The sequence below is a fragment of the Enterococcus malodoratus ATCC 43197 genome (assembly GCF_000407185.1).
Classification (GTDB): domain Bacteria; phylum Bacillota; class Bacilli; order Lactobacillales; family Enterococcaceae; genus Enterococcus_A; species Enterococcus_A malodoratus.
The window spans coordinates 115343-230685 of record NZ_KE136484.1 but is presented as its reverse complement, the minus strand read 5'-3'; the positions used below and the strand labels follow the sequence as shown (position 1 = coordinate 230685).

120 protein-coding genes (1 of these 120 cut by a window edge) are annotated in these 115343 nt (G+C 40.5%); 44 read left to right on the top strand and 76 right to left on the bottom strand.

All coding sequences use genetic code 11. The features are described 5' to 3' along the window. The 6 genes from I585_RS21885 to I585_RS21860 all read right to left on the bottom strand — a co-directional run. Positions 1–132, bottom strand: partial view of a class II fructose-bisphosphate aldolase gene (locus I585_RS21885; protein WP_010741177.1) — the 5' portion only. Its footprint begins 720 nt before the window's first position; 132 of the gene's 852 nt are visible here — the first part of the coding sequence; the start codon lies at positions 130–132; the stop codon falls past the left edge of the window. A gap of 17 nt (positions 133–149) precedes the next feature. Beyond that, on the bottom strand, positions 150–1235 hold the full coding sequence (locus I585_RS21880) for a PTS fructose transporter subunit IIC (RefSeq protein WP_010741178.1): 1086 nt from the start codon (positions 1233–1235) through the stop codon (positions 150–152). A gap of 31 nt (positions 1236–1266) precedes the next feature. Continuing rightward, the gene (locus I585_RS21875) at positions 1267–1581 is read right to left on the bottom strand and encodes a PTS fructose transporter subunit IIB (RefSeq protein ID WP_010741179.1); all 315 of its coding nucleotides are present in this window, start codon (positions 1579–1581) and stop codon (positions 1267–1269) included. A gap of 22 nt (positions 1582–1603) precedes the next feature. Beyond that, a complete protein-coding gene (locus I585_RS21870; protein ID WP_010741180.1) occupies positions 1604–2098 on the bottom strand; it encodes a PTS sugar transporter subunit IIA in 495 nt (164 codons plus the stop codon). Between the two features lies 1 nt (position 2099). Next, positions 2100–3569 (bottom strand): BglG family transcription antiterminator, encoded by a 1470-nt coding sequence (locus I585_RS21865; RefSeq protein ID WP_010741181.1) that lies wholly within the window; start codon positions 3567–3569, stop codon positions 2100–2102. A gap of 343 nt (positions 3570–3912) precedes the next feature. Beyond that, positions 3913–4539, bottom strand: a complete 627-nt coding sequence (locus tag I585_RS21860) for a DUF1054 domain-containing protein (protein ID WP_010741182.1) — start codon at positions 4537–4539, stop codon at positions 3913–3915. Positions 4540–4879: 340 nt separating this feature from the next. Here I585_RS21860 and I585_RS21855 point away from each other — a divergent pair, with 340 nt between their 5' ends. After that, on the top strand, positions 4880–5887 hold the full coding sequence (locus I585_RS21855) for an alcohol dehydrogenase catalytic domain-containing protein (protein ID WP_010741183.1): 1008 nt from the start codon (positions 4880–4882) through the stop codon (positions 5885–5887). A 217-nt stretch (positions 5888–6104) separates the two neighbouring features. Next, positions 6105–6836, top strand: a complete 732-nt coding sequence (locus I585_RS21850; protein ID WP_010741184.1) for an MIP/aquaporin family protein — start codon at positions 6105–6107, stop codon at positions 6834–6836. 42 nt (positions 6837–6878) lie between these two features. Here I585_RS21850 and I585_RS21845 read toward each other — a convergent pair whose 3' ends face one another. Together I585_RS21845 and I585_RS21840 are read right to left on the bottom strand one after the other, a co-directional pair. Continuing rightward, on the bottom strand, positions 6879–7346 hold the full coding sequence (locus tag I585_RS21845) for a VOC family protein (protein WP_244266036.1): 468 nt from the start codon (positions 7344–7346) through the stop codon (positions 6879–6881). Positions 7347–7398: 52 nt separating this feature from the next. Continuing rightward, positions 7399–8232 (bottom strand): helix-turn-helix domain-containing protein, encoded by an 834-nt coding sequence (locus I585_RS21840; protein WP_010741186.1) that lies wholly within the window; start codon positions 8230–8232, stop codon positions 7399–7401. A 234-nt stretch (positions 8233–8466) separates the two neighbouring features. Between I585_RS21840 and I585_RS21835 the strand changes: the two genes are divergently transcribed. Together I585_RS21835 and I585_RS21830 are read left to right on the top strand one after the other, a co-directional pair. After that, positions 8467–8718: an AbrB/MazE/SpoVT family DNA-binding domain-containing protein gene (locus I585_RS21835; RefSeq protein WP_010741187.1), complete on the top strand. Its 252-nt coding sequence runs from the start codon at positions 8467–8469 to the stop codon at positions 8716–8718. Beyond that, positions 8719–9036: a type II toxin-antitoxin system RelE/ParE family toxin gene (locus I585_RS21830; RefSeq protein ID WP_010741188.1), complete on the top strand. Its 318-nt coding sequence runs from the start codon at positions 8719–8721 to the stop codon at positions 9034–9036. Between the two features lie 66 nt (positions 9037–9102). Here the strand turns inward: I585_RS21830 and I585_RS21825 are convergent, their stop codons facing one another. The 4 genes from I585_RS21825 to I585_RS21810 form a co-directional block, all read right to left on the bottom strand. Continuing rightward, positions 9103–11493 carry an SSURE domain-containing protein gene (locus I585_RS21825; protein ID WP_010741189.1) on the bottom strand — a complete coding sequence of 797 codons (2391 nt, stop codon included), beginning with the start codon at positions 11491–11493 and terminating at the stop codon, positions 9103–9105. A gap of 881 nt (positions 11494–12374) precedes the next feature. Then, positions 12375–13886 (bottom strand): glutamate--tRNA ligase, encoded by a 1512-nt coding sequence (gene gltX, locus I585_RS21820; protein WP_010741190.1) that lies wholly within the window; start codon positions 13884–13886, stop codon positions 12375–12377. A gap of 76 nt (positions 13887–13962) precedes the next feature. Beyond that, positions 13963–15339: a glutamate decarboxylase gene (gad, locus tag I585_RS21815; protein ID WP_010741191.1), complete on the bottom strand. Its 1377-nt coding sequence runs from the start codon at positions 15337–15339 to the stop codon at positions 13963–13965. Between the two features lie 77 nt (positions 15340–15416). Next, complete coding sequence (locus I585_RS21810; RefSeq protein ID WP_010741192.1) at positions 15417–16895, bottom strand: amino acid permease; 1479 nt, start codon at positions 16893–16895, stop codon at positions 15417–15419. A gap of 432 nt (positions 16896–17327) precedes the next feature. Here I585_RS21810 and I585_RS21805 point away from each other — a divergent pair, with 432 nt between their 5' ends. Then, entirely contained in the window at positions 17328–18836 is a 1509-nt protein-coding gene (locus tag I585_RS21805) for a helix-turn-helix domain-containing protein (RefSeq protein ID WP_010741193.1), read from the top strand. Positions 18837–19562: 726 nt separating this feature from the next. Here I585_RS21805 and I585_RS21800 read toward each other — a convergent pair. The 4 genes from I585_RS21800 to I585_RS21785 form a co-directional block, all read right to left on the bottom strand. Continuing rightward, on the bottom strand, positions 19563–20039 hold the full coding sequence (locus I585_RS21800) for a helix-turn-helix domain-containing protein (RefSeq protein ID WP_010741194.1): 477 nt from the start codon (positions 20037–20039) through the stop codon (positions 19563–19565). A 313-nt stretch (positions 20040–20352) separates the two neighbouring features. Further along, positions 20353–21306 (bottom strand): Gfo/Idh/MocA family protein, encoded by a 954-nt coding sequence (locus tag I585_RS21795; RefSeq protein ID WP_010741195.1) that lies wholly within the window; start codon positions 21304–21306, stop codon positions 20353–20355. A gap of 100 nt (positions 21307–21406) precedes the next feature. Further along, a complete protein-coding gene (locus I585_RS21790) occupies positions 21407–22021 on the bottom strand; it encodes a TVP38/TMEM64 family protein (RefSeq protein WP_010741196.1) in 615 nt (204 codons plus the stop codon). 113 nt (positions 22022–22134) lie between these two features. Beyond that, positions 22135–23007: an alpha/beta hydrolase fold domain-containing protein gene (locus tag I585_RS21785; RefSeq protein WP_010741197.1), complete on the bottom strand. Its 873-nt coding sequence runs from the start codon at positions 23005–23007 to the stop codon at positions 22135–22137. Between the two features lie 260 nt (positions 23008–23267). On the opposite strand from I585_RS21785, the gene I585_RS21780 reads away from it, so the two are divergent. Further along, positions 23268–24278, top strand: coding sequence for an acyltransferase family protein (locus I585_RS21780; protein ID WP_010741198.1), 1011 nt, complete (start codon positions 23268–23270; stop codon positions 24276–24278). A 14-nt stretch (positions 24279–24292) separates the two neighbouring features. Here I585_RS21780 and I585_RS21775 read toward each other — a convergent pair whose 3' ends face one another. From I585_RS21775 to I585_RS21715, 13 genes are all read right to left on the bottom strand, one after another. Further along, positions 24293–25480 carry an iron-containing alcohol dehydrogenase gene (locus I585_RS21775; RefSeq protein ID WP_010741199.1) on the bottom strand — a complete coding sequence of 396 codons (1188 nt, stop codon included), beginning with the start codon at positions 25478–25480 and terminating at the stop codon, positions 24293–24295. A gap of 119 nt (positions 25481–25599) precedes the next feature. Beyond that, on the bottom strand, positions 25600–26340 hold the full coding sequence (locus tag I585_RS21770; protein WP_010741200.1) for an alpha/beta fold hydrolase: 741 nt from the start codon (positions 26338–26340) through the stop codon (positions 25600–25602). 147 nt (positions 26341–26487) lie between these two features. Then, positions 26488–27195, bottom strand: a complete 708-nt coding sequence (deoD, locus tag I585_RS21765; protein WP_010741201.1) for a purine-nucleoside phosphorylase — start codon at positions 27193–27195, stop codon at positions 26488–26490. 40 nt (positions 27196–27235) lie between these two features. Then, a complete protein-coding gene (locus I585_RS21760; protein WP_010741202.1) occupies positions 27236–28054 on the bottom strand; it encodes a purine-nucleoside phosphorylase in 819 nt (272 codons plus the stop codon). A 41-nt stretch (positions 28055–28095) separates the two neighbouring features. Continuing rightward, positions 28096–29268, bottom strand: coding sequence for a phosphopentomutase (gene deoB / locus I585_RS21755; RefSeq protein ID WP_010741203.1), 1173 nt, complete (start codon positions 29266–29268; stop codon positions 28096–28098). 575 nt (positions 29269–29843) lie between these two features. Then, positions 29844–30797 (bottom strand): ABC transporter permease, encoded by a 954-nt coding sequence (locus I585_RS21750; RefSeq protein ID WP_010741204.1) that lies wholly within the window; start codon positions 30795–30797, stop codon positions 29844–29846. Continuing rightward, the gene (locus I585_RS21745; protein WP_010741205.1) at positions 30797–31927 is read right to left on the bottom strand and encodes an ABC transporter permease; all 1131 of its coding nucleotides are present in this window, start codon (positions 31925–31927) and stop codon (positions 30797–30799) included. Before I585_RS21745 ends, I585_RS21750 begins: the two co-directional genes overlap by 1 nt. Then, a complete protein-coding gene (locus I585_RS21740) occupies positions 31920–33455 on the bottom strand; it encodes an ABC transporter ATP-binding protein (RefSeq protein ID WP_371198722.1) in 1536 nt (511 codons plus the stop codon). Before I585_RS21740 ends, I585_RS21745 begins: the two co-directional genes overlap by 8 nt. 195 nt (positions 33456–33650) lie before the next feature. Further along, the gene (locus I585_RS21735) at positions 33651–34748 is read right to left on the bottom strand and encodes a BMP family lipoprotein (protein WP_010741207.1); all 1098 of its coding nucleotides are present in this window, start codon (positions 34746–34748) and stop codon (positions 33651–33653) included. A 59-nt stretch (positions 34749–34807) separates the two neighbouring features. Then, positions 34808–35200 (bottom strand): cytidine deaminase, encoded by a 393-nt coding sequence (locus I585_RS21730; RefSeq protein ID WP_010741208.1) that lies wholly within the window; start codon positions 35198–35200, stop codon positions 34808–34810. 51 nt (positions 35201–35251) lie between these two features. Beyond that, complete coding sequence (deoC, locus tag I585_RS21725) at positions 35252–35914, bottom strand: deoxyribose-phosphate aldolase (RefSeq protein ID WP_010741209.1); 663 nt, start codon at positions 35912–35914, stop codon at positions 35252–35254. A gap of 63 nt (positions 35915–35977) precedes the next feature. After that, complete coding sequence (locus I585_RS21720; RefSeq protein ID WP_010741210.1) at positions 35978–37279, bottom strand: pyrimidine-nucleoside phosphorylase; 1302 nt, start codon at positions 37277–37279, stop codon at positions 35978–35980. Positions 37280–37418: 139 nt separating this feature from the next. Continuing rightward, positions 37419–38435, bottom strand: coding sequence for a LacI family DNA-binding transcriptional regulator (locus tag I585_RS21715; protein ID WP_010741211.1), 1017 nt, complete (start codon positions 38433–38435; stop codon positions 37419–37421). A 149-nt stretch (positions 38436–38584) separates the two neighbouring features. Here I585_RS21715 and I585_RS21710 point away from each other — a divergent pair, with 149 nt between their 5' ends. After that, positions 38585–38956 carry a hypothetical protein gene (locus tag I585_RS21710; protein WP_010741212.1) on the top strand — a complete coding sequence of 124 codons (372 nt, stop codon included), beginning with the start codon at positions 38585–38587 and terminating at the stop codon, positions 38954–38956. A gap of 28 nt (positions 38957–38984) precedes the next feature. Next, positions 38985–39752 (top strand): alpha/beta hydrolase, encoded by a 768-nt coding sequence (locus tag I585_RS21705; RefSeq protein WP_010741213.1) that lies wholly within the window; start codon positions 38985–38987, stop codon positions 39750–39752. A 134-nt stretch (positions 39753–39886) separates the two neighbouring features. Here the strand turns inward: I585_RS21705 and I585_RS21700 are convergent, their stop codons facing one another. The 13 genes from I585_RS21700 to I585_RS21645 form a co-directional block, all read right to left on the bottom strand. Beyond that, positions 39887–41113, bottom strand: coding sequence for a zinc-binding dehydrogenase (locus I585_RS21700; protein WP_010741214.1), 1227 nt, complete (start codon positions 41111–41113; stop codon positions 39887–39889). Positions 41114–41143: 30 nt separating this feature from the next. Then, positions 41144–42007 (bottom strand): PTS system mannose/fructose/sorbose family transporter subunit IID, encoded by an 864-nt coding sequence (locus tag I585_RS21695; protein WP_010741215.1) that lies wholly within the window; start codon positions 42005–42007, stop codon positions 41144–41146. A 13-nt stretch (positions 42008–42020) separates the two neighbouring features. Continuing rightward, on the bottom strand, positions 42021–42833 hold the full coding sequence (locus I585_RS21690) for a PTS mannose/fructose/sorbose transporter subunit IIC (RefSeq protein ID WP_010741216.1): 813 nt from the start codon (positions 42831–42833) through the stop codon (positions 42021–42023). Positions 42834–43001: 168 nt separating this feature from the next. Next, positions 43002–43490, bottom strand: coding sequence for a PTS sugar transporter subunit IIB (locus tag I585_RS21685; RefSeq protein ID WP_010741217.1), 489 nt, complete (start codon positions 43488–43490; stop codon positions 43002–43004). A gap of 1 nt (position 43491) precedes the next feature. Beyond that, positions 43492–43905, bottom strand: a complete 414-nt coding sequence (locus tag I585_RS21680) for a PTS sugar transporter subunit IIA (RefSeq protein ID WP_010741218.1) — start codon at positions 43903–43905, stop codon at positions 43492–43494. Positions 43906–43940: 35 nt separating this feature from the next. Next, the gene (locus I585_RS21675) at positions 43941–44741 is read right to left on the bottom strand and encodes an SDR family oxidoreductase (protein WP_034709688.1); all 801 of its coding nucleotides are present in this window, start codon (positions 44739–44741) and stop codon (positions 43941–43943) included. A 314-nt stretch (positions 44742–45055) separates the two neighbouring features. Continuing rightward, positions 45056–45358, bottom strand: coding sequence for a GyrI-like domain-containing protein (locus tag I585_RS23790; protein ID WP_010741220.1), 303 nt, complete (start codon positions 45356–45358; stop codon positions 45056–45058). Between the two features lie 48 nt (positions 45359–45406). Then, positions 45407–45529, bottom strand: coding sequence for a hypothetical protein (locus I585_RS23920; protein WP_010741221.1), 123 nt, complete (start codon positions 45527–45529; stop codon positions 45407–45409). Between the two features lie 57 nt (positions 45530–45586). Further along, positions 45587–46453: a helix-turn-helix transcriptional regulator gene (locus I585_RS21665; protein WP_010741222.1), complete on the bottom strand. Its 867-nt coding sequence runs from the start codon at positions 46451–46453 to the stop codon at positions 45587–45589. Positions 46454–46498: 45 nt separating this feature from the next. Next, positions 46499–47446 carry a sugar-binding transcriptional regulator gene (locus I585_RS21660; RefSeq protein WP_010741223.1) on the bottom strand — a complete coding sequence of 316 codons (948 nt, stop codon included), beginning with the start codon at positions 47444–47446 and terminating at the stop codon, positions 46499–46501. Positions 47447–47653: 207 nt separating this feature from the next. Continuing rightward, positions 47654–48253, bottom strand: coding sequence for a class I SAM-dependent methyltransferase (locus I585_RS21655; protein WP_010741224.1), 600 nt, complete (start codon positions 48251–48253; stop codon positions 47654–47656). 4 nt (positions 48254–48257) lie between these two features. After that, a complete protein-coding gene (locus tag I585_RS21650; protein ID WP_010741225.1) occupies positions 48258–48839 on the bottom strand; it encodes an SGNH/GDSL hydrolase family protein in 582 nt (193 codons plus the stop codon). Between the two features lie 57 nt (positions 48840–48896). Continuing rightward, entirely contained in the window at positions 48897–49475 is a 579-nt protein-coding gene (locus tag I585_RS21645; protein ID WP_010741226.1) for a GrpB family protein, read from the bottom strand. Positions 49476–49827: 352 nt separating this feature from the next. Here I585_RS21645 and coaA point away from each other — a divergent pair, with 352 nt between their 5' ends. The 6 genes from coaA to I585_RS21615 all read left to right on the top strand — a co-directional run bounded on the left by coaA (position 49828) and on the right by I585_RS21615 (position 57210). Continuing rightward, entirely contained in the window at positions 49828–50751 is a 924-nt protein-coding gene (coaA, locus tag I585_RS21640) for a type I pantothenate kinase (RefSeq protein WP_010741227.1), read from the top strand. 55 nt (positions 50752–50806) lie between these two features. Continuing rightward, the gene (gene guaA / locus I585_RS21635; RefSeq protein WP_010741228.1) at positions 50807–52375 is read left to right on the top strand and encodes a glutamine-hydrolyzing GMP synthase; all 1569 of its coding nucleotides are present in this window, start codon (positions 50807–50809) and stop codon (positions 52373–52375) included. 629 nt (positions 52376–53004) lie between these two features. Then, on the top strand, positions 53005–54912 hold the full coding sequence (gene thrS / locus I585_RS21630; protein WP_010741229.1) for a threonine--tRNA ligase: 1908 nt from the start codon (positions 53005–53007) through the stop codon (positions 54910–54912). Between the two features lie 217 nt (positions 54913–55129). Beyond that, positions 55130–56038: a hypothetical protein gene (locus tag I585_RS21625; protein ID WP_010741230.1), complete on the top strand. Its 909-nt coding sequence runs from the start codon at positions 55130–55132 to the stop codon at positions 56036–56038. Between the two features lie 258 nt (positions 56039–56296). Continuing rightward, the gene (locus I585_RS21620; protein ID WP_010741231.1) at positions 56297–56683 is read left to right on the top strand and encodes a helix-turn-helix domain-containing protein; all 387 of its coding nucleotides are present in this window, start codon (positions 56297–56299) and stop codon (positions 56681–56683) included. 35 nt (positions 56684–56718) lie between these two features. Then, positions 56719–57210: an AraC family transcriptional regulator gene (locus tag I585_RS21615; RefSeq protein WP_010741232.1), complete on the top strand. Its 492-nt coding sequence runs from the start codon at positions 56719–56721 to the stop codon at positions 57208–57210. 52 nt (positions 57211–57262) lie between these two features. Here the strand turns inward: I585_RS21615 and I585_RS21610 are convergent, their stop codons facing one another. From I585_RS21610 to I585_RS21590, 5 genes are all read right to left on the bottom strand, one after another. Next, positions 57263–58123 carry a VOC family protein gene (locus tag I585_RS21610; protein WP_010741233.1) on the bottom strand — a complete coding sequence of 287 codons (861 nt, stop codon included), beginning with the start codon at positions 58121–58123 and terminating at the stop codon, positions 57263–57265. Between the two features lie 391 nt (positions 58124–58514). Then, positions 58515–62465, bottom strand: a complete 3951-nt coding sequence (locus I585_RS21605) for an early set domain-containing protein (RefSeq protein ID WP_010741234.1) — start codon at positions 62463–62465, stop codon at positions 58515–58517. Beyond that, positions 62462–62809 carry a hypothetical protein gene (locus I585_RS21600; RefSeq protein ID WP_010741235.1) on the bottom strand — a complete coding sequence of 116 codons (348 nt, stop codon included), beginning with the start codon at positions 62807–62809 and terminating at the stop codon, positions 62462–62464. Before I585_RS21600 ends, I585_RS21605 begins: the two co-directional genes overlap by 4 nt. Positions 62810–62819: 10 nt before the next feature. Continuing rightward, a complete protein-coding gene (locus I585_RS21595) occupies positions 62820–63437 on the bottom strand; it encodes a hypothetical protein (protein ID WP_010741236.1) in 618 nt (205 codons plus the stop codon). 48 nt (positions 63438–63485) lie between these two features. Continuing rightward, positions 63486–64001, bottom strand: coding sequence for a hypothetical protein (locus I585_RS21590; RefSeq protein WP_010741237.1), 516 nt, complete (start codon positions 63999–64001; stop codon positions 63486–63488). A 332-nt stretch (positions 64002–64333) separates the two neighbouring features. On the opposite strand from I585_RS21590, the gene I585_RS21585 reads away from it, so the two are divergent. The 3 genes from I585_RS21585 (at position 64334) to istB (ending at position 66665) form a co-directional block, all read left to right on the top strand. Beyond that, a complete protein-coding gene (locus I585_RS21585; RefSeq protein ID WP_010741238.1) occupies positions 64334–64588 on the top strand; it encodes a hypothetical protein in 255 nt (84 codons plus the stop codon). A gap of 78 nt (positions 64589–64666) precedes the next feature. Next, positions 64667–65893, top strand: a complete 1227-nt coding sequence (gene istA, locus I585_RS21580) for an IS21 family transposase (protein WP_010741239.1) — start codon at positions 64667–64669, stop codon at positions 65891–65893. A gap of 10 nt (positions 65894–65903) precedes the next feature. Beyond that, complete coding sequence (istB, locus tag I585_RS21575) at positions 65904–66665, top strand: IS21-like element helper ATPase IstB (RefSeq protein WP_003129321.1); 762 nt, start codon at positions 65904–65906, stop codon at positions 66663–66665. Between the two features lie 45 nt (positions 66666–66710). Here the strand turns inward: istB and I585_RS21570 are convergent, their stop codons facing one another. From I585_RS21570 to I585_RS21550, 5 genes are all read right to left on the bottom strand, one after another. Beyond that, positions 66711–67430 carry a hypothetical protein gene (locus I585_RS21570; RefSeq protein ID WP_010741240.1) on the bottom strand — a complete coding sequence of 240 codons (720 nt, stop codon included), beginning with the start codon at positions 67428–67430 and terminating at the stop codon, positions 66711–66713. Next, positions 67427–67858: an LPXTG cell wall anchor domain-containing protein gene (locus tag I585_RS21565; protein WP_010741241.1), complete on the bottom strand. Its 432-nt coding sequence runs from the start codon at positions 67856–67858 to the stop codon at positions 67427–67429. The genes I585_RS21570 and I585_RS21565 overlap by 4 nt, the downstream gene beginning before the upstream one ends. Next, complete coding sequence (locus tag I585_RS21560; protein ID WP_010741242.1) at positions 67855–68925, bottom strand: WxLIP family cell surface protein; 1071 nt, start codon at positions 68923–68925, stop codon at positions 67855–67857. The genes I585_RS21565 and I585_RS21560 overlap by 4 nt, the downstream gene beginning before the upstream one ends. Before the next feature lie 74 nt (positions 68926–68999). Then, on the bottom strand, positions 69000–69791 hold the full coding sequence (locus I585_RS21555; protein WP_010741243.1) for a WxL domain-containing protein: 792 nt from the start codon (positions 69789–69791) through the stop codon (positions 69000–69002). A 353-nt stretch (positions 69792–70144) separates the two neighbouring features. After that, positions 70145–71260 carry a tyrosine-type recombinase/integrase gene (locus tag I585_RS21550; RefSeq protein ID WP_010741244.1) on the bottom strand — a complete coding sequence of 372 codons (1116 nt, stop codon included), beginning with the start codon at positions 71258–71260 and terminating at the stop codon, positions 70145–70147. Between the two features lie 537 nt (positions 71261–71797). On the opposite strand from I585_RS21550, the gene I585_RS21545 reads away from it, so the two are divergent. The 6 genes from I585_RS21545 (at position 71798) to I585_RS23295 (ending at position 74549) form a co-directional block, all read left to right on the top strand. Continuing rightward, a complete protein-coding gene (locus I585_RS21545) occupies positions 71798–72514 on the top strand; it encodes a hypothetical protein (RefSeq protein WP_010741245.1) in 717 nt (238 codons plus the stop codon). A gap of 289 nt (positions 72515–72803) precedes the next feature. Beyond that, positions 72804–73019 (top strand): hypothetical protein, encoded by a 216-nt coding sequence (locus I585_RS21540; RefSeq protein ID WP_010741246.1) that lies wholly within the window; start codon positions 72804–72806, stop codon positions 73017–73019. 26 nt (positions 73020–73045) lie between these two features. After that, on the top strand, positions 73046–73258 hold the full coding sequence (locus I585_RS21535) for a DUF2922 family protein (protein ID WP_010741247.1): 213 nt from the start codon (positions 73046–73048) through the stop codon (positions 73256–73258). A 66-nt stretch (positions 73259–73324) separates the two neighbouring features. Next, positions 73325–73708 (top strand): hypothetical protein, encoded by a 384-nt coding sequence (locus I585_RS21530; protein ID WP_010741248.1) that lies wholly within the window; start codon positions 73325–73327, stop codon positions 73706–73708. A 47-nt stretch (positions 73709–73755) separates the two neighbouring features. Then, on the top strand, positions 73756–74340 hold the full coding sequence (locus tag I585_RS21525) for a DUF2922 family protein (protein WP_010741249.1): 585 nt from the start codon (positions 73756–73758) through the stop codon (positions 74338–74340). Between the two features lie 128 nt (positions 74341–74468). After that, positions 74469–74549, top strand: a complete 81-nt coding sequence (locus tag I585_RS23295; RefSeq protein WP_111945109.1) for a type I toxin-antitoxin system Fst family toxin — start codon at positions 74469–74471, stop codon at positions 74547–74549. A gap of 102 nt (positions 74550–74651) precedes the next feature. Here I585_RS23295 and I585_RS21520 read toward each other — a convergent pair whose 3' ends face one another. The 4 genes from I585_RS21520 to I585_RS21505 form a co-directional block, all read right to left on the bottom strand. Next, positions 74652–75578 carry a LacI family DNA-binding transcriptional regulator gene (locus I585_RS21520; protein ID WP_010741250.1) on the bottom strand — a complete coding sequence of 309 codons (927 nt, stop codon included), beginning with the start codon at positions 75576–75578 and terminating at the stop codon, positions 74652–74654. 14 nt (positions 75579–75592) lie between these two features. Continuing rightward, positions 75593–76363 (bottom strand): Cof-type HAD-IIB family hydrolase, encoded by a 771-nt coding sequence (locus tag I585_RS21515; protein WP_034709647.1) that lies wholly within the window; start codon positions 76361–76363, stop codon positions 75593–75595. A gap of 32 nt (positions 76364–76395) precedes the next feature. Then, entirely contained in the window at positions 76396–76674 is a 279-nt protein-coding gene (locus I585_RS21510; protein ID WP_010741252.1) for a hypothetical protein, read from the bottom strand. A 159-nt stretch (positions 76675–76833) separates the two neighbouring features. After that, positions 76834–77808 carry a MerR family transcriptional regulator gene (locus I585_RS21505; protein ID WP_010741253.1) on the bottom strand — a complete coding sequence of 325 codons (975 nt, stop codon included), beginning with the start codon at positions 77806–77808 and terminating at the stop codon, positions 76834–76836. Positions 77809–78098: 290 nt separating this feature from the next. Here I585_RS21505 and I585_RS21500 point away from each other — a divergent pair, with 290 nt between their 5' ends. The 3 genes from I585_RS21500 to I585_RS21490 all read left to right on the top strand — a co-directional run bounded on the left by I585_RS21500 (position 78099) and on the right by I585_RS21490 (position 80128). Next, a complete protein-coding gene (locus I585_RS21500; protein WP_010741254.1) occupies positions 78099–78959 on the top strand; it encodes an Rpn family recombination-promoting nuclease/putative transposase in 861 nt (286 codons plus the stop codon). 171 nt (positions 78960–79130) lie between these two features. After that, on the top strand, positions 79131–79673 hold the full coding sequence (locus tag I585_RS21495; protein WP_010741255.1) for a GNAT family N-acetyltransferase: 543 nt from the start codon (positions 79131–79133) through the stop codon (positions 79671–79673). 122 nt (positions 79674–79795) lie between these two features. Then, the gene (locus I585_RS21490) at positions 79796–80128 is read left to right on the top strand and encodes a hypothetical protein (RefSeq protein ID WP_010741256.1); all 333 of its coding nucleotides are present in this window, start codon (positions 79796–79798) and stop codon (positions 80126–80128) included. 49 nt (positions 80129–80177) lie between these two features. On the opposite strand, the gene I585_RS21485 is transcribed toward I585_RS21490, so the two are convergent. From I585_RS21485 to I585_RS21460, 6 genes are all read right to left on the bottom strand, one after another. Next, complete coding sequence (locus I585_RS21485; RefSeq protein WP_010741257.1) at positions 80178–81479, bottom strand: MFS transporter; 1302 nt, start codon at positions 81477–81479, stop codon at positions 80178–80180. An 89-nt stretch (positions 81480–81568) separates the two neighbouring features. Further along, positions 81569–82123: a flavodoxin gene (locus tag I585_RS21480; RefSeq protein ID WP_010741258.1), complete on the bottom strand. Its 555-nt coding sequence runs from the start codon at positions 82121–82123 to the stop codon at positions 81569–81571. A gap of 115 nt (positions 82124–82238) precedes the next feature. After that, complete coding sequence (locus I585_RS21475) at positions 82239–82856, bottom strand: NAD(P)H-binding protein (RefSeq protein WP_010741259.1); 618 nt, start codon at positions 82854–82856, stop codon at positions 82239–82241. A 30-nt stretch (positions 82857–82886) separates the two neighbouring features. After that, complete coding sequence (locus I585_RS21470; RefSeq protein WP_010741260.1) at positions 82887–83753, bottom strand: aldo/keto reductase; 867 nt, start codon at positions 83751–83753, stop codon at positions 82887–82889. Positions 83754–83828: 75 nt separating this feature from the next. Beyond that, positions 83829–84248: a MerR family transcriptional regulator gene (locus I585_RS21465; protein WP_010741261.1), complete on the bottom strand. Its 420-nt coding sequence runs from the start codon at positions 84246–84248 to the stop codon at positions 83829–83831. Positions 84249–84408: 160 nt separating this feature from the next. Further along, entirely contained in the window at positions 84409–85290 is an 882-nt protein-coding gene (locus I585_RS21460) for a prenyltransferase/squalene oxidase repeat-containing protein (RefSeq protein ID WP_010741262.1), read from the bottom strand. A 207-nt stretch (positions 85291–85497) separates the two neighbouring features. Here I585_RS21460 and I585_RS21455 point away from each other — a divergent pair, with 207 nt between their 5' ends. Further along, positions 85498–86052 carry a hypothetical protein gene (locus I585_RS21455; RefSeq protein WP_010741263.1) on the top strand — a complete coding sequence of 185 codons (555 nt, stop codon included), beginning with the start codon at positions 85498–85500 and terminating at the stop codon, positions 86050–86052. Between the two features lie 92 nt (positions 86053–86144). On the opposite strand, the gene I585_RS21450 is transcribed toward I585_RS21455, so the two are convergent. Further along, complete coding sequence (locus tag I585_RS21450) at positions 86145–86723, bottom strand: flavin reductase family protein (protein WP_010741264.1); 579 nt, start codon at positions 86721–86723, stop codon at positions 86145–86147. Between the two features lie 131 nt (positions 86724–86854). Here I585_RS21450 and I585_RS21445 point away from each other — a divergent pair, with 131 nt between their 5' ends. Both I585_RS21445 and I585_RS21440 read left to right on the top strand, forming a co-directional pair. After that, positions 86855–87196, top strand: a complete 342-nt coding sequence (locus tag I585_RS21445; RefSeq protein WP_010741265.1) for a winged helix-turn-helix transcriptional regulator — start codon at positions 86855–86857, stop codon at positions 87194–87196. A 224-nt stretch (positions 87197–87420) separates the two neighbouring features. Next, complete coding sequence (locus tag I585_RS21440; RefSeq protein WP_010741266.1) at positions 87421–87852, top strand: hypothetical protein; 432 nt, start codon at positions 87421–87423, stop codon at positions 87850–87852. A gap of 71 nt (positions 87853–87923) precedes the next feature. Here the strand turns inward: I585_RS21440 and I585_RS21435 are convergent, their stop codons facing one another. After that, on the bottom strand, positions 87924–88841 hold the full coding sequence (locus I585_RS21435) for an agmatine deiminase family protein (protein WP_010741267.1): 918 nt from the start codon (positions 88839–88841) through the stop codon (positions 87924–87926). Positions 88842–89086: 245 nt separating this feature from the next. On the opposite strand from I585_RS21435, the gene I585_RS21430 reads away from it, so the two are divergent. Together I585_RS21430 and I585_RS21425 are read left to right on the top strand one after the other, a co-directional pair. After that, the gene (locus tag I585_RS21430) at positions 89087–90112 is read left to right on the top strand and encodes an LLM class flavin-dependent oxidoreductase (RefSeq protein WP_010741268.1); all 1026 of its coding nucleotides are present in this window, start codon (positions 89087–89089) and stop codon (positions 90110–90112) included. Between the two features lie 129 nt (positions 90113–90241). Beyond that, positions 90242–90775, top strand: coding sequence for a GNAT family N-acetyltransferase (locus I585_RS21425; RefSeq protein ID WP_010741269.1), 534 nt, complete (start codon positions 90242–90244; stop codon positions 90773–90775). Positions 90776–90822: 47 nt separating this feature from the next. Here the strand turns inward: I585_RS21425 and I585_RS21420 are convergent, their stop codons facing one another. Next, the gene (locus tag I585_RS21420) at positions 90823–93723 is read right to left on the bottom strand and encodes a LysM peptidoglycan-binding domain-containing protein (protein ID WP_010741270.1); all 2901 of its coding nucleotides are present in this window, start codon (positions 93721–93723) and stop codon (positions 90823–90825) included. A 223-nt stretch (positions 93724–93946) separates the two neighbouring features. Here I585_RS21420 and I585_RS21415 point away from each other — a divergent pair, with 223 nt between their 5' ends. Continuing rightward, on the top strand, positions 93947–94789 hold the full coding sequence (locus I585_RS21415) for an aldo/keto reductase (protein WP_010741271.1): 843 nt from the start codon (positions 93947–93949) through the stop codon (positions 94787–94789). A 96-nt stretch (positions 94790–94885) separates the two neighbouring features. On the opposite strand, the gene I585_RS21410 is transcribed toward I585_RS21415, so the two are convergent. From I585_RS21410 to I585_RS21400, 3 genes are all read right to left on the bottom strand, one after another. Then, positions 94886–95233, bottom strand: a complete 348-nt coding sequence (locus tag I585_RS21410) for a bacteriocin immunity protein (protein ID WP_010741272.1) — start codon at positions 95231–95233, stop codon at positions 94886–94888. Positions 95234–95380: 147 nt separating this feature from the next. Then, the gene (locus tag I585_RS21405) at positions 95381–96349 is read right to left on the bottom strand and encodes a helix-turn-helix transcriptional regulator (RefSeq protein ID WP_010741273.1); all 969 of its coding nucleotides are present in this window, start codon (positions 96347–96349) and stop codon (positions 95381–95383) included. A gap of 91 nt (positions 96350–96440) precedes the next feature. Continuing rightward, positions 96441–97607: a CapA family protein gene (locus I585_RS21400; protein WP_010741274.1), complete on the bottom strand. Its 1167-nt coding sequence runs from the start codon at positions 97605–97607 to the stop codon at positions 96441–96443. Between the two features lie 364 nt (positions 97608–97971). Between I585_RS21400 and I585_RS21395 the strand changes: the two genes are divergently transcribed. The 9 genes from I585_RS21395 (at position 97972) to I585_RS21360 (ending at position 107331) form a co-directional block, all read left to right on the top strand. Continuing rightward, positions 97972–98364: a YbaN family protein gene (locus I585_RS21395; protein ID WP_010741275.1), complete on the top strand. Its 393-nt coding sequence runs from the start codon at positions 97972–97974 to the stop codon at positions 98362–98364. Then, positions 98357–100084 carry an ABC transporter ATP-binding protein/permease gene (locus tag I585_RS21390; protein ID WP_010741276.1) on the top strand — a complete coding sequence of 576 codons (1728 nt, stop codon included), beginning with the start codon at positions 98357–98359 and terminating at the stop codon, positions 100082–100084. Before I585_RS21395 ends, I585_RS21390 begins: the two co-directional genes overlap by 8 nt. After that, entirely contained in the window at positions 100077–101720 is a 1644-nt protein-coding gene (locus I585_RS21385) for an amino acid ABC transporter ATP-binding/permease protein (protein WP_010741277.1), read from the top strand. The genes I585_RS21390 and I585_RS21385 overlap by 8 nt, the downstream gene beginning before the upstream one ends. Positions 101721–101874: 154 nt before the next feature. Continuing rightward, a complete protein-coding gene (locus tag I585_RS21380; RefSeq protein WP_010741278.1) occupies positions 101875–102531 on the top strand; it encodes a YoaK family protein in 657 nt (218 codons plus the stop codon). Positions 102532–102718: 187 nt separating this feature from the next. Beyond that, positions 102719–103852 carry a non-hydrolyzing UDP-N-acetylglucosamine 2-epimerase gene (gene wecB / locus I585_RS21375; protein WP_010741279.1) on the top strand — a complete coding sequence of 378 codons (1134 nt, stop codon included), beginning with the start codon at positions 102719–102721 and terminating at the stop codon, positions 103850–103852. Positions 103853–103865: 13 nt separating this feature from the next. Then, positions 103866–104732, top strand: a complete 867-nt coding sequence (locus I585_RS21370) for a hypothetical protein (protein WP_010741280.1) — start codon at positions 103866–103868, stop codon at positions 104730–104732. 12 nt (positions 104733–104744) lie between these two features. Beyond that, positions 104745–104885 (top strand): hypothetical protein, encoded by a 141-nt coding sequence (locus I585_RS23470; protein WP_010741281.1) that lies wholly within the window; start codon positions 104745–104747, stop codon positions 104883–104885. Then, a complete protein-coding gene (locus tag I585_RS21365; RefSeq protein WP_010741282.1) occupies positions 104885–106198 on the top strand; it encodes a glycosyltransferase family 2 protein in 1314 nt (437 codons plus the stop codon). The genes I585_RS23470 and I585_RS21365 overlap by 1 nt, the downstream gene beginning before the upstream one ends. A gap of 11 nt (positions 106199–106209) precedes the next feature. After that, complete coding sequence (locus tag I585_RS21360; protein WP_010741283.1) at positions 106210–107331, top strand: family 8 glycosyl hydrolase; 1122 nt, start codon at positions 106210–106212, stop codon at positions 107329–107331. A 36-nt stretch (positions 107332–107367) separates the two neighbouring features. On the opposite strand, the gene I585_RS21355 is transcribed toward I585_RS21360, so the two are convergent. The 5 genes from I585_RS21355 to I585_RS21335 form a co-directional block, all read right to left on the bottom strand. Next, entirely contained in the window at positions 107368–108219 is an 852-nt protein-coding gene (locus I585_RS21355) for an arginase family protein (RefSeq protein WP_010741284.1), read from the bottom strand. Between the two features lie 89 nt (positions 108220–108308). Then, complete coding sequence (locus I585_RS21350; RefSeq protein WP_010741285.1) at positions 108309–108860, bottom strand: YbhB/YbcL family Raf kinase inhibitor-like protein; 552 nt, start codon at positions 108858–108860, stop codon at positions 108309–108311. A 17-nt stretch (positions 108861–108877) separates the two neighbouring features. Next, positions 108878–109471, bottom strand: a complete 594-nt coding sequence (locus tag I585_RS21345; RefSeq protein WP_010741286.1) for a Crp/Fnr family transcriptional regulator — start codon at positions 109469–109471, stop codon at positions 108878–108880. Positions 109472–109684: 213 nt separating this feature from the next. Beyond that, positions 109685–110047 (bottom strand): DUF7006 family protein, encoded by a 363-nt coding sequence (locus I585_RS21340; RefSeq protein ID WP_010741287.1) that lies wholly within the window; start codon positions 110045–110047, stop codon positions 109685–109687. A gap of 24 nt (positions 110048–110071) precedes the next feature. Beyond that, entirely contained in the window at positions 110072–110722 is a 651-nt protein-coding gene (locus I585_RS21335) for a TetR/AcrR family transcriptional regulator (RefSeq protein ID WP_244266033.1), read from the bottom strand. Between the two features lie 52 nt (positions 110723–110774). Between I585_RS21335 and I585_RS21330 the strand changes: the two genes are divergently transcribed. Continuing rightward, positions 110775–111380 (top strand): TetR/AcrR family transcriptional regulator, encoded by a 606-nt coding sequence (locus I585_RS21330; protein ID WP_010741289.1) that lies wholly within the window; start codon positions 110775–110777, stop codon positions 111378–111380. Positions 111381–111705: 325 nt separating this feature from the next. On the opposite strand, the gene I585_RS21325 is transcribed toward I585_RS21330, so the two are convergent. Further along, positions 111706–112656 (bottom strand): alpha/beta fold hydrolase, encoded by a 951-nt coding sequence (locus I585_RS21325; protein WP_010741290.1) that lies wholly within the window; start codon positions 112654–112656, stop codon positions 111706–111708. A 110-nt stretch (positions 112657–112766) separates the two neighbouring features. Between I585_RS21325 and I585_RS21320 the strand changes: the two genes are divergently transcribed. Continuing rightward, positions 112767–113276, top strand: a complete 510-nt coding sequence (locus tag I585_RS21320) for a TetR/AcrR family transcriptional regulator (protein ID WP_010741291.1) — start codon at positions 112767–112769, stop codon at positions 113274–113276. Positions 113277–113325: 49 nt separating this feature from the next. Here the strand turns inward: I585_RS21320 and I585_RS21315 are convergent, their stop codons facing one another. Then, complete coding sequence (locus I585_RS21315) at positions 113326–113922, bottom strand: class I SAM-dependent methyltransferase (RefSeq protein ID WP_010741292.1); 597 nt, start codon at positions 113920–113922, stop codon at positions 113326–113328. Positions 113923–114033: 111 nt separating this feature from the next. Beyond that, entirely contained in the window at positions 114034–114423 is a 390-nt protein-coding gene (locus tag I585_RS21310; RefSeq protein ID WP_010741293.1) for an RrF2 family transcriptional regulator, read from the bottom strand. A 177-nt stretch (positions 114424–114600) separates the two neighbouring features. On the opposite strand from I585_RS21310, the gene I585_RS21305 reads away from it, so the two are divergent. After that, on the top strand, positions 114601–115278 hold the full coding sequence (locus tag I585_RS21305) for a DUF1905 domain-containing protein (protein WP_010741294.1): 678 nt from the start codon (positions 114601–114603) through the stop codon (positions 115276–115278). Positions 115279–115343: the final 65 nt, after the last annotated feature.

The window sequence follows — 115343 nt, the reverse complement described above, 5'->3', positions numbered from 1 at the left end:
GATCGGCGATCGCATTTCTTCCGCGGCTTCAATGACTGCCTTGGCCGTTTCCAAATTGAAACAATTGATTGCCATCACAGCATAGTTCTCACGATTGGCTTTTTGCAGCATTTCTTTCATCGAAACATACATTCAATAAGTCTCCTTTTTTAAGAAATCTTGATAGAAGAAAAATCAACTTCTTCCTCTTCTTCATCATCTTTGATCTCATTTTCAACCGGTGCCTTCTTCAAGGCGAACAATAGAATCCCGGTAATCGCAGAACCAATCAGCAAGGCTAACGTGAACTTCAATGGATCTGTCATTGCCGGAATGATGAACACGCCGCCAAATGGAACAGGCGAACCAACGCCCCATGACATACTCAACCCGCCGCCGATTGCCGCGCCTACTGTACAAGAAAGGATTACGCGTAATGGATCAACTGCCGCAATCGGAATAACACCTTCTGTGATCATACAAAGTCCCATTGGAAAAGCGAGCTTGATATTGTCTTGTTCCTCTTTTGAATATTTTGGTTTGCGGAAAATTTTTGATAATACCCAAGAAATCGTTACACCAAATGGCGGTACCATCGAAGCCAATACTTTCACTGCTTCTGGTCCCTGCACGCCTTCCAGCAATAAGCCATCCGCAAAGAGCGACGCGACTTTATTGACCGGACCGCCAAAGTCGAAGGCAGCCATCCCGCCGACGATCGAGCCGAACAAGAAGTTCCCAGAACCTTGCAGGCCTTCTAAGAATTCCGTCAACGCTTCTGTTGCCCAAACGATTGGTAAACCAATGACAAAGAACATCAATAATCCAATGATCAGAGTAGATAAGAGCGGTACGATCATCATTGGCATCAACCCTTGAGCCCATTTTGGAACCTTTAAGTTTTTCACTAAGAACAATACGAAGAAACCAACCAAATAACCGCCTAACATCCCGCCTAAGAACCCGGCGCCGATAGCATTCGCGATCAGACCCATAAACAAACCAGGTCCAATACCGGGACGGTCTGCGATTGAGTAAGCGATCGCACCGGCTATAACCGGTGCCAACAAGCCCATTCCCAAGACACCCAATGAGACCAACGCGTCTGGCACTGAATACGCGGCCTTATAATTCTCAATGACCCCGCCACCAGTCAGATTCCCGATCGCGATCAACAACCCTGCCGTAACCACAACCGGTAACATGTACGAGATTGCCGTCAGGGCATGTTTTTTCAATTGAAGCTGCTTAAACATTTCATTCATCTCCTTATATTAGTAATTTTATTTACGCCTTCACAATTTCTTCTTCGATCTTATTGATCAGGCCTTTTGGTGCTTTGATTACCATACTGGTTGGGATTTCTACTACTTTTTTCCCGTCAAAACGATCTTTGCCGCTGATCTTGATATCTGCCGCAATGATCACGACATCTGCTGCTTTGATTTCTTCCGGTGTTAATTCATCTTCCGTTCCGATCGTGCCTTGTGTTTCGATTCGAGCCGTGTGGCCTAATGCTTTGGCGGCCTTTTCTAGCTTCTGTTTGGCGATATACGTGTGGGCGATCCCTGATGTACATGCCGCGATTCCAACAATTTTCATCTTCTATTCCTCCATTTTCTTTTTAGTCTTCTTCCATTGGATCTCTTGATAACAATTCCATCATTTCCGCTTTGGTTTGCGCATTGACCATATTCTCAATAAAATCTTCGTCCGCCAAAAGCATCGCAACCTTCTGTAATAGTTTGATATGCATCGTATTGGCGTCGGTATTTTTTACTGCGAATAAGATAATCACTTTTACCGGCTCTTCGTCTAACGATTCCCATTCGATCGGCGTAGTGACTTTTCCAACAACTAGCGAGGTTTTGATTACGCTGTCAGATTTGCCATGGGGGATCGCGATCCCATTGCCGATACCGGTCATCCCTTCTGCCTCTCGTTCGAAAACATCCGCCGCGAAAACATCTTCATCTTCGATATCGCCATTGGCCATCAGCAAGCGCGTCAATTCATAGATCGCTTCTTCCTTTGTGCCCGCTTTCATTTCTAACTGGATCAATTCTTCCGTAATCACATCCGCGATACTGAAATCATCCATCATTTGCTCTGCTGTCATCTCACATCTCTCCTAACATCTCTTTCACTCTTTTTTCGTCTTGTTTGGTAAATACGGAATTGACTAAAATCGTCGGGATCATCATTTCAATCGTCAAATTGACGGTAGTCAAAATCAGATCAATGTTTTGATATTTCTCCGGTGCCTTCGAAAATTTTCGTGCCGATAGAACATCCACGATCTCCAATTCCGGAAAAGCTTTGCGGACCTTTACTTTCAACAGCTCGGATGTTCCTACCCCGCTGCTGCACATGATCAACACACGCTTTTTCGAGTGGATCATTTCCTTGTATTTCACAAAATACAGTGTTAAAAACCCAATTTCATCTTCTGTTATTTCGTTTAACTGGTATTGTTTTTCGGCCATCTGACTGACCTGTTGGACCTGCTGAAAAATTTCCGGATATTCCAGCTTAATATCCCCCAGCAAATCATTTTTGACGATAATCTCATTTTTCAAACGATACAATAAAGGATCGATATGTTCGTATAAATCTTGGCGATTGGGCTGATGATCAACCTTCATCCCCATTAAGCGGCTCATTTCTGCCGCAAAAAAGTCGGTAATATCCAACGCTTCCTGCGACTTGCGATTCAGTTTGATCGGCTCCTTTTCCATTCGAGAAGAAATCAAATACTGAAATAAGTAGAAAGTCTCACTTTCAGGTAAGGCAATATTCAGATAGTGATCCAGCTTGATGATCACCATTCGTGAAAGCTGATAGAGCTGATCATACTGCCTGATCAATTCCTCTTCATCGGGGTCTAGCAGCTCCGCACAAGTATCCGCGTGGATTTCCCCTTCCCGCACCCGCTTGATCAAGATGTAAATATGGGAAAAGATATTGCTGTTATAGGGATATGCGATCCCGTTTTGCAGCTTTCTTTCGATATACTCCAATAACGACGTGATAAAATTAATATCATAGGAACTGATTTTTTCTTGTTGTGTGGAAAAGTCCTCTTCCCAGACCCGGTTCGCACTGATCAAATGATTGACCGCTTTTCGAATATGCTTTTCCGTGCCTTCAATCGAGATTCTATGTCCCTTGCGAATCAAGGCCAGTTGGTAATCCAGTAAAAATTCCGTCATCCGTACCAAATCATTATTGATCACTGTACTGCTGACAAAATAGTCAGCGAATAATTCTTGAACCAGTACCTTTTTCGGTGATTTGAATAACAACGTCAACAGGATCGTATTTCTTCTTTCTAACGGACCTTGAACCGTATCTCCTCCTCGTTTGCGCACACTTTCTTTTAAATAGTTGTCATAATCTAAACGAAAACCTTTCCCGACCTCCGCAGAAATCAATTCTCCGACATCCGAAGCCTCATTGATTTTTTTGATCGTTCGGTAAATTGTTTTCGTGGAAACATTGGCAAATTCAGCTAACTCTTGAGCGGTAAGTGTCATCCCATGTTTGATAAACAATTCGATCAAATGTGTTTCACGTTTGCTTAGCTGCATTTTGTCAACCTCCTTGTCCCTAATATAGCCTTTTTTGATCGACGTACATTTTTTCTTGTGTCCATTGAAATGGACATTTATATAAAACGCTTTCAATAACTGTTTTAAACTACCATTCAAAATAACCCCCTTTCAAAGTTTCTCAAAATTATTAATCGTCTAAAAAAATGCTTCAGACTGACCAATTCCCTCAACTATTTCAATTCTGCATCAATGGATAAAAAAAACAGCGAAAAAATCGCTGTCCAACATGCCTGATCAACTTGCTAACTCAAAAACCAATTCGTATTCTTCCTAAAAAGATGACTGATTTTACTGATACGAGAAGCTGAAACCTCTATTTTTAGTTTTCCACCTGTGCAAAACTTGCTTCGTTCGCCAATTGATAGATTGGTACCAATTTTTGATACGTTTCTACCATAAATGCTTGTGCTGCCTCCGGTGTTTTCCACAATGGGTCCTCTTTTTTAATGATTCGCCCAATTTGGAACTCACCCTTTTTCACATCGCGGAACCTTTTCAACAGTCTTTCTGTGTTTTCTGGTGATAACTCTTCAACCTTTGGTTTGGTGTGATCACCGGACAAGACAAAATCTGGGGATAATGTTTCAAACGCTTTTGGGTTATCCAATAGTATTTGCGCGATCGCCTGCTCATTTTTTGGCTGATCGATGCAGGATAACCACATAAAGACGTACTCCCGCCAAATTCCCAGCTGAAAATGCGGCTCCATTTTATATCCGCGCTTTTGCCGACTTAACGCGGACCAAGTATTTTCTGGCGGATACGTGGTGCGGCGACGATGTTGTGCGATGTGGATAAATAATTCCTCGTCCAACAACGGTTCCAGCACTTGTTGAAAAACTTCATCTAACTGTTGAAAAGTTGGCTGGATCTCTTGGCGGATTACCGCCATTCGTTCATCCAATCCAGCAACTTCAAAAACCTCAAAACTCTTTTCAGTGAACATAGTATTCCTCCTAATGCCTATCTATTGATTTATGCTTTTTTGCCCAAAAATAGTACCCTTTTTACACTGGTTACTGTTAGCGAATGCCTTTTCCTCGATAAAGTAATTTTACCCATCTTACCGCCAGCTCACAAGCTTCATTCAAATTTTCCGCTATACCATAGATTTTTCGTGCATAGATTAGCGTTTTGACAAACAACTATCCGCAAATTTCATAAAAATGACTCGTTCTTTAGGTATTTTGAAGAAATTATTTCCCTCTCTTTGTTAAATCAAGTATATTATAAGTAGCCATTTTATATTGTAGATTCAGAAATTTATTTCTGAGGAGGTAAGACGAATGATTTCAGACGCGATTGGGTTCGAGAAAAAATTCCGTTTAAAAGAAGACAAAAAATTTGAACAATACAAAATCATGCTCCCAAAATTACGGGAAAATGATGTCATGATAAAAATTTCTGCGATCTCAATCAGTACCTTAGACACACAGATTCGCCAAACGATCAAAGGTGCTAAAAAACCTTACATTTTAGGCTTTGGCGGCGTGGGAATCATCACTCGTTTAGGGAGCAGCAATTCACGGCTGAATGTCGGTGATCGCGTACTCTATGTGAATAAAGTCGGAAAATACGGCAGCTACAGCAATTTTCAAATCGCCGATGTCCGCTCCGTCGTAAAATTACCTGATGCTTTTCCTACCGATGAAGCCGCCGCTTTTTCCTACAGCTTTTTCTTGGCCTTTGAAGTACTGTTCAAGCAGCTGCAATTGATTCCGCAACCGAAGAAGAATCAAGGGAATTTATTGATCCTGAATACTTCTGACGGACTGGGAGCCACCATTATCCAACTAGCTAAATGGGCCGGATTAAAGGTCGCAGCGACGATCAATAAGAACAATTCAGAGATCTGGATCAAAAATATGGGCGCTGACGTCGTATTTTCACAATCCAACCATCTCTCGCGAGAATTAACGAATGCGGAAATGACACCGGTTGATTATGTGATCAACTTGGATACCGAAAAAGAAAAAAGCTTTGACCATTTGGCAGAATTCAAAGATACTGCCAAGGTTCTACTATTGCATTTTATCAAAAAGAAAAGCAAAAATTTTGATCCCGACTATCTGCATTTTTATTGTGAAGAGTTTTTAGAAGAATCCTTCGCAACAGAAGAAGGCATCAATTATTCACGAAGAGTCATGGAGCTTTTAGTCTATTTGTGGGAAAAAAATCAATTAAAATCGATTTTGACCGCCCAGCTTAATGGTTTCTCTGACAAAAATTTTTATGGCGCCCATAAGTTGATTGAAAACAATCCGAACTTCCGGCACCTAGTTCTAATAAACTGACAAAATCTCGTTCAAATGGACGAGATTTTTTTTATTGAAAGCTGATTTTTAGCTGAAAATCCTTGTTTCTTCCAATTCAATAACCAATGTTGTCATTTCTCATAGAAATTTACCGTTTTTCTGAGGTTAACATTTGCTAATTACAAAGAATGCTATTAATATATAAAATGAAATTTTCATTTACATTTTCATTTCAATTATTTTATAGGAGGTTTTTATGGATTATTCACTGACTACTCGGTTAGCGGCTGAGTTCTTGGGGACTGCTTTGTTAGTAATGTTAGGAAACGGTGCAGTTGCCAATGTTGATTTAAGAGGTACAAAAGGTTACGGAAGTGACTGGATGTTGATTGCAGTGGGTTACGGCTGCGGGGTTATGATTCCTGCAATGATTTTCGGCGGTATCAGCGGTAATCACATCAACCCGGCGTTCACAATCGGTTTAGCAGTTAGCGGCATGTTCCCTTGGGCAGAAGTTCTTCCTTACATCGTTGTTCAATTTCTGGGCGCGATGGTCGGCCAATTAGTCGTTGTAGCCAGCTACAAACCTTATTACGACCAAACAGAAGACAAATTGCATGTCTTAGGAACATTTTCAACGATCAATAGTGTTGGTTCTAAGTTCAACGGATTCGTGAATGAATTCTTTGGTTCATTCATTTTATTCTTTGGAGCACTGGGGATCACCAAAGCACCTTTCTTCCAAGACAATTTAGGAACTGCTCATTTAGCATTAGGTTTCTTAGTCTGGACATTGGTTGCTTCGTTTGGCGGACCAACTGGACCAGGTTTAAACCCTGCTCGTGATTTAGGTCCTCGTATCATGCATGCCTTGTTGCCATTGAAAAATAAAGGCGATTCACAATGGAGTTACTCTTGGGTTCCAGTACTTGCTCCCATCTTAGCTTCAATCGTTGCGATCGCTTTATATAAAGCCTTATTCATCTAAACAAAAAAACTGCCGCAGCTTATGCGACAGTTTTTTTCTTGTCTATTCCACCAATTGCTGTACAAACGCTACTGGAAACATCGTCTTTTCCGCAGTTTCCTCGACTGAGAAGCCTTGTTTCAAGTAACGTTTAGCGACGCTGTCCATGCTTTCCGAGACCTCCACGATACATTTGTCCCGATCATAAAAACGCATGACCCGCTGTCCCCATGGATACTCTTTGCTGTGGTGCAGAAATTCAATTCCTTCTACGTTCGAAAGCTTCTCTTCCCACTTGTCTAAATCCTCGACCTCAAAATAAAGTTGAAAATTATTTGATTGCTGCTTGATCTCCAAAGGAACATCCAACAATCCTACATAATCCGCCTGCAGCGAAAAGCCGCTTTCAAAAGCCACGTGGATATTGTCTAAATCCATCATCACCTTTTGCTCCATTACCTCTTCATAGAACTGTCTCGCTTTGGTCATATCCTTTACTGCGATTAATACTCCGCCAAAATTCATCGCCATCACCTATCAGAGCCCTTCCGTGACTCGCCTTTCTCTTTTTCCAACTATACCTTTAGAATTTGGCGATTTCACTGTAAAAATCGGACATCTTTCGGCGATATTCTTGAGGCGTATTTCCGGTAATTTGTTTGAAATCACGATTAAAATGGGAAAAATCATAATACCCGGTTGCCTCATAGGCTTTCGTAATTTCACTATTAGGAGCATTCAACAAACGGATCGTTTGATTGACCCGCACCAAACGGGAAAAAGTTTTGGGGCTCATTCCCAGATAGCTGTTAAACAAACGAGTCAAGTGCCGCTCACTATAAAAGACATCCTGCGATAGCTGCTTCAACGAGCGATTCCCCGCCTGATCAACGATTGATTTGGTGACGATAGCTAGTTCTGATGGGTATGAGTTTGACTTTGCTTGCAGAAAGAGTTGATCAATCCCCGAAATTAACGCTTGAACACTCCCCACTGTCTCCAATAAATCAAGCATCCCTTGATTCAGCTTAGCGTGCAGCAAATCAAATGAGAAATGCTGATCCGTCAATTCATTTTGACTAAAGCCCAAAAAAGCATACAAACCGGCGGGCTGAAACTCCACAATAACTATTTGATCAAAACTTCCGGCCTGATCACCAACCCTCGCCGCTTTTGTGGCCGGCCCCATCAATTGACTAGTAAGTGTTTGATCCTTAAATCCAAAAACCAACGTCGCGCACCCATGAGGAATTACCGTATACGCCTCAGAGATCATTTCTCTCGTAGGAAATGTCAACGTGTAGTTCGAAATATACGGCCGCAGTGCTGGATGCGGTTTAGCATATAAACAGGCCTCATCTTGATAAATAGCTCGCTCCCGGTTTTGATAAAAAGCAAGAGCCTGCTGCTGAATCATCGCCTCACCTCTTCTGACAGTTCGCTCTTCTGTCTAATTTATTAGCTTCATCATAGCAAGCTTAATTTTCATTTGTCTATCTTTTTTATCATTAGATGGATACCAATGGTTATAACATGTTATACTTTTTTTAAAGTTTCATACATTTATTTGAACTCAATTTTTAGCGATCTCGTACTTTATTAATGAACCAGTCGATATAAATAAACAGCTTTTATATAGGAGGTACTGAACATGAAACACATCAAAGTTCGAAAAATTGGAAATTCAATCGGAGGGATCTTCCCCAAAGAATGGGGCTTGCACGAAGGCGACGTATTGAACGTGCGGCGAGAAGGAAATCTTTTTATTTTGGACGCGCAAGATTCTGCAAAAGAGCAGGATCGTCAGCTGATCGAAGAAAGCTTCGCTGATTTTGAAACGAAAAGAACCGTCTCGGAAACAGAAATGGAAGAGCTTTTTGGCAAATACGGTTGGAAAAAGTAGATGGAAAAATATGCCCTCATTTACTCCGAGTCTTTTAAAAATAGTCTTCAAGAAAATATTTCAGAATGGAAAAACGAGCTATTTCTTTCCGATAAAAAAATTCATCAATTCGTCCATGCTATCTATGCTTCATTGAATCAGTTAAAACAATTTCCTGAAATGTACGAAGATGTTGCTCGTGTATATGGTTTTGATACGCCCACTTATCGTATCCTGATTGGAAAAAGCTTTGCGATCTTTTATCGCATCGATCAAAAAGAACGGACTGTCCTAATCGGAAATATCTTCAAGCAAAAACAGATGAAGCTCCTCTTCTAAATAAAAAAATGCCGCAGAAAAATCTGCGGCATTTTCTATTTAGAATGATTTAGCAACAAAGCGTGATTACTTCACACCGTAGAAGGCAATGCCTTCTTTGTGCCAACCGACTTTACCAAGGTGGTTCCATTCAGAGGCTGTTGGTGTAAAGAAGTGAGAACCAGCACCTTTGGCATTTGGATTGAATGCCCGATAGATTGGTGTGCCTTTATCAGCATTTGAATAGAAGGCGAACCCTTCTTTATGCCAACCAGCGGCTGCTACTTTATTGTATTCCTTTGTATCCATTGTGTAGAAATGTTCACCTGAGTTTGGATTATACAAACGATAAACAGGTGTTCCAGAAGTTGCAGCTTTCCATGCTTGTCCTTCATCATGCCAACCGGCTTTCACCGCTTTAGCAAATTCTATTTTACTTGCGGTATACAAATGTTCACCTGAGTTTGGATTGTAAGCACGGTATAAAACGACGCCTTTATCCGCAACAGGTTTTGCAGCTTCATGTTTCAAGTTGATCGTGACGTTCTTTTGTCCCACAACTTGTGCAGCGTCAGCTTGACCATCTTTTGCCACGTAGACTTTCACTGTAGCTTTGTATGAATCTGCTTTGCCTTCTTGTAATTCCTTCAATAGAGCAGCATCACTTTTACCTGAGGCACTTCCAGCTAGATCCACTTCATAGAAGTATTGACCTGTTTGTAAGCCTTCAATTGGTAATAAAGCGGCATTTTTCTTGCTGCCATTGTCTGACCATGGTGCACCATCAGATGATTTCAATAGTAAACGAGTTAACATACCGTCGCCACCAAAGGCTTCAAACGGAATCTTTTGGTTTACACCTGCTGTGAATGGGCCAGGTGATACGGCGTTTTTCAAGTAACTAGCTGGAACAGTAATACTGTCTTTGATATTATCCGTTACATTTTTTTGAACGGTTGAAGCCAAATTGATTGAAACGGCTTTTTGTCCAACAACTTGTGATTTATCTGCTTGACCATCTTTAGCAGCATAGACTTTGACTGTCGCATTGTACTTCGTTGCTGTAGAAGCTTTCAAACCATCTAATAATGCGGCATCTTGTTTCCCTGCTGCGTTGCCGTCAAGATCCACTTCATAGAAGTATTGACCATTTTGCAACCCTTCAACTGGTAATAGCGCAGCGTTCTTCTTGCTGCCGTTATCTGACCATGGCGCACCATCAGATGATTTCAATAGTAAACGAGTCAACATGCCGTCACCGCCAAAGGCTTCAAACGGAATTACTTGGTTCACACCGGCTGTGAATGGGCCAGGTGAAACTGCGTTGATCAAATAGTTTTGCGGAACGGTGATGCTGTCTTTGATATTATCCGTCACATTCTTTTGAACATTAGATGCTAAGTTGATTTTAACGTTCTTTTCAGCAACTGTTTTAGAAGTATCGGCTTTGCCATCCTTAGCGGCATAAACTTTAACTGTCGCAGTGTAATCTGCTGCTTTTCCGCTTTGCAGATCACTCAATAATGCGGCATCTTGTTTCCCTGCTGCGGTTCCGCTTAGGTCTACTTCATAGAAATATTGACCATTTTTTAAGCCTTCAACTGGTAATAATGCCGCGTTCTTCTTGCTGCCGTTATCTGACCATGGTGCACCATCAGAAGAATTCAACAGCAAACGTGTCAACATGCCGTCGCCACCGAAAGCTTCAAACGGAATGACTTGGTTCACACCGGCTGTGAATGGGCCAGGTGATACTGCATTTTTCAAGTAATTTGCGGGTACTGTAATGCTGTCTTTGATATTGGCTGAAACAGCTTTTTGAATATCAGAAGCAAAGTTGATCGTCACATTCTTTTGTGCAACTGCTTGTGATGTATCGGCTTTGCCATCTTTAGCGGCATAGACTTTGACTGTCGCGGTGTATGATGTTGCTTGTCCGCTTTGCAAGTCGCTCAATAAGGCCGCATCTTGTTTTCCTGCTGCGGCTCCGCTAAGATCAACTTCATAGAAATATTGACCATTTTGCAAGCCATCTACAGGCAACAAGGCAGCATTCTTGTTGGCGCCATTATCTGACCAAGGAGCGCCATCCGAAGAATTCAATAGTAAACGTGTCAACATGCCGTCGCCGCCAAACGCTTCAAACGGAATGACTTGGTTCACACCTGCGGTAAATGGACCAGGTGATTTAGCGTTGTCCAAGTAGCTTTGCGGAACTGTGATTGTATCTTTGATATTGCTGGTCAAATTTTGTTGTGCACTAACTGGAGTAGCTGCATTAGCATTCGCAGCTGCTGGTTGTTGATTCATCGTGCTTGTAACTGCCGCAGCATTTGTTGTTGGAGTTTGAGCACTGACATTAACTGCTTGCGCACCTAAAGCGAACAGACTGCTTACTCCTAATGCTACTATCGGCGCAGAGACCTTTCTCTTTTGTTTCTTATAATTTTTGATTGCTTGTTGTTTCTTTTTACTCATGCTGATCACTCCATTTTAATAGACTTTTTTATCCAACCGAATTTTTACTGACAGCGACACATTCGGATAGGTGGACTTTTATCGATAGACAAAATACCCGCAACTAAAATACGCTTCATCTTTGTATTCTTCATAACGATTCGCTCCTTTTTCTTACTTCCCTTTGCTGGCTAAAAGATACGACTTTTACTTTTCATAAGCAATCCGTTTGCTTGCCCTTCAAATTCTTAAATCTTTCATTTATTAGAAAGCAAAAACGCCAATTAGCAACCCTCGTTTTACTTAAGAAAATAAAATAATCAGCCTTTTAATCAAAAAAAAAGAAAAAAATGCCTAAAGGAGAACTGGGTAGTCTTTTTTATATAAAACGTTTTCACCAAAGTTAAGCACTATTTAGTATCCACTTAAGAGTTAGTTAAGAAATAAAAATGAAGAATAAGAGGGATATTCTTGGTACGGGAGAATTATTTTGGTGTGTTGGGGAGGATCTGCTAAACAGTCTGCACAATGAATTTCCCTAAAAAATTTTATCTATCTCAAACAAAGCGAACTGCGAAAAGCAGGAAGAAAAACTGACAACTAGTTCCTATTTATGTATTCATTTTTCTAAAAACCAGAAAAATGAGTTTGATTTTCACTACGTATACGATTCCACTAATCGCGCTAAAGCGCGGAGTGGAACTCGCAGTCGATTCAAAGTAAAAAGGAAATAAATTTTTTCAAAAATTTATACTTATCTTCATCGACATATCATTCTGCTAAACAGCCTGAAAAATAAATACCTCTAAAACATTTTGTCTATCTCAAACAAAGCGAACTGCGAAAAGCAGAACTAACAAAAAAACTGCAGCCTTGAATGAAGGCTGCAGTGTCAATTTCTTTTATTTATTTAGGTGTTCCAAGGCATTGTCGATCAAATGTTGCACCGTTGCTTTTGGCATTACTGATAGGATATCAGTGATTTGCGGTGCTGATTTGCTGTCTGTGAAGACGACGTTCAATGGCATATACAGCTTGCGTCCTTTTTGTCCTGTTTCTTTTTGAACGGCTGATAAAATCGCTGGGTAATCCACTGGTTCTGCCGCGTCTTTCAATTCAGCCGACATTGCAGTCAAAATTTGTTTGATGTCCGCGCTGTCGAATTCTGCCAAGTCTGCATAAGTGAATGCTACTTGATTCGCATTTTTTATAAACAAAACTTTTTCCATAAATGTCATCAATGTTTTAGCTTCAGTATGGTAGATAGTAACTACTTTTTTGATGAAGTCCAATTCATTTTCGATACCGATTGCTTTTAGTTGTTCTGCAACATCGGTTTCTGCAGCGTCAACTAACAACATGATCCGTTTTGTTAATTCATCCACTGAAGTCTTTTTGATATATTCAGCGTTGGTCCAGTCTAGTTTCTTTTGATCAAAATAAGCTGGTGAAGCTGACATCCGATTGATATCATACGCTTCAATCAATTCTTCACGAGTGAACAATTCTTTTTCTCCAACTGGTGACCAGCCTAAGAAGGCGATAAAGTTCATCAATGCTTCATTCAAATATCCATATTTACGGTATTGGCTGATGAATTGCAACGTATTTTTGTCCCGTTTACTCAACTTTTTGTGGGTATCCAAGCTGTAAATCAGCGTGATATGTCCAAATAGCGGTTGTGGGATACCTAGTGCTTCGTATACGGCGATTTGTTTAGGTGTATTCGCAATATGATCATCCCCGCGTAAAACGTGTGTCATCTTCATTAAATAGTCATCGATAACTACCGCAAAGTTATAAGTTGCCATCCCATTGCTTTTTTCAATAATGAAGTCTCCGCCGATATTGTCTGAATTGAATTCAACACGGCCTTTGATCATATCATCCCAACCATAAATGTGATCTTCTGGTAAATGAAGACGAACAGTCGGTTTGCGTCCTTCAGCTTCGGCTTGTTTAATTTGTTCTTCGGTTGCACCATACCAGCGTCCATCATAATGAGGCGCTATTTTGGCTTCGATTTGTTGGTCATGTAATTCTTTTAATTCTTCTTCGGTTGCATAATCTAAATAAGCAAAGCCGTCGTCTAACAATTGTTGTACATATTTGTGATATAGATTCACACGATCCTTCTGGTGGTAAGGGGCAAATTCAACTTTCGGTTTATCCGGACCTTCATCCCAGTCGATACCTAACCAATGAAGATTCTCCATCTGACTTTCTTCGCCATGTGGAACATTTCGCTTCAAGTCAGTGTCTTCAATTCGCAAGACCCAAGTGCCGTTATAGTGTTTGGCAAACAAATAGTTGAATAACGCAGATTGCGCATTCCCTAAATGTAAAAAACCTGTTGGACTTGGGGCGTATCGAACTCGTACGTCGCCGGTAACTTCTACTTTATCTTTTTTCAATTTGATTCCCTCCAGTTTAAAAGCCCTAATAAATAAATTACTTTATCAGGGCTTTAATAACAGATGCTATTATAAATTAAGATGCGTGATGAATCAAATGATTACGATTTAAATCGTCAATTGCACGATGTAAATCATCAATAAAGTCATCACAGATAGCCATAGTCATAGCTGGACGAACAACGATCCGACTGATAATTACATCGTCAAGATCTTTAGGAAGTGGATAAGCAGGCACTTGCCAGCCGTATTCTTTCAACTTGTCTTCTAAATCATAAAGATTCCAAGTCAATTCAACGTTATCCGCAATTTTCCAACAGTTGATTGGCAATTTTGAACCATCATTTAAGATATCAAAAATACCTAGCGCTTTAATTTCAGTATTGATGCGTGTTGAAACTTCTCTTACATTGTTCATGATAGCTGTGAATCCTTCACGGCCAAAACGAATCAAGTTGTAATATTGAGCAACAATATGTGCACCACTATGTGAGAAGTTAATAGCGATAGAATCTACGCTGCTGCCAAGGTAAGGAACTGAGAAACGCATTTCTGCTGGTAAATAATCTTCCGTATTTTCGCGCCAAACAATCCAGCCAATCCCAGGATAAACCATCCCGTATTTATGTCCTGATACATTGATTGATGCTACATTTTTCAAACGGAAATCCCATGGTTTGAAACCGTCAACGAATGGTGCAAAGAAACCGCCAAAGGCTGCGTCAACATGGATTTTAATTGGTAATTTAGCTGTTTTGTTGTATTCAGAAACTAATTCGTCTAATTTTTGAATATCATCTACTTGGCCAGTGTAAGTAATCCCTTGGATACCCACAACCCCAATTGTATTTTCATCCACGTAGTCCATAACTATGTCAGTGTTTAATGACATATGGTTTTCATCCATTGGAATTTCCCGCATCTCGACATTCCAGTACGTACAGAATTTTTCCCATACAACTTGGAATGCTGACATGATAACTAAGTTAGGTTTATGTTCATGCAAGTTGTCGATATCAAATCCAGCTTTTTTAGCACGATGTTTCCAGCTGTGTAATAAAGCCAATCCGCCTAGCATACAACCTTCTGAAGAACCAACTGTTGAAGTTCCGATGAAGTCTTTATATAATTCTTTGCCTTCACCAATATTCCACATATGTGCAATCATACTAATTGAATAGTTTTCCATTGCTGCGGTTTTTGGATATTCTGATTTGTCAATCGCATTCGTTTCAAGTGATCCCATCATCAAGCGGTCTGCTTGTGGTTCCATTTGAGTGGTACAGAATGTTGCTAAGTTTTGATCTGCCTTAGCTTCATTCAAGCGAATATGATTGACGAGCGTCTCGGCGGTGTCTGGGTTCATACCTTGTTCAGGTAATACTTGTTTAGGCATGCTGCGAGCAGCTTCTTTACTTCCTAAAAATGAACTTTCTAAATAATCTGTACTCATTATAAAAATCTCCTCATTTATATTATATAAAAATCATTTTTCATTGAAAAACGATTGTGGTTCTCGTTCTGTCAATTCTAGTGAACTGGATGATGCAAATCGCTGCCTGATTCATCATGAGGATGAACAGTCCATCTTTTATGGAACTGATACATGATCAATGGAATGAAGAAGACGATAATAAACGCGGTCAATAACAATGTCATATATGTGTGTTTTTGATGCATATCGTAAGCAGCTGGTGGGAAGAATGTTACGATAAACCCGAAAGCTGATAATACTAAACCTAGAACACCCATGATGACGCGCATTACTTTAGATTTTGCTGCACGGAACGTACGGTTCAAATCGTCGCGTTTGAAAACTAAAACTAAATAAGTAACGAACATCAGCATATACATTAAGGTATATAATGCAACGGTCAAGCTCATTGCTGTTTGGAATGAAAGGTTTGATTTATCTCCGCCAGCACCGAAAGTTAATAGTGCAGCCATGATTGAAACAATCACACCTTGTAAAACCATGACGTTTGTTTCAACACCATAAGCATTTGTTTTGGCAAAACGTTCTGGTAAGTAGCCTTCTTTAGCTGCTTCATACATCCCAGCATTTGGTCCAACGACCCAGCTGCTGATTTCACCAATAATACCGATAGCAAGTAACAAACCAATCAAACGTTCAATAAAGACAACGTTGATCCATGGGAATTGTTGAACTAAAGCGCCATAAGCATAAACAATACCAGTACTCAATTGAATTTTTGCATTTGGAATTGTTGCGCCGATTGAAATTGTTCCGATAATATCAGAAGCAATCGCACAAATTGCTAAAGCTAACATAACTTTAGGATAAACAGATGGTTTCTTTAAGTCTTTTACGTGAGTAGCTGATCCTTCAGCACCCGCAAAGGCTAAGATAAATGGTACGAATCCTACTAATACACTACCACTCCAATTTTTTGGTAAAATCGTATGTGGGGTGATGTGAATCAACATTGGATTGCCTTTAACCAAGTAGACAACTGTTAAGAACAATAGTAGAAAAACTGGAATAATAACACCGATCGTGAAACTCCATTGAGCGATTTTACCTGTGATTTTTGTTCCGCGTTGTTGTGCGAAAATCAAGCCCCACAAGATAACCATCATAATGATGAATTTGAACAATGGGTTCGTATTGATAACAGGAACATTAAACGTAATCGATAAACAACCGATGATGAAATACATCATGGTACACATACCAACTGTGATATGGATCCATTGATAAAATAGAGCGGACCAACCAAGACGTTCGCCTAACATATGGCGACCCCAAGTAAAGATACCGCCTTTGCTCCAACCATCGACTGAAGCCATTTCACCAGCGGAACGTGTTACCGGAATGAACCATAAGATACCTGCTAAAAATAGGAAGAACAAAGCTGTTGGACCTTGTTTAGCGAAGGCTGCAAATCCGTATACAGTCATAACCATTGAAGTGGTCATTGAGAATAGTTGAACACCAGTAAGCTGGTTACGTTCGTCCAAAGAAGCATTATTCTCTTCTTTATTCATTTGTGACACATCCTTTAATTTCTTTGCAATCGAAGTGCGCACTTCCGAACTACAGCCATCATATTAGACCTAAAAAAAACAAAGTCAAACGGTGGTTGAGCCTTATTTTGACCTTCTATTAGAAAGTTTGTTAAACGGATTTCTGCCATCATTATGGAAGAAACCCTTTAATAATCACCACTTGCTCTTTATTTTCGTCAAAAGATAAAAACGCTTTTTTAAGAAAAATGGGCGCAAGTCTAAATTGTGTGAAAAAAGCTCGCAAAATTTTGGAATATTTGCCTTAAATTTTGCTTCAAATGATAGTGCTTCACAAAAAGGTGCTAACAAAAGAGAATTCTCGCAGACATCTTTAAATCAACTTTCACATAGTGTTGAGTCCTTCTTTAATAATTACGGGCTATACTGTTGAACTTGAGGGAGTGTTAAGTTATGAACATCGATCTACTACTAGATTTTGAAAGTCAGGCACTTTTTGCTATTTATACTTATTTAAAAGAAAATCCTGGTTTTCACGATATCAATGAAATATCAGAACAAATCGGCTTTGAAAAACGAACCACACTAAAATACTTGGATCGCCTAGCCGCGCTAGCTGATGAAGTTAAGGGAAAAATCGGAACTTCACCTCTCAACACATCAGACCGAAAATACCAAATTCTTCAAACGAATTACTCAGAAAATAAAGAGCTATCTCTAGTCATCTATCACATTTCGATCAAGATCGACTTGCTTGAAGGGTTATTGCTTAATAAAGAAAATACAATGGACTCATTGATGGATAAGTACAGCTTGAGCTATTCCACGTTAAAGAAAGATGTTTACGAAGTCCGGGATTATCTCAAAGAAGCCAACATTGATCTTCATCTAAAAAATGGCGAACTTGTCCTATCCGGACTAGAACCAACGATTCGAATGTTCTTTTTAAGCTTCTTTTGGCAGCTTTACGGTGGTTATGGACATCCTTTCAATATCGAAAATTCGACAGAGAAAAATTTCATTTTTGAGAAGCTCAGCTTTTTACTTTCGGATCAAATCGATCCCATCACAAAGATGCAATATGATTACTTAGTTGATATCACCTTGATTCGTTACTTGGCGGATCATAAGATCAAGAACAATGAGCTGCCTGTCGAGTCGATCCTTATTGGAAATAAATTCGTCCAGCATTTTCATTTTATTTCTGAAGAAAATGTTTCAGCGTATACAAATTTCAAAGATGAACTGTTCTTTATGCTGCTTTTCCTGCAATCAAAAATGGTCTTCTATCGTAATAACAGCTTCTTTCAGGAGCTGAAAAAATACCATAAAGAGATTGATTCAAATATTTACCAAGCCAATCAATTCTTTTTCCAAAACATCGGACGGCTCTTTAATCACTTTTTGCTTGATTCCGTTGAATTGGAAAAAGAACTCTATGTCATTCACACCCGACTGTTGTTCAAAAGCTTCTATAACTATGTTCCAATCGGTGAGCATTACAATCTCTACCCTGAAGACATGGCGATCGTTCAGGAAAATCTCCGGGAAAGCTTTGAACACATCAGTCCTAGAAACAGTTTGATCTATTCGCAGCTGGACTATACGATCTTCCTTTACGCTGCGTTAAGTATCGCCAATGAATTTATGACAGAGTATGAATTATCCGTCTTTATCGACGACTCCACGGGTGAGTTCAATTCTATCTGGCTCAAAAAATTCTTCACTAGAAGTACCGGCGGTTTAGTTAAATTGAACTTTGTTGATCCTCATCGCTTTTTGTTAGCCGATGGCTCAGTGGACTTGATCATCAGTACGAATAAGTTCTTCCCGATCGAAAATAGTCAAAACATACCGATCCTCTTTTTAGAATGCAAGGACAAGTATGAAGACCTGAAAAATGTCCAAACGATGGTTCGTAAAATCATGAAAAACAAAAAGAATGCTTCACAAATGAACTAAAGTTGCGCTGACTTTTTTAACATAAAGCTGACTTTTCACCCATTTTGAGAAAAAATTTCGCGAAAAAAAAGACAGCCAACAAGTTGACACAAAGCAAAAATAAATAAATATGCTATACTAACTTCGGTTAGTTTCTCTTTCCAAAATCAAACTAACTGCCAAAGACGATCGACCGACATATTCGATCGTCTTTTTTTGCGAGTTCTGCTTCTTGCTTCAGCAAGATTAGTAGAATGGTATGCGTAATGAAAATCTAACTCATTTTTCTGGTTTTTAGAAAAATGAATACATATATACGAATTAGCTGTTAGCTGTCAGTTGCCAGTTATACTTCTTGCTTTAGCAAGATTAGTAGAATGGTATGCGTAATGAAAATCTAACTCATTTTTCTGGTTTCTAGAAAAATGAATACATATATATATGAACTAGCTGCCAGTTCTGCTTTTCGCAGGATTAAATGTTTGAACTTCATTTATCGGGTATAAAAATATATGACTCGTGCTGTTTAGCAGAATAGTATGTCAACGACAATTAAAAAATTTGTTTCAAATTTTTCCATTGCATGAAGTTGACTCTGCTTCTTGCTTCAGCAAGATTAGCAGAGTCGTATGCGAAACAAAAAAATCCTCCTAGAAATTTTTCTAAGAGGAACTAAAATTCAAGTTTATTTTTTTCGAGAAAAATCTAATACTACTCTTCAAACTACCCCTATTTCCTGATAAATGATCAGCTTTGCTCCTTTTCACCCATTCCGTTTCTCAATTTTTTCAATAATTCATCTGAAAAACCTAAAAATAGTTCGACCGGAATCAAAGCCAGACCAAATGATTCAGGTGATTCATCCCCTAACAATACAAAACTATCTCCTTTATTGATTTTGAAAATAGTACGCGCGTCTTTTGGGATCACGACTTGTCCCCGTTCCTGTATTTTTACGATCCCAAACATGTGCTTCCCCTTTGGCGGAATCTTCGAGCCGGCCTTTTTCTCGTCGAAACGAATGAGGTCATTAACGGTTACATCGTAAAAATCAGCTAATGATACAATCGTGACTACATCTGGAAGGGCTTCTCCCGTCTCCCATTGCGCTGCCGTTTGACGGGTAACACTCAATTTATCAGCCACTTCTTCTAAGGTATAGTGATACTGTTTCCGTAAAAAAGATAAATTTTCACTAATCATCAGTTCCTTCGGCTTTTTCATATTATTCCTACCTCCTTAGCAATAAGTCTAGCAGGAATACTCGCTTGAACAACCAAGTAAAACGGACAGCAACGGTTCTTTTCAGTTCCCTCAGATACGCAAAAACCCCTCTTAGAATAAATTCTAAGAGGGGTTTTCCCAGTACCAAAAAATTGATAGAAAGATTCTTCGTCCACTAAGCTTCTTTCCGACACCCTGAAATCCGACAGGTGACTTGCGTCGTTGTGCCTCTGGTATCGAAGGATCAATGTTTCAGATCCGCTCGACTCGTCGCATGAGACAAACTATAGCACATCCGCTTAGCCTTTGACAATCATTTTTGATAGTTCTTATAGATTGATTCCGTAATTGCGACTGTTTTTAAAGTCAGCTCTTTCGTTACGATCGGACTTTCTGTACGTTTTTGCTTCAAGCAGTCATTCACGTGGTCTACTTCAAAAACAAATTCACTATTTTGAACCGCACGCAACGTTTCCGTTTGACCATCTTTATACTGAATCTCGGCCGTGTCCGTCTTCCAAAAATCTGGAACGATAATTTTTCCTTTGTCACCGTAAATGATCATTCGTTTCGTCAAATCCAAATCAACGGTCAAGAAAATTGTGCCGATCACACCGTTTGGAAAATTCAAAGTAATCTGCGCCTGCGCGTCTGATTGACCTTCAGGGAAAGTCAGCGTTCCTTTCGCCTCGCCAGGTGAAGCGTTCAATAAATGCTGCATGTATTCTAAAGGATACGTTCCCGCACCGCGAAAAACACCGCCGCCCGCACTCAAATCACGGAACCAAGAAATATGATCAATGTTTGGGTAGGCCGTCACAGAGTCTAACCAACGAACAGCCCCGATTTTCCCCTCTTGAATAACTTTTTGGATTTGATTGGTGATGGGTAGAAAAAGTGCCTTTTGTGCTTCCATCAAAAACAGCTGGCGCTCTTTGGCTATCGCAAATAGTTCTTCCGCCTGTTTAAGAGTCATGGTGAATGGCTTCTCCAGTAAGACATGTTTATTATTCAGCAACGCCAATTTTGCGGCATCATAATGTCCTTTGTTATAGACTGCTACATAAACAATATCGACCTCTTCGCTCTGACACAATTCTTCATAGCTTCCAAAGGCCGTTGGGATAGCTAATTCTTGCGCCATTTTTCGCGCCTTTTCAATTCCCCGTGAAGCAATCGCCGTAACGATCCCATCCTGACTTTCTTTCACTCCCGCAACAAACCGCGGAACTACTTGCGCTGTACTTAACACACCATAACGAATCATACTTTCTCTCCTTTTCGTAGTAAGGAACTGCCTTTTCAGAAAAAGCAGCTCCCCTTTTTTTATTCCTATGTATTTCCTAAAGCGGAAATGAATCAGAGTCTTAGAGCCCCGCAAATGTTTTGTTCAAAACGAACAAACAGAAGTAGCCGTATGATCCCACAGACCAAATTTTAAAAATCAAAATGATTTTCATATATTCACGAAAAGAAAGATCCGTCATCCCCGCAACCAGACAAGTTAAATCATCTGGCAAGAATGGAAAAATGAAACAAACAATCAATAATTTTTTGATGTCCTGCGTATGATCTTGCAAGGCCGTTTCAAATTTTTGAAAATTTTTCTCGGATAGGACTAGTCGGGCAAACTTAGGACCAAAGCGTCGCACTAATAAGAATAATCCCGCTTCCCCAATCACCAATCCGATGTAACTATATAAAATGCCCGGAATGTTACCAAACATCAGCATCCCGACAATCGTCGCAAAACCACCCGGCAAGAAAGGAATGATTGGCTGGATCGCTTGCACAACGATGAATGCTGCAATAGCAAAATTACCAAAGTTCTTGATAAAATGCTGCAAATCAGCGACTGAACTGAACATCCCCGATCGCCGAATATAGATTAATATAAGAATAAACGCGGCTAAACCAACGACAGGTAAAACTTGAATGACTTTTTGCTGCCATGTCGCGCGGTGATTCGTTTTTGGTTCCATCCTTCCCCTCCTATCAAGTGGATGCTATTTTACTATTATAACGGATTGAGGCGAATAACTGCCGAAAAACAATTCCGGCAGTTATTTCATCGCTTACTTTAGTGCAAAGCTGACTATTGGTAAAACTCTCCGATTTGATCGACATATGGCAGGGATTCTTTCAATGGATAAACCACAAAATCATGCATCATGCCATCCACTACTTCTAATTGCATCGTAGTCCCTTGACTGCGTGTGATTCGATCTCGCAGCCGCAATACATCCGGATATAAGATTTCATCCGTACCCGCCACTACAAATAATTCGCCTAGTTGATCAAAATTGCCGTAGATCGGCGAGACCATTGGATCAGTCAGAGGCAATTCGCCCGCATAATTCTCCCCAGCTTCCGCCAATAGGTCTTTTTCTAATAATACATCTTTTTCCTGCAATTCTTGTGAACGCGGATCGCTCAAAGAAGCATCTAACCAAGGCGACGCCAAAGCAATCTTTTTAGGCCGCTTCGGCAAATCGATATTGCGCAAATGTTGAGCCAAGCTCATCGCCAATCCTCCGCCGGCTGAATCACCAAATAAGAAAAAGCAGTCATCCGGATACAAATGTGTCAATTGTCGAAACGCCTTTTCTGTCAGCGGAACGGTTTTTTCCGCCGTATTTTCGGGCGCTAAAGGATAATCAAAATAACTCACTTTTAAGTTATATCGCTTAACAAAACGCTCTTGAATCTCCTTATGAAACGGCGACGCTTCTAAAGCATAGCCGCCTCCATGTAAATAAAACACATGGCGTCTCGTTGGATGCCCCGGAAATAAAGTGATCAATTGATGACCATCAACCTCTGAGATCCGTTGCGGAATATCCGTTTGCGAAAGCTGTCGGCTGATCAACCGACGACGCTTCGGCGGATCGACCATCGTCGCCCCTACAAGTTTTTTCATATTGATCACTTTAAAAACATTTTTTACAAATTTTGCTGAATAGCGCATCGCGGTCTCCTTATTCTTACTATTTATATTCACTAAAAATGAGTTCGATTCTCATGCCGTGTGTCATCCTGCTAAGCAGCTCTGGAAGGAAATCTATCCTTCTTTTCATTACAAGTTTTGACCGCTTAAGATAGCGGAAAGCAGATCGGAACCCCGTCAAAGAATTCCCATAAAATCGCGTAGAACTCGTCTTTTCGTGCTACAATAGACAAGGTAAACTATTGCCGTCTGCTTCTTAAGCATAACGGAATCTGAAGGAGGTGTCCACAATCACAAAACCAAATCGCGAATACCTTTACGATAACATTCGCGGCATCTTGATTTTACTCGTGGTCTTGGGACACGCATTAGAATATTTTCGTTTAGATAATAAGGTCGGTGAATTTTTATATGTCTTCATCTACCTATTCCATATGCCAGTCTTTATTTTTATCTCTGGTTATTTCTCGAAAAATTTAGCAAAAGGCCGATCCACAGCTGTGGAAACTTTCCTTGTGCCCTATCTGCTATTAAATATGATTTTATCGCTGATCATGTTGGCGATCGGTAAAATCAATGAATTCATGATCTTAAGTCCAGGCTGGACTCTATGGTATTTATATTGTATGTTCATCTGGCGCTTATTGCTACCAGACCTCGTAAAAGTTCGGCGAATCTTAATTTTAAGTTTTATTGTTGGTATTTTCTCCGGTTTTCTAACCGAATTTGGTACCTACATGGCAATGGCAAGGACCTTAGGCTTTCTGCCCTATTTCCTAGCAGGCTATTTCATGGATCGTTCCATGTTAGAAAAAATCCATCGTTTGCGCTGGCGCAAATTCATCAGCTTCGGAATTATTTTAGCTGGATTAGGAGTCGCCTATTTTTGGGTACAAACTGCTCTTCCGCCCGAAATTCTATGGCGTGATCGCTCGTTCCTGCTATTCAAATTACCGCTTTACCAAAATGTCTTAAACAACGTCCTTCTGTATCTAGTAGGATTTGCCTTTGTTTTCGTCTTTTTGAGCTTAGCAGCACCAAAGCCGCATTTCTTTACATCATGGGGACAAAAAACGTTGGCGATCTACCTACTGCATGTCTACTTGGTCTCGCCCTTGGTGGAGTTTACTCAATATGTAAAAGATCCGCTGCTCCATTTAATTTTATTAGTAGCCGGAACATTATTGATCCTGTATTTATTGTCTCGACCAAAAGTGACGACGACGCTGCAAAAGACGATTGCGCGCATACTGCATTTTATTATGCCAAATAAAAACGGCGACTCCTCGTGAGCCGCCGTTTTCTTTTATTCAAAACTGCTTTCTGTCAAACAAGCTGTATAAATTTCTTTAACAGCCGCTTCATCCAACGGAACAAACGCATCCGTTTTTATCGTGCTGTGATCCACGGCTTGTTTCGCCATTTCTTCAAATTTTTCTTCATTGATACCAACTTCTGGCAAGGTCATTGGAATTCCGCAGGTCTTGAAGTAGTCATACAATTTTTGAATTCCGATCCGCGCTGCCAGCATCGGAACTTTTTCCTCTACGTTCCAAACATTCCAAGCGAAGCTAGCAAACTTATCAACGGTGTCATCGTTCAAGGAATATTCCATCCAACGCGGTGTTAAAATCGCTAAACCAACACCATGCGTAATATCATAAAAGGCACTTAACTCATGTTCCATCGGATGACAAGACCATGCGCCCGGTTTGCCGTTACCAGTCAATCCGTTTAACGCTAAAGTACTTGCCCACATCAAGTTGGCACGAGCATCGTAATCATCTGGGTATTTCAACGCGATCGGACAATTTTTGATGACTGAACGCATCAAGCCTTCCGAAACAGAATCTTGTACGTCCGTTCCTTCTGTCCGTTTGAAGTAATTTTCAATCAAATGACTCATGATGTCCGCAGAACCTGCCGCTGTTTGATATTTGTTCACACTAAACGTATTTTGCGGATCTAAGAAAGAAACTTTCGGTAACATCACTTTGCTGCCGGTTCCCAATTTTTGGTGCGTAGAAAGATTAGAGATCACGGCCCCGCTGTTCATTTCACTGCCGGTTGCTGCCAAGGTCAAGATCGTCACTAGTGGTAACGCGCCGCCTTGATATTTCCGACGTTGTAAAACTAGATCCCAAGCATCGCCATCAAATTTCGTCGCAGCTGCTACGACCTTCGCACAGTCAATCGTTGAACCGCCACCGACAGCTAGAATCACATCGATATTTTCTTTGCGGCAAATTTCCGCACCGCGACGAACCGTTTCAATCCGCGGATTTGGTTCTACGCCGGCCAACTCAAAAACGTCGTTGCCATTTGCTTTCAGCTGTTCCATCACTTTATCGTATAAACCGATTTTCTTGATACTTCCGCCGCCGTAAACGATCAATACCTTTTTGCCAAATTGGTTCAACACCTCTGGCAATTCGGCTAAACGATCTTTACCAAAACGAATATCCGTTGTTACGTGAAAATCAAAATTTTCCATCAATTATTTCCTCCCTGTTTGCCTGTATCCATTTATTCTAAGCCAAAGCCTTCCAGAATGAAACTAACTTTCCTCAAAACATCCGTTTTCCTCTCTATTTTAATAGACTAGAAAATGAATTAGCCGCCTAAGTTATCCGCAAAGAAGTCTGTAATTTGATCCATCGTAGCAATTTGAACAAAGTGCCGTTCAGCCGCACTCACAAAAGTGATATTGTTTTGCGGATTCGCCTCAATAAACTCAGCCGTATGCTGATAAGGGACTTTTTCATCCTCCGTTCCATGCCAAAAGAATAATGGACGGCCCGCTATTTTTTCCGGTGCCAATGATAAATCATACGCTTCTAACCAAGAAGTTAGCTGTCGATAATCCTTTGGCAAATAAAAACCTAATTCACCAGCATGCAGACTGATCCGTTCACGATATTTGATCGGTGCAGGCGATCCCATCACGCAAGCTGCCACATTGATTTCAGGGTGCTGCGTCAATAGCATACAGGTCGTGATCCCACCCATTGAGATACCTCCGACACCGACTTTTCCCATCACCAAGCCAAGATTCTCGAAATAGTCGACTAGATAGCCAAACTCGTATAAATTCGTTTGGATACTATCCCAAAAAGTCAGCGATGGAATCTCTGACGTTTTCGTCTTACGTTCACCATGATTGGCCGCATCCGGCAGCAACACTCGGAAATTTTTCGCCGCCAGCTTTCGTCCTTGCGTCAACACTAATTCCTTGGCTGTTTGCCAGCCATGATAATAAATGATCAACGGCAGCGGCTCATACACTTTATCCTCTGCAACAACTTCCAACAAAGGAATATTGCCCACCGTGCGCTTGCGTACAACAACTTTCATTTTTGACCTCCCGTAGTTAACTATTTGTCCCTATTATACCGAACAATCCCTGAATACATCTGACTCGCACCTTACTGACGCATTTTTTACTTTAAATTCCTCGCAAAAAACCGCCCCTCATAATTGAAGGACGGTTTCCAAAAAGATCTATTTTGCAATAATTGTTTCTAAGCCGACATACATCATGTCTTTGAATGTGTTTTGACGTTCTTCTGAAGTCGTTTCTTCTCCAGTGATCATGTGGTCGCTGACCGTCATAATGCCTAATGTTTGAACATTGAATTTTGCGCCTAAATAATACAAAATCGCCGCTTCCATCTCAACGCCCATCACACCATATTCAGCTAATTTGAAGGTTGGTGCTAGATCATCTTTATAGAAAGTATCTTCTGACAGCACATTTCCAACATGAGTCGTAAAGCCTTTTTCTTTCGCAACTGCATAAGCTTTCATCATCAAATCAAAATCAGCGATCGGTGCAAAATGGAAATCAGGGAAATGTTTTTTCACCATCGATGAGCTAGTCACTGCACCTTGAGCGATGATCAGGTCACGTACATGGACATCCTTCGACAACGCTCCGCACGTTCCCACACGAACCAATTTTTTCACGCCGTAGGATTGGATCAATTCTTGGGCATAGATCCCAGCAGATGGCATCCCCATCCCTGTTCCCTGTACTGAAACACGCTCACCTTTATAAGTTCCGGTGTATCCCAACATTCCTCGGACATTGTTGTAGCATTTCGCATCTTCTAAAAAGTTCTCCGCGATAAATTTTGCCCGTAATGGATCTCCCGGTAACAAAATCTTATCTGCGATCTCCCCTTGTTTCGCTTCAATATGAACGCTCATTGTATTCCTCCTTATTCCTATTAAAATACTTACTAGATGATTATAACACCGCTAATGTTTCCTTGATCAGTTTCTTGAAGTCTTCTTTGACACGTTCAGTCGTTTCCACCACTTCAGCGTGATTCAAGTTGGCTTGCATCCCAGCCGCTAAGTTGGTAATACAAGATATCCCTAAAACTTTTAGCCCACTGTGCTCCGCCACGATAACTTCCGGTACTGTCGACATACCAACAGCATCCGCACCGATCGTCCGTGCCATCCGAATTTCCGCAGGTGTTTCATAAGTCGGACCAGTCATGCCAAGATACACGCCTTCTTGTAAGCCAATCGCTAATTTATTCGCAACTTCTCGTGCTTTCTCTTGATATTCTTTCGTATAAGCCGCACTCATATCTGGGAAGCGCGGACCCATATTTTCATCATTTGGTCCAATCAATGGATTGGTTCCCATGAAATTGATATGGTCCGTGATCAACATCAAGTTTCCTGGTTGGAAGCCTTCGTTTACGCCGCCAGCCGCATTCGTTACAACAACTGAATGAATACCCAAGGCAGCCATTACACGAACAGGATAGGTTACAGTTTCCATTGTATTCCCTTCATAATAATGGAAGCGTCCTTGCATCGCTAATACTTTTTTTCCAGCTAGGCTTCCATAAACTAATTGTCCAGCATGCCCAACCACTGTTGATACGGGGAAATGAGGAATCTCATTGTACGGGATCACTACAGGGTTTTCGATTTCTTCAGCTAGTTCGCCTAGGCCTGATCCTAAAATCAATCCAAAAGCGACATCCGCCACCCCTTTGTCTTGGATGTAACTAGCTGTTTGCTGAATTTTGTCTTGTAAGTCTGTCATAAAATCCTCCTATTTTGTATTTTTGAGTATTTACTTTTTTCTTACTTCAAAAGCTTTAAGAAACTTTCGCCATTTTCCGTTGCTGGTACATCAAAGTTTTCCGCAATCGTTGCAGAAATATCTGAATAGTAGCCCTGCGGTAATTTACCTTGTTCAGTCATTTTTTTGCTGTAAACCAAGAATGGTACATACTCACGAGTATGATCTGTTCCGGTAAAGGTTGGATCGTTTCCATGATCGGCAGTGATCATCAATAGATCATCGTCTTGCATCGCAGCCAAAATCTCAGGAATTCGTAAATCAAACTCTTCGATCGCATGCGCATAGCCGACAACATCACGACGATGTCCAAACAATGCATCAAAATCAACTAAGTTCGTGAAGCTCAAACCAGTGAAATCATTCTTCATCACATCTAATAATTTATCAACGCCATCCATGTTGCTCTTCGTGCGAACAGCATCTGTAATTCCTTGTCCGTTGAAAATGTCGTTGATCTTGCCAACTGCAATTACATCTTTCCCATTGTCTTTCAATGAATCCAAGACTGTTTTGCCAAATGGATCAAGGGCATAGTCGTGGCGATTACTTGTACGAGTAAAGTTGCCTGGTTCCCCAAGATAAGGACGAGCAATGATTCGGCCGATCATGTAAGGATCATCTTTGGTAATATCACGAACATACTGACAAATCTTATAAAGTTCTTCTAACGGAATGATCTCTTCATGTGCTGCGATCTGCAATACAGGGTCAGCAGAAGTGTAGATGATCAAATCGCCGGTTTTCATTTGTTCTTCGCCGAAATCTTTGATGACTTCCGTCCCACTATATGGTTTATTAGCACCCATGATAATACCGCGGCCAGAAAATTCTGAGATTTGGTCTAGCAAATCTTGCGGAAATCCTTCTGGGAAAACACGGAAAGGTGTTTGGATATTCAATCCAGCAATTTCCCAATGACCAGTCATTGTATCCTTACCAACAGAAACTTCTTCTAATTTTGTGGCATAGCCATCATGATCCGCTACGTCCTTAACACCTTTTAACGGACGAATTGATCCAAGACCAAGCTGTTCCAAATGCGGAATATTCAATCCAGCTTTTTCAGCAATGTGTCCTAACGTATCTGAACCAACATCTCCAAATTTATCAGCATCTGGTGCTTCTCCGATACCAACTGAATCCATTACGACTAAGTGAATGCGCTTAAACATTTCTATTCCCTCTTTCTATTTATTTATATCAAAATAAGTAAGACGAATCCCACTTACATATTTAACAAACTGACTGTCTTGCAAAAATCATCAACTCAGCTCCAGTATATTGGGTTCTTAGTGTTCCGTAAACTGAAAGCCATTATGCCAAAATTAACTTATTGGGGGAGCTCAATGCTAACCCCGTTTAATCAAAATCATCTTTTGTATGCATACGATTACGCTACCATAATGAGTTTGAACAATCGATTCGCAGCTAATTCGTATTAATGAATTAACTTTTTCAAAAGCAAAAAAGTTAGTCTAATCCTCATTACGCATACCATCCAACTAAACCTCGCGTATTTCTATAAGGTTTAAAGATTTTATTTTTTGCCAGTCTGACTTTGAGCATTGCGAAAAGTTGGACTGGCAGCTAACTCAATATATTAGGAGCTTTTTTCAAAGACCGAAAAAAGCTTTATCTTCGTACGCATACCATTTTTCTAATTATGCTAAAGCATAAAGAAAAACTGGCAAAAAAGAGCGTGACTAAGAACATTGTCCCATAGCCCCACCCTTTAAAAACAAAAGAATTATTTTGATTTGATGTAGTTGACACCATCGGCTTTTGGCGCTGCTGATTTTCCTAAGAAGAGAACCAGTACGACGATAGTCAATACGTATGGTGCTGATTGTAGATACACATCTGGAATTTGTGAGATGATCGGCAGATTTGAACCTGCGATACTCAAGTTTTGAGCGAAGCCGAAGAAGATCGCGGCTCCCATCGCACCTAGCGGATTCCATTTACCGAAGATCATGGCCGCTAATGAGATAAATCCTTGTCCAGCAATGGTTGTTGCTGCAAAACGTCCAGCGATTGATTGCGCGAATACCGCACCACCCATTCCGCCTAAGAAGCCGGAAAGTAAAACACCTGAGTAACGCAACGCGTAAACATTGATCCCTAACGTATCTGCCGCTTGTGGATTTTCACCCACAGAACGCAAACGTAAACCAAAACGTGTTTTGAAAAGAACAAACCAAGAAATCACAGCGACTAAAATCGCGAAGTACGCTGGTAAACTAGTGTTTTTGAAGAACAGCTCGCCTAATACTGGAATCTTGCTAAGTCCTGGAAAATCAAAATACCCAAATTGTTGTTGGATCGTATCTGTTTGACCTTTTCCGTAAATAACTTTGATCAAAAAAATCGCCAACGGAGGAGCCAACAAGTTCATTACAGTACCACTAATAATATGGTCTGCACGGAAATTGACCGTCGCTACTGCATGCAATAGTGAAAAAGCCATCCCTGCTAAACCGCCGACTAAAACACCCAGCCATGGAGTCATTGCTCCAAACTGATGAGCAAAAGCCAAATTGAAAACAACCGAACTGAAGGCACCGGCGACCATGATTCCTTCTAAACCAACGTTAACAATCCCGCTGCGTTCAGAAAAGACCCCGCCAAGAGCGGTTAATATCAATGGTGCTGAATACACGAGTGTCTGAGCAATAATTGAAGCTAATAAATCCATATTCATTAGACTTTGCCCCCTTTTTCAGATTCATCGTTCGGAGCACTTTCCACTTCTTGAACCTTCGCGATCTCTTTTTTGCCGCCCATAACTTTCGCAAGTCCGACCCGTACGATATAGTTGATCGCTACGAAGAAGATAATCAGTGGAATAACACTATTGGCTAACTCACTAGGAATTCCTGAGAACTGCATTCCTTGTCCGCCAAGTTTTAAAATACTGAACAACAGTGCTGACAATAAGATTCCGACCGAGCTGCCGTTTCCTAGCAGCGAAACCGCCATCCCGTCAAACCCGATGCTGACTGAGGAACCTTGAACGAAGTAGTTCATAAATGTTCCAAGTCCGTAAACCACACCGCCAAGTCCAGCCAACGTACCTGAAATGATCATTGAGATGACGATCGTACGCTTACTGCTCATCCCTGCATATTCTGATGCAAAAGGATTCAAACCAACGGAACGGATTTCAAATCCGAGAGTTGTCCGTTTCATCAAGAACCAAACAATCACTAAGAACACAATCGCTAAAATAATCCCCATATTGACCCGTGAACCACCGAATAAATTGGTCAGCCAAGGTTCTCTCAAGGAAGCATTCAAGCCGACACCTTTTGTCACCCCTTTGTTTGAGATGATGTCCGGCGACATTACATGGTTCACGATATGATTGGCTACATACAAGATCACGTAGTTCATCATGATCGTTACGATAACTTCACTTGTTCCAAAGAAGGCCCGCAATAAACCTGGAATTGCAGCTGCTGCTGCTCCAGCCAAAGCTCCGGCAATAATTGCTAATGGTAAAACAACGAATTTTGGTGAATCCGGCATGCTTAAGGCAACCCAGATACTTGCTACCCAACCACAGAGTGCTTGTCCCGAAAGCCCGACGTTAAAGAAGCCCGCCGAGTTGGCAACAGAGAACCCTAGTGCGGTGAAGATCAATGGCCCTGCACCAACCAAAATTTCTCCGATAGACATTTTGCTTTGGAAAGCCGAGCTGAACATCGCGTTATATCCTTCGATCGGATTAAAACCAAACACGAGCATCAAAACGGCACCAAGAATAAATCCTAAAATAACCGAAATAACCGGTACTAAAATATTTCTAATTTTCTCTGAGCGATCATTCATTTGTCTCACCAGCCTTCGCTAATTCTGCCCGTGCCTCTTCTAAACTATAGCCGGCCATCAATAGCCCAAGCTCATTTTCAGAAGTTTCTTTCGGATCCACGATCCCAACGATCTCGCCCGCGTGAATAACCGCGATACGATCAGAGACATTCAAAATTTCATCTAACTCAAAACTTACTAGCAGCACACCTTTTTGTTTGTCACGCTGTTCGACTAAACGCTTATGAATGTATTCAATCGCTCCTACATCGAGTCCGCGTGTCGGTTGTGAAACAATTAATAGATCTGGATCACGATCAACTTCTCGTGCGATAATCGCTTTTTGCTGGTTACCACCTGAAAGTGAAGCGGCCGGCGCTTTTTCACTAGTCGTCCGCACATCGTATTCTTCGATCAAACGTTTCGCATAGCGATCAATCTCACCATAATTCAAGATTCCGTTCTTGCTAAACGGCGCATGATAATAAGACTGTAAAGCAATATTTTCTGATAAAGGCAATGGTAGAATCAATCCATATTTATGGCGATCCTCCGGTACATGTCCGACACCGGATTCTGTGATTTGACGCGGCGCATGGCCCGTCACATCCTTGCCGTTAATCGTTACTGTTCCGCTTTCGACCTTGCGTAATCCCGTCAAGGCTTGGATCAATTCCGACTGACCGTTTCCGTCAATGCCGGCAATTCCGACTACTTCACCACGATGAACATCCAGTGTTAAACTCTTAACAGCTTCTAAGCCGCGGCTTTCTTTTACAACTAGATCTTTGATTGATAGAACGACTTCACCTGGCGTTGCTGGTATTTTATCTGTTTTAAATGAAACAGAACGTCCAACCATCATATCGGCTAATTGTTGAGAGCTGACATCTTTCACATCAACTGTCCCAATATATTGTCCGCGTCGAATAACGGAACAACGATCCGCAACTTTTTTGATCTCGTCTAATTTATGAGTGATCAGGATAATTGATTTACCCTCGTTGATCAACCCTTCCATGATCATGATCAATTCGTCGATTTCCTGCGGGGTTAATACGGCAGTCGGTTCATCAAAAATCAGTACATTCGCACCACGGTACAACGTTTTTAGAATTTCTACCCGTTGCTGCATTCCTACTGAGATATCCCGAATATAGGCATCCGGATCAACTTTTAGTCCGTACTCTTGTGATAAACGCTCGATTTCGGCTTTCGCTTTCTTTTGATCCAGCATGCCGCTTTTCTTTGGTTCACTACCTAAAATAATGTTTTCTGTAACGGTAAAGGCATCAACTAACATGAAATGCTGATGGACCATTCCGATTCCTAATTGATTGGCTCTAGTTGGACTTGAGATATCAACCTTTTGACCGTCCATCAAAATCTCACCAGACGTTGGCTGCAATAAACCTGACAAAACATTCATCAGTGTCGATTTACCGGCACCATTTTCTCCCAAAAGGGCATGAATCTCACCTTTTCGAACTTGTAAATTGATGTTGTCATTCGCTTTAAACGTACCAAATTGCTTGGTGATATTGCGCATCTCAATGACATTTTGTTCTTCTGCCACTTTCTTTTCACATCCTATCGCTTTATAAACCTGACAAAACACTGCAACGCTAAGGGCGTTCTTCCCTTAGGCAAATCGAGCACTGGCTGCGACTTGTCTAAAAAAAGAAAGCTCCTTTTTTTAAAAGAGGACCATAGCCTCTCACCTTAGAGGCTATGGTCACCTGAATTATTTTTTCTCAGGAGTTTCTGGAACTTTGATGTCTCCGTCAGAAACTTGTGTTTTCGCTTCTTTAACAGCTGCTTTTGCATCGTCAGAAAGGAATCCGTCAGTTAGAGAAACACCGCCGTCTTTCAAACCGTAAGATAAGTGTTCGCCACCAGGGAATTTATCTTCTAATGCACGAGTAGAGATATCTTGAACCGCTGCGCCTACACCTTTAAGTGTTGAAGTTAAACAGAAGTTGCTGTCTTTACCGTCTTTAGATTTGTATTTACCTTCTTTTTGTTGGTCGCTATCTACACCGATAACCCAAACTTTGTCTGCTTCATCCGCTTTTTCGTTACGAGCTTTAGCTTCTGAGAAGACCCCTTGACCAGTACCGCCTGAAGCATGATAGATAATGTCGATTCCACCATTGTACATGTTGGCAGCTAGCGCTTTACCTTTGGCTGGATCACCAAATGAAGCCGCATATTGTACATCTACAGAAATGTCTTTGTCTAATTTTTTAGCAGTATCTGCTACGCCTTTTTCAAAACCAGCTTGGAAACGGTCGATTACGGCACCTTCTTCACCACCAACGAAACCTAATTTGTTAGATTTAGTTGTTTCAGCTGCTGCTACACCTGCTAGGTAAGCTGCTTCTTGGTCTTTAAATGTTGCTGAAGCGACATTCTTTTTACCGTCAATAACTGAATCGATGATTACGAAGTTTGTGTCTGCATTTTGATCAGCTGCTGCTGAGATTGGGTCAGCTAATAAGTAACCAATCCCGAAGACTGTCTTAAATCCGTTAGTAACAGCTTGTGAGATATTTTGTTCATATTCAGAAGCATCGTTTGATTGGATATAGTTGTATCCGCCATTGCCTTTTTTGATGTCGTGTTTTTTACCCCAAGCTTGAAGACCTTCCCAAGCTGATTGGTTAAATGAACGGTCATCCACGCCACCAATGTCTGTTACGATTGCAACGCTGTGTTTTGAATCTTCTTTAGCCGCGCCACCTGAAGAATCAGTTGAACCGCCGCCTCCGCCGCAAGCTCCTAATGCTAGCAATGCTGCCATTGCCACGGTACCTAGGCCAAATAATTTTGCTTTTTTCATTTCTGTAAAGCCCCCTAAATATGTTTTTTTCAACAGTCCTGCGACTGAATGAACATGGTTTATAAATCTTTATCAGTGAATGTATATGGCAGTAATCCTTCAACGGTCATCTCTTTGACTACACCGTTGTCACCGACTAAGGTTACTGGCATCGCTGGGTCGCAAAATTCTGCCATGACTTGGCGGCAGGCGCCGCATGGAGAAATTGGTTCGGGTGTATGACCGGCGATTACTAAATGTTTAAAGTCTCTTTCGCCTTCTGAAACAGCTTTGAAAAAGGCTGTGCGTTCCGCACAATTCGTCAAGCCGTAAGAAGCATTTTCAATATTGATGCCTTGATAAGTTTTTCCTTCTTTTGTCACGAGACACGCGCCTACGGGAAAGTTTGAATATGGGACATACGCTTTGTCGAGCGCTTCGACTGCGATATCGATCCATTCTTGTTTATTCAATTAAAGCGCCTCCTGCTTCATGCTAACTTGTCATTTTTTTGACAGATCAGTTTAATAGCCTGTTCCGGAAAGTCCGTTCATAATAGCAACACCTGAGCTGGCACCTAAACGAGTGGCTCCTGCTTCGATCATTGCTTCAGCTTCTTTCGCGTTGTGAATACCGCCGGAAGCTTTAACGCCCATTTCAGGTCCGACTGTTTGACGCATCAAGCGTACGTCATCAACAGTAGCTCCGCCAGTTGAAAAACCAGTTGAAGTTTTAACAAAATCTGCACCGGCTGCTTTCGCAAGTTCACAGGCTTTGATTTTTTCTTCATTTGTTAATAGCGATGTTTCGATGATAACTTTAACTAACGCTTTGTCTTTCGCAGCTGCTACAACTGCTTCGATATCTTTTTGAACTTTTTCGTTATTGCCATCTTTTAGTTCACCGATATTGATGACCATATCGACTTCATCCGCACCATTTTGAATCGCGTTCGCTGCTTCAAAAGCTTTCGTTTCAGTTGTATTTGCCCCAAGCGGGAAACCGATAACGGTACACACTGCCACAGGCTCGCCTTGTAATTCTTTTGCTGCCAACGCCACCCAAGTAGGGTTTAGGCAAACCGAGTAGAAACGATATTTTTTCGCTTCCTCAATAATTTTCATCACGTCTGCTAATTTCGCATCTGCTTTTAAAATTGTGTGGTCAATCATTCGATTGATTTCCATTCTTTATTCCCCATTTCTTCTATTATAATATATTCTTTCTTGTTATAAAAAAGTTTTAATTACTTATTCTGTAATAACATCGTGGATCAAAATAGGCTCTTCTGGTCTGTCACCAATCGAAATATTTTGATAAAGTAAGTCCTTTACCTCATCAATTTCGTTAGAATTCGCATAAATCGTTAGTAATGACTCGCCTTCCGTTACTTCATCCCCGATTTTCTTGTGGAGCTTGATGCCGACCGCATGATCGATATCATCATCCTTCGTTTTACGACCCGCGCCCAGCAGCATTGCCGCAATGCCGATTTCATTAGCAACTAGTTTTGTTACATGCCCAGAGGCTTTCGCTGGTAGCTCGATTTCATATTTAGCAGTCAAGATTTTATCCGTTTGATCGATCACAGCAGGATCGCCGCCTTGGTCTTTGACCATCTCACGGAATTTTTCTAATGCTTTTCCTGAATGCAGTGCTTCTTCCAGCATTGCTCTAGCATCGTCTAATGCGTCAGCTTTTCCAGCCAATACCACCATTTGACTACCCAGCACATAGCACATTTCAGTTAGATCCGCTGGCCCATTGCCTTTTAACGTATCAATCGCTTCAACGATTTCTAAGCTGTTCCCGATCGCTTCGCCTAACGGCTCAGACATATCCGAAATGACGGCCATCGTTTGACGGCCTGCAAGTTTTCCGATGCGTACCATTGTTTTGGCTAAACGTTTTGCGTCCTCAATGTCCTTCATAAAGGCACCATCGCCAGTTGTAACATCAAGTACGATCGCATCTGCACCAGCCGCAATTTTTTTACTCATGATTGAACTAGCAATCAATGGAATCGAATCCACCGTCGCTGTCACATCTCGTAACGCGTAAAGCTTCTTATCTGCTGGAGCCAGATTTCCTGATTGTCCAATCACAGCGACTTTGCTCTTGTTCACGATATCAATGAATTCTTGATCAGATAATTCAATTTTAAAGCCGGGGATCGATTCAAATTTATCTAAGGTACCGCCAGTAAATCCAAGTCCACGTCCAGACATTTTTGCTACAGGTACACCCACACTCGCAACAAGGGGCGCTAAAACCAAAGTCGTCGTATCGCCGACACCACCAGTTGAATGTTTGTCCACCTTGATTCCATCAATGGAAGATAAATCAATGATGTCTCCTGAATTTGCCATTGCCAAAGTTAAGTGAGAAATCTCTTCATCTGTCATGTCCTGATAAAAAATTGCCATCAACAATGCACTCATTTGATAATCCGGAATACTGTTGGCTGTGTAGCCTTCAATAATAAAATCAATTTCTTCTTTTGATAGGGTTTTTCCATCTCTTTTTTTCTCTATCAAATCTACCATTCTCATAGGTTTTCCTCCAAGCTTCAAAAGATATTATACAATAAAAATGCGAAAGGTAAACCACTTTAGTAAAACAGTTTACTAATCGGAGAAGCGCTTTCTGTTAGCGCTGCCATTGTTACTATAACGGGAAGCTATCCCGTTGTCAACCCTGACCTGTTTTTTTCACACTCTCACGAATAATTAATTTAGTTTGGAAGATTTTATTCGGAATTCGCTGAGAAGGGAAATTGATCGCATCCACTAAGAATTTTGCAGCAGAAAAACCAATTTCAGTACTTGGCTGAAAGACTGTCGTCAACGGCGGAACCATGTATTTACTGACCTCTAACCCATCAAATCCGACGACCGAAATATCCTCAGGAATTTTTAAACCGGCTTCATAGATTGCTTGATAGCAGCCAATGGCCATCTCATCGTTCCCGCAGAAAATCGCGGTAATTTTTTCATTCTTTAATACTTCCTTCGCGGCGTGGTAGCCGCCGGCAATCGTTAGGTCACCGGAACAAATATAACTTTCTTCAAAGGGCAATTGATATTCAAAAATGACTTGCCGATAGGCTTTAACCCGTTCCGTTAATTGGTAATAGCCTTGACTCTCTTTCAACATGCCGATATGCCGATGCCCCTTATCTACCAGCATCCGCAGAACTTCTTGTGCCCCTGCATATTCTTCAACCAGCAGTTGTCCCCAGTCACGATCATTCAAGCCGCGGTCAATCAACACGATCGGGTGTTTTCGGTAGAACTCGCTGCCCAGCTTGTGTTCTTCATCTAAATGGTTCGGCGTCGCTAACAGGATTCCGTCAACTGAACGGTGTGACAATTCATTTAAATAACGTTTTTCTTGCTCGATATCATGACGTGAGTTGCACAAAATAATCATATAGCCCAATGGGTTTAAATAACTCTCTACCCCTTCAATTACTTTTGAGAAGAAAAAGTCTGTCACATCCGGCACGATCATCCCGATCGTTTTCGAATGCCGATTGATCAAATTTGCCGCGAAAAAATCCGGTTTATACTGATATTCTTCAACGATCGCTAAGACCTTTTTACGTGTCTGTTCGCTGAAGCGACTGCCCTTATTGTTTAAAATCTGCGATACAGTCGTTACTGAAACACCTGCCATTTCAGCGATTTCTTTGATGGTGATCTTCATCATGGACCCTCTCTCTGCATTTTTTTTAAGTGTAGCAAAGGAAAAATTAGAAAGAAAGCCTTTTTCATCAAAAGGCAAGACTTCTTGCTTGCTCTGTATAAAAAAGAGCGTAGATTATGAGTATACGAACCACAAGGCAGGTGAGAAAAATGCTTGACGTTTTAGGAGCGATCAAAAATCTAACATGGACGACCGAACATCACTTTTTGCATATCAAAAATCAACACGAATTTATACGTATCTGGGCGATTCAATTCGAATTAGCCTACACTGATTTCCGCGTGATTCAAATGGCTTTGCAATTGGATTCTCAAACGGAGCTGCTTCAACGTTTTACGAAAGCTTATGATGCAGTTTATCAATATGAATACGCCTTCGTAAAAGGTGGATTAGAGGAATTCAATCAACAATTCGGAGATCAACTAGACAGCTACGACGAAGCTCATCAGACACTATTAACTGTTTTAGACGAGCTGATGAAGCAACAGCCCAAATCTACCAAAGAAAATGAATTGATTTAAAGGATTTTCGAAAGAGGAGCGAAAAAGCATGATCAAAGATTATGTGTATGATGAAAAGAATCAATTAGCATTAGACCTTTATGAACCAGAAAAAATCGAGGCGGCCATCATCCTGATCCATGGCGGCGGCTGGTTCCGCGGCGATAAAAATAAAGAAACAGCTTTAGCAGAACGTTTATCAGCGGATGGCTTTCTCGTTGTCGTCCCTAACTATCGCTTAGCTCCAGATCATATTTTTCCAGCTGCAATGGATGATTTACTGAAGGTTTATGATTGGCTGACAGCAAGCGACTATCCAGTAAACGGAAAGATCACCGCTCTTGGTTCTTCTGCCGGCGGAAATTTATCGATTGAACTGGCTCTGCAAAAAGGTATTCCAGCAGCTTCTTGGTCGGGTATCATCGATCTTTACGATTGGGTGCAGAAGCATCCAGAAGTCGTTCCTGCTATGAACCAAAAACCTGATTTTGATAAGCAAGCTAGTGGGAAAATCGATCAGGACGGCAGTAACGATGCCTTTTATAAATGGTTTATCCTGAACTATGTAAATCAAGACACAGAACTTTTGAAACAGGCAGATCCTTTATCCCGTGTCTCAAATAACAGCGGGCCGCTTTTCATCGCCAACTCGCTAAATGAATTGGTCCCTTTATCAGGTGTTTATAAATTACAATCCGCTCTAGCCGAAAAAGGCGTACCTAGTGAAACCAAATTGATCACTGGTACTGTTCATGGAGAAGGCTATTCGGATATTGCTTATCAAGCAACCGTTCAATTTTTGAAGGATAATCTATAAAAGATCACCGCAGAAAGTGAATACTTTTCTGCGGTGATCCTTTTTAATAATCTGGTCATTTCCACGCTAAAACACGAACATTAAAAATTTGAAAAAAGACGGAAAAGCAGAAATTTCATTTACTTAATATAATATTAAATATTTGGGTAATATTTTAAGACATAGTTTTCAGCTTTTTGACTCCAAATACCATCCGTTTCCGCTAAGATTTTCCCTAGTTCAGATTGTGCATCCATTTCCGATAATTTTTTCAATTCTGATTGCTTGTGGGTATAGACTAATTTTTTCCCTCCGCCAATCGCTGGTTGATTTAGCGTTGTTTCACCTACCGCATCTAAACCTAGTATGTGAGTAACAACATTCGCTACTTTTACTTGTTTGTCTTCGATTAGTTTGACTGCTTTTCGCATGTCTTCAGTATTCCCACCGGATGTTCCGACAAAATGAGTAAATGAGTAATGGACATCATAAAAGTTTACGTTAGCCGAAAACTCTTTGTCTTGCGGACCTGCGAAGAAATTCAGACACCCGTCCGGATTCAACATTGCTGCCGCATCACTTACCACTGAACCAACAGGAATCATGACGAAGATATCATCGAACCCGCCGTCGACTGTTTCTTTTAACAAACGAACTTGATCTTTCACATCCGCAACATTTACATAAGAAACTTCGATCCCGTTTTGGCTTGGATACAGTTTTTCTGCGCGAGCCAATTTTTCTGCATCACGATCTGTTACTACTAATTTCTTCGGTTTGATCGGACCGTGCAAAGCATAATCGATCGCCAATAATCCCATCGGACCAGTACCGCCCATAATTAACAGATTTCCATCTGCTTTGATTCCCATTTTATGTTCATAAGATCCATCTTTCAGATGATAATTTGCTTCAAAGGCACCAATCACACAAGACAATGGTTCGATCAATGAACCTTCAAAATAAGTTTCGCCTTTATAAGGAATCAAACAGTCCTGATTCATGACATCTTCCGAGATCACGATGTAAGTCGCATCGCCGCCTGTATAAGGATAGGAATAGCCTGGACAATCCGGACGATCCGGCAATTGCAGATTTGCCTGCAGGACATAACGCTCGCCCTTTTTATATTTGTGCGCCCATTTTCCGCCCACTTCTAACAGCTCGCCACAAAACTCATGACCGATGATGATGGGATTTTCCGCAAGATCGTTTGGCGCTTTTTTGTGGTCCGCTCCTTGATTGGCTAGTTTCCAAGTCGACATACAAATACTGTCGGTAATCACGGATGCTAAAATTTCATTTTCTTTGATCTCAGGTAATTCAAATTCCTCCAAGCGCAAATCTTTCTTACCATATAAACGCACTGCTTTCGTCTTCACTACTACTCCTCCTAAAATATGACTCTATTATTAAGCCAAAATTCCTAACCAATAACCGATGATCCCTACTGCGAACAATACGAAGATCAACACGATTGGGCTGACTTTTTTCTTCAACAAATACATCATCAACAAGGTCAAGCCTAACGCTGGCAATCCTGGGACTAAATCATCCAAAACATTTTGGACTGTTGTGATCACATCTTTGCCGTCTGTGCCGGGTGTTTTTGACACAATCAGCGGAATGTTGATAGTCGTCCATTTGGTAACTAAGACACCCATGATGAACAAGCCTAAAATCGTTGCGCCCTCGGTCAATTTTTGCAACAAATTGCCGGATAGATCTTTGACGATATCCATCCCTTTGCTGAACCCATACGTTAAACCAAACCATTTCATCGATAATCGAATCGCATTGAAGGCCACGAAAAACAAAATCGGTCCCATCACATTGCCAGATAAAGCCAACGATGCTCCTAAGGCCGCAGTGATCGGTCGTAAAGTTCCCCAAACTAACGGATCCCCAACACCTGCCAACGGTCCCATCAATCCAACCTTCAAACTATTGATTGTTCCATCATCGATATCCGCGCCGCTTGCCCGCGCTTCTTCCATCGCCATCGTTACACCGATCACCGGACCACAAACTGCCGGTGTCGTATTGAAAAAGGTCAAGTGACGCTTCAACGCTTCAGATTGCTCTTCTTTTGTTTTATAAACACGGCGAATCGTTGGGATCATATCCACACAAAACGCCAAAGCATGAATTCGTTCAAAGTTGAAAGATGCCTGCTGAAAATTCGAAAAGACAAATGTCGTCATCAAATCTTTTTTAGTTAATTGCGATTGCGCATAGATATCTTTTTTAGTTTCTACTATTGAAGTATTTTCCATTTACGCTATCCTCCTAATCTTCTAATTCGTCATCGGCTAATTCGCCGGCAACAACTGCCGCCACATGATTGCTTTGGATTTCATTCTTCTTGAAATTCGGATTCAGCTGCACGTATAACAATGCTGTAATCAAACCAACGATCCCGAAAGCTAATAAACTGAAATCTAAGTAACCGCCCATGACGAAGCCCAGATAGAAGAACGGCATCAAGTACGCAACACTCATCATATTCAAAACCATCGCATATCCGACCACAACGATGAATCCGCCAGCTACCGCCAGACCACCAGTAATCACATCTGGGATCATGTTCAACATGTTCGTCACCATCTCCGCACTGACGAAAGCGGCCACGATTGTTGCTGGAATCGCAACACGTAATGCTTGAATAAACAAAGCACTAAAATGCAGGAGGATAATTTTATTGAAATTCGCTTTCTCCGCTTCACGATCCGCCGCATGTTGGAACGCGACCGTGATCGTTCGAGCAATAACCGTCAATACTTGCCCAGCTGCTGCAACGGGCAAAGCAATTGCGATACCTGATTGAATATCCTGTTGACCAACCACCACTAAAATCGTTGAGATCACACTTGCCAAAGCCGAATCCGGCGACTGTGCCGCGCCGATATTCATCCAGCCCAATGCGATCAGCTCCAAAGTTCCACCTAAAATAATTCCCGTCTGCACGTCTCCTAAAATCAAGCCGACCATCGTACACGCAATCAACGGTCGATGCGTTTGAAATTCATCCAACACACTGCCCATCCCGCACACACATGAAAAAAGAAAAATAAGTACAATCTGTAAAACTGATAATTCCATTTTTGTGTCCTCCTATTTTATATTAAGGTAATCATTTTTTTTTAAATGAGTTCGATCTTCAAACCGTATACCATTCCACTATGTTCTTTAACACTTTCTAATGACTTATCTTGTCGTAGTGTTTTTTCACATAATCCAACTGTAAAAAGTGGAACTGCCATCCAATATTTAAAACCCTGCTTCTTTTAGTTTTTCTTCAAAGTTGCCTTTCGGATCGGTTGCAACGACTCGCAAGTCCAATTCCACTCCTGCAGATTCTAAGTTGCGAAAAGCTTCGGCTTCTGTTTGATCGACTGAGACGGCTTTCGTAATTTGTGTTCGTCCAGTTTTGAATTGCATCCCACCAATATTGATGGATTTGATCGGTACGTTTAATTGTACTAATTCCAAAACTTCCATTGGGTTGGTGAATAGGTAGAAGACCGTTTCGTCCGCATATTTCGGATTGTTATAGACCTTCACCGCTTTTTCTGGGTCGACGATATTCACTTTGATTCCTGGAGGTGCAGCTTGTTTTACTAATGTTTTTCGAATGTCATCATTCGCGACTTCTTTGCTGACGACAATGATTCGTTTCGCGCCAGCTTCCTTCGCCCAAACCGTCGCTACTTGTCCGTGAATCAATCGATCATCCACTCGTGCTAATTTGATTTGCATCTTAAAAATCCTCCTCTTCTTCAATCACTTGCTGTTTAAACGCTTTCACTGTATCGCATGGAATACTTGTTGCATGATTCACAATATCTTGCAGACCACTTCCTAACATACTCGCTACCTCTAAGACGATCGGCAGCGACATTCCCGACACGACCTCGATCTCGCGTTCGGGATTTTTCATAGCGACCGCACAACTAGCATTGTATGGGGTGCCGCAAAACAAATCGGTCAATACAAGATAGGATGTCGTATCGTCATCCATTGCCGCCGTGATTTTTTCTTGGATCGTGTCCAAGCCTTCCTCCTTCAAAAATTCGACGGATTCAAAATCTGGCAGCGCGCCAAAAATCATCTCAGCTGAATTCTTCATCTCATGGGCCAACTTGCCATGAGCCACTAAAATTACTTTGTTCATAAAAACCTCCTAGTTCTTATTAATAAACGGATATCCTACCCTCGGGTTTTACCACCTGCCACATTGACGGTGACGCCATCCACATAACTCGAACGGCCAGAAACAAAATAAGCAACAAGATCAGCGACTTCCCTTAATTTACCGTCACGTCCTAAAGGAATAGTTTTCGTATTGCTGTAGCCAGCACGTAATTGTTCAACAGAGATCCCCCGTGTATAAGCGAGTGCTGTTTCATATTCGATCGTGCGTAAACCCGTTTCTTCCATGATGCCGGGCGCGATTCCTACTACGCGAACCCCTTTTTTCCCTAATTCTTTGGCCCACGAACGGGTAAAACTATTGACCGCGGCTTTGGTTGCCGCATAAACACTCTGACCTTCAGAACCTTCCAAACCGCATTCCGATGACATATTGATGATGACGCCGTATCCCTGTTTGACCATCACACGACCGACCGCTTGTCCCATCAGATAGACACCTTTTTGATTGATCGCGATCATTTTATTAAAAATGTGTTCGTTGATTTGGAACTTGCCTTCTTCTGTCATTTCTTCATCAACGAGTAAAGCTGGTATATTGATCCCCGCGTTATTGACCACGGCATCAATCGTTTGAAATTTCGTAACGGCTGTTTCTACCGTTTGTTCAACTGATTCGGGAGAAGTAACATCTGTTTGACTGAAGAACAAATTTTCGTGAGTAAATGATCCGGCTCTCAAATCTGCATTCACAACATTGATTCCCAAATCGCATAATTCTTTGACAATAGCTGCTCCAATTCCTGATGAGCCTCCTGTAACAATGACCGTTTTCCCTTCTACATCTAACCAATCCATTGCAAACGCTCCTTTTAACATTTGTGATTTCCTCTTAACATTTGTTGCACCTTTATATTAACTGCGCAAGAAAACGTTGTCAATAATTTTTTTCAACTTTTTTAAAACAAAATCACAAAAGTGCATAAAATTGACGGACGCAACAAAATTGAATGCCCCCGTTTTTGTTACAAGAATTACTCAAGTAAATAATGAGCTGGCTCCTAATTAAGATCAGCTTGCAGGCCGATCCAATTAGATTTCATTCCCTTTAATTTTGTCGACACGCAAAAAAGGACAAGCTTTTCAACTTGTCCTGCTCACGCTATTTCAGTTTATTCGTAGACTAACTCCATAATTGTTTCTTGCTGTTCTTCTGGAATTTCTTCATCGCTCAAATAATACTCATAAGAGATTCCGCTGAACTTCCCACCGATTTTTCTGATCTCTTCCATCATCGCAAAATACGGCTCCGTCATATCATCGTACTTGCCGACATACAGGTTAGATAATGCTCTGTAAGAAGGTAGAAAATAGCAGTCGCTATCTACTTCCGCAGCATTCTTCACTTCTTCCGCGACTGGGAAGCCAACCTCCATTTGAATCGCTTGTTCATCGAGTCCGCCATTTTCATCCATGTTTTTAAAGGATACAAATGGGGTACTTAAAATATTGATATTTTGTGCCTAAATAAATCCTCCTAGTTTCATAAAGGTTGGTCCAATCACTTGTGGGATCTCCTCTACTTTGACAGTAAAACTTTGGGAAAGAATCCATTGATCAGGTTTCACGATTTGTTCAAATTGCATGCGTATCTCCTCCTCTTTTCTTTATTCTAACGAATCAAGGTGCCAGAACATGTCATATTAAAAATGATTTTCGTAAAAAGCTGACACATAATTCAATACTTTTTCCCGAATCCAGCTAGGCCCTAAGATTTCAACATTTTTTCCCAAAGGCAATAAAAAGCGATACAAATCATCAAATTCCGCGAAGGTTAATGACGCATCAAAACTATTATCCGCATTGTCTTTCCAATCGAAATCCGCAAACTCCGCATATTTTTTATAGGCGATTCTTTTGCTGAAACGTAATTGGACGGTTAGTTGAGGGAACGTTAACACTTCTTCCGGTAATGGGTAGTCGATTGATTTCTTTAAAAGAACATCTCTGATTTGTTTGATTGGAAGCAGCGACCACGACTCTTTTGTCGGTTCCCAAGCTAATAAATACCAGGTCTGATACTTGTACAATATGCGTTTGGGGGCCAATGACAAAAGGCGTGTCTGACCATATTCCGTATGGTAAACGCATGTAATCTCACGATGATTGAATAACGCGTCTTTGATCTGATCGAAGGTCTGGCTGGCAATCTCCGTTTGACTTAGATCGACCTCTAACCATTCGCTCCAATCATAAACCGTCCCCATCTTTTTCAATAAGTCCTCTGTGTCGGCCAAGCCGACGGACTGCAATAAATGCAGCGCTAAAAATAGATCATCCTGCTCCTCTTTTTCAATCAAGGCATTACTAACGTGATAGGTTTCATCCAAAAAGATTCCGCCGTTTCGCCCCTTATTCGCGTAAACAGGAATCCCCGCCAAACTCAATACATCCACATCTCGATAGATTGTGCGAACAGAAACGTGAAACCGTTCAGCCAATTCTTTAGCGGTCACTTGCTTGCGGCTTAATAGAATCAAAATCGTTTGAAGCAAACGAATAACTTGCATAGCTCCTCCTTCTACAATGAACGGATAAAAAAAGATAGGACGAGCCTATCTTTTCAACACTTCTTGAGCAGTTTCTTCTGTTGTGACCAGCACATTGATGTAACGGCCTTTCAACGCACTAGCGATCGCGTCCGCTTTATCGACGGCTTCCGCTACACCGATTCGGTAAGGTGTCCGTTTCAAATCAGCGATATCGATCCCGATCAAACGATCATCCAGGGTATTGTCGATGTGTTCGCCAGCAATATTGTAAAAGCGCGACACCACGTCCCCCACTACTTTTTTCCCTTCTAAATAAGCCAAAACATCTTCGCCATAGAACTGTTTCCAGCTCTCGCTTGCCTTCAAATTGGGAGAGCCGATCCCTAAGACAGCGATATCGATTTTACGCCAATAATCGATCAATTCTTGATTGAACTCATTTTCCATCAGGGCTTTCTTCAACGCCACTGTTTCAGGAAAGGCAGGCGAATCAATCAGCAACGCTCGGCCATTCAATTTCTTCGATGCTTCATAGGTAATCGTGTTTACATGATAATCACTGATCAACCGACCAGAAGGCCCGCCGATCATCGGTACGCATAAAATATTGTCCACGTCATACTGGGCCAGACCTTCTGGAATCGCGGACATCGTTTCCCCCCATGAGAAACCAAAAATCATGTCATCCTTGATGATTTCCGTAAGGTATTCACCGACTCCTTGAGCCAATAATTTATCCTTTTGTGTACGGCTCAAATCCGTTCCGGCTTGAACAATGATCGCTTTTTCTAAATCAAATTTCTCCTGCAGCTCTTTTTCAATGCTGTAGGTTCCCGCCTTATCATAATTGATCGAAATATTGACGATTCCTTCGTTCCGCGAACGCTTCAAGAGCCGGCTGATCGTGCTGCGATGGATATTTAATTCTTTTGAGATCTGACTTTGATTTTTATCTTCTTGATAATACATCTCGGCAATTCGAACCAATAATTTATCTTCTTCTTTTTGCATAGGTTTGTCCCCTTATTTCTGCTGATGTGCTTATCTTTTCCACGAGAAAAAATAAGTCGGATGTTCGTCGCGTTCAACATAGCTATATCACATTTGTGAAAATTGTGAGTCAATGTGATTATAGCGTTTCTTTGACTCCGCTTGCAAGCCTTTTCGCTTATAAAAAAATCCCAAAAGTTCCAACAGGATACTCTTGGGATAAATCTCTTATTCTTTAATACTGCGGATAATGTAGTAGCCTTTGTCCTTCGCCACGATCTCAGCGTTGCCGAAGACTTCTTCCATCCGGCTTTTCGCGCTGGGAGCGCCTTGTTTCTTTTGGATCACGATAGTCAAAGAACCGCCGACTTTCAATAGAGGTTCCGCCTCGATCAAGATTTGATGCACGACTTTTTTCCCCGCACGAATCGGCGGATTACTGATGATCGCCGCATATGTCTCTTGATGCAAAGTTTCGTAAATATTCGATTGATGGATATCCGCTTCGATGCCGTTGCGTTTGGCATTTTCCTGCGCCAATTCTACCGCACGATTATTCACATCGATCATTTCTACTGAACGCTGCGTTTGATGGGCCAAAGCCAAGCCAATCGGACCATAGCCACAACCGACATCTAACAAGGTTCCGTCTGGTAAGTCTTCTGCTTCAAAATGCTCGATCAATACACGCGAGCCGTAATCGACTGTGCCGCGAGAAAAGACTCCGCTATCTGTTACGAATTGAAAATTTTTCCCTGCCAATTCAAACGACCACTGATGAAGATCGTGAGCCGTCTCAGGATTTTCCGAATAATAATGATTTGCCATAAACTTACCCTTCTGCTAATAATTTTTCTTTGATGTCCCGTGCGATCAAAGCCCCTAAGAAATGGTACCCCTCCTCTGAAGGATGGATGCCATCGGCCTTTTGCACGAACTCATTTGGTTTTGGATAGACCGTCATGTGATGGTAAAGATCGATCACATTGACCCCAACTTCGTCCGCGATCTGTTTCGCTTTTTCAGCATAAAGCTGTTGCCGCTCGTTGTCGCCGCTCGGTATAATTTCTGTATTGATATAGCCTGTCGTCAGCAGGATCACTTTTGACGCGTCAAAGGACTCGATGATTTCTCTGATATTCTCGCCAAAATCTTCAAGCGTATTTTTCTGTTTCAATGAATCATTGGTTCCAAAAGAAATTACCACAAAATCGCCTTCTGCTTCCACTGCATCATCGATTCGAGCCAATCCCTCGGAAGAAGATTCGCCGCGTTTTCCTAACTTCACTAGTCCATAACCGGGAAAATCCATTCCGGTCAATTCATTGATGATATGTTTATCTAAAATATCACTAGTCTCACCATTCATGACACCAGCCAGCAAGCTGTCGCCAAACAAAACGATTTTTTTCATAGTTATCGCTGCCTCCTCATGCAAAGTTCCCCTCTATCATAGCACGAAATGTCCGATTTATTCAGTCAAATAGCGTGTGCCAAATTCGGCTCGGGCTTTTTGACTGTACCTCTGAACAAATTCTGTTTTTGCATTTGTATAGGCATCTCGGTCGTGTTCATATTTTTCTTTTAGAGACAGTTTCAGAGTCTCGTATTCCCGCGCGACTTCTGGATATTTTCGCAAATAGTCTCTAAAGTAGAGTTCATCCCAGTCCCCCAACGGCCTTACGTGCAGATGATACACTTTTTTAGCAAATCCAGTAGGCAAATAGCCCTTATTCAAATCCATCGTTTGTTTTACATCATCCTTGATCATTAAAGTCCAGCCCGCTTGCTGCAGCATTACCGAAACCCGATCATGTTCATAACCAGCAGGAAATTCCAGCAAGATGTCCACGATTGGTTTAGCAATCAGTCCTTCTACCGACGTGCTGCCGATATGGCTGATAACTAAAATCTCAAACTCAGAAAACAGCTCTTCTAAATTATGTTTTTCCTCTTCATACCATTCAACATAAACGGGGCTGTGCTCCTTCAAAATGATTGGAAATAACTGCCATAACTCTTCCAAACTCATCTCTTTTAGTTTTTTCATTTTAGCACCTGCTTTCATCAATAAACTTTCTTTTATCATACACTTTTTCGTCAGTCTTCTCGCGTTTTCTTAACTTCTCGCTAGTTTTCTTGTCCGCAACTAAAAAAACAATGAAACTCCTACCATTACGATAGCTTTTTTAGGTTTTTTTCGGCTAAAATGATAGATAACGTTTTTTGTCAGGAAATTATTCGGATTTCTTGGGAAGGAAGCACTTTCTAGTCTGTTTTTTATGGTAGAATAAGCGCAGTTATCAAAGGCTGTCCGCTCTTCTTTGCGCAGATTATTTTAAGCCTAGAGGAAGACCATATGGCATGAAAAATGACTACTTAAGTTGAATAAGGAGGTTATCATGAACGAAAGAGGGAACTATTTTCGGATTGCCCGTGACCAGTGGCAAGATTTCTACACACCGGGAAACACACCGTTGACGCAAGCAGAGCTTGATAATATCAAAAGTTTGAATGACCAAATCTCGATGAAAGATGTGGCCGATGTTTATGTACCTTTATGTCACCTGATCCATCTTTATATGAAGGATTTTGAATCGCTAACTTTGAGCAAAGGGTTGTTTCTGCATCGCTATGTAAAGATGCCGCCGTTTATTATCGGGATCGCCGGAAGTGTGGCTGTCGGAAAAAGTACCACCGCTCGTTTATTGCAAACCTTATTGGACCGCTTATTTAAACACCAAACTGTCCAATTGATCACTACTGATGGTTTCTTGTATCCAAATGCTGTTTTAGAAGAACGCGGAATCATGGACCGCAAAGGATTTCCTGAAAGCTATGACATGGAGCACTTGATCGATGTCTTGAATGAAGTGAAATCCGGCAAAGAAAATATTCCGATTCCAAAATATTCGCATGATGTCTATGATATCGTGGATGGCGAATACGAACTGATCGATTCTCCGGATATCTTGATCGTGGAAGGAATCAATACGTTGCAGCTGCCAGCCAATCAGCAAATCTACGTCAGCGACTTCTTTGACCTGTCGATTTTTGTGGACGCTGATCCAAAGCTCGTCGAAAGATGGTATTTGGAACGGTTTGAATCCCTATTGGATACTGCCTTTAAAGATCCGGATAACTACTATTATGACTATGCTGTCGGCGACCGCACAAAGGCGCTGTCTATGGCAGAAGATGTCTGGAAAAATGTCAACTTGAAGAATTTGGAAGAGTATATCTTGCCAACGAGAGGCCGAGCTGATATTATCTTGCACAAGGCAAAACATCATATCATTGATGAAATCTATTTGCGTAAATACTAGCTTATAAAGAAAGCTTGCTTTCTTTTATAATAAAACTTGAAAAGGGGTAATAATTGTGACAAACGTTTCTACCGAAATGACCAACGTAGAAAAAATCATTGTACTTGATTATGGTAGTCAGTATAACCAATTAATCACTCGTCGTATCCGTGAATTCGGTGTTTTCTCAGAACTTATGAGCCACCGCATCACTGCTGAAGAAGTCAAAGCCATGAATCCAAAAGGGATCATCCTATCAGGTGGCCCAAACAGTGTTTATGACGAAGGAGCCTTCTCCATCGATCCTAAAATCTTTGAATTAGGTATTCCAGTCTTAGGTATCTGTTACGGCATGCAGCTGATCACATATAACTTAGGCGGAAAAGTTGAACCAGCGACAAACCGTGAATACGGTCAAGCAACCTTAGAAGTTCTTTCTGACGATGCTGTTCTATTCGCAGGTACGCCAAAAGAACAAACGGTTTGGATGAGTCACGGCGACTTGGTCACACAAGTTCCTGACGGCTTCGAAAGAGTCGGCACCAGCAAAGACTGCCCGATCGCAGCGATCCAAGACACTAACCGCAACTTCTACGGAATCCAATTCCACGCAGAAGTGCGCAACTCAGAATACGGCAATGAACTATTACGTCACTTTGCCCTAGATGTATGTCAATGCAAAGGCGACTGGAGCATGGATAACTTTATCGATATGCAAGTCGCAAAAATCCGTGAACAAGTCGGCGACAAAAAAGTTTTACTAGGCCTATCAGGCGGCGTGGACTCAAGTGTTGTTGGCGTACTTTTACAAAAAGCGATCGGCGATCAATTAACTTCGATCTTCGTAGACCACGGTCTTTTACGTAAAAACGAAGGCGAACAAGTGATGGACGCTCTAGGCGGAAAATTCGGCTTGAACATTATCAGAGTCGATGCTAAAGACCGTTTCTTAGATAAATTAGCCGGCGTTTCTGATCCAGAACAAAAACGTAAAATCATCGGAAACGAATTCGTTTACCTATTCGACGACGAAGCAACTAAACTTGCTGGTAAAGAAGGTATTTCTTTCTTAGCTCAAGGAACGCTTTATACTGATGTGATCGAATCTGGAACTGAAACAGCTCAAACAATCAAATCACACCATAATGTTGGTGGATTACCAGAAGATATGCAGTTCGAATTGATCGAACCGTTAAATACTCTATTCAAAGATGAAGTCCGCGAATTAGGAACTCAGCTTGGCATGCCTGACTCAATCGTTTGGCGCCAACCATTCCCAGGACCAGGTTTAGGTATCCGCGTCCTTGGTGAAATCACTGAAGAAAAACTTGAGATCGTTCGCGAATCAGATGCGATCTTACGTGAAGAAATCGCCAACGCCGGTCTTGACCGCGATATCTGGCAATACTTCACTGTCTTACCAGGCATCCGTTCAGTCGGTGTTATGGGAGATGGCCGTACTTACGACTACACAGTCGGTATCCGCGCAGTCACTTCAATCGATGGTATGACCGCAGACTTTGCTCGTATCCCTTGGGATGTCTTGCAAAAAATCTCAGTCCGTATCGTAAATGAAGTCGCTCATGTTAACCGGATCGTGTACGATATTACGTCTAAGCCACCAGCAACCGTTGAGTGGGAATAGATTAAAAAATCAAATTGAGTGTAGACATATTTTGTTGCGATAAACACTTAAATGCAATGAACCCCACCAAGATTTTTTTTGTGGGGTTCATTTGTTTATTTTAGTGGTGTTTTTTCTATTCGGAAAAGCTAAAAATTTATGATAGCCCCTTCTTAATTGGAAACAGAATTAACTCTCAGACTGCTACAAGTCAATTTTCTTTTAACGCAACGTGATATACTGTATTTCACATTTTTTAAAAAGCTTGTAAGGTTTCTGTGAAATTTTTCTGAAATAATAATTTAGTATTTGCTTGACTTTTCATTTTTAGGGGAGTAATCTAGCAACAATCAATCGAACAACAAAAAGCAAAGATAAGGACATGATTCCATTAGTATCAACTTTCAGAGAGTGAAGCCTTGGCTGCGAGCTTCTAGTGAGATTTTTTGGAATTACTACCTTTGAGAAATCAGCAAAAAACTGATCGCACGATATACGTTATAATATCGCAATGAGCCAAGAAAATACGTAAGCTAGATGTGTTTCTTGGGAACATGGGTGGTAACACGTTAACTAAACACGTCCCTTTTTAGGGGGCGTGTTTTTTTATATATTTTTTTAACTAAAAAAGAGAATGGAGTTGAACAAGTATGTCAAACAATGAAGTTGAAATCGTATTTCCAAATGGAAGCAAAAAAATGGTGGTGGCAGGAACTACATTGTATGAAGTAGCAAAAGAAATAGATGCTGATGCAGTCATTGGAAGTATTGACGGTACTTTGTCAGACTTGCTTTCTCAAATTGATAAACCCAGTCACGTTGCGTTCTATGGAAAAGATAGCCAAGAAGGTCTAGCAGCAATACGCAGGAGTATCGGTTTGGTTTTCAGTCAGGCGATCAAAGAACGTTATAAAAAAGTGTCCATTTCTGAAATACAGCTCGATGAAAATGGCTTTTTTGTCGATATGCGTCTAGATCAATCACTGAGTATTTTAGAATTTAAAGAGATCGAGCAAGGCATGAAGAAAATTCAAAAAAACAGCGGACTGATCAAAAAACAGGAAGTGATTGTTCGTGAAGCTAAGGAGATTTTTGCAGACAACGACTTACAAGTAGAACTCTTGAATGCTCTACCAGCAGACGATCAAGTATCTATTTACCAACTGGGAGACGTGTTCACTTTTTCAAAAGAACCATTTGCACTAGATGTACATCACATAAAGGACTTCAAACTGTTAAAAGTTTCCGGCGCTTATTGGCAAGGAAATTCAGACAACGAGATGTTGCAGCGAGTGAATGGTGCAGTATTTTCTTCTAAGGAAGATTTAGCTGAATATCTGCATTTCTTAGATGAATCCGAAAAACGCAGTCATCAAAAATTGGGAAAAGAATTGAAGCTGTTCATGTTTTCCGAAGAGGCTCCCGGGATGCCCTTCTATTTATCGAATGGACAAACTGTTCGCAACGAATTAGAAAAATTCTTGCGTGAATTACAAACTAGATATGATTATGACGAAGTGAAAACTCCTTTAATAATGAATGAACGCTTATGGAGACGTTCCGGACATTGGGATCATTATAAGGACAATATGTACTTTACGAAAGTGGATGATCAAGATTACGCGTTGAAGCCAATGAACTGCCCTGGTCACTGCATGATTTATAAAGATGCGGTGCGTTCATATCGTGATTTACCGATTCGAATGGCAGAATTTGGTCAAGTTCATCGCCATGAATTCAGCGGTGCGTTAAATGGTTTGCTTCGAGTTCGTACATTCTGCCAAGATGATGCGCATATCTTCGTTAGTCCCGATCAAATTAAATCCGAAATTTCATTGGCATTAAAAATAATCGATGAAGTTTATAAGGTCTTTGGATTTGAATATTCGGTTGAATTGTCTACTCGTCCCGATGATTTCATGGGAGAGATCGCAATGTGGGATAAAGCGGAAGATTCATTGAAAGAAGTCTTAGACAGCTTGGGCTATAAATACGCGATTAATGAAGGCGACGGTGCTTTCTATGGTCCTAAAATCGATATCCATATCAAGGACGCGTTAAATCGCAGCCATCAATGCGCAACTGTTCAATTGGATTTCCAAATGCCAGAAAAATTCGACCTAAGTTTTATTGATCAAAACAATGAAAAACAACGTCCAGTTATGATTCACCGTGCGGTATTCGGTTCTTTAGATCGTTTCTTTGGTATCTTAATTGAACATTATGCCGGAGCGTTTCCTGTTTGGTTAGCACCAAAACAAGTAGAATTATTATCCGTCGCAGAGAAGCACGGAGATTATGTCGATTCGCTTTATCATGAATTTCAAGAAAAAGGAATTCGAGTATCAAAGGATGTCCGTAATGAAAAATTAGGCAAAAAAATCCGTGAAGCCGAACTAAGAAAAGCTCCATATATCTTAGTCATAGGTGACCATGAGATGGATGGAAACGAGTTCTCTGTTAGAAAACGCGGTTCACAACAAATCCAAAAAATGAGCAAAGATGCCTTCTTCGACCTAGTTGGCAAACAGATAGCTGAAAAGGTGCATAATTTTTAGAGTCTAGCAACAATATAATGGATAATATATTCCAATTCGACTGAAGAATCTGCCAGGAAAACTCTTGGCAGATTTTTTAGTTATCTAAACTCGATCTTCACACTAAACTTCTTACCTCATACACATAACTACCCGTTTCACAATCAAACAATGGTGGTATATAATCAAGATATTAAATAAACAACGTTTTTTATTGTGTTAATAATAAGGAGATAAAATGAAAAAGGGACTTTTTGTTGGAAGCCTAGTTGCAAGTATTCTTTTGCTAGGTGCTTGTCAAAAATCAGATACCGATACAACAGTAAAATCTACAAAACAGACTATTAGTATTGAAAAGAAATCCAGTAGTACATCTAGTACTGTTAATAGTTCCACAGACGACAGTACAATTAGTAAAAAGCAGAAAAATGATGTGTCTGGCGATGAATCAAATACTATAAGTACGGCACGAAAACAGCTAGTAGGAAACAGATTTACCATGGTACCCTCTTTATATGATGGTATAGATGCTAACCAAGCAATGGAAGAAAGCAAAGCACCACAAAATTTAATGCATGATGGTATGGCTGGATTTAACTTTACCAACGATTCTACTGTACGTGTTGAACTAGCTGGCACTTATAGGCCGGACTATGATGCGCCGTACACTCTAACCAATAATATGTTAATTATTGAACATCGAAATATCCCCTATTCCATAAATAATGGAATTATTTCATTCGATTCTTGGACCACAGATTCTAATGGACATAGCATTACTTGGTCTTTCGGTCCTGAAAAAGACCTATATGGAAATAGTTCATCTGAAAACAATTCTGATACAAATGTTGATACTAAGAATCTCACTTCACAGCAATTAAAAGAATGGGTTGGGGCCGTTTTAGACAAGCAATTCAGTATGGGGAGATCATCATTTCCTTACAAGTTATCCATAGAAAATAAAGACGGATATGCTTACGTTCGAGTGAACCACAGCACTCAACAAGTGGACACTATTGATATGTTTCGCATAAATAGTTCTGGACAACTGGAGGAACAAGATCTTTCTAATGGTTACCCGGCTACGTACAAAGTGGTTTCTTCCAAATTCATGGATACCTCAGAAGTTACCGTGATGAATAATTAAAACAAGATGCACAAATTTTTTGTCACTAATTACTATTCAATCTTTTTAAACAAGCAGAATCTAAAGAAAGCAGAACACTTTGAAATAAAAGCGGTTCTGCTCTTTTTTTGTAGTTTTCACCTCCCCTTCAACAAGATATTATTCTTAAAAATTTAGACTTTAGACTTGAATAATTGGCTAGAATACGAAAATATGATTATAGACAACTTTCCGCGCTCTATGATAGAACCAAGAGAAATCTACAGGAGGTGTGCTTTTTTGGGTACCGCAAAAGAGTCATCTAAACAAAGCTATCAGCGTTTAATCAACAAAACCGAGGACTACATCGAGCAGCATCTTTCTGAGCCGATATCGTTAAGTGACTTAGCTAAAAATGCTCACTTTTCAGAGTTTCATTTTCACCGGATCTTTAAAACATATTCCTCAGAAACGTTGAAGGAATTTGTGACAAGATTTAAGTTGGAACGTGCAGCCATCTTTTTATGTGTCACGTCTTCCCTTTCGTTAACCGAGATTGCTTTAAATTATGGCTATACTGATGCGAGTTCTTTTAGTCGCGCGTTTAGAAAGCACTTTGGTCTTAGTCCTTCAAAGTATCGGAAACAGCAAGAAATGACAAGAAACTTTAACAGGGACATGGAATAATAGAGTCATTCTTAAAGAAGACGGAGGACGTAACAATGATTGAGCCTAAGAGTATTACAACAGAAAATTTGGAAGACTTGAGAATCATCTATATTCGTTTTAGAGGAAGCTATGCAGCATTTAGGAAACAGAGTCGAAAGCTGTTCAACGAACTGTTTGAATTTGCGACGAAGAATGATCTCATCGTCGAAAATGAAACCAAAGTGTTAACCATTTACGATGACAATCCATTTATTACGGATGATAAAAATTTGCGAACCAGTGTCGCAATGACGATTCCTAATGATTGTCCTGTACAAGAAACTGGCAACATCTGCCTATCTAGTATTTCAGGAAAATTTGGCGTTGGTCACTTTGAACTATCCGCGAAAGAGTACGGGGATGCTTGGCAGTATATGTATCAAGAATGGCTCTTTAAGGATGAGCAGAAAGCGCGCGATGCCGTGCCTTTTGAATTATTTGTTACTGAGCCGCCGAAAAATTTCAAAGACAAAAGCCTCACCGATATTTATATTCCAATAAACTGAAAGGTTCTTTCATCAAAAACCCCGCTAAGAAAATTCTTAGCGGGGTTCGTTATTAGTTAAAAAACTTCATCATAATCCCATTCGGATCAACGACTATCAAGCTGCCATCTTCGGCCTTGGTGTAATCTATCTGTGTTTCCCAATGTTTTTCTAGACGATCCAACTCTGCTTGGTTTGGCACGGAGAAGCTGAAATAATCCAATCCCAAATCATTTTCTGTCATCGCAGGAATATTTTTTCCTAACCAGACATTGGACCCGATATGGTGATGGTAATCGCCAGTGGCAAAAAATTTGGCTTGATCGCCAAAATTATTTTTCAAAGACAGGCCTAAAACTTCTGTAAAAAATTTCTCTGTTTGCATCAGATCGGCTACTTTTAAGTGGACGTGACCGACAGTTGTTCCCGTCGGAAATCCAGTCCACACGCCATCACCAGCAGCAATCACAGCTTCAGCGTCCATCTCAAGGGTCACGCCAACGATCTCACCATCTGCACGGATGTCCCACTCACTTTGCGGTTTATCATAGTACACTTCGATGCCATTGCCTTCTGGATCATTTAAATACAGCGCCTCGCTATAACCGTGATCACTGGCACCGATCAAGGGAGCTTCAACCTGTAAATAATGAAGCAACGCATTCCCTAAATCTTTCCGACTAGGCAACAGAAAAGCCACATGAAACAACCCTGTTTTTGGTGTTATAGGTAAAGGATTCTGCACTTTATTCAATTCCAATAATACCGTATCCCCAACTCCTAGAATACTTTGGGTTGCATCTTGCTCTAAAACTTGTAAACCAATCACTTCTTGATAAAAATTGGTCATCTTTTCTAAATTCGCTACTTTCAAAGCTACCTGTCCAATGTGAGCGGCGGCATTTAATTGAAATGCGGGAATAATAACTGTCATGGTAAAACCTCCTGAATGATCTCGATTAATTAATCTCACCATATCATCTTACTATTTGTAAGTAAAATTCTCTGCTTATCTTTCACTAGATATCGTCTCAATCAAAAAAGTGAAGCAGCCCTATTTCTCGCAAGAAAGAAGGTCGTCTTCTATTCTTGTTCCTACGATACTGATGAAAAAAAAAAGTAGCTACATCTAAAAAAGAGTTCTTTTACTTTTCTGACCGAATACAACATATTAAGAAAAAGATATTTGAACATAGAAACTCCTGCCTTACAATTTTATTATTTGAGATCTGCTGAACCAAAAAAAGCATGCGATGCAAAATTCACACCACATACTCGACTAAATATCTTTCAAAACTTTTTCCATAAATGAACACTCTTTATCGTTAAAACAATATATCGAAAGAATAAACAAAATCAAATTTCAATTGTTTCGAAGTAGAAAAATCTCCAAAATATTTTCCAGCTATATCAAATGTTCCCTGCTCTGAAGGAGGTAGCGAAAAAACAGTTTTATTGGGCGCTGAGTCTATCATATCCAACGTTATGTCTTTAGATTCTTTTGAATGACTTAATGCCAGCTTCGCGGAATTCTCCTTCTCTATTGGATCAGGATCAGGTTCCTTCAACAACTTCATTTGTGAGGAATTCGAGCGCACCTTAATTTCTTTTATCGCAACTCCAAGTTCAACAGAAGAATTATTGGTAATCTTATACTTGGGCGATTTTACCTTTCCTTTATCTACATCAAGTCCGATAAATTCTGTCTGCGTAGGAACTGTTATATCAACTAGCTCACTATCTAATAAAACATTTACCTCGATTTCCTTTACCGTCTTCCCAATTGTGAATGCAACTTTATACGTACCAGGATTAGCTAGGATATCATTTTTCGATATTTTTAGATTTTTCGTCTCCACTGAGCCAGTATGAATATTCCATGCTTTAGCAAGGCTTTTATCCATAATGATCTCATTTAGAGTGCTAGATGACTCCGCCTTTTTGATCTCACCGACAAACATCGTAAATCCGGCTGCTTGAATCGCGTAATCATCTTTTACCACTGTATTTTCATCCTTAATAAACACAGGTATCGTAATGCTTGTTTTCTTGCCCTCTGGCGTGCTTAACTCTGCCACAGCTGTTGCGGGGCCCATTACTGAGGTATCTGGATTTTTACTATATTTTGCTGTTAGCTCACTTTTATCTCCGTCATACTGAATATTCGTCAATACTTTCATCGCATCAGGTAAAGAACCATTCATATCAATAATCTGTGTCACCGCATCAGCAGTCGCAGCTTTCGGTGAATCTACCAGAAAATGTACTGTATAATCATATGTTAGTTTTTTCCCGTGGTCAGTCGTCTCTTCTACCTGAATGATCCCTTTCGCATCCCCTTGTTTACTCGTATCGGGATATTCAATGAATTTTTTTACCTCTAGACTATCATACTGCTCCGTATCCAAGTACTTCCTGATATTTTTATCTAATTCACTTAGGCTAGTCTTATAATCAATCGTGTGTTTCTTGAGAGCTATTTTATTAAAATTCAATAGTTTGAATCCTTGATCGGTAATTTCATAGTAGTTGTCAGCTTCTACTTTTTTTAGAGACTCATTTTCAGTATAGTATTGTTTTTTTTCTGCTGTCCATGCATGAACGATATCTCCATTATTTACAGGCTGTCTAGTCCACCTTTTTAAAGCTTCCTGCATGAACTCATCTCCAGTGGCTTCAATATGCTGGTTCCCATTTTTATTTAGCTCCAAATGTAACTCGCTCGTGCGCTTCATATCGAACCAATCAAAACTATAATATTTTTCATTTTCAAAATGATTATGGATAACCTTGTTTTCATCAGTATTTCCACCCGAGGCTGTTATTACTTTGGATGAACCTGGGTGTAAGGTAAAAGCGGCTGTTGTGCGGTTAGAAAAAAAATCGATTCCTCCCATTGCTATTGTGCTGCCCCATTTTACTTCGATAATAGATTCAATATCGATATAATTCGATGGATTGCTTTTTAATGCTACACGAAGGTTTGCCGTTTTTTTACCAACTGTATCTAAGTCTACTGGTTTTTGTAGAGTAACGATGTATTTATCTGGAGTAAGTGCTCCACCACCTAATTGGACGTCTTGAACAAAATCAGTTAAATTTAGTTGATCCACTGTGCTCCCTAAAAGAGTTGTACCATTTTTTTCTTTTGCAATGATAGGATGCTCCACTGTAAAAGGAATTGTATAATCATAAGTCAATTTTTTTCCATTTTCAGTTGTTTCTTCGACTTGAATGACACCACTGGTATCACCGATTACAGAGGTATTTGGATGTCTGACAAATTTCTTAACTTTTAGATTTTCATACTCGCTTGTATCTAAATACTTAGACACATTTTTATCTAACTCACTTGGGCTGAGTCCGTAAACAATGGTTTGTTTATCAGGTATCAGTCGATTGATTTTCAATTGTTTAAACCCTAGGTCTGTAACTTCATAGTAGTTGTCAGCAGTGTCTTCTTTCGTTAACTGTTGCTGGTCATTTCCTATAAAGTATAGTTTCCTTTCTGCTATCCACGCACGAACAATGTCCCCATTATTTACAGGCTGTGTCGTCCATCTTTTCAATGCGTCTTGCATGAGCTCGTCCCCAGTTGCTTCAATATGCTGATCGCCATTTTTGGTGGGCTTCAAGTGTATCTCGCCCAGTCGTTTCATATTGAACCAGTCAAAACTATAATATTTTTCATTTCCAAAATGATTATGGATAACCTTGTTTTCATCAGTATTTCCACCCGAGGCTGTTATTACTTTGGATGAACCTGGGTGTAAGGTAAAAGCGGCTGTTGTGCGGTCAGGGAAAAACTCAACTCCCCCCATTGCTATTGTGCTTCCCCATTTTACTTCGATAATAGATTCAACATCAATAAAATTCGATGGATTGCTTTTTAATGCTACACGAAGATTTGCCGTTTTTTTACCAACTGTATCCAAACTTACTTGATTTTGTGAAGTAACGGTGTACTTATCTGGAGTAAGTGCTTCATCACCTAATTGGACGTCTTGAACAAAATCAGTCCAATTTAGTTGATCGATCATGCTCCCTAAAAGAGTGGTACCATTTTTTCCCTTTGCAATGATAGAGGGCTCCATCACCGTAAAGGGAATGGTATAATCATAAGTTATTTTCTTTCCATTTTCTGTAGTTTCTTCAACTTGGATAATCCCGCTGGTATCACCTGATACATGAGTATTTGGATAGTTGATAAATCGCTTAACCTCCATATTTCCATACTCACTTGTATCTAAATACTTAGACACATTTTTATCTAACTCGGCTGTACTGAGTCCGTAATCAATGCGTTGTTTAACAGGTATCAGTTGATTAATATTCAATTGTTTAAATCCTTGATCCGTGATTTCATAATAATTGTCAGCTGTGTCGTCTTTCGTTAACTGCTCCTGACCATTTCCGAGTAAATATAGTTTCTTTTCCGCTATCCACGCACGAACAATGTCCCCATTATTTACAGGCTGCGTCGTCCACTTCTTCAGAGCCTCATCATCAATTTCATCTCCATTTGCTTCCATGTGCTGGTCACCATTTAGAGAAGATTTTAAATGAAGGGCGTTTGTTGAGCTAAGGTCAAACCAATCAAAACTATAATATTTTTCTCCTGCAAATTTCTTATTAATTTGATTTTGTTCATACCTATTTCCTCTTGCAGCAGTGATAAACTTTGAAATCCCCGGATGTACCGAAAAGGCCGCTGTAGTTCGATTAACATAAGTCTCCACTCCGCCCATTGCTATTGTATCGCCCCATTTTATTTTTACATTTGCATAAGTAATCGCATCAATTGTTGGGTCTGCTATTAAATAGACACGAAGTTTGGCAGTATGGGTAACTACACTTGATGTCTGAATAGAGTTTAACAGCTCTACTTCATATTTATCTTCAGTTAATACTTGATCATCGTATCGAACCGCTTTAATAAAATCTTTTAGATTAATTTCATCTATGTTTGTACCCAATAAAAAAGAAGCTTCTTTTGGAGCGACTAGTAGTGGTAAGGCATACTCTTCCGCTCTATCAAGAGTATCCTGTCTCTCGATAATTTCTGTTTCCGGCTCTTCTTCAGGGACCGCATCCAATAATTTTTCTTCCTCTGGTTCAGATTCCACTATTGAGTTTGCCACACTAGATTCTGTACTAGCCATTTCTACATCACCTTGTACGGAATCCATAGTACTTTCAGCAAAAATAATCGGAGAAAAATTCATTGATTGAACTATTAGTGCAAAAATCAGAAAAATTCGAAAACTATTTTTCACTTCTTACACCTCTCTAACTTTCGACTTTCAGTTTTCTTCGATGAAACATGGCCTTTCCCCATAACAAGCAGACAAAAAAACAATAAAGAGAGCAATCCTAAGAAAGATATTTCAAGATAGTTTTTATCGTTTAATTTAGGTAATTTGATCCTGTCCGTCTTTTCCTTATCTACCGCTTTATGAGCCGATATAGCAGAATCATTTATCTCCTTTTCTTCTAATTCTTTAACAAAATGACCTTCAGTTGGTATAACTGCTTCTTCCATTTCGGCAAAGCCGATTACAGGTGATAAAGGACCACCTGCTAATAGAAGAAGCAGAAGTAAAAGCCCATATTTTTTCATACAAATCACTCTAGTTGATTGTTTCTAATTGCAAAACTAAGCTGTAAATAGGTTTTACGGCTACATCTGAAAACTGAAACCCAGCTCCCACATTTCCAGAATAAGTAAAGGTCATTGCATCACCTTTTTTAGTTATTGTTGCCAATTCAGTCACAGCAGCTATCGGTTTTCCTTGCTCAACAACTGGAATTGAAATACCTGCCGCTTTATTCTCAATTTTTAATCCTAATTCTGGGACTTTAGCAGACTCTGCTGTGTTAGTATCTTGAAAATCTTTTACCGAAATTTTTACTCCTTTTGCGGAATTATTCGTAACTTTATAAAGTGGCGCAACAATACCATTAGGAGTAGCATCTGTCTGAGCAAAATCGGTTGACGTTGGAACCATAACATCAATCCAATCCGTTGGCTCTTCTGGATCTGGACCTTCCGGATCTGTAGGATCAAATTGTTTAAATTCACCATTTGCCGAAACAGTCGCTTCTTCAGTTTCAGTCACCTGATCGTACACAGTATTGGGGTCTTCTGCCCCGCCAGTCCAAGCATAGGCATCTATTCCACTTAATGACACCAGTGATAAACCTAACGCAGCATATGCTACAAATCCAGAAATTTTCGTAATTTTCATTTTTCTTCCTCCAATTTTTAAATGAATATCTATCGGCACTATCACTTATTAAGAAACGGATAGTTGTCCCTTTACATTACTTTGACCAATTAAGGCTTGTTTGTCGTTGTAATACATAACCTTACTTATAGTTTTATTAATTCCTTTATCAACTTTTTTACTTAATCTTCCTTGTTCTACATATTCTCCAGGTTGAATAATTCCTGAATCATATATCTTACCGTCGACACCTTCAATAGAAGTAATGACTCTCACTGAATACATATTTTTAGGCGAGTTTACAATCTTTAAAGACAAGTCACCTTTAGTATCCAAAATCATCGTAGGATTCATTTGAATTCGCATATAGTTCTTGTCAGCCTTGTCTTGAAGATACTTTTCTAATTCACTGCTTGATAGTTTTTTTGCAAATTCTCCACTTGGTACATCTGTAGATACCATCGCACTCGGACTTCTATACATGTTTTTATATAGAAGGAATCCTACTACTACGAGCAAAATCAGAATGAGAAATAGTATGATTTTTTTTCTACTCTTCTGCTCTCTAATAGATCCGTTTTCCATTAACTTTCTTCTCCTCCTTTGGATAATCGTTCATGTGCTTTTATCATCAAAATCAATTTTAGGAATACTCAATTTTTCATTTTTCACCTTTAGTATTCCTTGATGCGGCATTAAGTAAAATAAACATTTGTTTTCTTTATTATTAAAAAAAACTAGCTCAATGTGATTAAACTAGTAAAGGAAAGGCAATATTCATCTGTAAAAAAATCAAATGTTTATTTTACATACTCACATCAATAACTGTATGTTACCATGGGATAAGGAGTACTAGCTATCTAGAGTTTTTGTACAACGATATACAATAATTGTATTTGATGAAGGGAGAGGGTTGGTTGTTATCAAATTATTTAAAAAGAGAATTAATGGTGTTATTTTATGTAATAAACAAAAGTGAAACCTCTACTGATGAGATTTCACAAAATCTATCTATTTCTAAAAGAGCTGTAAAAGAGACGATTTCAACGATTAATCAGCATTTTGTTGAATATCAAAATATTGAGAAGTTTATCCTAATTGAAAAGACCGGAATCATTCAAATTCGATCGGAGCTTAAATCCAATGCTGTAAAGGGCCACGATAAAATGTAGGAAAAGGGCCATCGAAAATGTAGGTTAGATTTAAAATCTGATATTCTTTTTCATGAAACCATTCAAGGAGAGTGACTCATGCGAAAAGATGTCTTAGAAGGAGTCTTACGACACATTATGAACGATATTCAACCTAACTATGCAGCCATGGCCAAGCAATATAATTGTGATTACCGAACAGTCAAGCGTTACTATGAAGCTGGAACTAAAGGGGAAGTAGAACAGATCAAAAAGAGACAATCTTCTGCTCCTCTTTTATTAAGCGGTTTTGAAGAAATTATTAAAGATAAAATGGAGTTAAGCTGTTCCGCTTCTTCAATTTATTATTTTATTAAGAAAAAAGGATATCAAGGTGGCTATACCACCGTCAAACGATATTGTCGGAACTATCGAGAAAAGCGTGTAAAAAAGGCAACCATTCGAATTGAAACGACGCCAGGTCTTTCTGCTCAAGTCGATTGGAAAGAAAATATTAAGATGGTGAGTAAACATGGTGAAGTCTTTTACTTCAATCTTTTTCTATATATTCTAGGCTATTCTCGCATGAAATACTTAGAGGTAACCTTTGATCGAACCCAAGCGAATGTCTTCAATTGTTTGGTCAATGCGTTTGAGTACTGCGGGAATGGTGTTCCTCAAGAAATTTGGTTTGACAATATGAAAACAGTTGTTGATAGAAGTAAAAGCCAATTTGGTCAAACCGTTTTTAACGAAAAATTTCGTCAATTTGCTAAAGATGCTGGATTCAATCCGATTGCTTGTCGCCCTTTTCGTCCACAAACCAAAGGCAAAGTTGAAGCTTTAGCTCGTACTGTTAACCGCTTAATGGTCTTTAACTACGAGTTTGAAAATGAGCAGGAGCTAAAACGAATCGTCTATGAGTTTATGAATGACTTAAATAATGAACGTTCTCAAGCAGTGAATAATCATCCCTCTAAGCTTCTTATAGATGAACAATCGGTGTTGCGTCCTTTCAATCGTTTAGAATTAGTCAGATATGTTTCTAGAACCCAACACGTAATTAGAAAAGTTTCCATTGAATCCATGGTCCAATATCAAAACTCAAAGTATTCTGTTCCCGTGAAATATATTGGTAAAGAGGTAACTTTAGATGTCCGTAAGGACAGTCTATTCATTTGGTATGGCCATCAATGTATTCGCTCGCACCCATTAAGCAAAAAAACCTTAAATTATCAACGTGATGACTCTCTTGAGATTCTTCGATCTGATGTCTTCAAATACTTAGAAGACGAAGAGTTGGAGCGCTTTGTAGAAGAAAATTTAGATGCTTACGATGAATTATAAGGAGGCTCATATGTCAAATTACCATCAGTTATTAAATCAATTATCAGATTTAAATCTTACCTGTATCAAAGAAATTTTACCTGCCCATTTAGATGAAGTAGCTAAAAATGAACAATCTCTAGTTGATTCTTTATTTGAATTAACACATCAAGAAATTAGCTATCGTAGAAAGGAGACCCAAAGAAAAATTTTAAAACGGGCAATGTTTCCCTATCATAAACGCCTTCATGATTTTAACTTTGATTTTCAACCCAAAATCAAAAAAAGTGAAATTCAAGATTTAGTGACATTACGCTTTTTAGACACGTATGACAACCTTTTATTCATTGGAAATAGCGGTGTTGGAAAAACTCATTTAGCCGTTTCAATTGGTTTAGAGTGTATTGATAGAGGGCAGAGCTGTTTATTTATCACTAGTACAGAACTGGTTAATCGACTTATCCGGGCACATAAACGTGGGACAAGTGATACCATGCTCAAAAAATATGCGAGCTATTCTGTATTAATTATTGATGAAGTCGGGTATCTCCCCTTCTCAAAAGAAGGATCTAACTTACTGTTTCAACTAATTAATATGCGATACGAAAGAAAATCAACGATTATTACAACGAATATTCCTCTGTCTCAATGGTCCGAAATTTTTGGTAATAAGAAATTGACTAATGCTTTATTGGACCGATTGGTCCATCATTCTAAAATTATTCAAATTACAGGACCTTCCTATCGAATGAAAAGTTATAGTGAAACGAAAGGAAAAGAAACGAAACGATAAAGAGAAAACTACCTACAATTTCAATGGCCCAAAACCAACATTTTATTATGGCCCTTGACAGGGAGTTACGATAAAGGAGATATTTCGACCAAAGGTATCTGTTGATGTATTTTGATAAGTATTAGATTCATCTCGCCAAGTACTCATCGAAATACCCCCGAATTCAACTTGCGGACGATCATGGTACCCTGTCAAAAGATTCTCATCTTTATAAAGGAATGCCCCATTAGCTAGAGAAACAATTTTTTGTGAAGGGGAGTTCAAAACTCTATCATTATCGACAAATTTAGTATAGTTATATGATTTATCATAATACCAAGTCTTTATCAGATAATAATAATCGCCTACTTCGAGTTTCTTAATATGCCTTCCTGGTAATAAACGAAGGTTTGTATAATAAGCATAGTGGAAACTATGATCAGTCCAAACGGGAGGATAATAAAATACGGATCCCATGTCAAATAACCCATAATTATGAACATAGTGGCCATTTGTTGAAGTTATCAAAACATCTTTTGTAGATACCCCACCTATCTCCAAAAAATTATTTACCACGGTTGGCTTACTAGACTCCTCCTTAAGATCTACTAGTACTTGTGCATCTTTATATGGTGTCCCGTCATATTTTTTAATATCAAATTCAATACCAACATGCTCGTTGAAGGGGATGCGCGGAGCTGCCTGTACTTCTTGCGCAATTCCTATAATACTTGAAATCAAAATTAAAAAACCAATCTTCAAACCCCATTCTTTTAACATCTTCATACCTTCTTCCTCCTATTCTTTCTCAAATAGAAGAAAACAAGGATAACCATTCCCATACCTAGCAGAGCAATATTCTTACTGATAAATTCTCCTGTTTGCGGTAAGACTTTTCTGGCAGTATCGGTAATATAATCCCAATAGCCTCCGCCACTGCTTCCAGCTCTAGTATTTGTTACCGGTAAGACTTGCCCTTTCCTACTAGATTCGACAGTGGAGCTTGAATCTGTTGTAGGACTGGTGCTACTTGAACTAGTAGTTGAAGTTGTCGTGCTAGTTGTTGGTTCGGTCGAACTGCTTGTACTAGTGGGATCATAAAATCCGACACCAACTGGTGATTGTCCTTCATGACTTGCTGCTAATACCGACGCACAGCTGACACTTAGGCAAAATAGTACGGCGGCTACATAAAACCCGATTTTTTTCTTCACTCGTCTCCCTCCTTCGCTTTCTTTCGCTTGATGAGACGTAACATTAAGAACAGCACCAGAATCACAGTCACTACCAGCACGCCATAGAATGTCTTCGTCCACCATTCAGGGATAAACACGCGAAAGGCTGTTTGTTTATTCATCTTCTTCGCCATTTCTCTGGTGATGGTGAAATCCTCTTTGAAATCCCAGCTTTTTGTTTCCCCTTTGATTTTCCCAGTGAAGGTATAATCACCTGCTGCGACCTCTTGCATTCCCCAATCAATTTGAAAAGGAAAGATCGAGTTCGGCGCTATTTTGACCGGTTTGACGGCATGCTTCGCAATTACTTTATCGCTGCCCTTTTTGGTGATTTTCCCTTCCGCTTCTAAATTCTCCATTGCTTCAGGATGAGGATTTTGGATCAATGCTTCAAGAACCTTACTGCCATAATCAACTTCCGGTTTTAATGAAGACAATTTCAACTCCGTTTCTCCATAAATCGGCGTATTCGCATCCTCTGTCAAAATCATCCCGATCGCGTACCCATAGGTGTTTTTCACTGACATACCTTGATCCGCTTCGTCTTCTTTTTCATCTTTCAATGAAATGCGGATACCTCCCAAAGTGATGCCGGAAAACGGTTCAGCAGGAACATTTATGTCAATCTCGGCTTTGCCTTCCGAATAGGCCTCCACACTGACTTCCTTATTTTTAGGTTTAGTAATCTCTGTAATCGGCAGCTTCATACTTTTATCGGCTGGCTTGTCTCGTTCATCGTAGGTGATCAACCCATTTTTGTTGGTCGCTGCTCGAATGACCTCTACTTTATAGGTTTGTTTCTCCGCAGAACTATTGAAAATCTTGACTTCAACCGTTTGTGCTGCTCCCGGTTGAACCAACAAATGATAGAAACTGATTCGATCATTGATCTGGTTTTCAGGTAGAACACCCTGAACGGTAAAGCCTGCTCGTTTCTCATTTTCAGTCATTCCTTGCGTTTCACTCGTCTTCTCGGCATAAGCGGTTCCACCGAAAAAGGTCAATGCACCTAGCAAGAGACATATGATAACTTTCGTCTGTTTCATCCGGACTCCTCTTAATAGAAATAGGTTGAAAATAATTGGCTCATCTTCAACCTATTTTTTCTGTCTAATCTATTTTAAATCGAATCGGTTAATGTCCAGTCAATTGTACCCGTATACTGTTCACCTGCAGCTACTTTGTTCATTGGTATTGCTGGAATCTTTAAGTTGATAGTGGTAAATTCTCCTTGCCAATAGCCCTCCCCACGACCATCCGCATCGCCAGGATTCGTTTCTCCAGAGGCGCTCATAATTAACGTACTTGCTTTTTTCAATTCTACTGATGTAGTCATACTATCTGGTGTGTGCGCATCAAAACTAAGAGATGTTGGTGTTGATGTCCATGGATTCGTTGGCGGTGTTGCGGGTGTCAACTTATTGATCCCTTGAGTCATTGTAATTGTTGCCCCATCTAATTTTTTACTCGCGCTAACCGCTAAATCGCCCGTTAATTTCGCTTCCAATCTCCAACCAGAAGCACGTGTCCCACGAACATCTCCAACCGCAAAATGTTTCGTTGCAGTATTGGTGCCGCCCGTCCCGCCTGTGTTGCTGGCCGGAGTGCCTTCCCAGTTCGTATCAATCGGAATGATTGTATCTGTCGTAACAACACTTGTTGGTACTGCTGTTTCCGCGAAGTTAAATTCTTTCGGTACATATAACAAACCAAAATCACCAGTTGGCGGAGTAACCGGTGGAACAATTGGTGGATCAATCGGAGGAGTAACTAATCCTCCTGACTTAAACTTTATTGACCCATTCGACTGTCCCTTATAATCTGTTGCTTCTGCCGGTGATGCAGTAGTAACCAAGATGCTGCCCAAAAGTGCTGTGCTCAATAAACCCGTTACTAATTTCTTCTTATTCATCTCTTTCTCTCCTTAAAATAATTTAATTTTGTATATCAAAAATGTACATACGATACATTTGATACTAAAATAAGAACAATAGGTAAAATTCTAAGCTGATTCAAGATTTCTTTTCCAGTTTTGATTAAAACTAGGAATCGGCCTATAAACGTTGATATAACAACGTTTATCTATAGTGATTGACGGTAACTGACGGCTTTTGGCTTTGTTTGTGAATTTTACCGAATTCTTTTTTATAATTTTTCGAAAAAAAAATAAATTATTACTTAATAATCTTTAGTAAGCGCTTACTTTCGGAGAGCAAAAAGGAGTACGCCAATAAAGGGAAATTCTTTTAAAAAAACGTTCGCTATTTATTTATGTTGTCTATTAGCGATCTCCATTCGGTAAATATCCTCTATCCGCTGCTCCATCATTGAGTCTGCATAGGTATCTAGGGTTAGCTTTGTCGAAGCGTGTCCCAGCATTGCGCTAACAGATAGGATATCGCTTTGTACTTCTAAACAACGTGTCGCAAAGGTATGGCGTAGTTGATGGAAATGAATCTCCTCTAATCCGCATTTCTTTCGTAATTGATGGAAATGATAGGTTAACAACCGTGGTTCCATTGGATGATTGTTTGTGGAGAATACAAATCTCCCTTTGGCTCGTCGTTGGTGTTTTAATAGTTCTCGTCTTAATGATTTACTCATTGGAATTGAACGTGTACCGGAATCGGTCTTGGTAGAACCAATGACTAATTGTGTTTTTTGATCTTTCAGGCTTAATGCGATTCGCTGATAAGTACGATTCACATGGATTAAGTTACGATCAAAATCAATATCGCTCCATTGTAAAGCAGCGATTTCTCCGATCCTAAGTCCTGTATACAATGCTAGATAAGTTGGTAAGCCGTGATCTTTCTTCTCCTTTAACGCCATTTTCTCAAGGTTGGATTGCTCCTTTTTGGTTAATGAGCGAATTTTCTTGTTACTTGCTTTTGGCAATTTAATTGATAAAAAGGGATTCTCCTTTACCTTATTTTTTTCTTTCGCATAGCTTAAGCATTGGTTCATGACTCGTAAAATTACCTGCATCGTAGAAAGCTGCAATCCTCGTTTAAACCATTCCGTGACGACTCTTTTTCCGATTTCTTCGTTTAACTCATTTAAATAGAAATGCCCAATAAAGGGAAAAACGTAGTTAAATAGTTTATATTGGTACGAACTATACGTAGAAGGTTTTACCTCTTTTTGTATTTCTTGTAACCAAAGTTTTCCCCATTCCTCTAGAGGAATACAGGCATCCCCGTAGATTTCTTGCTGCGTATGATAGTGGGCTTTCAATGAATAGAGTTTGATTCGTACCTCTTGAAAAGCTTTTCCATAAATGTAGCCATATTTGATCTGTCCGTTGGTTTTATAGCCCTTTTTGTAGCGGCCTTCCCAACGTCCATCCTTTCGTTTGTAAATATTTTCTCCTCTTCGCATAATTTCTTCCTCCTGACGGCTTAATTGACGGTAAATATCTCGTTACTTTAAACGATTTCAGCTCTAATCCACTTCTTTTTAATGTGATTCTCTGTTAATAGAATATTAAAAATGTCTTTTTTTAATAAATTAAAACTATATATTGATTATTCTTATGCGTTATCATATAATAAAAACAAATCAATTCATTTTTTTATTAGATAATTGTTTTTTAGAAAGAATTTTATTCCTAGTTTTAATCAGACTATGTAATAATTTAAATGAAAATAACATCCATAGCAATCAAATATCACCTAAATAAATGAAGGCATTTTCTCTAAAACGTTGAGAAAATGCCTTTTTTCATGTCAAAAATAGTTTTCATATTTTTTATAAATAAAAATAAGGATTAATTTTTCTATTTTATTTAATAATTCGCAAAAGCCGTTTTTTTGTTTTTCTTTTTTTCAAATAAAAAATAACACCATCTCAAAAAAATTTTTTATCGTATAGTTGTTTTAGAACCACAATTAAGCGCTTTTATAAGGAGGAGTTAAAATGAATGAAATTAATATTGAGGATATTTTGGATTACAGATGTTGGAATCCGATGTGGGACGCTTTTCTTTCTGTTACGGATATTTATGATCCATTGGAGATTCAGGAGATTATCTGCATTGTTCCCATGCCTGATCGCTCGGGTGTACTGATCATTTCTGACAGCGGTTTTTATACTACAAATGAAACAGCTCTAAATGCTTTAAAGCAATTCTCTTTCGCTCACTGTCTTCCCGAGTACCCTGTTCTGTCTTCTGTTCTTAAAGATATTGGTGCCTTTGGGAGATACAAATTCCCCTGGGCTTGTCCGAATTTTACCTTGTGTCCATTAGAAGGAGTCAGACAAAGTATCTGGATCAATCCCCTCAAAATAGAAAATATCTATGAATTGGGCGGTCTTCATTATGCGCAATTGTTGAACGGGATAAAACTGATGGTGCCTGTTCAACGCTACTATGCTCTTTTACGGTCTGAGATTGCTTGTGGAGTCTTGGCAGCGATTCGCCAAGATACCTCTGATCTTTCTAGTCGGCCGATGGACTACTTGAAGATTCCCAACACTTCCTTTGGACGGAGTCTGGTCAAACGTCCCTTACTTAAAAAGTTTGTCACCTGTAAATATGAGATTCATCGCCGCTACCAACGCGCACGCTTCCTTCATTATTTCGAAAAATTAGAAAAAAATCCGCAAGATCTTCATTGGGAAAATTGGCAATAAGGCACACAAATAGCTGGATGACTCGTTCATCCGGCTATTTTTATATCCTTCAGCCCCTTTTAGAAGCAAAACCTTCACTATACTTCTTTTCGCTGAGACAAGTCAAAGACCAATTTCGATTTTGACTGTCCAACTTCGAACATTCGAAACGAAAACTCAACGTTTCTAAGCCCTAAACGTTCGAAATTGAACCGTTGAGATCGAAATTGCGGTTCGATTTATTTTTTTAAATCCGCTATCTTTTAGTCACCGGCCGGAACAAAAATACAAAACATGGAGGCGTTGAAGAATGATTCAAAAATTAGGCACCAAATTACAAGTCCACCTATCACAACTAGGCGTACAGAAATTAAAGAAAGTGACTTTCCAAAATATCGTCGATGATCCTGACGAAAATGAAATCATCACATTAGGTGAGATCATGAAAGATTTAGACAAAGACGGTACCTTGCTCGATGGCGTGATCGTCACTAGTCAATCGCGAGTAACGAAATCAAGTAACTAATTAGAAAAAAAGAGGAGGAAATAAACGTGAAGAAAATTGTAGCGATCTTTAAAACCAGCGTCGGCCGCTCTCAAACATGGAGCTACGCTGATCCTGGTGAAGGCAAATCAACCGAAGAAATTCGCGGCATCTTAGAAAGATTCACTCTGCTGCATCTATTTGAAAAGGACGGCGAAAAGCTTTTTAACGAAGTCGTCAGCGCCAAGTATGTCGAAACTGTGGAAACAATTATTTTTTAATCAACAGCATTTAAGGAGCCGCGGCGCAGCAGCCGTGCTCCTTCCTTAAAAGGAGGAGGAAAATCTATGAATGAGCAGCTCTTGTCGTGCCGACAATTGTTTAATTTGAAACCAAAGACCTTAGAAACAAGAATCACCAATTTTTATAATCAAACTCAAAATAGCAGTTTAACGATCCAATATATCCTGACGTTACGCGTGAGATATCAGCTCGGTGCGCAAGAGTTTGCTCACATTTTGAAGGATCTTGTCCGCTACCTGTTCATGAATACCAAAGCGACCCGGACTATGAAGCGGTTCTTTTACTACTTCCAAGATTACTTCATGGCACCGGAATGGCGTTCACTGCGTTTACGATTATTCACTGTTAGAAGTTTTGGTGAGAAAGTTATGTCCATCGCCCGTTCCTTAGTCTCAGCTGTCCGTCCTGATGAAACAAACGAACCTTGATAGATACGAATGACCTGCGCAAAGAAAGATAGAGAGGAGAATAGGCAATGGCAAACTTAATCGTGACCTTCCTGAACGGGGAAGGAAAAAATCATGACTGGACGTACAAAGATGTGGACACTACTTTGTCAGGACCAGAGATCAAAGAAGCTTGCGAACTACTGACGAACTTAGATATTTTTGAAAAAGATGGCGTAAAACTATTTGATTCTGTGGTTACTGCCAAGACTGTAACGACCATTGAAACAACGATTTTTGATGATGAGGCGGAGCAACCGATCAGCAAGAAACCAGCTATACCAAAAATAGCGCCTTTTCCACACACAGAACCTGTGGATAATGTGGAAAAGTCTGGGGAAATCTATTTTTACAAAGCGACCCCTGTGGATAAGGTGGGTATAACTCCAGAACCTTCTTCAGAACCGAGAATTAGCCCCTATTTATTAACAAAAAATGCGACACAAATCGGAGAAATACGCACGATAAATATTGAAGAAGATTCTGCTGAAAGCCCTTCAGATCAACCGCCACCGCGGCAAGCCCAAGACTCGGTGAGAACTAAACCCAGTCTGCTCAATTGGTTTCGCAGAAATAAAAATAGGAATAAGGACGACCCGGATATTGACTCATAAAGCGTGGTTTCCCCATGATTTCCACAGCTAAATTCTGCCTTTCTCTAACGAACTGCGCGTAGGTACCCGCTCACGTCGTCACCCTCCAGATTGATTGGAGAGGAGGTGATGAAAACTTGAGTGAGCTCATGCGATATGTCCTCGCGCCACTCTTTGTGGGGCTGATCATTGCCCTCGTCAACCACTGGTTGAGCGGGCATGATCCGTGACGACTGAAACGTAAATACACCTGCGGCCATTTTCGCCGCAGGTGCTTACATATAGAATGGAAACAAAAAAGAGAGCATCTGCCCTCTTTTCTATTTCTCAGCTTATCGTTTTATTAAGGTAGGTTCGATCATGATCTTATCTTTTCTATTTTCGATAAATTGCCGAAAGGCTTCACGACCGCTTTTCGACAGATGATAATCAATCGTTGAAAGGTTCAGAAGCTTGCTGGCTAGTAGATTGTCCTGCCCAATGATCAGCGGGGTCTTTTTGCCGCGGTAAAAATCATAGATGCCCGCGCTGACTTCATCGCCGTTTGTGAGGATGCCGTCTACTTGATTGTTCTCATAGAAGAATTGACCGGCTCGATAGCCATCTTCATAGGTCCGACAGTTGCGCACAACACTTGATTCATCGAAGGAGTCGAAATTGGCCTTCGCTAACTGTAAAAAGAGCTTCGTACTATTGCTGTAGCGTTCATTTCTGCCCACGGTCATACCGATCTTTTTGATGTTGTGTTCAAAGAAATAGGCCATCGCATCCATGAAGGCTTGCTCTCGATCAATCGAAACACTCGCTACCTCTTCATCCGGGACCGATTCACAAAAGATCAATGGTCCGTATTGCTGGTATTCAAGTATCTTCTGTAGACTATTTACCTTTGAAGTAATAAAGAGGCCATCGTATTGTTTGGTAGAGAAATCCTCCAAGTAGCTCAGTTCTGTTTCCCGATCATAGTTCGTAGGCAAAAGCGTGACCTTATAATTGTGTTTAAAGGCTTCTTCGGCTATGCCACTAACCATCTGCTCAAAATAAGGACGCTGGAGGGATGGAATGATCACCCCGATATTGTAGGTTTTCCCGATGCTTAAATTTCTGGCGATCGAATTCGGACGATAATTCAGCTCTTTGATCAGCTTCAAAATTTCCTGTCTTTTTTCCTCATCCACATAGGGATAATTGTTGACGACACGGGAAATCATCGTGGTCGAATATCCTGAAAGCTTGGCCAATTCATTGATCGTTACCATAAACAAACTCCTCATCAAATAAGTGATAGTCTTTTTAGCGCGTTAAAAATACCGTCATCATCGTTCGTATCCGTGACCATATCCGCGCATCCCTTTACCTCCAGCGAAGCATTGCCCATCGCCACACCGATTCCTGAAGCTTGCAGCATTTCCCGATCATTCAAGCCATCACCAAAAGAGACAATATCTTCTTTTACAAACCCCATCTGTTCAGCTAACTCCAAGATAGTCGCTGCCTTTGACACGCCAGCCGGAATGATGTCCACCCCAGCTTCATGCCAGCGAACAAAGTCAAACTTAGAAAAATGCGGTTCGATCTTCTGCTCCACCGTGTGATCGTAAAAGGCCAGAACCTGGTAAACAAGTTCTTCTTTTTTGTCGTGCAGAGGTGGCAATGATCCACCGACATAGCTCATAGCCTCGCGCATTTTTCCCAAATCAAAACTAGACACACGATGCAATTGATTCAAGGTAACAATGACCGAGTCTATCTCTAGCTGAGAGAACTTGTCCAATAGGCTAAACAGATCATCGGCGGCTAGTTCGCTGCCGAATGTTTGTTTATGTTCAATGAATCCGATCGCACCGTTGCAGACGATATAATTTTGAAAACCCAGCAGCTGAATAATCGGTTTAGCGTACAATAAACTTCTGCCTGTCGCTACAAACAAGGTATGCCCTTGCTGCTTCAACCGCGTCAATGCTTCAAGTGTGGAGAAAGGGACGTTCTTCTTACTCCCTAACAGTGTACCATCAATATCAAAAACAACCATTTTTTTCTTCATCGTCGAAGCATTCACTCCCTATCCCTACTTTCCTAGCTGAAAACCAGCGCCTCTTTTAAATAAGACACGACATGGTTCCCATAATCAATAAACGTATACCAGTTTCGATCATAAAAAATGGCAAACTTGCTGACGCCCTTTTCCTGTATGATACAAACATCGTCAATCTCGGACAAATTGATCCGCCGTTTGATGTTCTTAGCAACCATTCCCTTTGGCTTTTCCAGCAGCAGCGTATTTCCCACAATCGCTACTGAAACATAATAATAATCAATGCCCAACATGTCCGTGATTTCTACTACTGAGTTCATCTGAAACCCTCCTTTTGTCTTCCTGCTACTTCTAGTCTAATTTATGAAACCCATTGCAATGCAAGGGAGTTCACGACACTTTTTTCACTTTGCCTCGAACCATATAAAAACACCTGCGGCTTATGTCCCGCAGGTGTTGATTATCTATGATTAGTTTTTCTACAATTCTTCTTTCAATTTTATCGGGACATATCGTTGCATTTGTCTATAGCCTAGTCCCTTTTCGATATCTTGCTGATACTCATTTTCCTCATCTAAATAAGGCATGTTGAACATAAAGCTGCGCGTCGTATCAACCTCGAAGTTTGTACTTTCGACCCATTGAAAGATTTTGTCCTGAACTTTTTGGATACTCTCGTCGTCCTCATCAATGCTGACTGCCATTGCATACAAGCCGCCAGGAAAATCAATCAGTTTAAGCGGATGCACATCTGCTTCGCTGACCCCGTCTTTGACTGCGCAGATCATAGTAGCCTTGTCTTCATTTAGCAGCATAAAATCTAAACAATCAAAGATCACCGGACGATATAAAGGAAAATGCTGCCATAGCTGGAACATATAACCGCCCTTTTTAAAGATGTCTTCAAACGTTTGTTTTCCCGATGTTACCGCTCTAAACGGAGGAATTCTTATAACCATCACGTCTGGAACTTTTTTATCCAACTTATCCGTAATTTCGATCAAGCGATTGATGTTCGCCGGCTTTCCAATATAGTCTACATTGACGATTTGTGTCTCTATATCTTTTGCCTTGTCATATAATTGCTTGATATCCGCATTATCAGAAAAATTCATTCGTTCTATTTCCTCGATAAAATCAAGCACAATCGTTTTCAATTCATTCAGTAAAGATACCTCATCATCGATATTCTCTACTTTTTTCCCTAATACTTCTAAAACAACATCAGATCCAGATGCCTTAAAAATCCGCTGAATATCCTTGATACTGATATTCAATTTTCGCAAAATAAGAATTTGCTCGATTCGCCTAACCGCACTTTCGTCGTACATTCTATACGCCGATTCCTCGCTGCGAGTACTGTTCAGTAAGCCCATGTCCTCATAATAGCGCAACGCCCGTGCTGTGATATTGTACTTACTGGAAACGTCCCTGATCTTCACTAAATTATTCATCCTTCATCTCCTCTTCCCATGACCTGCTTTTATTATGAACTCTTACCCAAAGGAAGAGTCAAGATTTTTTTGGTAATGGGTCTGAGGAGACCTGCTACATTCGCGGTGCGACAATCTTCCTCTCCCTTAGATTGTCTCTGCTCAAATTTATAAACCCTGTTGCACTTCAAGTGGGTTCTTTTACGTATCTTAGAGTGAAAGAACTTTGAACACTGCTGATAGGCCATGCTATAATTGAGGCGAGAAAAACCATTCAGCATGTAAGTTTTCTAGCTGAAAGGTGTGAAAGAATGCAAACATATTTACCTACGAATGATCTATTATTCAAGAAGATGCTGACCTCTGAAGATTCCCCGCATATCCTAAAAGCTTTCGTCAAAGACCTGCTGGGCATCGAGTTCCAGACACTTACGCCAAAAGAAACGTATCATATTGACAGTTATAAAAAATCGTTTGAAGAAATGGACCTAATGAGAACAGAAGTGGATATTCTAGCCACTGGAGAAGATGGCAGCCACGCGACAATCGAGTGCCAGATTCAGCCGCACGCTTATTTCTGTGAACGCTCGCTCTTTTACTTGGCCGAAGCTTTTTGCAGTCCCTTTGGCAATCTCGAAACAAATGACTTCATCCGAGACAATAATTTTTCCGCCTTGCGCCCGGCCTATGGAATCAATATCGTTGATTTCCATTTATTCGATCAGAAGCAAGATGCCTTACAAATTTTTCGTTTATTGAATGATCAGACTCATCAATCATTTCTTGGAACCAATAAAAAGGAGCTGCTGATCCTATGCTTCTTCGGCTTAAAAAATAAAAATAGAGAAAAGCAAAGTGCTATCTATCACTGGCAGTACTTCTTAAAGACTGGTAACGTTCACGATAATGCCTCTGACTATATTAAAGAAGCCAAACGCAAAGTCGATTATTACACTCTTGGAACGGAGGAAAAAGAAATGATCATGAAAATCGATAAATCAAAAGCCATTAATGATGCCGTGATCTCCACCGCTCGGATGGAAGGAATTGAGAAAGGCCATTATGAAGTAGCGCTTAACTTAATTAACATGAATTTTCCTATAGAACAAATAGCCAAGGCTACTGACTTGCCTATTGAGGAAATCAAAAAGCTCAAAGATTCCCGTGATTAGCTTCGTACACCTAAATTTCGAGTTTGGATTATCCCTTGTTCTTACTCGCTGCTTCTTCTAAAATGAAGGTATCAAAGCAAAGGAGGTTCTTGTTTGACTAACTTGTGTTTATTACTGGTGATTTGCTCTTAACTCAGATGAAAAAATTCATTTAATAAGGAGAGCAAAACAATGAACATCACTATTCGAGAAACAACGTCGGAAGATAACGAAACCATCTATCAAGTCGAAAAACGTGCCTTCGGAGAATTGGACGAGGCGGATCTGACTGAGAAGCTATTAGCGGATTCCAGCGCAAAACCACTGCTGTCTCTTTTGGCCTACGATGAGGATAAAGCGGTCGGTCACATCCTTTTTACGAAGGCCGTGATTGCGAATCAAGCACAGCTTTCCGTCATGATCCTTGGTCCATTAGCCGTTGTACCGGATTATCAGAAGCAAGGAATCGGCGGTCTGCTGATCAGAGAAGGCCTGCGTCTGTTGAAAGCTGAACAGGTTGAGCTAGTCTTTGTCTTAGGACATATCGACTATTATCCAAAGCATGGATTCAAACCCGCTTTGCCAATGGGCTTCCAAGCTCCCTACCCTGTTGAAAAAGGAAAAGAAGATGCGTGGATGGTTCAAGCTTTAGACTCTGATTTTCCAATTGATCAGTATGCTGGAACAGTGCGTTGCTGCGATGCCTTTATGCAGCCGGAATATTGGAGAGAATAGAACGTTCAGACCCTTATACCAAACTTTGGTATAAGGGTTTTTCTTTGCAGATTCGCGGGAATTTGAGTATAACTGAAGAAAATAAACCCTCGCGAAAGTGTGAGAAAGGGAGACCATAAAAAATGTATTCATTAGTTCCCGAAAATATGTATGAAATCGAACAAAAGTTGAACTATCTAAGAGGCGAAGGCAAAGACATTACCGAAGAAGAAGTGATTCGCCAAGCTGTGCTGGATAATGGGCAGCAAATCCTTGATGGCGACCTAGAAGGACCCTATTGGAAACTAAAATGGCAGCCGGAAGATCAGACCCTCGCTGTTTTTGACATCATGAACAAAGAGGTCGGTACCGTCAGCAGCTTGTCGGGGTCATTCATCGAAGACTATCGTAAAAGTGCGCCGAATGTGATCCGTCAGCTTGCAGAAGAAATCCAAAAAATCGTTAATAATAATTAATACGCAAAAACCAGCTAGAGCAATTATCTAGCTGGTTTTTGTGTCTCTTTTATCCATTATTCGAACGAACAAATACAGCGACTACCACGACTGAGATGACGGTGAATAGTGCCATCAGCCAAATCTCCGTTTGAAAGTTGTTCGTAATTGAGACGATCAAGGACAAACCGATTGGTCCGCCTATTTGATGCATCGTATTGGTCACACCGCTGGCGATACCCGCCAGTTCGGGCGGCGCTTCATGGACACCCGCTGAGGTAACTGGTGCCAAAATCAAGCCCTGACCTAAACCAAGTATCAGCATCGGAATAAGAATGGCGGCCCAATAGCCATTCGCTGTATTAGAGAATGCCAACAGGATTAAACCGACCGCCAAAATAATCTCCCCAACCAATAAAATCTTATTATTGCCAAATCGAGCCGTTAATTGCGGCAGCTGCATCGCTACGATAAAGTTCACGATCGTAAGCGGCAAGAAAGCCATCCCTGATTGTAAGGCAGAAAAGCCGTACTGACTCTGCATCATCTGCGGCAAAAAGAACCAAAACGGCAGCATCGCCATCATGAATAAAAGGCGCGCCACATAGGCGCCGGAGCGTATTCTATTCTTAAATAGTGATAATGGCAAAAGCGGGAAAGACGTGCTTCGTTCATGCATAATGAACAGTCCTAGAATAATGATCCCCGCAAGGACGAATAGCCCCTTTCCTTCAGTGAAACCATAGATAACTCCAATCAAACCTACAATCGATAGAAGACTTCCGAGGTAATCGATCGTTTCTTTTTTCCTTTCAGAGTTCTCCACAAATCGTAAAGTCAGGAAGAACAAGATCAACGTAAAAGGTACATTGATCAGAAAACCTGCTCGCCAAGAAATGAGACTCGTCAGGCCACCACCTACTAATAAGCCCACACTCGAACCGATCCCAGCCGTCGCGCCATAGTACGAAATGGCCCGTTGCCGCATATTATTTTTATAAGCATCCATAATCAAGGCTAAGGTCGTTGGCGCAATAATGGAGCTGCCGATCCCTTGCACAGCCCGCATCGCGATGACCATCTCCGGTGTTTGAGATAATCCGATGATCAATGAGCTGACCCCAAAAATAATCAGTCCAACTAAAAAGATGCGTTTTCTCCCTAATAGATCTGAGAGGCGCCCGCTTAAAAGTAAAAAGCCCCCAAACGTCAGCGTGTAGGCACTAGATACCCACGAAAGCGCGGCGGCAGATAGCCCTAAACTCTTTCCAATCTGTACAGAGCTCGTAAAAATAATCGAGTTATCCATTAATATCAAAAAATACGCGAGCAATGTAATCGGTAAAATCATACCAAATTTCTGTTTATTCAAATTGTTTAACTTCTTTCTATTTCGTTCATTGTCCGATTTTTTCTAACCATACAGCTATTTCCCGCGAGACTTCTGTTTTTCTTTGCCCTTCAATATCCAGCAAGACGCCATCCGTTTCTCTGCCGCCTTCCACTTGAAAAACCTTCAAGGGTTCTCGCTCCCTTAGCGCCAGTCCTGATCTGTTCAAAACTTGATCCTGCGCCGTAACCGCCATTGGTGTTAAACGGGATCACTGTTTTCCCAGTAAAATCATGGCGATCCATGAAGGTGATCACTGCTTGCGGCAACGCCATATTCCACGTAGGAGCGCCAATGAAGATTCGATCATAGCTTTCAAAATCAGGAATAGCTGTCTTTAGCTCTGGCAGTACAGCTTCATTTTGTTCTCGTTCATTCTGCGAGACTTCTTCTCGGTAGTTTGAAGGCCGCTCCTGTTTCGTTTCGATCTGTGCTAAATCACCGCCTACTTTGTCTTGGATCAATTCCGCGACGACTTTAGTGTTTCCAGTTCGTGAATAGTACACGATCAATGTTTTTGTTTTTTTCATGTCTAACGCTTCCTTTTCTCCCCTTGATTGGCTGATAAAAATCCCGCCAACGGCCGCCGTGAACGCTAATAATATCAAGATGCGTTTCTTGTTCATCGTATGTATTTCCCCGCTTTCAGAGTCCCTTCCGTTCACAAAAAGGCCATGGCACAGCGCAAAGAACTGCTATGCCACAGCCTAGTCATTCATCAGCCAACATCCATCAGAGAAATCAATAAAAATCTGGTTTCGCTTTGTTTTCTGATCCGGGTTCCCATAAACCAATGCTGGCTTTGATATCATTCCGTTTGCCAGTGATATTATCCACGACAAATTGTGCGATCGCCCGTCTCGTAATCTGAGCACCTAAAAAGGGTTCACCTTTTGGACTTGCGACATAATCACTTCGGGTGCCGTTGTATAACCAAGTCATCCGCATATAGGTGTACGCCAGATCACTTGCTTCTAGGGCTTCAATCCCGCGATTATGCGCGATGCTTCCGCCCATCATTCGACTATTCCAAGCGGCGAAAGGTTCAGCGACTTCGCCGTAGACACTTAACACACCTGCTTGGATAATGCGCTTCACACCCGTTTTGTGCATCGCCTCTATCACAACTTCGGTAATCTTTTTATTATCAAAATTCATGTAAACAACGTCTTGATGCGCCATTGCTTTTACTAAATCGGCTAACTTTCCGGCATCGCCAGTCACCTTCGTTACATTTTCATAAGGTAAGCTGTCGGCATTCCGACCGAAGAGTGTCAGCTTCAGATCCGATTGCTCTTGTAATAGCGGAATCAACACCTCTGGAATTTGTCCGCCTGCGCCAATGATCAGTACGTTCATTTTACGTTTCCTTCTTTCAAATCCTGCGACTTATTTCTCGGTATCTAGCATCCGATTCATGAACCACTCTACTTGTTGCGGTGCATCATGATCGAAGAAAGCTGATTCCTTCATATCCAAGCTTGCGATTTTCTCAATGTCTTCCTTCGTTAATTCGAAATCAAAGACATCAATATTTTCCGCCATCCGTTCAGGTCGAACGGATTTCGCCAAAGCGACGATTCCCCGTTGCATCAACCAGCGAAGAACGACTTGCCCAACTGATTTGCCATATTGTGCGCCGATTTCTGCTAAAACTGGATTGGTGAATAGTTCATGATGTCCTTCCGCAAATGGTGCCCATGCTTCTATTTGCACACCGTATTTTTCATGCCATTCTTGGTCTTCGATTCGTTGATTCCAAGGATTTACTTCGATTTGGTTGATTTGCGGTTTTACTTCATTCAAGCCGACGAACTCAATCATTTTCGCTGATTTGAAATTGGATACGCCGATTGCTCGTAATTTTCCGGCTTTTTGTGCAGCAACCATCGCTCTCCACGCGCCATAAGTATCGCCATAAGGTTGGTGAATCAAGTAAAGATCCAAATAATCCAAGCCCATTACAGTTAATGATTGTTCAATAGTTTCAGCGGCCTTAGCTTCAGGTGCTTGTAAGATAAACAGTTTAGACGTGACAAAAAGTTCTTCACGGGTAACGAGACCTTCATCGATTGCTCGTTTGATTCCTTCCCCGGTTTCCTTCTCGTTGCCATAGACAGATGCGGTATCGATCAATCGATAACCTGCTTGAATCGCTTGATAAACGGCTTCTGCTGTTTCAGCTAATGGAATTTGATACACTCCGAATCCTAGCTGCGGCATTTCTACACCATTGTTCAATTTGATTGTTTGCATTTATTTTTCCTCCTCTAACTTGATTACATGACCTATCCTAAACCTTGGAGTTCACTCCATAGCAACTAAAAAGTTTTATTTTTTTCTTTCCCATAATTTTTCTACTTTATCTGGTGTCATCTCGCCTGCCTTAAATTTCGCGATATGATCGTCATAGGTTTCGATTTTATAAGCCAGCAATTCTCTGACATCTTGGATTTCTGCCATTTTCTGATCCAGCTCTTCCAATTGATCGGACAAAATTTGTTTTTGAGCTTCTTCAACACTTTCTTTTCCCCGCAATTGCGCCAGCTGCGCAAATTCAATCAGAGATTCAACCGATAACCCGGCACCGCGCAAGCTCTTCGCCAAATAAATCCAATTTAAATCATTGGTCGTATACTCCCGATAACCGCTGGCATTTCTGCCGACTGGCGGTATAACTCCGACCCGTTCGTAATAACGCAACGTATCCACGGATAAATCAAACATCTCTGCTGCTTTTTTAATGTTCATCGATCCTGCCTCCTCGTTTATATAAATCATCATAAACCATGGAGTGAACTCTAAGGCAAGAAACTTTGCTCAAAAAATATTGGGAATAATCTACAAAAATAGCCGAAACCTGAGTACTCAAGGTTTCGGCTATTTTGCTGTATTTGTATTATCTATTTTTTTACTTTAATTGAGCAAAAATATAGTTCCCATAAATTGAGAGAAACGGATCAATCTCTCCCACTTTTGAGAAATCAATAAAGGTTTGGCCTTTGTATAATTTTTCCAATGTAAAAAAACCGTTTTTTTCCTTCTTAGAAAGCAATTTTAGCCCTTCACTAATCGAGTCATTGACTTCTAGACCTAGATCGGCCGCAAATAATAGAAAGCGAAAAATGCTATAGAAGTAGCGAAATGGATAAGTTAATTTTTGATACTTCTTCTCCTCTAAAAAAAGCTGATGTTGATAGAAATAATCAATTCCTCTTTGAATAGCGGCTTTTACTTTAGACTTTAGAGCTTCATCTTTTGTCGACGCTAAAAATGATCGCAGGCCTTCAAGAACACAGATGGTTGAATGTGGATCGCCCTCATTTTGATCATACCAAGTAAAACCGCCATCCGATTTTTGTTTTTGTAAAATCGAGGCAACAAGCGGCTCCAGTTTTTCATATTCAGGAAGAAAATAGCTAGCATAATTTAGAATCATCCCATCCACACAGATATCACTCTTCATATCCGATTTCGCTAAGTTCAAACCACCCTCTGGCAACTGGCATTCTTCAAACATACTATACAAAATATTTCTACAAGCAGAAGTATCCGGGGAAACTCCGCAATCTTTTAATTGCAACAACGTGTAATGGGTCGAAGTCCATTTAGGTTGATAGTAATACTTTCCCCAATGACCATCAGATTTTTGTTGAGACAACAAGTACTTTCCGTACCCTTCTAGAGCAATTCGCTTTTGAAGTTCAACATCAGGGTTCTGCTTCAAATATTTTGTATACAAATATTGAATACTGATATCTTGATCAGACACCCATGTAGAAAAATTATCCATTTCGCCAAGCTCCTCTCCTGCTTAAACATCATTTCTTTTATTATCTCAAATTGAGCGCGATAAAAGCCATAATAGTTCTGCTATTAATTTCTATATATTCCAATTCGCCAAAACGTCATGCAGACGTTCTTATGCTAGACTAATAATCAAAGCCGACCTCCCCGTTTTGGAGGTCTCACTATTTATTGAATCAATGAGGTGAACAGAATGGGAATGCAAGTAAGCTTTTTCGTCGAAGATCAGCCCGGCGGCGGTTATTTTGAGAAAGTACAAGCGAGTTTTTTTGAGGAAGAGGAAAAAATCGAGAGCTATTATCCGAAAGAAAACCTTGATGAAATCCTTGATGCCGCACTATTACGGATCTTACGCAATGTATTCGATACATTAGAAAAGATCGGTGAGGTCGAAGATTATCTGCAATTTTTAGATTTCAAGATTGAGAATATCTATGACTCCGCCTTTGTCAGCAAACATTTTCTTCTATATAAAAACCCTGAAGTTGAAAAACTGCTGGATCATGTATTGATGGAAGTTGCTGACCCGCTATCCGAAGGTTATTTCGAATCAATGATCGATTATTTAGAAACGAATATCGATGATGAAGTATTTGTCGACTTCCGTTTAAACGGAGAAGAATTATTGCTGGAGGTTCAAAGCCAAGGGAAAAAAGTCAGTCAGATCGAACCCTTAAAACAATTAGTGATCGACTACGACGAATCCTTTGACCGCGTGGCGACAGAATTTTTGGAGAGTTTCATTTGATTTCAGGCATTAAAAATAAGCCTTCTGACATCCGAAAACAGGTTGTCAGAAAGCTTTTTCTAATTGATTTCATATGTTTTTCTGGCTGCTAACTATTTAGCGTCTCGTACCATTTTTGCACCGCTTCTCCATGCCTGACCAACTTTTTCACCAATCGCATAATACCCGTTTTGGAATTGATCAAATGCAAAAGCATTCAATTTAGTAGGATCAATCTTGCCTTTTTCGTTCAGCACTTCTTCATCAGCCAGGACATTGAGCACTTCACCGATTACCCGATATCCGAATTCGTCATCTTGAATTTTTACAACCTTGCACTCCAATGTGAGCGGGAATTCCTCTACCACCGGAGCATCTACCTTGTCGCTCTTTACAGCATGCAATCCGCTGCGTTCGAATTTATCGACGATCTTATTTCCCGAAACCATTCCAAAAAAATCGGCTTCTTCCAGATGCGGAATATCTGCAATGCTAAGGGTAAACGCGCCTCTTTGCCGAATGTTCTCTGCCGTTTTATGGGTTTTCGTAATATTGAGCGCGACCATGTTCTCCCCGCACATCCCACCCCAAGCCATATTCATTACATTTACAACGTCGTCCTCACCATAAGTGGAAATCATCAAAACAGGCATAGGAAACAGATACGGGTGTACGCCAAGTTCTTTTTTCATACCAAAACTCCTCCTTATAAAATCGTTCTAGACATCGTTCATCTATATTGTTATGGTATTAACAAACTAGATGATAATCAAGTACCGATATTTTTGTAAGTAACTTACCCAGAAGAAAGCAAGGTGTTTATATGAGTAACAAATGTATTCGTGATGCCAAGTTCGAAGAAACAGGTTTCAGCTATACAATGTCGCTGATCGAAGGCAAATACAAGATGACTATCCTGTATTGTTTAGAGGAATATACTGTTGTCCGTTTCAATGAGCTTCAGCGCTATCTCAAAATTATTTCAGATAAAACACTGAGCCAAAAGTTAAAAGAATTACAAGCCGATGGATTAATCAAAAAAGTCATCTACCCACAAATCCCGCCTAAAGTAGAGTACTCCCTAACAGAACGGGGAAAATCGCTTATGGGTGTGTTGGATCAAATGTGTATCTGGGGCGAGAATAATCGGGTGGAATCTTTATAAAAAAAGTTTTCGATCATGACGATTTGATTTCTTCGTCTTTATACTATTTGTTAATGATAACTAAGCTTTTTTATAACCAATAATATATATATTTCTTTTCAATTAATTATAATAAACAATAACTAGTGTTTGATTTTCTAATTTTCTATCGACATGCTATGCTTAATATGTATTAAAGTTCGGGCCCGTTCTTGATACCATTAAACCTAAAAGGAGCATATATCATGCCAAAATGGACTGCTAGATTGACCGTTATTAATACTACGAATCAAGACTTAAAATTGGCTAGTAAATACATTTACAATGGAAATTCAATCGTATCCTTTCCAGAAATCATCCCTGCAAAAAATGAAGGCGTTTACGAAATATTTACTCCATCAGGGAAACCCTTAGGTCCTGAATTCAAGATCAGCTTAGTCGCGCAAGGAACAGACAAACAGAATTCATTGGGCTCTTTTGAATTCCATGTAGATATTCCTTATTGGTCTTCTAGAAATACTCTTCAATACCATTGCAATCGCGATTTGACTTGCCAAGTATCCCCTAGCACCATCTATGACAGTGATCATAATTACAATGGGGAAGTAAAAATCGGTGCTCGTGTGACCAATGACGCAGAAAATAAAAAAATACTCAGTGAAAAAGTTAGTTCATAAATAAAACGAAAGAGTGCTGCGGCACTCTTTTTTGCATGATTTCTGTCTTTCATTTAAGCCAGACATTTATACTACTCGGATTCACCCGCAACCTTTTGGGGTAAAAGTTCTGCTGGGCAATACCAGGTCAGACAGTTGATCGATCCTCCTAACGTAGAAAGTTCGCTGACATCCACTGAATGAATCTTCTTTTTAGTATATTTTGACACCGTATCGATGATTTTCTGATCTGATTTAAGACCATATTTCGGTACATAAATATCGTTTTCGGTTTCCATCATATTGACATAAAGTCCCTTGGCTGATGGGATCGTCTCATCGTATTGGCCTTCTGCTTGATAATTGGATGGCAGATCAATGATTTTTATTTCAGGCGCGGCCTGTTTGATTTGCTGCCTCACCGTCTCCTTGCCTTCAAAACCACCGATAAATAGGACATTTGATTGAATAAAATGAACCTGGCCATCCGCATGGCCCAATACATCACCAGGCTCTTCATCTATCAGAATGACTTTGTCGACGTTCAATAATTCCTTGAGTTTATTGACTAATGACTCTTGGCTGTACTCAGGATTATCCTTCAAGATCCTCTTAGTAATAATCACCGTTTTCTTCCCATTGTAAATAAAGTTTCCGCCATCTAACACGATATCAGATTGTTTATAGTCAAACTCGTTTTCCTTAAGCCAATCTTGAAAACGGGCTTGGATCTTTTTGCTTTGTTTCTTTGGCAAATAATCAGGCGAGTAATTGAATTTCACTAACCGGTCAGTCACCACTGGGGCAACATCCCTAATCCAGATATCCCCATAACCAATTTTTATGCTGTTCATATCTTTTCTGAATTGCTTTATATCCTTCATAAATGGTTTGTAGTACGTATCCACGCGATCGGGATAGCCGGTAAAAATCGTTTCCCGAGTATTGGCGCAGCCTGTAATTGGAAAAAATAGACCACCCATAAAAAACAGTGTCAGTATTTTTTTCATCTTGGAACACTCCTCTCATTTCGTAGCTAGTATACATGCCCTTTTAGTTATAATAATTAATAAAAAATATAACCCCGCCGCGACAATAGAAACTGCCTCTTGACAGGTTTCGAATATATTTTATTTAAATTATTTATATAAAAATCTCCGAGAACAATTATTCGCTTTTAAAAAAAGAAAGTAGTAGAATCAACTTAACTTATTAAAAGTAAGTGTTTTACGAAGAGTTGAGGAGGTCATTCATCGTGAAAAAAATCGGCTTTTTGAGTTTTGGTCATTGGATGGACCAAGGGTCAATTGTTAAAACAGCAAAAGATTCGTATTTGCAATCGATTGAGTTAGCGGTCGAAGCAGAAAAGATCGGGATCGACGGCGCCTATTACCGCGTGCATCATTTTGCGGATCAAATTGGTTCCCCATTCCCATTACTTTCAGCAATCGGCGCAAAAACCAGCAAGATCGAGATCGGGACTGGTTTGATCGATATGCGTTACGAAAATCCTTATATGATGGCGGAAAATGCTGGTCTGACAGATATTATTACTCAAGGAAGAGTGCAGTTGGGCGTGGGCCGTGGTTCACCCGAACAAGTACTAGATGGCTGGAAATATTTTGGCTATGACTACAGCGAGGATGAAATCAAAGATATCACTCGTGAACGGACATTGGAATTCTTGAAACTGATCGAAGGCGGACGTTTCGCTGAACAAAATCCGCAACCAATGTTTCCGCAAGCACCTGGGAAACTACGTTTGGAACCTTATTCAGAAGGATTGCGTCAACGTATCTGGTGGGGAGCTGGTTCAACCCGAACAGCGGTCTGGGCGGCTCAACATGGAATGAACTTGCAGTCATCAACTTTGGTGAACTACGAAACGAACGAACCGTTCCATGTCCAACAAGCGAAACAATTACGCGCCTATAAAGAAGCGTGGAAGGAAGCCGGTCACGACTTCGAACCGCGGACTTTGGTAACCCGTTCGATCCAACCAATCACTTCCGACTTGGATCGTCAATTGTTCGGGCATCAAGGCGACGATGCCAACTACGATCAAGTTGGTTTCCTAGCATATCACCAAAACCCAACGATCTTCGGCAAAACCTTTGCCGGCGAACCAGATAAGATCGTCAAGGAATTAGCGGAAGACGAAGCAATCAAAGAAGCGGATACCGTACTAGTCACGATTCCGAATACTTTGGGTGTAGAGTACAATATGCATCTACTTGAAAGCATCGTAAAAGATGTCGCCCCTGATTTGGGCTGGAGATAGATACTAGAAGAATCAAGCTAACCTGCGCGCAGGTTAGCTTTTCTTTTTGACCGCTCCGGATTATTTCCCACGAATAATATGATAGAATTTATAAAAAATAGCAGATTTGAATCGAAGGGTCGTGGAAAAATGGGGACTGAACAACTCGTTACTGACAGATTGATTTTGCGGAAGTTGACTGTCGATGACAGCCGCCAGATGTTCAACAATTGGGCGTCTGATCCGGCAGCGACAAAATACCTGCCTTGGAAACCGTATCAAAAGCTGGAAGACGTTTCTGCTTATTTGAAAACTATCGAACATGAGTATCAGACTCACGATACTTTTTGCTGGGGAATTGAGCTTAAGGAGTCGCGACAATTGATCGGTTCAATTTCTGTCGTGGACGATTATAAAGAGATCCAGACAATGGCGATCGGGTATGTAATTGGACAAAATTGGTGGCATCAAGGCTACACCTCCGAAGCATTATCAGCAATAATCGATTTTTTATTCGAGACAACATCGGTCAATCGACTGGAAGCTTTCCATGATGCTGAAAATAAAAACTCTGGATCGGTTTTGACTAAATGCGGTTTTGTTTTTGAAGGGGTGCTTAGACAAAGAGGCAAAAATAATCGCGGCGTCGTTGATCAATGCATCTACTCTCTTCTTCGTCAGTAACGAAAAGAAGCTGATCTGAGAAAAATCAGATCAGCTTCTTTTTTAGTTTATTTTACAATTGAAACATAACCCGTGCTTACGGTATTCGCTACTTTATAGTATCGATCTGGATAATCCTCATCATCCATGATAAATACAGCAAGAGCCATATCAGTATGGCCAGACATGATGATATTCATATAGTGCCCACCTTTTGTGTAGTCATTCGCTCGGCCAGCTTCTCGTTCACCTTCAATGTATTGATTAAACATCTGCTGAGCAATTAATTGCGCAAGGAGTGCAGAGTTGCCATTGACCGCGGATTTCTCAATGTATACATAAGTATTATTTTCGCTAAAGAATCCCATCTTTTGAGAACCCACTTCCCGCTCTACCACATAGGTTCCATCACTAGCCAAATTACTTGGACGGGTATGAGAGAATTTATACATGACTTCGACTGCCCGTTCCGCAATTTCGCGATAAGCCGCTTCATCCTTGGTATTGCTGACTAGTTTCTCTTTATATTTGGTCTGTTCTTCCTGAACTAGTCTCTCAAAATGCTTCGCTACTTCTTTTGAAAACTCAACATTGACCAATTTATCCGCCTGTTCCACGGTCACTCTGGTATTGTCGGTTACTATCTGTTCCTTGATTGTTTTGAGTTCAGCATCATCCGCGGATTTGATTGCTTCAATGATTGGATCTACGATTTTCTTATAGGTAACAGTCGTCGTATACGTCGTGATTGTATCACCATTCGATAATCTTTCGACCGTCTTCACCGGTTGCGATTCGGAAACTTTTTCATAGCCTGTCAGATCAGTTAATTCTTTTCCTGACTGATCAACGTTTTTGATCACCTCTTCATCTTTGTTCACTATTTTGTGGTATGTCATTGTTGTCGTATACGTCGTGATTGTGTCGCCATTCGATAAGGTTTCGATCGTCTTTTCTGGCACTGATTCGGCGATCTTGAAATAGCCGTCTAAATTAGTCAGAACATTGCCGGCTTCATCGATGTTGTTGATCACTTTCTCATCTTTGTTCACTATTTTGTGATACGTTACTGTTGTCGTATACGTCGTGATCGTGTCGCCATTCGGTAATGTTTCAATCGTCTTTTCTGGTGCTGATTCGTTGATTTTGAAATAGCCTTCTAAATTAGTCAAAGGATTTCCAGCTTCATCGACATTGTTGATCACTTCTTTATCTTTGTTCACTATTTTGTGGTACGTCACTGTTGTTGTATACGTCGTGATTGTATCGCCGTTTGGTAGTGTTTCGACCGTCTTTTCTGGTGCTGATTCAGAGACTTTCGCATAGCCAGTGGTATCAGTTATTGTATTTCCTTCGTCATCCATCAGAATTGTGACATGCATATCCACATTAGCAGGAATATGCGGCAACTTATTTTCAACCTCTGTGGCTGTACCGTTTGCTTTATCGACATGCTGATTGGTATCTGCTGTGGAATTCTCTGCCTCTTTTCCTTCTGCTTCGACAGTTTTCGCCTCATTTGTAACTCCTTGAATGAGCTGATCTAACTCAGCGATACGATTGTCGAGAGCTTGGATTTTATTTGCTAAACTGCTGATCTGCTCCTCTAATGCAGTGAGGCGATCATTGCATTGAGACAGCTCTGCTTGAATTTTTTTCGCTTCATCACTAGTTGCTGCGGTTGATGACTGAGGCAAATTGGCTAATTCTTGTTGTGCTGCTGTTAGAGTGAGCTGCGCCTGTCCAATAGCGCGCTCAATCGATGCTTTTTCAGCGACACCAGAATTCAACGTGGCCTCTGCCTTGCTATAAGCGGCTTGTGCAGTATTAACGCTTTGCTGTGCAGCGGCTACTTGTGCTCCGTACGCATTCAACTCTCCTTGCGCTGCGGCAAGCTGTTGGTTCAATTGTTCAAGCTGTGCTTGGATGGCCGCATCACTTCCTGCTTGGCTCTGCAAAGTGGATATCTGTGCGCTGACATCATTCACCCGCTGCTGCGCGGTTGTTTGATTTGCAGTCGCTGAATTGATTGCTGTTTGCGCTGTCGTTAATGCAGTTTGTGCGGATTGTTGAGCTGTTGCAGCAGCCGCGACATTTTGCTCGACAACTGCTAGTTGTGCAGTGAGTCCGTCATAATTGGCTTGCGCTTCTGTCACCTTGGTGGTCGCAGCCGTTTGTTTTGCTTGCAGCTCGGCATAGAATTCCGTATTTTCTTTGTTTAACGCCTCTGTCAGTTTTTGCTCTGCCTCTTGTTTTAATCGTTTCGCTTCCTGCCGTTCTTTTTCGGCTGTTTGTTTTTCGCTTTCAGCCTGTTCTCGTTCTGCTTCTGCCGCCTGTTTTTCTTTTTCGGCCTGTGCTTTATCGATTGGCGTCTCTGCTTGATTAGCTTCCACTTCACCCTTAACAGTTACCATTGAGGACTTTTCCACTCGGTTCGTTTGGGTCTTTTGTGTTTCGGCTGGTGTCACACTCGTAGTTTTTTCGCCATTTTGAGAAGAATTCGACGATTGATTGGCAAAAGGTTTTGAGGGATCGATCTTATCTGCCTCGGTAAGTTCCTTCTCGTTGATAGCGTTTCCATTTTGGTCCGTTACTGTAATCTTTGAACCATCAAATTTGATCGTTGTTCCAACAGGGACGGTATACTGACTGCCTTCTTCAAAACCATTCAGTGCCATTAGCGTCTGCCATTTCACATTTACTGCCAACCCGATATTGTAAAACGTATCGCCTGCTTCAAAGGTATAAGAATTCTTGCCCACTTGCATTTTTGCTTTGATCGTCTCCACAGAATTGGCCTGCCAAACCGCGGATTGAACGTTCTCAGGACTAAAAAGGATGGCACAGCCCAGTAGTAAAATGGACAAAAGTAATCCTTTAAAAATTCCATTTTTCCATAATTTGTACCTTTTCGCTCGATATTTTTGTTCTACATTATCACGCAAACGATTCATTCCGAATTTTCCCATCGCACTACTCCATTCTTTTTTGATAATACGAACACCAATATTATAACTTTTGTTATTTTTCAATTCTACCTGTTTGTAAAAACAGATTTTTCTAAAAATAAAAAAAATATTCACTTTTTGAATTAATGAAAAAACATTGCGTTAGCAAAGCAAAATTATTACGATATAGTCCATCTAGCGTTATACTTTTAGATGTAACTACTATATTAGGAGGTTTTTCTTAATGGAACAGTTGAGATTAAACAATGGTCAAATGATCCCGCAATTGGGATTAGGCGTTTTTAAAGTTCAAGACGCAGACGATTTGAAACGTTCAGTAGCTGATGCATTGAAAAGCGGGTATCGTCACTTTGATACTGCAACGATCTATCACAATGAGGCGTGGCTTGGCGAGGCGCTTGCTGAGAGCGATGTGAAACGTGAGGATCTATTTATTACGTCAAAAGTTTGGAACAGCAACACGACCTATGATGAAACGATCGCGGCTTTCCACGAATCATTGAAGAAATTGCAGACAGATTACTTGGATCTTTACTTGATCCACTGGCCAAGCGAAGGCTATAACGAAAAATGGCGAGCAATGGAAACCTTGTACAATGACGGCTTGATCAAATCGATCGGGGTTTCAAATTTTGAACAACCTCATCTCGAAAAATTGATGACGACCGCAAAAATCAAACCAGCAGTCGACCAGCTTGAAACACACCCGTACTTCCAACAAAAAGAGCTGCATGCTTATTTGAAGAGTATGGATATCGCTCATGAAGCTTGGGGGCCACTTGGCCAAGGTAAGAGCAATGTGTTGGAAGATCCGACTTTGGCAAAAATCGCTGAAGCACATAACAAATCGGTCGCTCAAGTCATCTTGCGTTGGCACTTGCAACGTGACATCATCGTGATTCCAAAATCTGTTCACGCAGAACGGATCGCGCAAAATATCGATGTCTTTGACTTCACCTTGACCGACGAAGAAATGAAGCTCATCGCAGCGATTGATAAAAATCAACGCGGCTCTGGTGATCCTAACGACGAAGAATTTTTGAAGGGCACATTGAGCAGAAAATAGCCATTCGAAGTTTTAATCGCAACCTACTCACTTAGGTTGCGGTTTTAACAAAAGAAGCTAGTCTGACAAACATCAGACTAGCTTCTTCATTTACTATTAGCGATCAAACACACTATAAAACTGTGCTTTATTTCCTGCATCAGAGCGGTAAACACCGTTAAATCCGGCACGATTTGAGATCGTTCCGAGGTCGATAATCAATTGCTCTTCTGCTTTATCAAAATGAACTTTATTATCAAATCCGACACGATAAATGTAGTTGACCAACCGATTGACCAAGGCCGCTGGATTCTTTTCATTGTCTAGCTTGCGATAGACTTGTAATAAGACATCGGTGATATCCGTCACCGTTTCAGGAGGATTTTCCCGTTTGATCAAACGATTGTATAAATCGTGGATCAACTGTTGTGCCTGTTTTCGTGGGTCTGTTTCTGCTGCTTTCATTCTCCTAGACTTCCTTTGACGCTCGCAAACTGAATCGGGCGTAAGATTTACTGCTTCTTTATTTTATCCAAGGTTAGTTTACACCTAACAAAATTTTTTTAACAATAAAAACAGCGGGTCAGTTTTTAACCAACACCGCTGTTCCTTTTATTTTTTCACTACTGGTCTTACATACTTCCAAAAGCGTTCTGGATCATGATAGAAATAAATAACTCGGCCCGGTGTCGTATCGTAATGATAGTCCGTAGCGGAAAAATCAAAATCCTTCATCGCTTTTTCTACCTCTTCTTCGACACTGCGATTCTCCTGCTCATAATCGAAAGGTCCGTGTTCAAAAACCAGATATTCGGCTTCTGGAACATCTAGCATAATCATTTGTTCCGGTACTTCCCCCTGATAATCCATCGGCAAACGTACACCATAACATTCCGATCGTAAAAAGCCCCAATCACAAAGACGACCATCCGGATCACTGATGTAGGCCATTGCTTGACCACTGCTGCTATCGGCCTTATTGCCGCCCTTGTCATCTAATTTCCCTTTGATACTATCCAATAATCCGCTGATCGTATCGCAATCTTGCCCAGGAATCTGGCTTTGCTTCTGCCAAAAATCCCAATACCCATTGCTTTCATTGTTTTTGATGTGCAAAAATTTGTGTGCCGGAATCGTAACAAAATACGTTTTGATATCTTCGGTTGATTTCACCATACCAATCTCTCCTAATCCTAAAAAGTAGCGGTCAAAAGGGTTGATTTTTGTACGAAGGACGACTGGTCGCGGCTGTTTTCGATACTCACTAGGCGCGACTCCGTACATTCTTTTAAATGCGCGGGTAAAGGCCTCATGCGAAGAAAAGCCATAATCAAAAGCAATATCCAAGAAACTTTTTTCGTTGTCGCGAACTTCCTTTAAAGCAAAGGCTAATTTCCGTTGACGCAAATAATCGCGAAATGGCATGCCGGAAATTTCTTTGAATTTTCGCGTCGTATAGAATTCGGAATACCCCATCTTTCGGGAAAGCCGCCGCAACGTCAAGGCCTCATCATTATAGCCTTCGATACAGTGATCGATCTCATCCACGATTTGTTGAATCTGTTTCTGCCACTCATACATTCTGTTTCCCCCGTTTCGACTACCCTACATTCATTATAGGAAGCGAGAAAGGCTGCCGCTTGATTTGACTTGCTATCTTCTGGTCGATTTTTTAATAGACGAGTTTTACTTTGTCATTCATGATCTCTTTTGTTCGTTGGATAAAGTATTCTCGTGATAAATCTTGCCCTTGATTGACATGGATCATATGCTGATTGGCTAAATCATCGGTATAATCTTTTAACGCATATGTCTTATAGGTTTGATAATTATCCCCGATATAAGTAATCGTCGGCCAAAATTCGACCTGTTCAAACTTGACGTCCTTCTTCTTTTTATCATAATCGATCGTCCAACGTCCCATGCCGCCAAGCATCCGATCGTTCTCCGCTTGGGAAGAAATGAAATTCCCTAATGAGTACATCACCAAAGTTTGATTCCCAGACTCACCGGTCAGATACTCCATCGGCTGAATAACATGAGGATGCCCGCCAACGATCACGTCCACCCCTGCGTCACTCAAGAGCTGCGCTAACTGGGTTTGGTTTTCATCTGGAACAAATTGATATTCTTCGCCCCAATGCATACTGACGATTTGAACATCGCTCTGCTTATTTAATTCCTGCATGTCTTGCTTTATCTGTTCCTCATCGATCAGATTGACTAAATACTCTTTACCCTCAGGCAGCGGAATACCGTTCAATCCAAAGGTATAGGAAATCATTCCGACCTTTACACCTTTGATTTTCTTCACATGAATCCGCTTGGCCTCGGACGATTTTTGCGAACCTGTTACCGTGATATCGGGATACTTCTCTAAGTATTCGAGCTGCTTAACGATGCCGTCTTCCCCTTTGTCCATCGTATGATTACTGGCTGCGGACAGCCAATTGAATCCCGCCGTATGCAAAGAATCCAATACTTGAGTTGGTCCGTTAAAGGTAGGATATCCTGATAGGCCTAATTCTTCCCCGGCACAAATCGTTTCCAGATTAATATAAGAAACATCTCGGTCTTTGTTCAGATACTTTGTGGGTTCGTACATTTCATCAAAACGGTACGTCCCATCTGGCTGCCTAAGATGATCGTAAATATAGTCATGGATCAAATTATCCCCTACCGCAGAAAAATTCAGTTTCACTAAAGTATCGTCTTTTGCTTTTGATGCTTCTTCAGTTGTCTTTGAGGTTTTATCCTTCGTGCTTTTTTCTGGTTCTTTACTCCCACACCCACTGAGAAATAAAAGAATGATCAGGCTCATTTTAAAAAATGTTTTCACAAGCTAACTCCTCTTCGTTTAGACTTCGCAACAAACAATTGGCTTTCAGATCGTTTCAATTTTCTTCTACACAAAATAGTTTACGTTAATCTGTTGAAGATGGGAATAGTTATTTAAAATGCTTTTTTTATTGATTTTGTTAAAAAAAAGAATCATTAAAAAGCGTTTCTTTACTTGCTATTCCTACTATTTTAGAAAGAAACGCCGATTTTTTTTAAGCTAATTGCTTGTTACTCAAAGGAGGAGTCATTTTTTTCGTTTTTTTGGATAAAAGAAATCGTTAAAGAGATTGATAATCATTTTCATTTATCATACTATAAGCTGGTAAGCTCTTTCTTTTATCTCATTAATGGAGGTCACACATGTGAAAAAAATCATTTTCTTTTCTCTTGGTGCAATTACATTTGCACTGGGGACAATCGGCATTTTTCTGCCTTTTTTACCAACAACGGTGTTCTATTTGCTGACAGCCTTCTTTTGGCTGCGCAGTTCTGATAAATATTACAACAAATTTATTCACTCTTCTTTCTACCAGCGAGCGGTGGAAGAACCCCTCGTTAAAAAGAAAATCACCAACGCCGGCATGGTGAGGATGTTTCTGATGATCTTAGTTGTCTTTCTGATTCCCGGGCTCTTAGTGGATAATACGCCGATGCGGATTTGTTTAGTGGTCGTCTACATTGCCCACGTGATTGGATTGACTTGGTATCTGCGAGGGAAAAAGACGTCTGTGAAGGCGGGCGAACCGAATGATTGATCGTCGGCTCTTTGCCATCGCTAAAAAGAAGACCCTGATCTTACAGGTCGTGATTCGTTGTATCAGTCTTGGACTGTCCTTATACATTTGGCGGATACTGACATTCTTATTGAGCAATCTGATTGAAGGAATCCACCTTAAGCTTAGTCTGCCTTTTAGTTTGATCCTGTTAGCTCTCTTAGGAAAACTGTTTCTTATTCGTCTATCTGCTCATCTAACAGATCAGGCTTCCGCGGAACTGCGAGTCGCACTGCGAACGAAAGTGATGGAAAAAGCTTTTCGGCTGGGAAATACTTCTCGACAATTACCAGCAACGACTTTGGCGCAGCTTTCCGGCGATGGAATCGAACAGCTGGAAATGTATTATGCGCATTTTCTGCCGCAGCTTTTTTACTGTCTAGTGGCTTCGTTGCTTTTATTCGGCTATTTAGTCTCCCTTGCTTGGCAGCCTGCCGTAGCGATGCTGATCTGTGTGCCGTTCATTCCACTGACTATCATGATGGTGATGAAGATCGCTAAGCGGATCTTAAGTAAGTATTGGGATCAATACACAAATCTAGGAACTCGTTTCCATGAAAGCTTGAGTGCTCTAAGTGTCTTGAAAGCTTATGATCAGGATGAGGCGAAACAACAAGAATTAGCCGCCGATGCGCAAAAATTCCGCAAAGCGACGATGAGCTTATTGTCGATGCAGCTGAATTCAATTACGATCATGGATATCTTTTCTTATAGCGGCGCAGCACTCGGAATGGGGCTGGCGCTGATCGCTTTTCAACATCAACAGCTGACTATTTATGGTGTGCTGATCTTCATTTTAGTCAGCGCAGAATTTTTCTTGCCGATGCGTCAGCTGGGTTCCCTCTTCCATGTAGCGATGAATGGAATCAGCTCCTGCGGGAAGATTTTTGATTATTTGGCACTACCCGAAAAAAGCGACGGAACGATCCGCTCATGGCATGAATCTCTGCAAACGATCACGGTCGATCAGCTGGACTTCACCTATGAAAACCAGCAGCCCCCCGCAATCCAACAGGTTTCGATGCACTTGGAAAAAGGAACCTTTACCGCCTTTGTCGGAAAATCCGGCTCAGGTAAAAGCACCTTTGCCCAATTACTTTTGAATCAATTGGATGATTACCAGGGAACGATTCGCTGGAATCAAACCGATCTAACCGAACTGAGCCGTTCAGTGATTCTTAATAAAGGGATTCTAGTCAACACGAAAGATTTTCTTTATGGCGAAAGTATTCGAGAGAATCTGCGACTAGCGAACCCAACTCTGAGTGATGAGGAGCTGTGGCATTTGCTAGACCGAGTAAAATTAACGGCGTTCGTAGAGCAATTACCGGAACGACTGGACACCGTCTTAGAAGAAAACGGTAAAAATCTATCTGGCGGACAACGGCAGCGGCTGATTTTAGCTCGGGCGTTGGCTGCTTCAGCTGAACTCTATCTTTTCGACGAGATCACTTCAGGTGTCGATATCGAAAGTGAAGAGATCATCTTGGACACACTCAAAACATTAGCCAAAACAACGATCGTGATTTTCGTTTCTCATCGTCTGTATAATGTTCTAAATGCCGATCAGGTCTATGTCTTCAAAGATGGCGCGATCGTTGAGTCTGGGACACCACGGGAGTTGGAACAAACTTCGGATTACTTCAATGCCTACTTCACCGAAGAAAATCAGCAAATGAAGGGAGCGGTTGGACATGAATGATCGAATCTTGATTCGCTGGCTGCTCACTTTCGCCAAGCCCTTTAAAGTAAAAATGGCTGCGGCCATCTTGCTGGGAATCCTCAGTAATCTCGCCGTCGTAGCGATTCCTACTATCAGCACACTCACCTTCTTGCGTTTGATTACTGGTGAGGAGGTAAATCTTCTATTAACTTTGGCTGTGCTGATCAGTTGTGGAATCATTCGAGGTGTCGCACGTTACTTGGAACAATACCAAAATCACGACATCGCGTTTTCCTTGCTGGCTCATATTCGAGAACAAATTTTCTCAGCTTTAAGAACCATCGGCCCCGCTCGGCTGACTGGCAAAAACAGCGGCGAACTGATCACGTCGATTTCGACAGACGTGGAAGCTTTGGAAGTCTTTTTCGCCCACACGATCTCGCCTGTCTTTATCGCTTCAGGTACGATGCTCGTGACCTTTGTTTTTCTGGCCCAGTTTGATCTCGGGGTAGCCTTGCTTTTAATGGCTGGTCAGATTTTAATTGGCGGTATCATTCCTTTCATTAGTTATCGCAGAAATCTTCAAATCGGTGACGAATACAAAAGTGCCTTTGTGCAGGTCAGTCAGACGATTATGGAAAATGCCAACAGCTTAAAGGATATCGCACAATTTCATTTAGAAGAGGCGCGGCTGGATAAATTAAAAACAGACAGCCAAGTCTTGAATCACCAAAATCGCCGCCGGATTTTCCAAGGAAACTCGCTGCAGCTTTTGAGTGAGGCCGTCGTTATTGGAACGACACTTTGCGTATTCTATCTGGGCAGCAGCCGCGGACTTTCAATGGAAACAATCGTCCTTTCTGTCGTGTTAAGCCTAAGCTCATTTGGACCGGTATTGGCCTTAAGTAATCTAGGAAATGCGCTATTAACGACCTTCTCCAGTGGTCGGCGGTTGTATCAACTAGTCCACGAAGAACCGTTTGTTGAATTTGAAAAAAGTACAGCGTCCATCACTGAAATCGAAACACTTCAAGCGGAAAATCTTTCTTTCCATTATCCAAAAACGGAAAAAGCGGTCTTGGAGCAAATTTCTTTCAACCTGCAAAAGGGAGAAAGTATTGGCATCAGCGGCGAAAGCGGCAGTGGAAAAAGTACTCTGCTTAAACTTTTGATGCGCTATTGGGACCCAGACAATGGGACATTAACAGTCAATAATCTTCCGCTGTCTTCACTCAAGGAAGACTCGCTGCATCATTTAGAAGGTGTTATGGAGCAATCGACATTTCTATTTGAGGACACGATCGCTAATAATATTTCCTTGAAACGTGAAGGCGTCTCACAAGTTGAGATCGAAGAGGCCGCTAAAGCTGCGGCGATCCATGATTGGATTCTTTCATTGCCGGAAGGGTATCAAACACAGCTCAGCAAACTCTCCCGCAGCATTTCCGATGGCGAGCGCCAACGAATCGGCTTGGCCCGCTTACTCGTCTACGATGCACCGCTGATCCTGCTGGATGAACCGACAAGTAATCTCGACTACGTAAACGAACAAGCGATTCTTGCCTCGTTCAAAGAAAAACTGCAGGATAAAACGATGATTCTCGTTTCTCATCGCGACAGCACTTTAAAAATCGCTGACAAACAACTCCATTTAGAAAATAGACGACTTAAATAGCTAGGCCAAAGCAGGTGTGACAAAAGTCTTGTCACACCTGCTTTTTCTATATAAACGGCGTTCCAGAAGCGGCTTCTTTTAACTAGCAATACACTTCTTTTGTCGTTTTTCTGTATTTAGCGTACACTTCTGATGAAGAATAAGAGGTGCGGAAATGATGGAAGAAAAAGCACATGAACGGCTGGAATTTGGGATGGCTCTAGCGGCAACGGCCGGCGGCTTAGATGCTTATACCTATTTGGTTCACGGCGAGGTCTTCGCAGGCTTGCAGACGGGGAATTTTATCTTACTAGGGGTTCATTTAGGCCAAGGACATTTGGATGCATTGATTCATTATTTGGTTCCGATTTTAGCTTTTGCGGCAGGCGCATTGTTGGCACGCTATCTGCAAACCAAAATCATGAATAATCAGCAGTTGTGGTTTTTAGGGTTTGAAATGGTTTTGCTTTTGCTTATTGGGATCTTTTCGCCTCATCTGCCAAATTTATTAGCCAATGCCTTGCTCTCTATCGCGGCGGCGACCCAGCTGCAGGAATTTCAACGTTTGAAGGGCAAGCCTTTTACTTCGTTGATGATGACGGGGAATTTGCGAAACCTTTCAACGAATTTCTTTGAAGGCTATATCAAGCATGAATCGGCAAAACGGATAGCGTTCCGCGATACATTGTCTATTTTGATCAGTTTTGTGGTCGGAGCATTCCTGAACGGTTTTTTGGTGACCTATTTGGATCAGCGAACGATTTTATTCAGTTTGATCTTTTTATCGATCGCGGTTTTCTTACTAATCAAAGATAAACGCGCGTTTCATTAAATACAAAAAAGACAAGAAGAGTCGTCTCGCTTCTTGCCTTTTTTTAGCTGATATCAGATAGCAATGATCCGTACGGTGTATTAATTTTAAATAACTGGACCTGATGATATACTAAAAACACTATGCTCTGAATTTTAGTTTAGCTGAAATCATCTATAGCATTCCATATTTTCAAGGAGGATTCGTGATGAAGAAAAAAATATTTTTAGTTTTTGGAACGCGTCCAGAAGCGATCAAAATGGCCCCGTTGGCCAAACAGTTAGCCGCGGATGACCGTTTTGAAACCAAAGTACTTGTGACCGGCCAGCATCGAGAAATGCTCGATCAAGTCCTGCACTCCTTTTCGATCGTTCCTGATTATGACTTGAATATCATGCATCAAGGACAGACCTTGAGCGATATCACGAGTCGTGTGTTGGAGAAACTCGCGGCTGTTTTGCTGGAAGATCGCCCCGATATGTTATTAGTCCATGGAGATACGACAACAACTTTCTCTGCTGCCTTGAGTGCCTTTTATCAACAAATTCCGATTGGACATGTTGAAGCTGGTCTACGGACGTGGGACAAATACTCGCCGTTTCCTGAAGAAATGAATCGGCAGCTGACCGATGATTTGGCAGATCTTTACTTTGCGCCAACCAAACAAAGCAAAGCGAATTTGTTAAAAGAAAATCATTCGGCGGAACACCTGTATGTCACAGGAAATACGGCTATTGACGCCATGAAAAACACCATAAAGGATGACTATTTAATTCCAGATGACGTGTCTAAAAACAAGAAACGGATCGTTTTAGTCACGATGCATCGCCGTGAAAATTTAGGTGAACCGATGCATGACGTTTTTCAAGCAATCCGCCAAGCGGCAGCTGACTACCCGGATACTCAGTTTATTTTCCCGATGCACAAAAATCCAAATGTGCGGAAGGTCGCCCAAGAAACACTGGGTACATCAGATAATGTTTCATTGATCGAACCGCTGGATGTCATCGATTTTCATAATTACGCGAAACAAAGCTACCTGATCTTGACAGACTCAGGCGGTGTTCAGGAAGAAGCGCCCTCTTTAGGTGTGCCGGTCCTTGTTTTGCGTGATCAAACGGAACGTCCTGAAGGTGTCGAAGCTGGTACTCTGCGACTTGTCGGTACAGCCCGTGAGACTGTCTACGTTGCGGTCAAAGAACTATTTGATGATCCAGCCGCCTATGAAGAAATGTCTAAAGCAAGCAATCCCTATGGTGATGGAAAAGCCAGTGAACGGATTGCTGAAGCCATCGCACATTATTTTCAGTTAGCCAATCGCCCAAAAGACTTTAGTCAATAAGGAGAATAACTATATGAAATATTTACGACGGATTCGAATTGAGTGGATGACAATCCTGTTAGCCGCCATTTTCCTCGTTCAAAACTTAATCTTAGATGATCGTCTGGGCTTCGTCCCGGTATTGAGCATTTCCCTCTTAGCTTTTTTGGGCTTGCTCGTAGGTTTTTTAGGAAATACGATCACAGTCGCTGTTTTTTCTATGCTGGTAATGGCGACAGGGACATATCTGCTCTATTACACCCCCATCATTATGCCCAGGCTAGAAAAAATTTACTTGATTGTCGTGATTCCGATCTTTGCTGTTTTAGGCCTTATCACTAAAAGCAGCGTTTTATATAATCAACGATTGAATACCTTTCAGCCTAAGATGCGGCACTATTTAACTACATTGGATGAAACTACTGGTTTGTGCAATAAGGAAGAATTTGAGTCCCGTTACAATACCTTTAAAAATACTATGAACTTATATACTAAAAGCGGCCGTGGCTTGGTTATTTCCTTCTATACAGTTGATTATCTCGAACAGCTCAGTTATCAAAATGACCAAGCGACTGACCAATTGCTGCAAGCACTGGCTCAATTGCTGTGTGATATCCGTTTACCTGAAGACGAACAATTCTATTTAGGCAACGGGACCTTTGTCGTCATGTCCCCTATTTATCAAACGGGTGATAGTCTCGCCTTCGTTCAACGTTTGAATGGCATCACTAAGACCCAGTTCTCACTCTTTCCCTTTAAAAATTTCGAGCGTTCCCAAAACACCGTTATTCGCTTTGGGGAAATCACGATTGAAGGCTCAACCGAGATGACCGCAGAACAAGTAATCAGCCGCGTAAACCGCCGATCTGAAGCGGATCTTACCGATGAATATATTTTATAGGGAGGCAAACAGATGGATCAACTACTTATCTATTTCTTTGAGGCGAGCAAAATAGTCACGGGAATCTTTTTTGGTGCAGCCCTGCTTTTATTCCTCTGCTTGCTGATTATTAAAGACCGAATTTGGCGTTACTTTAGGAGGCGGGATTTCTAATGAGTACGATTTTATTAATATTTGGGATTGTCTCGATTTGGTTCTCCCTGCTTATCACGCTAGTAATTCTCTTTGGTGCGGTCTATTTCCTGCTAAAAAATATCCGGCCGCCAAAAAATAAGCTGGACCCGCTTCGCACTTATCCGCTGATTACGATCGTCGTCCCTGCACACAATGAAGAGATTGTTATTCAGGATACTGTCAAGGCGATCTTAAATATGAACTATCCAAAAGAAAAAATGGAGATTCTGGTATTCGCGGATAATTGTGAAGATGAAACCTACGAACGTGTCTACTCGATTTTTCAGCAGCCAGAGTATGAAGGCTACTATTTGACCAAAGTCATTGATCGAAGAGGGACTGGAGGAAAAGCCGGGGTATTAAACGACTCATTGAAAATAGCTCATGGCGATTACCTCTGTGTCTATGATGCCGATGCGATGCCCGAAAAAAATGCGCTGTACTTTTTAGTTGAAAAGGTGCTGGAAGATCCTGAACGATACGGTGCGGTTTTTGGCAGAAACAAGACCCGCAACTATAAACGAAATTTTTTGACGCGTTGTATCAATTTGGAGATCGTAACCAGTCAACGGATCATTCATACCGGCTTGTGGCAGCTGTTCAAAATCGGACAGATTCCCGGCACCAATTTTATTATCCAAACTTCACTGATTCGCGAATTAGGCGGCTGGGACAATGGTGCTTTGACGGAGGATACCGCATTAAGTTTTAAACTTATGAAGCATGGAAAGCTGATTGCTTTAGCTTCGCGTGCTGAAGCCTTCCAGCAAGAGCCAGAAACCCTATCAGTTTATTATCGACAGCGAAAACGTTGGGCCAAAGGGAATTACGAAGTGATCATCAATAATATGAAAGATATTTTTGGCAGTTCAAATTGGCGAATTCGTTTGCAGAGTATTTACTATTTCAATACCTTTTTCTGGTTTACCAGCGCGATCATTTTATCGAACATCATGTTTGTCGCCAACTTGATCGCGATGATTTTGCACGGCTGGTTTCCATCGATTGACGCGATCTTTACTTTCGGCGGAAGCAATCGTCAGATCGGCGCCTTGCTACTAGTTAATTGGGCATTGATGTTTGCGATCTACTTGCTGCAGATCCAATTAGCCTTGTCCAGTCAATTTGGTCAAGCGACGACCGCCAATTTCTTTTACGCGATCGCGTCGTATTTTACGTATTCTCTATTATTTATTGGAATTTCGATCGTTGCCTTCTTTTCCTATATTGGAGACAAATTATTTCGGCGCGACAGCAGTAAATGGTATAAAACACAACGTTTCGACGATTAGGAGGCAAACTTATGCGCAAACGACCAGCAATCATGTGGTCGCTGCTGGCCCTGCTTTTTTTAGGCTATGTCGCGACAGTAATGATCACTATAAAAGACAATCAAACAAATTTAGAGAAAAAAACGTATCAAAAATGGCGGTCGACGTATGTAAAAGAAAGCGACGATGGAGACTTTGTCGAAACGACGCCTGATGAAAAAACCGATGTCTCATTATCTGAAGGTCATGGGTACGGCATGCTGATTACTTTGCAAGCAGCCAAACGCGGCTGGGCTTCAGAAGAAACATTTGATGGCTTCTATCGCTACTATAAAAAATTCCAGCTTAGTGCTGAAAATCCGTTAATGAGCTGGCGCCAAAAGCTGGAAGATGGCAAAGCCGTTGAGATGGAAACGAGCAATGCTACAGATGGGGATTTAGATATTGCCTATGCCTTGATCGAGGCGAGCGAACAATGGCCGGATAGCCAGAACGATTATAAAAAAGATGCACAAAAACTGCTGACGGCGATTAAGACTAGAAATTACAATTCGACCAACAACTTATTAACCGTCGGCGATTGGGCAACCAAAGATTCTAAATTTTATGATTTGATCCGACCTTCTGATATCATCCCTAGTTATTTCGACAAGTTTGCCGCATTCAGCGATGATGATTTTTGGCATTCACTTAAAGCAAGCTCAGCAGCAGCTTTGAATACGCTGAGCAAACAACACAAAAGCGGACTGATCCCTGATTTTGCATGGGTGAAAAATGACACGATCGAGCCGGCGAAAAAGAATCAGGTCGCTGGTGCGAACGATGGAAATTACGGAGCAAACGCTTGTCGAATTCCTTGGCGGTTAGCCGCCTCAAATGATGCGAGCAGCAATCAAGTATTAAGCAAAATGATGAACTTCTTTTTAGCAGAAAATACGATTGCAGAAGGTTATACTCTAGCAGGAAGGCCGATATCATCAAATACTCGTTCAAAAAGTTTCTCAGCCCCTATTCTATACGCGGCCAATCAAAAAGAAGCCTATGGAAATCTAGTAAACTCACAATCGTGGGCTATCAGCGATGGCCTATCAGCCAATGATTATTACGGCGATACATTGACCACACTGATCGCTATGCAGATGAATTATAAATAAGGCAAGAAGAGCTTCCCTCTTCTTGCCTTATTTTTGTTAACGAAAAATATCAAAATCTTTCAACAAATTCTTTAAATTGTGAACATCCCACGGCAATAATTCTGCAACCGTCAAACCGACGATCTCACTTTGCTCCGCGATTGCTTCCATCGTCTCTTTCACTTCTAATAAGGACATCTTGCCAGCTTCAGCCGAATAATCCGTAACACCCGGCTCTGCGAAATACAGCATGCGGAACTCCTTAGGATCTAAAACATCTAAGTCAAAGTGAACAACTACTTTAGTAAACTGCTGCTCTTTTAACCATTCTTTGATTTCTGCTGGTGTAATCCGCTCTTGATCTTGAACTTGATAGTCTAGGCCTAATCTTTCTAAAATTACTTCTTCATCTGCGATCGGCTTTTGAAGTCCAACATATAAAACATCTTTTGCCGCAAATGGGTGCTGAACCTTCTCGGCAAGAACAGGATCACCATCATTTAATAAATTGCCTAGAACCATCGCATGTTCATTGAAGAAAATATCAGGCGTCGAAATATCTGGATGCGCATCGATCCAAATGATGCCCAACTCCTCACCGTATTTTCCATGAAAATAATCAAACGGAGCCTGCGAGACTAAACAGTCTCCTCCTAAAGTTATGATCTTGTCAGGAGCTTCTTCTTGGATGATCGCCATCGTCTCGCTCACGTTTTCAGCGACAATACTTTGCGCAGTTACACCGTTCTCTTTCACTAATGGTTCTTCATACTCGGGAATCGGCACTGTGATTTCTTTTTGCTCTAAATTTTTAGGAACCAAAAATGAAAGCAGATCCGAACCTAGGGAGTATGTAGGATTGTTGCCGCCTTGCCATTGCGGGATTTTTAAACGAATAGTTTTAATCAACGATACCTCTCCTCTACCAATTTATTTGCTGCTGCTTTCATCTTACCTTCAACTGCTTTGCAGATGCAAATTTGATTCCCCTTTTCAATTTATTTTGCCGCATACTCACCAATCAGATAGCCATGCTGTAAAATATGACCTTCCATCGCCGTCAAGAGTGCTTTTTTCTTAGTCGAAGCAGGCAAATCTAATTTCGTGTCCAAAACAAAAACATGGTATTTGTAGCGATGACTGCCGAATGGCGGCTTAGGTCCGCGATACCGATGTTTTCCATAACCGACACCTTGTACAGCATTCGCCAACTCAGAAACTTGTTCGCCTTGCGGAATTTTCGCTGGAATAACTTCTTGTACTGGAACATTCCAGATCAGCCAATGATTGTAAACTCCTACCAGCGGATGATCAACGTCGTCCACGATCACAGCTATAGAAACAGCCTCTTTAGCCAAACTAGACAGCTTCAGCTCTGGTGAGAAATCCGCCCCATTTCCAGTATATTTCTCGGGGATCATCCCACCATTTTTAAAAGCGGGGCTAGTAACCGTTAACTCAGGAACATCTTCTACTACAATATCCCCTTGACGATTGATCACGAAAACAATCACAACTAGAATGAAACCAACGACTATCTCTATCAACACTTTCCATCTCCCCCTTATCAATTTTCTTCTCTTAATGTCCGCCGAATCCGACTCAGCGATACCGGTGTGACACCTATATAGGAAGCAATATGTGTGTGATTTACCCGCTGATCGATCGTTGGAATCTCGGCTTTCAATTTCAAGTAGCGTTCCGTGGCACTTTCAGTCAGCAAAGCCGTCTCTCGTACTAATTTGATCCGCAAAGTTTCTTCTAATATTCCGATATAGACATGTGTTAATAAAGGTTCCTCCAACATGAGCTGTTGAACCAATCCATAATCAAAACAAACCATTCTGCAAGGCTCCACTGCTTCAAAATTACACATGACTTGTCCGCTAAAAACGATGTGCTGACTACTAAAAACCTGCCCCGCTTCTAAAAATTGATGAGTCAGGTCATTTCCCTGATAGTCCAAATAATATTTACGAATCAGTCCCTCAACCAGCAGATAGAGTTTGCTCTCCTCATCTCCTGCGGCCACAATCAAGTCCCCCGCCGAAAAATCGACAAAGGTACCTAAATCGATCAACCGACCTAGCATATCCTTTTTGATCATCACTTTGGCATAACGATTCGCAACTCCGCTAAGTATCTGTTCAATCTCTGTCATCCGCCGCTCCTTTTGGTCTTTTCCCCATTGTATCGAAGGGAGAAAGCCCTGTCATTAACATAGGATAAGCTGGCCTCTGATAAACAAAAAAACACCGTCGCAAGCTATTTTTGCGCTGAAATTGTCACGAACAGCGTATATCAAGCAATGCCGATGTTTTATTGTTTAAGTCTCAACCTTTTTATCTCGTTGATCTTGTACTCAAAAATGGCTTCATGAAACATTAAAAATAAGAAATGGAAGTTGTCGGTCTTCAAACTCATACATTTCTTTACTAACCGTTTTATATCCCGAATCTATTAATGCTAGCCATTCTGCTTCAGAAACTTCTTCCCAAAATTCACTATCCAAACAACAAAACTCATACAATAGAAATAGTTTTGCATCAATTCCTAAAATTCTTGAAAATTGCTCGAATGCGTTGGCCGTTGATAGATGTATAATTTTACTTTCCAAGTCTGCTAGCAGTTCTTCCGTGTACGCCCTTATTTTTGGTCTAGTCAATATAAATTCCTGTGTATTCAACTCCTTGGTCCAATAATCCAAATAGGTTTCAAAAGATGTCGGTGTATTCATAGGCTTCTCCTTAGTCGTATGTCATTAATTATCTTGTGGATCTTTTTTCGCTTGTGATTCTACTTCTAAATACAACGCACTCAAATTAGTAATTAGTAAAACTAAAATTTTATCTATTACATCATCAATCGACTCTTCAAAACTCGCTTTAAACCATTTCTCGATGATTGAAAACACACCATTTGTCATGAACAAAGAATAGTATTCAATGGTTGAATCGTCTAACGCCGCATAAAAAGGTTCTGGCAGCACTTGAACAAAATAATCATGATAGGTTTTATGCATGACCTCAATAAAATCTAAATTTTGATGATTCATTTTGCATAATCGATTAATTAGCTTTTGTTTACTACGGAAATAATCAAGTATTCTATAGGTATAAGGATATAAAATAATATAGACATCCTTCTTTCTGCTCATACTAAATTGATTCAGTAAATCGGTGTCCCATTTTAAAAGCGTCCTGAATTCCTCCTGAAGCCGATTAATTACTTCGGCCAAAAGCGCATCTTTATTTTTAAAATACTTATAAAAAGTGACTCTGCTGACATACGCATGTTCAACTATTTCGTATACTGTTATATCCTCGTATTTATGAACAGAAAGTAAATACAAAAAGGCTTCGAAAATACTTTTCTTAACACTGTTTTTGTCCAAGTTGATTTGCAGCCTCATTTCCGCATTTGCTTCTATTTTTTAAATTATAATTCTAATAGGGGGTGTTTGCATGGTTGATGAAAAACGCAGCATGATCGAGACTTCTTTTCTCGATCTATTAAAAGAAACCAAATTTAAGTACATTAAGGTCAATGATATTGCAAAAAATGCTGGTGTCAGCAGAGTAACCTTCTATAAAAAATTTAGAAATAAAGAAGATCTATTGGATAGTATCGTTGAAGAGTTTTTAATCGAAGTATCTCTGATCTTTCAGGCCAACATAAAATTTCTTGATCGCTTGGAAACACTAACTATGGAAAGTGTCCGCTCGATCCTTCAATTTAGAGTGGAAACGCTAGTCTCATTTCTTTGGGACAATAGACAAAAAATTGAAACACTCACCTCGCAAAACAGTGAAATTGATTTGTTGAACTATATGAGAAATGATTTCAATAAATACTTAAAAGAAGGAGTCCCTTTAATTTTTTCCGTTAATTATGATCCAAAAACCTTGTCACAGTATCTAGAATATCTATCACGAGGCAGCACTCTAATCGTTGGTACTTGGATTCGTAAAAATTTTAAAGAAAGCCCAAACGAAATAATAGAAATTTTAGTAAATACTTCACTGCCAATTATCCTTGAGCTCTATCAAAGAAAGCGATTAGAGCATTAAACTGTCTATCAAGTTAGTAGTTGTAAACTAAAAGATTTTTATTAATTGTTATAGCAATTAACATACCTTTATCAAAATTCCTAACTAAACAATGGCTAAAACTCTTTAATAACTTAACATCTTTGAACTATTTTTAGGTTTACAAAATTGAGGAGATTGTTAATCTTTTTACAAATGATTGTTAAAATTATCTACATAAACAAGCGGACATCTATGTGAGTAATAGATGTCCGCTTGTACTTTTTTATTGAGGAATTGCCCGTCTAATTTCTTAATTACGCTCGATGATTCTTTCCAGCAAACTAGTTTGTTACTCAGACGTGTACTATACCTCTAGATAATTTCCTGCATTAGTTAAAGGGATTTCTAACTCGTTCACGATTTGATTGAAGTCGGCCGCCCTCGTCCATTGAGGGAAATGTGCAGCCTTTTTCATACGGATATAGTTTTTGGGTGAGTTAAGTTGTTGATAAAACGCAAAAGCAGTTTTTTCTGACACATGATAATCCTGCTCACCTTCAATCAAAATAATTGGTACTTCAAACGAAGTGTACTGCGTAAAATCTACCAGTGCTACCTCTTGCCACAAACGCTCAATCGATTGCTTCGAGCCTTTGATCCGGTGCAAACAATCACGCAATGAGTAATTTTTTGAACGAACAAAATACGGATAAAAGCTGGCATACGATTTCTTTCCATAAAGCGAGCCTTCCGTTTTAATCAATTGGTTCATGAAATACATCAAATCGTTGTACCACTTCTCTTGCCGAAAGGAAGTATCAATAGAAGCAATTCTTTGTCTGATTTTAGGATCAGACGAATGCTCCAATATATACGTACGGCTAGCTGTGAACATTTCTTGAGAACAAATCACTTGTCCTACACCAATATAATATTCAATCAATTTGGGATAGCGCTTGATAAATTCCATACCAATAATACTCCCCCACGAATGCCCCATTAGACAAACCTTTTCCTTTTCCCATTCACTAAGAAGTTTCAAAACTAACACTTTCAAATCAGAAATAAATGTAGCGATCGTAATTTCTTCATTCGCTTCGAAGGGATAATATGATTTCCCAGCACCACGCTGTTCCCAAATAATCAATGTATATTTTTTTGCCAGATCGCTATTAAAACGCTCCATCAGAGGTAACGCCGCATCCCCCGGCCCGCCATGCAAATAGACCAACAACGGATTCGCCGAGTTTTCACTGATTATATGAACATACTGTTTGACTCCATTGATTACATACCATTTCCCATAGTTTTTCATACCTATTCCTCCATTGACACAACTGTGTCGTATAGCTATAGTTTAGAAAAGAACGATTGGTATTACAATCAAATGAAACAGATTGCTAAGAAGTGTGTCAGGAGGTCCCTATGGAAAAAGAAGCTCAAATCATCGCCGGTCTATTCACATTGATGGAGATCGATGATTTTGCGTTGATTACCGTTACACAGATTGCTCAAGAAGCTGAGATCGGCAGAAAAACGTTCTACCGCTATTTTAAAAACAAAGAAGCGGTTTTAGAGCGCAGCATCGAACAGCTTTTTTCCGAATACGCGGCTTATGAGCAAAATTACTCAGCCGAAACTTACGAAACATTGATCTACCATCATTTTACTTTTTGGTACCAGCACAGTACTCAACTGAACGTTCTTTACAAGAATGACTTGATGTTTTATCTATTCAAACACTATCAGCAACGTATTCCACAGCTGAATGCTACCTATATCCGCCGAGAGAAACTCGAACCTACTGTCGCAAAGTATGCGAATGCCTTTACCACGGGAATCTTTTGGTCGACTCTCTACACTTGGATCGAGACCGGGGCAAAAGAAACTCCCGCTGAATTAGCCAAAATTTGTTCAACCTTTCTCAGTCAATAAAAACAAAAAGTGCTCAGCGGATGAATTTTCCGTTGAGCACTTAAGTATTTTAACTGTTTTTTCCGACAATGAACAAATACATACCTTCAGCTGGAATGGTCTGTTTAATAATCGGTAAATGTAATTCTTCTATCCCTTTCTTCATCACTTGTGACGGAATACGATGTCCGCCATTCTCATGAGACGTCACTGATTCAAATTCCACAATCACAAACTGTCCCTTCGGCTTGATGATGCGGGCCAGCTCCTGCAAAACATCCTGAAACGGATGAACCTCATGGATCATCACAGAAACGATCGCAGCATCCACCGAATTATCCGGCAAATCAATCGTTTTGATGTCGCCGCTCATACTCGTAATATTTTCTAATTTTTCTTTAGCGGCTCTTTCTTGAATCAAGTCTAACATTTTTTCTGACTGATCAAAGGCGATTACTTTCTCAGCTTGTTTAGCTAAGGGCAATGTCAAAAAGCCGGTACCTGCGCCGCCATCAAAAATCGTTTTCCCCACCAAATCGGGTAAATAGCTGATAATTTTTTCGGCTGGTAATAATTGCTTCCGTTCCTCACCATCTAAAACTGCGACCATCCTTTTGAAATTTTCTTCATTTTCTAAGTTGTGGTGTTCATGCACGTGCTTTGTCATTAAAACCATCCTTTTCAATTTAGTGTATTGATCAAAAAATATTTCATCTAATTCATATTAAAGACATCTAATATCTCTAATTAACTTAAAAATGAAGTTATCAGCTTCATTTTATAAATCAGTCAACTGATTAAGCTTCACCGAAGAAAAATACTCCCACATTTTATTTTCGCCTTCGTTGATGATCTGACCGATAGGACATCCATGTTGATTATTCGCTAAACAGCTGACTTCATCAGGAAGACCATCGATCGCATGGATTACGTCTAAAAATGAAATTTCAGCAGGAAGTCGTTTCAGACGGTACCCGCCCTTCACACCCGAGACCGATGAAATCAAACTCGCTTTTGTTAATTGCGTCAAGATTTTAGATAAGTAAGAAGACGAGACTTCAAATTTATTCGCCAAATCATGAATACTAAGATTATTCTCAAGTTGATCATTTTGTGCAAAATAAACCATAACATGCAGACCCATATTGGCAGCTTTAGTAAATTTCATCATTATCCTCCTTTTTAATTGTAGATATTATTTGTCTATAATATACATATAGTTTTTTCTTGTCAACAGCACTCAACAAATCAGCGCAAAAAAATGTGTATATTTGATTCAACTAGTAAAGACGAATTTTTTCAGCTATCATTTATTTATAACCGAAGGAATGAATGGAGGGCTAGCATGTTGTATACATTTGAAGGAAGTTACTTAAAAGAGGGCAATCGACATTTTATAAAAATTCCTTTTAATGTTTGGGATATCTGTGAACAAAAAGGAAATATTCCCGTGAAAGCTACGATTGAACAGATTACTTTTGAATGCAAACTGATCCCAAAAGGACAAGGTGACTACTATATCCCAATAGCTAAAAAAAATCTGGAGCAACTGCCAGTTAAAAGCAGTTACACCAGTTCCTTTGAGATCATTCATCAATTATCACGCATCAATCATGACAGTCCCTATACTGAACCCATTCGAAAAATTGATACGATAGAACTCGTTTTGCAGCCTGCTGCAGGACTATGCGGGCAAGCATGTCTAGCCATGTTGAGCGGACTCTCAATAGAAAAAATAATTACGATCATGAACGCTAAAAAATGGCAGGCCTCCTTAAGTAAAATCATTGAAACCCTAGATTATTTTAAGTTCGCTCACGCCGATAAAATGATCTATCAAAAAGAACGATTTTCCCAACTGCCAAATTTGTGTTTATTGAATACAAAAGCTGATAAATACTCTAGCAAACCCAGCCATTTGCTGCTTCACTTCAATGGAAAATATTACGACCCTGCTTCAGGTGTGCGTACAAATTATGATAAAGGCCGAATAATCAGTTATTTAGAAATTTTTAGTACATGAGAAATGGTTAACCAAATAGTTTTTATATAGTAAAACCTCCTAAAATTGATAGCGATATGTTCGAA

What these genes read in the sequence shown, in the direction of transcription:
- I585_RS21880 (WP_010741178.1), bottom strand. Translation starts at nt 1,235, where the DNA reads ATGTTTAAGCAGCTTCAATTGAAAAAACATGCCCTGACGGCAATCTCG.
- I585_RS21875 (WP_010741179.1), bottom strand. Translation starts at nt 1,581, where the DNA reads ATGAAAATTGTTGGAATCGCGGCATGTACATCAGGGATCGCCCACACG.
- I585_RS21870 (WP_010741180.1), bottom strand. Translation starts at nt 2,098, where the DNA reads ATGACAGCAGAGCAAATGATGGATGATTTCAGTATCGCGGATGTGATT.
- I585_RS21865 (WP_010741181.1), bottom strand. Translation starts at nt 3,569, where the DNA reads ATGCAGCTAAGCAAACGTGAAACACATTTGATCGAATTGTTTATCAAA.
- I585_RS21860 (WP_010741182.1), bottom strand. Translation starts at nt 4,539, where the DNA reads ATGTTCACTGAAAAGAGTTTTGAGGTTTTTGAAGTTGCTGGATTGGAT.
- I585_RS21855 (WP_010741183.1), top strand. Translation starts at nt 4,880, where the DNA reads ATGATTTCAGACGCGATTGGGTTCGAGAAAAAATTCCGTTTAAAAGAA.
- I585_RS21850 (WP_010741184.1), top strand. Translation starts at nt 6,105, where the DNA reads ATGGATTATTCACTGACTACTCGGTTAGCGGCTGAGTTCTTGGGGACT.
- I585_RS21845 (WP_244266036.1), bottom strand. Translation starts at nt 7,346, where the DNA reads ATGGCGATGAATTTTGGCGGAGTATTAATCGCAGTAAAGGATATGACC.
- I585_RS21840 (WP_010741186.1), bottom strand. Translation starts at nt 8,232, where the DNA reads ATGATTCAGCAGCAGGCTCTTGCTTTTTATCAAAACCGGGAGCGAGCT.
- I585_RS21835 (WP_010741187.1), top strand. Translation starts at nt 8,467, where the DNA reads ATGAAACACATCAAAGTTCGAAAAATTGGAAATTCAATCGGAGGGATC.
- I585_RS21830 (WP_010741188.1), top strand. Translation starts at nt 8,719, where the DNA reads ATGGAAAAATATGCCCTCATTTACTCCGAGTCTTTTAAAAATAGTCTT.
- I585_RS21825 (WP_010741189.1), bottom strand. Translation starts at nt 11,493, where the DNA reads ATGAGTAAAAAGAAACAACAAGCAATCAAAAATTATAAGAAACAAAAG.
- gad (WP_010741191.1), bottom strand. Translation starts at nt 15,339, where the DNA reads ATGAGTACAGATTATTTAGAAAGTTCATTTTTAGGAAGTAAAGAAGCT.
- I585_RS21810 (WP_010741192.1), bottom strand. Translation starts at nt 16,895, where the DNA reads ATGAATAAAGAAGAGAATAATGCTTCTTTGGACGAACGTAACCAGCTT.
- I585_RS21805 (WP_010741193.1), top strand. Translation starts at nt 17,328, where the DNA reads ATGAACATCGATCTACTACTAGATTTTGAAAGTCAGGCACTTTTTGCT.
- I585_RS21800 (WP_010741194.1), bottom strand. Translation starts at nt 20,039, where the DNA reads ATGAAAAAGCCGAAGGAACTGATGATTAGTGAAAATTTATCTTTTTTA.
- I585_RS21795 (WP_010741195.1), bottom strand. Translation starts at nt 21,306, where the DNA reads ATGATTCGTTATGGTGTGTTAAGTACAGCGCAAGTAGTTCCGCGGTTT.
- I585_RS21790 (WP_010741196.1), bottom strand. Translation starts at nt 22,021, where the DNA reads ATGGAACCAAAAACGAATCACCGCGCGACATGGCAGCAAAAAGTCATT.
- I585_RS21785 (WP_010741197.1), bottom strand. Translation starts at nt 23,007, where the DNA reads ATGCGCTATTCAGCAAAATTTGTAAAAAATGTTTTTAAAGTGATCAAT.
- I585_RS21775 (WP_010741199.1), bottom strand. Translation starts at nt 25,480, where the DNA reads ATGGAAAATTTTGATTTTCACGTAACAACGGATATTCGTTTTGGTAAA.
- I585_RS21770 (WP_010741200.1), bottom strand. Translation starts at nt 26,340, where the DNA reads ATGAAAGTTGTTGTACGCAAGCGCACGGTGGGCAATATTCCTTTGTTG.
- deoD (WP_010741201.1), bottom strand. Translation starts at nt 27,195, where the DNA reads ATGAGCGTTCATATTGAAGCGAAACAAGGGGAGATCGCAGATAAGATT.
- I585_RS21760 (WP_010741202.1), bottom strand. Translation starts at nt 28,054, where the DNA reads ATGACAGACTTACAAGACAAAATTCAGCAAACAGCTAGTTACATCCAA.
- deoB (WP_010741203.1), bottom strand. Translation starts at nt 29,268, where the DNA reads ATGTTTAAGCGCATTCACTTAGTCGTAATGGATTCAGTTGGTATCGGA.
- I585_RS21750 (WP_010741204.1), bottom strand. Translation starts at nt 30,797, where the DNA reads ATGAATATGGATTTATTAGCTTCAATTATTGCTCAGACACTCGTGTAT.
- I585_RS21745 (WP_010741205.1), bottom strand. Translation starts at nt 31,927, where the DNA reads ATGAATGATCGCTCAGAGAAAATTAGAAATATTTTAGTACCGGTTATT.
- I585_RS21740 (WP_371198722.1), bottom strand. Translation starts at nt 33,455, where the DNA reads ATGCGCAATATCACCAAGCAATTTGGTACGTTTAAAGCGAATGACAAC.
- I585_RS21735 (WP_010741207.1), bottom strand. Translation starts at nt 34,748, where the DNA reads ATGAAAAAAGCAAAATTATTTGGCCTAGGTACCGTGGCAATGGCAGCA.
- deoC (WP_010741209.1), bottom strand. Translation starts at nt 35,914, where the DNA reads ATGGAAATCAATCGAATGATTGACCACACAATTTTAAAAGCAGATGCG.
- I585_RS21720 (WP_010741210.1), bottom strand. Translation starts at nt 37,279, where the DNA reads ATGAGAATGGTAGATTTGATAGAGAAAAAAAGAGATGGAAAAACCCTA.
- I585_RS21715 (WP_010741211.1), bottom strand. Translation starts at nt 38,435, where the DNA reads ATGAAGATCACCATCAAAGAAATCGCTGAAATGGCAGGTGTTTCAGTA.
- I585_RS21710 (WP_010741212.1), top strand. Translation starts at nt 38,585, where the DNA reads ATGCTTGACGTTTTAGGAGCGATCAAAAATCTAACATGGACGACCGAA.
- I585_RS21705 (WP_010741213.1), top strand. Translation starts at nt 38,985, where the DNA reads ATGATCAAAGATTATGTGTATGATGAAAAGAATCAATTAGCATTAGAC.
- I585_RS21695 (WP_010741215.1), bottom strand. Translation starts at nt 42,007, where the DNA reads ATGGAAAATACTTCAATAGTAGAAACTAAAAAAGATATCTATGCGCAA.
- I585_RS21690 (WP_010741216.1), bottom strand. Translation starts at nt 42,833, where the DNA reads ATGGAATTATCAGTTTTACAGATTGTACTTATTTTTCTTTTTTCATGT.
- I585_RS21685 (WP_010741217.1), bottom strand. Translation starts at nt 43,490, where the DNA reads ATGCAAATCAAATTAGCACGAGTGGATGATCGATTGATTCACGGACAA.
- I585_RS21680 (WP_010741218.1), bottom strand. Translation starts at nt 43,905, where the DNA reads ATGAACAAAGTAATTTTAGTGGCTCATGGCAAGTTGGCCCATGAGATG.
- I585_RS21675 (WP_034709688.1), bottom strand. Translation starts at nt 44,741, where the DNA reads ATGGATTGGTTAGATGTAGAAGGGAAAACGGTCATTGTTACAGGAGGC.
- I585_RS23790 (WP_010741220.1), bottom strand. Translation starts at nt 45,358, where the DNA reads ATGGATGAAAATGGCGGACTCGATGAACAAGCGATTCAAATGGAGGTT.
- I585_RS23920 (WP_010741221.1), bottom strand. Translation starts at nt 45,529, where the DNA reads ATGCAATTTGAACAAATCGTGAAACCTGATCAATGGATTCTTTCCCAA.
- I585_RS21665 (WP_010741222.1), bottom strand. Translation starts at nt 46,453, where the DNA reads ATGCAAGTTATTCGTTTGCTTCAAACGATTTTGATTCTATTAAGCCGC.
- I585_RS21660 (WP_010741223.1), bottom strand. Translation starts at nt 47,446, where the DNA reads ATGCAAAAAGAAGAAGATAAATTATTGGTTCGAATTGCCGAGATGTAT.
- I585_RS21655 (WP_010741224.1), bottom strand. Translation starts at nt 48,253, where the DNA reads ATGGCAAATCATTATTATTCGGAAAATCCTGAGACGGCTCACGATCTT.
- I585_RS21650 (WP_010741225.1), bottom strand. Translation starts at nt 48,839, where the DNA reads ATGAAAAAAATCGTTTTGTTTGGCGACAGCTTGCTGGCTGGTGTCATG.
- I585_RS21645 (WP_010741226.1), bottom strand. Translation starts at nt 49,475, where the DNA reads ATGAAAAAACTAAAAGAGATGAGTTTGGAAGAGTTATGGCAGTTATTT.
- coaA (WP_010741227.1), top strand. Translation starts at nt 49,828, where the DNA reads ATGAACGAAAGAGGGAACTATTTTCGGATTGCCCGTGACCAGTGGCAA.
- thrS (WP_010741229.1), top strand. Translation starts at nt 53,005, where the DNA reads ATGTCAAACAATGAAGTTGAAATCGTATTTCCAAATGGAAGCAAAAAA.
- I585_RS21625 (WP_010741230.1), top strand. Translation starts at nt 55,130, where the DNA reads ATGAAAAAGGGACTTTTTGTTGGAAGCCTAGTTGCAAGTATTCTTTTG.
- I585_RS21615 (WP_010741232.1), top strand. Translation starts at nt 56,719, where the DNA reads ATGATTGAGCCTAAGAGTATTACAACAGAAAATTTGGAAGACTTGAGA.
- I585_RS21610 (WP_010741233.1), bottom strand. Translation starts at nt 58,123, where the DNA reads ATGACAGTTATTATTCCCGCATTTCAATTAAATGCCGCCGCTCACATT.
- I585_RS21600 (WP_010741235.1), bottom strand. Translation starts at nt 62,809, where the DNA reads ATGAAAAAATATGGGCTTTTACTTCTGCTTCTTCTATTAGCAGGTGGT.
- I585_RS21595 (WP_010741236.1), bottom strand. Translation starts at nt 63,437, where the DNA reads ATGAAAATTACGAAAATTTCTGGATTTGTAGCATATGCTGCGTTAGGT.
- I585_RS21590 (WP_010741237.1), bottom strand. Translation starts at nt 64,001, where the DNA reads ATGGAAAACGGATCTATTAGAGAGCAGAAGAGTAGAAAAAAAATCATA.
- istA (WP_010741239.1), top strand. Translation starts at nt 64,667, where the DNA reads ATGCGAAAAGATGTCTTAGAAGGAGTCTTACGACACATTATGAACGAT.
- istB (WP_003129321.1), top strand. Translation starts at nt 65,904, where the DNA reads ATGTCAAATTACCATCAGTTATTAAATCAATTATCAGATTTAAATCTT.
- I585_RS21570 (WP_010741240.1), bottom strand. Translation starts at nt 67,430, where the DNA reads ATGAAGATGTTAAAAGAATGGGGTTTGAAGATTGGTTTTTTAATTTTG.
- I585_RS21560 (WP_010741242.1), bottom strand. Translation starts at nt 68,925, where the DNA reads ATGAAACAGACGAAAGTTATCATATGTCTCTTGCTAGGTGCATTGACC.
- I585_RS21555 (WP_010741243.1), bottom strand. Translation starts at nt 69,791, where the DNA reads ATGAATAAGAAGAAATTAGTAACGGGTTTATTGAGCACAGCACTTTTG.
- I585_RS21550 (WP_010741244.1), bottom strand. Translation starts at nt 71,260, where the DNA reads ATGCGAAGAGGAGAAAATATTTACAAACGAAAGGATGGACGTTGGGAA.
- I585_RS21545 (WP_010741245.1), top strand. Translation starts at nt 71,798, where the DNA reads ATGAATGAAATTAATATTGAGGATATTTTGGATTACAGATGTTGGAAT.
- I585_RS21540 (WP_010741246.1), top strand. Translation starts at nt 72,804, where the DNA reads ATGATTCAAAAATTAGGCACCAAATTACAAGTCCACCTATCACAACTA.
- I585_RS21530 (WP_010741248.1), top strand. Translation starts at nt 73,325, where the DNA reads ATGAATGAGCAGCTCTTGTCGTGCCGACAATTGTTTAATTTGAAACCA.
- I585_RS21525 (WP_010741249.1), top strand. Translation starts at nt 73,756, where the DNA reads ATGGCAAACTTAATCGTGACCTTCCTGAACGGGGAAGGAAAAAATCAT.
- I585_RS23295 (WP_111945109.1), top strand. Translation starts at nt 74,469, where the DNA reads ATGCGATATGTCCTCGCGCCACTCTTTGTGGGGCTGATCATTGCCCTC.
- I585_RS21520 (WP_010741250.1), bottom strand. Translation starts at nt 75,578, where the DNA reads ATGGTAACGATCAATGAATTGGCCAAGCTTTCAGGATATTCGACCACG.
- I585_RS21515 (WP_034709647.1), bottom strand. Translation starts at nt 76,363, where the DNA reads ATGAAGAAAAAAATGGTTGTTTTTGATATTGATGGTACACTGTTAGGG.
- I585_RS21510 (WP_010741252.1), bottom strand. Translation starts at nt 76,674, where the DNA reads ATGAACTCAGTAGTAGAAATCACGGACATGTTGGGCATTGATTATTAT.
- I585_RS21505 (WP_010741253.1), bottom strand. Translation starts at nt 77,808, where the DNA reads ATGAATAATTTAGTGAAGATCAGGGACGTTTCCAGTAAGTACAATATC.
- I585_RS21500 (WP_010741254.1), top strand. Translation starts at nt 78,099, where the DNA reads ATGCAAACATATTTACCTACGAATGATCTATTATTCAAGAAGATGCTG.
- I585_RS21495 (WP_010741255.1), top strand. Translation starts at nt 79,131, where the DNA reads ATGAACATCACTATTCGAGAAACAACGTCGGAAGATAACGAAACCATC.
- I585_RS21490 (WP_010741256.1), top strand. Translation starts at nt 79,796, where the DNA reads ATGTATTCATTAGTTCCCGAAAATATGTATGAAATCGAACAAAAGTTG.
- I585_RS21480 (WP_010741258.1), bottom strand. Translation starts at nt 82,123, where the DNA reads ATGAACAAGAAACGCATCTTGATATTATTAGCGTTCACGGCGGCCGTT.
- I585_RS21475 (WP_010741259.1), bottom strand. Translation starts at nt 82,856, where the DNA reads ATGAACGTACTGATCATTGGCGCAGGCGGACAAATTCCAGAGGTGTTG.
- I585_RS21470 (WP_010741260.1), bottom strand. Translation starts at nt 83,753, where the DNA reads ATGCAAACAATCAAATTGAACAATGGTGTAGAAATGCCGCAGCTAGGA.
- I585_RS21465 (WP_010741261.1), bottom strand. Translation starts at nt 84,248, where the DNA reads ATGAACATTAAAAAAGCAGCAGAGATGTTTGATTTATCCGTGGATACG.
- I585_RS21460 (WP_010741262.1), bottom strand. Translation starts at nt 85,290, where the DNA reads ATGGATAATTTTTCTACATGGGTGTCTGATCAAGATATCAGTATTCAA.
- I585_RS21455 (WP_010741263.1), top strand. Translation starts at nt 85,498, where the DNA reads ATGGGAATGCAAGTAAGCTTTTTCGTCGAAGATCAGCCCGGCGGCGGT.
- I585_RS21450 (WP_010741264.1), bottom strand. Translation starts at nt 86,723, where the DNA reads ATGAAAAAAGAACTTGGCGTACACCCGTATCTGTTTCCTATGCCTGTT.
- I585_RS21445 (WP_010741265.1), top strand. Translation starts at nt 86,855, where the DNA reads ATGAGTAACAAATGTATTCGTGATGCCAAGTTCGAAGAAACAGGTTTC.
- I585_RS21440 (WP_010741266.1), top strand. Translation starts at nt 87,421, where the DNA reads ATGCCAAAATGGACTGCTAGATTGACCGTTATTAATACTACGAATCAA.
- I585_RS21435 (WP_010741267.1), bottom strand. Translation starts at nt 88,841, where the DNA reads ATGAAAAAAATACTGACACTGTTTTTTATGGGTGGTCTATTTTTTCCA.
- I585_RS21425 (WP_010741269.1), top strand. Translation starts at nt 90,242, where the DNA reads ATGGGGACTGAACAACTCGTTACTGACAGATTGATTTTGCGGAAGTTG.
- I585_RS21420 (WP_010741270.1), bottom strand. Translation starts at nt 93,723, where the DNA reads ATGGGAAAATTCGGAATGAATCGTTTGCGTGATAATGTAGAACAAAAA.
- I585_RS21415 (WP_010741271.1), top strand. Translation starts at nt 93,947, where the DNA reads ATGGAACAGTTGAGATTAAACAATGGTCAAATGATCCCGCAATTGGGA.
- I585_RS21410 (WP_010741272.1), bottom strand. Translation starts at nt 95,233, where the DNA reads ATGAAAGCAGCAGAAACAGACCCACGAAAACAGGCACAACAGTTGATC.
- I585_RS21405 (WP_010741273.1), bottom strand. Translation starts at nt 96,349, where the DNA reads ATGTATGAGTGGCAGAAACAGATTCAACAAATCGTGGATGAGATCGAT.
- I585_RS21390 (WP_010741276.1), top strand. Translation starts at nt 98,357, where the DNA reads ATGATTGATCGTCGGCTCTTTGCCATCGCTAAAAAGAAGACCCTGATC.
- I585_RS21385 (WP_010741277.1), top strand. Translation starts at nt 100,077, where the DNA reads ATGAATGATCGAATCTTGATTCGCTGGCTGCTCACTTTCGCCAAGCCC.
- I585_RS21380 (WP_010741278.1), top strand. Translation starts at nt 101,875, where the DNA reads ATGATGGAAGAAAAAGCACATGAACGGCTGGAATTTGGGATGGCTCTA.
- wecB (WP_010741279.1), top strand. Translation starts at nt 102,719, where the DNA reads ATGAAGAAAAAAATATTTTTAGTTTTTGGAACGCGTCCAGAAGCGATC.
- I585_RS21370 (WP_010741280.1), top strand. Translation starts at nt 103,866, where the DNA reads ATGAAATATTTACGACGGATTCGAATTGAGTGGATGACAATCCTGTTA.
- I585_RS23470 (WP_010741281.1), top strand. Translation starts at nt 104,745, where the DNA reads ATGGATCAACTACTTATCTATTTCTTTGAGGCGAGCAAAATAGTCACG.
- I585_RS21365 (WP_010741282.1), top strand. Translation starts at nt 104,885, where the DNA reads ATGAGTACGATTTTATTAATATTTGGGATTGTCTCGATTTGGTTCTCC.
- I585_RS21360 (WP_010741283.1), top strand. Translation starts at nt 106,210, where the DNA reads ATGCGCAAACGACCAGCAATCATGTGGTCGCTGCTGGCCCTGCTTTTT.
- I585_RS21345 (WP_010741286.1), bottom strand. Translation starts at nt 109,471, where the DNA reads ATGACAGAGATTGAACAGATACTTAGCGGAGTTGCGAATCGTTATGCC.
- I585_RS21340 (WP_010741287.1), bottom strand. Translation starts at nt 110,047, where the DNA reads ATGAATACACCGACATCTTTTGAAACCTATTTGGATTATTGGACCAAG.
- I585_RS21335 (WP_244266033.1), bottom strand. Translation starts at nt 110,722, where the DNA reads ATGAGGCTGCAAATCAACTTGGACAAAAACAGTGTTAAGAAAAGTATT.
- I585_RS21330 (WP_010741289.1), top strand. Translation starts at nt 110,775, where the DNA reads ATGGTTGATGAAAAACGCAGCATGATCGAGACTTCTTTTCTCGATCTA.
- I585_RS21325 (WP_010741290.1), bottom strand. Translation starts at nt 112,656, where the DNA reads ATGAAAAACTATGGGAAATGGTATGTAATCAATGGAGTCAAACAGTAT.
- I585_RS21320 (WP_010741291.1), top strand. Translation starts at nt 112,767, where the DNA reads ATGGAAAAAGAAGCTCAAATCATCGCCGGTCTATTCACATTGATGGAG.
- I585_RS21315 (WP_010741292.1), bottom strand. Translation starts at nt 113,922, where the DNA reads ATGACAAAGCACGTGCATGAACACCACAACTTAGAAAATGAAGAAAAT.
- I585_RS21310 (WP_010741293.1), bottom strand. Translation starts at nt 114,423, where the DNA reads ATGAAATTTACTAAAGCTGCCAATATGGGTCTGCATGTTATGGTTTAT.
- I585_RS21305 (WP_010741294.1), top strand. Translation starts at nt 114,601, where the DNA reads ATGTTGTATACATTTGAAGGAAGTTACTTAAAAGAGGGCAATCGACAT.